Origin of the sequence: Alteromonas sp. DY56-G5 (assembly GCF_041414725.1) — a bacterium.
GTDB lineage: Bacteria > Pseudomonadota > Gammaproteobacteria > Enterobacterales > Alteromonadaceae > Alteromonas > Alteromonas macleodii.
Genome location: NZ_JANHZQ010000005.1, coordinates 1 through 115,343, shown reverse-complemented (window position 1 = coordinate 115,343; position 115,343 = coordinate 1). Strand labels below are relative to the sequence as shown.

104 protein-coding genes and 1 riboswitch (1 of these 105 running past the window's edge) are annotated in these 115,343 nt (G+C 46.1%); of the genes, 47 read left to right on the top strand and 57 right to left on the bottom strand.

Going from position 1 to position 115,343, the window contains the following annotated elements:
- The 6 genes from NO989_RS03910 to NO989_RS03885 form a co-directional block, all read right to left on the bottom strand.
- Positions 1-397, bottom strand: partial view of a hypothetical protein gene (locus NO989_RS03910; protein ID WP_371342055.1) — the beginning only. It extends 557 nt beyond the left edge of the window; 397 of the gene's 954 nt are visible here — the first part of the coding sequence; the start codon lies at positions 395-397; its stop codon lies off the left edge, out of view.
- A gap of 208 nt (positions 398-605) precedes the next feature.
- Entirely contained in the window at positions 606-1,190 is a 585-nt protein-coding gene (locus NO989_RS03905; protein ID WP_014947881.1) for a single-stranded DNA-binding protein, read from the bottom strand.
- A gap of 267 nt (positions 1,191-1,457) precedes the next feature.
- Positions 1,458-3,020 carry a sodium/sugar symporter gene (locus tag NO989_RS03900; RefSeq protein WP_014975374.1) on the bottom strand — a complete coding sequence of 521 codons (1,563 nt, stop codon included), beginning with the start codon at positions 3,018-3,020 and terminating at the stop codon, positions 1,458-1,460.
- A 357-nt stretch (positions 3,021-3,377) separates the two neighbouring features.
- Positions 3,378-4,517: a galactokinase gene (galK, locus tag NO989_RS03895; RefSeq protein WP_014947879.1), complete on the bottom strand. Its 1,140-nt coding sequence runs from the start codon at positions 4,515-4,517 to the stop codon at positions 3,378-3,380.
- Positions 4,510-5,565, bottom strand: coding sequence for a UDP-glucose--hexose-1-phosphate uridylyltransferase (locus NO989_RS03890; RefSeq protein WP_014947878.1), 1,056 nt, complete (start codon positions 5,563-5,565; stop codon positions 4,510-4,512). The genes galK and NO989_RS03890 overlap by 8 nt, the downstream gene beginning before the upstream one ends.
- A 172-nt stretch (positions 5,566-5,737) precedes the next feature.
- Positions 5,738-6,757: an aldose epimerase family protein gene (locus tag NO989_RS03885; protein WP_156085758.1), complete on the bottom strand. Its 1,020-nt coding sequence runs from the start codon at positions 6,755-6,757 to the stop codon at positions 5,738-5,740.
- A gap of 328 nt (positions 6,758-7,085) precedes the next feature.
- On the opposite strand from NO989_RS03885, the gene NO989_RS03880 reads away from it, so the two are divergent.
- Entirely contained in the window at positions 7,086-8,087 is a 1,002-nt protein-coding gene (locus NO989_RS03880; protein ID WP_371342054.1) for a LacI family DNA-binding transcriptional regulator, read from the top strand.
- 411 nt (positions 8,088-8,498) lie between these two features.
- On the opposite strand, the gene NO989_RS03875 is transcribed toward NO989_RS03880, so the two are convergent.
- Complete coding sequence (locus NO989_RS03875) at positions 8,499-9,362, bottom strand: alpha/beta hydrolase (protein ID WP_014975369.1); 864 nt, start codon at positions 9,360-9,362, stop codon at positions 8,499-8,501.
- Between the two features lie 232 nt (positions 9,363-9,594).
- Here NO989_RS03875 and NO989_RS03870 point away from each other — a divergent pair, with 232 nt between their 5' ends.
- Entirely contained in the window at positions 9,595-10,209 is a 615-nt protein-coding gene (locus tag NO989_RS03870) for a hypothetical protein (RefSeq protein WP_232306440.1), read from the top strand.
- 74 nt (positions 10,210-10,283) lie between these two features.
- Here NO989_RS03870 and NO989_RS03865 read toward each other — a convergent pair whose 3' ends face one another.
- Together NO989_RS03865 and NO989_RS03860 are read right to left on the bottom strand one after the other, a co-directional pair.
- Positions 10,284-10,868 (bottom strand): HAD family phosphatase, encoded by a 585-nt coding sequence (locus NO989_RS03865; protein WP_014977981.1) that lies wholly within the window; start codon positions 10,866-10,868, stop codon positions 10,284-10,286.
- 65 nt (positions 10,869-10,933) lie between these two features.
- A complete protein-coding gene (locus tag NO989_RS03860; protein WP_014977980.1) occupies positions 10,934-12,271 on the bottom strand; it encodes an MFS transporter in 1,338 nt (445 codons plus the stop codon).
- A gap of 375 nt (positions 12,272-12,646) precedes the next feature.
- On the opposite strand from NO989_RS03860, the gene uvrA reads away from it, so the two are divergent.
- Both uvrA and NO989_RS03850 read left to right on the top strand, forming a co-directional pair.
- On the top strand, positions 12,647-15,478 hold the full coding sequence (uvrA, locus tag NO989_RS03855; protein ID WP_371342053.1) for an excinuclease ABC subunit UvrA: 2,832 nt from the start codon (positions 12,647-12,649) through the stop codon (positions 15,476-15,478).
- A gap of 203 nt (positions 15,479-15,681) precedes the next feature.
- Entirely contained in the window at positions 15,682-15,849 is a 168-nt protein-coding gene (locus tag NO989_RS03850) for a hypothetical protein (protein WP_012516741.1), read from the top strand.
- A 74-nt stretch (positions 15,850-15,923) separates the two neighbouring features.
- On the opposite strand, the gene NO989_RS03845 is transcribed toward NO989_RS03850, so the two are convergent.
- The 3 genes from NO989_RS03845 to NO989_RS03835 form a co-directional block, all read right to left on the bottom strand.
- The gene (locus NO989_RS03845; RefSeq protein WP_371342052.1) at positions 15,924-17,426 is read right to left on the bottom strand and encodes an Hsp70 family protein; all 1,503 of its coding nucleotides are present in this window, start codon (positions 17,424-17,426) and stop codon (positions 15,924-15,926) included.
- Positions 17,427-17,502: 76 nt separating this feature from the next.
- A complete protein-coding gene (locus NO989_RS03840) occupies positions 17,503-18,738 on the bottom strand; it encodes a S41 family peptidase (RefSeq protein ID WP_371342051.1) in 1,236 nt (411 codons plus the stop codon).
- An 11-nt stretch (positions 18,739-18,749) separates the two neighbouring features.
- A complete protein-coding gene (locus NO989_RS03835) occupies positions 18,750-19,226 on the bottom strand; it encodes a MarR family winged helix-turn-helix transcriptional regulator (RefSeq protein WP_370137845.1) in 477 nt (158 codons plus the stop codon).
- Between the two features lie 213 nt (positions 19,227-19,439).
- Here NO989_RS03835 and NO989_RS03830 point away from each other — a divergent pair, with 213 nt between their 5' ends.
- Positions 19,440-19,859 carry an acyl-CoA thioesterase gene (locus NO989_RS03830; RefSeq protein ID WP_370137846.1) on the top strand — a complete coding sequence of 140 codons (420 nt, stop codon included), beginning with the start codon at positions 19,440-19,442 and terminating at the stop codon, positions 19,857-19,859.
- A 22-nt stretch (positions 19,860-19,881) separates the two neighbouring features.
- Entirely contained in the window at positions 19,882-20,580 is a 699-nt protein-coding gene (locus NO989_RS03825) for a 2OG-Fe(II) oxygenase (protein ID WP_014975360.1), read from the top strand.
- Here the strand turns inward: NO989_RS03825 and NO989_RS03820 are convergent.
- The 4 genes from NO989_RS03820 to NO989_RS03805 all read right to left on the bottom strand — a co-directional run bounded on the left by NO989_RS03820 (position 20,577) and on the right by NO989_RS03805 (position 23,814).
- Positions 20,577-21,509, bottom strand: a complete 933-nt coding sequence (locus NO989_RS03820; RefSeq protein WP_370137848.1) for a dihydrodipicolinate synthase family protein — start codon at positions 21,507-21,509, stop codon at positions 20,577-20,579. The genes NO989_RS03825 and NO989_RS03820 overlap by 4 nt on opposite strands.
- A 27-nt stretch (positions 21,510-21,536) precedes the next feature.
- The gene (locus NO989_RS03815) at positions 21,537-22,034 is read right to left on the bottom strand and encodes a DUF3299 domain-containing protein (RefSeq protein ID WP_081099423.1); all 498 of its coding nucleotides are present in this window, start codon (positions 22,032-22,034) and stop codon (positions 21,537-21,539) included.
- A gap of 141 nt (positions 22,035-22,175) precedes the next feature.
- Complete coding sequence (gene ppa, locus NO989_RS03810; RefSeq protein ID WP_014947861.1) at positions 22,176-22,706, bottom strand: inorganic diphosphatase; 531 nt, start codon at positions 22,704-22,706, stop codon at positions 22,176-22,178.
- A gap of 130 nt (positions 22,707-22,836) precedes the next feature.
- Complete coding sequence (locus tag NO989_RS03805; RefSeq protein WP_014947860.1) at positions 22,837-23,814, bottom strand: class 1 fructose-bisphosphatase; 978 nt, start codon at positions 23,812-23,814, stop codon at positions 22,837-22,839.
- A 311-nt stretch (positions 23,815-24,125) separates the two neighbouring features.
- Here NO989_RS03805 and mpl point away from each other — a divergent pair, with 311 nt between their 5' ends.
- From mpl to NO989_RS03790, 3 genes are all read left to right on the top strand, one after another.
- Complete coding sequence (mpl, locus tag NO989_RS03800) at positions 24,126-25,484, top strand: UDP-N-acetylmuramate:L-alanyl-gamma-D-glutamyl-meso-diaminopimelate ligase (RefSeq protein ID WP_081099320.1); 1,359 nt, start codon at positions 24,126-24,128, stop codon at positions 25,482-25,484.
- Between the two features lie 71 nt (positions 25,485-25,555).
- Positions 25,556-26,188, top strand: a complete 633-nt coding sequence (locus NO989_RS03795; RefSeq protein ID WP_014975357.1) for a flavin prenyltransferase UbiX — start codon at positions 25,556-25,558, stop codon at positions 26,186-26,188.
- Between the two features lie 2 nt (positions 26,189-26,190).
- Entirely contained in the window at positions 26,191-27,000 is an 810-nt protein-coding gene (locus NO989_RS03790; protein ID WP_014977970.1) for a S1/P1 nuclease, read from the top strand.
- 117 nt (positions 27,001-27,117) lie between these two features.
- On the opposite strand, the gene rraA is transcribed toward NO989_RS03790, so the two are convergent.
- Complete coding sequence (gene rraA, locus NO989_RS03785; protein WP_014947855.1) at positions 27,118-27,603, bottom strand: ribonuclease E activity regulator RraA; 486 nt, start codon at positions 27,601-27,603, stop codon at positions 27,118-27,120.
- 345 nt (positions 27,604-27,948) lie between these two features.
- Between rraA and NO989_RS03780 the strand changes: the two genes are divergently transcribed.
- From NO989_RS03780 to NO989_RS03740, 9 genes are all read left to right on the top strand, one after another.
- Positions 27,949-28,467: a phosphatase PAP2 family protein gene (locus NO989_RS03780; protein WP_014947854.1), complete on the top strand. Its 519-nt coding sequence runs from the start codon at positions 27,949-27,951 to the stop codon at positions 28,465-28,467.
- A 1-nt stretch (position 28,468) separates the two neighbouring features.
- Positions 28,469-29,536 (top strand): MJ1255/VC2487 family glycosyltransferase, encoded by a 1,068-nt coding sequence (locus NO989_RS03775; protein WP_049587089.1) that lies wholly within the window; start codon positions 28,469-28,471, stop codon positions 29,534-29,536.
- Between the two features lie 12 nt (positions 29,537-29,548).
- The gene (locus NO989_RS03770; RefSeq protein WP_014975353.1) at positions 29,549-29,785 is read left to right on the top strand and encodes a lipoprotein; all 237 of its coding nucleotides are present in this window, start codon (positions 29,549-29,551) and stop codon (positions 29,783-29,785) included.
- Positions 29,785-31,035 (top strand): diaminopimelate decarboxylase, encoded by a 1,251-nt coding sequence (gene lysA / locus NO989_RS03765; protein ID WP_014977968.1) that lies wholly within the window; start codon positions 29,785-29,787, stop codon positions 31,033-31,035. Before NO989_RS03770 ends, lysA begins: the two co-directional genes overlap by 1 nt.
- Before the next feature lie 35 nt (positions 31,036-31,070).
- On the top strand, positions 31,071-31,901 hold the full coding sequence (gene dapF, locus NO989_RS03760; protein ID WP_014947850.1) for a diaminopimelate epimerase: 831 nt from the start codon (positions 31,071-31,073) through the stop codon (positions 31,899-31,901).
- The gene (locus tag NO989_RS03755) at positions 31,898-32,593 is read left to right on the top strand and encodes a DUF484 family protein (protein ID WP_014947849.1); all 696 of its coding nucleotides are present in this window, start codon (positions 31,898-31,900) and stop codon (positions 32,591-32,593) included. The genes dapF and NO989_RS03755 overlap by 4 nt, the downstream gene beginning before the upstream one ends.
- 5 nt (positions 32,594-32,598) lie before the next feature.
- Complete coding sequence (gene xerC, locus NO989_RS03750) at positions 32,599-33,519, top strand: tyrosine recombinase XerC (protein WP_061439024.1); 921 nt, start codon at positions 32,599-32,601, stop codon at positions 33,517-33,519.
- A gap of 20 nt (positions 33,520-33,539) precedes the next feature.
- The gene (locus tag NO989_RS03745; protein ID WP_371342050.1) at positions 33,540-34,280 is read left to right on the top strand and encodes an HAD-IA family hydrolase; all 741 of its coding nucleotides are present in this window, start codon (positions 33,540-33,542) and stop codon (positions 34,278-34,280) included.
- 168 nt (positions 34,281-34,448) lie between these two features.
- Entirely contained in the window at positions 34,449-35,957 is a 1,509-nt protein-coding gene (locus tag NO989_RS03740) for a diguanylate cyclase (protein ID WP_069943525.1), read from the top strand.
- A gap of 97 nt (positions 35,958-36,054) precedes the next feature.
- Here the strand turns inward: NO989_RS03740 and cysE are convergent, their stop codons facing one another.
- Positions 36,055-36,861 carry a serine O-acetyltransferase gene (gene cysE, locus NO989_RS03735; RefSeq protein WP_014947845.1) on the bottom strand — a complete coding sequence of 269 codons (807 nt, stop codon included), beginning with the start codon at positions 36,859-36,861 and terminating at the stop codon, positions 36,055-36,057.
- A 463-nt stretch (positions 36,862-37,324) separates the two neighbouring features.
- Here cysE and uvrD point away from each other — a divergent pair, with 463 nt between their 5' ends.
- Both uvrD and NO989_RS03725 read left to right on the top strand, forming a co-directional pair.
- Positions 37,325-39,496 carry a DNA helicase II gene (uvrD, locus tag NO989_RS03730; RefSeq protein ID WP_156085743.1) on the top strand — a complete coding sequence of 724 codons (2,172 nt, stop codon included), beginning with the start codon at positions 37,325-37,327 and terminating at the stop codon, positions 39,494-39,496.
- 42 nt (positions 39,497-39,538) lie between these two features.
- Entirely contained in the window at positions 39,539-40,816 is a 1,278-nt protein-coding gene (locus NO989_RS03725; RefSeq protein ID WP_014977963.1) for a diguanylate cyclase, read from the top strand.
- Between the two features lie 66 nt (positions 40,817-40,882).
- On the opposite strand, the gene rarD is transcribed toward NO989_RS03725, so the two are convergent.
- From rarD to NO989_RS03710, 3 genes are all read right to left on the bottom strand, one after another.
- On the bottom strand, positions 40,883-41,797 hold the full coding sequence (gene rarD / locus NO989_RS03720) for an EamA family transporter RarD (protein ID WP_014947843.1): 915 nt from the start codon (positions 41,795-41,797) through the stop codon (positions 40,883-40,885).
- A gap of 229 nt (positions 41,798-42,026) precedes the next feature.
- On the bottom strand, positions 42,027-43,364 hold the full coding sequence (locus NO989_RS03715; RefSeq protein WP_014977961.1) for a magnesium transporter: 1,338 nt from the start codon (positions 43,362-43,364) through the stop codon (positions 42,027-42,029).
- A gap of 86 nt (positions 43,365-43,450) precedes the next feature.
- Entirely contained in the window at positions 43,451-43,963 is a 513-nt protein-coding gene (locus NO989_RS03710; protein ID WP_052247383.1) for a thioesterase family protein, read from the bottom strand.
- Positions 43,964-44,176: 213 nt separating this feature from the next.
- On the opposite strand from NO989_RS03710, the gene recQ reads away from it, so the two are divergent.
- Complete coding sequence (gene recQ / locus NO989_RS03705; protein ID WP_061439015.1) at positions 44,177-46,018, top strand: DNA helicase RecQ; 1,842 nt, start codon at positions 44,177-44,179, stop codon at positions 46,016-46,018.
- Between the two features lie 85 nt (positions 46,019-46,103).
- On the opposite strand, the gene NO989_RS03700 is transcribed toward recQ, so the two are convergent.
- Positions 46,104-46,772 carry a glutathione S-transferase gene (locus tag NO989_RS03700; protein WP_014975342.1) on the bottom strand — a complete coding sequence of 223 codons (669 nt, stop codon included), beginning with the start codon at positions 46,770-46,772 and terminating at the stop codon, positions 46,104-46,106.
- 105 nt (positions 46,773-46,877) lie between these two features.
- On the opposite strand from NO989_RS03700, the gene NO989_RS03695 reads away from it, so the two are divergent.
- From NO989_RS03695 to NO989_RS03680, 4 genes are all read left to right on the top strand, one after another.
- Entirely contained in the window at positions 46,878-47,195 is a 318-nt protein-coding gene (locus NO989_RS03695) for a hypothetical protein (RefSeq protein ID WP_061439013.1), read from the top strand.
- Between the two features lie 88 nt (positions 47,196-47,283).
- A complete protein-coding gene (locus tag NO989_RS03690; protein WP_216600658.1) occupies positions 47,284-50,130 on the top strand; it encodes an EAL domain-containing protein in 2,847 nt (948 codons plus the stop codon).
- Between the two features lie 132 nt (positions 50,131-50,262).
- Positions 50,263-50,877 carry a GTP cyclohydrolase II gene (ribA, locus tag NO989_RS03685; protein ID WP_014947836.1) on the top strand — a complete coding sequence of 205 codons (615 nt, stop codon included), beginning with the start codon at positions 50,263-50,265 and terminating at the stop codon, positions 50,875-50,877.
- Between the two features lie 135 nt (positions 50,878-51,012).
- Positions 51,013-52,455, top strand: coding sequence for a DUF3300 domain-containing protein (locus NO989_RS03680; RefSeq protein WP_371342049.1), 1,443 nt, complete (start codon positions 51,013-51,015; stop codon positions 52,453-52,455).
- Positions 52,456-52,536: 81 nt separating this feature from the next.
- Here NO989_RS03680 and NO989_RS03675 read toward each other — a convergent pair whose 3' ends face one another.
- Positions 52,537-53,409, bottom strand: a complete 873-nt coding sequence (locus NO989_RS03675; protein WP_371342048.1) for a RimK family alpha-L-glutamate ligase — start codon at positions 53,407-53,409, stop codon at positions 52,537-52,539.
- A gap of 173 nt (positions 53,410-53,582) precedes the next feature.
- Between NO989_RS03675 and NO989_RS03670 the strand changes: the two genes are divergently transcribed.
- The 3 genes from NO989_RS03670 (at position 53,583) to NO989_RS03660 (ending at position 56,483) form a co-directional block, all read left to right on the top strand.
- Positions 53,583-55,064, top strand: coding sequence for a methyl-accepting chemotaxis protein (locus NO989_RS03670; protein WP_014975337.1), 1,482 nt, complete (start codon positions 53,583-53,585; stop codon positions 55,062-55,064).
- Positions 55,065-55,101: 37 nt separating this feature from the next.
- The gene (locus tag NO989_RS03665; RefSeq protein WP_239239383.1) at positions 55,102-55,620 is read left to right on the top strand and encodes a DUF6436 domain-containing protein; all 519 of its coding nucleotides are present in this window, start codon (positions 55,102-55,104) and stop codon (positions 55,618-55,620) included.
- A 122-nt stretch (positions 55,621-55,742) separates the two neighbouring features.
- Positions 55,743-56,483: a MauE/DoxX family redox-associated membrane protein gene (locus tag NO989_RS03660; protein ID WP_069943519.1), complete on the top strand. Its 741-nt coding sequence runs from the start codon at positions 55,743-55,745 to the stop codon at positions 56,481-56,483.
- Between the two features lie 95 nt (positions 56,484-56,578).
- On the opposite strand, the gene NO989_RS03655 is transcribed toward NO989_RS03660, so the two are convergent.
- The 6 genes from NO989_RS03655 to NO989_RS03630 all read right to left on the bottom strand — a co-directional run bounded on the left by NO989_RS03655 (position 56,579) and on the right by NO989_RS03630 (position 65,318).
- Positions 56,579-57,559 (bottom strand): histone deacetylase family protein, encoded by a 981-nt coding sequence (locus NO989_RS03655; protein WP_239239386.1) that lies wholly within the window; start codon positions 57,557-57,559, stop codon positions 56,579-56,581.
- Complete coding sequence (locus NO989_RS03650; RefSeq protein ID WP_239239389.1) at positions 57,556-59,397, bottom strand: bifunctional acetyl-CoA hydrolase/transferase family protein/GNAT family N-acetyltransferase; 1,842 nt, start codon at positions 59,395-59,397, stop codon at positions 57,556-57,558. Before NO989_RS03650 ends, NO989_RS03655 begins: the two co-directional genes overlap by 4 nt.
- Positions 59,398-59,510: 113 nt before the next feature.
- The gene (locus tag NO989_RS03645) at positions 59,511-60,008 is read right to left on the bottom strand and encodes an alpha/beta hydrolase (RefSeq protein ID WP_014947828.1); all 498 of its coding nucleotides are present in this window, start codon (positions 60,006-60,008) and stop codon (positions 59,511-59,513) included.
- A gap of 56 nt (positions 60,009-60,064) precedes the next feature.
- The gene (locus NO989_RS03640; protein WP_014947827.1) at positions 60,065-63,163 is read right to left on the bottom strand and encodes an efflux RND transporter permease subunit; all 3,099 of its coding nucleotides are present in this window, start codon (positions 63,161-63,163) and stop codon (positions 60,065-60,067) included.
- 21 nt (positions 63,164-63,184) lie between these two features.
- Positions 63,185-64,330, bottom strand: coding sequence for an efflux RND transporter periplasmic adaptor subunit (locus NO989_RS03635; protein ID WP_014947826.1), 1,146 nt, complete (start codon positions 64,328-64,330; stop codon positions 63,185-63,187).
- A gap of 316 nt (positions 64,331-64,646) precedes the next feature.
- A complete protein-coding gene (locus NO989_RS03630) occupies positions 64,647-65,318 on the bottom strand; it encodes a DNA-J related domain-containing protein (protein WP_371342047.1) in 672 nt (223 codons plus the stop codon).
- A 196-nt stretch (positions 65,319-65,514) separates the two neighbouring features.
- Between NO989_RS03630 and NO989_RS03625 the strand changes: the two genes are divergently transcribed.
- Complete coding sequence (locus NO989_RS03625; RefSeq protein WP_014975331.1) at positions 65,515-66,231, top strand: DUF1499 domain-containing protein; 717 nt, start codon at positions 65,515-65,517, stop codon at positions 66,229-66,231.
- 73 nt (positions 66,232-66,304) lie between these two features.
- Here NO989_RS03625 and NO989_RS03620 read toward each other — a convergent pair whose 3' ends face one another.
- Together NO989_RS03620 and NO989_RS03615 are read right to left on the bottom strand one after the other, a co-directional pair.
- On the bottom strand, positions 66,305-66,622 hold the full coding sequence (locus NO989_RS03620) for a multidrug efflux SMR transporter (RefSeq protein ID WP_014947823.1): 318 nt from the start codon (positions 66,620-66,622) through the stop codon (positions 66,305-66,307).
- Between the two features lie 115 nt (positions 66,623-66,737).
- Positions 66,738-67,340, bottom strand: a complete 603-nt coding sequence (locus NO989_RS03615) for a LysE/ArgO family amino acid transporter (protein WP_014975330.1) — start codon at positions 67,338-67,340, stop codon at positions 66,738-66,740.
- A 177-nt stretch (positions 67,341-67,517) separates the two neighbouring features.
- Here NO989_RS03615 and NO989_RS03610 point away from each other — a divergent pair, with 177 nt between their 5' ends.
- Positions 67,518-68,402 carry an ArgP/LysG family DNA-binding transcriptional regulator gene (locus tag NO989_RS03610; RefSeq protein ID WP_371342046.1) on the top strand — a complete coding sequence of 295 codons (885 nt, stop codon included), beginning with the start codon at positions 67,518-67,520 and terminating at the stop codon, positions 68,400-68,402.
- A gap of 41 nt (positions 68,403-68,443) precedes the next feature.
- Here the strand turns inward: NO989_RS03610 and NO989_RS03605 are convergent, their stop codons facing one another.
- From NO989_RS03605 to NO989_RS03595, 3 genes are all read right to left on the bottom strand, one after another.
- Positions 68,444-69,991: a diguanylate cyclase gene (locus NO989_RS03605; RefSeq protein ID WP_371342045.1), complete on the bottom strand. Its 1,548-nt coding sequence runs from the start codon at positions 69,989-69,991 to the stop codon at positions 68,444-68,446.
- 208 nt (positions 69,992-70,199) lie between these two features.
- The gene (locus NO989_RS03600) at positions 70,200-71,387 is read right to left on the bottom strand and encodes a diguanylate phosphodiesterase (RefSeq protein WP_371342044.1); all 1,188 of its coding nucleotides are present in this window, start codon (positions 71,385-71,387) and stop codon (positions 70,200-70,202) included.
- Positions 71,388-71,537: 150 nt separating this feature from the next.
- On the bottom strand, positions 71,538-71,846 hold the full coding sequence (locus NO989_RS03595) for a hypothetical protein (protein WP_061093934.1): 309 nt from the start codon (positions 71,844-71,846) through the stop codon (positions 71,538-71,540).
- A 224-nt stretch (positions 71,847-72,070) separates the two neighbouring features.
- Here NO989_RS03595 and NO989_RS03590 point away from each other — a divergent pair, with 224 nt between their 5' ends.
- The 3 genes from NO989_RS03590 (at position 72,071) to NO989_RS03580 (ending at position 76,422) form a co-directional block, all read left to right on the top strand.
- Positions 72,071-72,538, top strand: a complete 468-nt coding sequence (locus NO989_RS03590; RefSeq protein ID WP_168462695.1) for a hypothetical protein — start codon at positions 72,071-72,073, stop codon at positions 72,536-72,538.
- Positions 72,539-72,675: 137 nt separating this feature from the next.
- Complete coding sequence (locus NO989_RS03585) at positions 72,676-73,347, top strand: OmpW family protein (RefSeq protein WP_371342043.1); 672 nt, start codon at positions 72,676-72,678, stop codon at positions 73,345-73,347.
- A gap of 696 nt (positions 73,348-74,043) precedes the next feature.
- The gene (locus NO989_RS03580; RefSeq protein ID WP_371342042.1) at positions 74,044-76,422 is read left to right on the top strand and encodes a DEAD/DEAH box helicase family protein; all 2,379 of its coding nucleotides are present in this window, start codon (positions 74,044-74,046) and stop codon (positions 76,420-76,422) included.
- 102 nt (positions 76,423-76,524) lie between these two features.
- On the opposite strand, the gene NO989_RS03575 is transcribed toward NO989_RS03580, so the two are convergent.
- The 3 genes from NO989_RS03575 to NO989_RS03565 are packed head-to-tail and all read right to left on the bottom strand — an operon-like array spanning position 76,525 to position 77,199.
- Positions 76,525-76,725 carry a peptide chain release factor-like protein gene (locus NO989_RS03575; RefSeq protein WP_152910877.1) on the bottom strand — a complete coding sequence of 67 codons (201 nt, stop codon included), beginning with the start codon at positions 76,723-76,725 and terminating at the stop codon, positions 76,525-76,527.
- Positions 76,726-76,735: 10 nt separating this feature from the next.
- Positions 76,736-77,023 (bottom strand): hypothetical protein, encoded by a 288-nt coding sequence (locus tag NO989_RS03570; protein ID WP_049587119.1) that lies wholly within the window; start codon positions 77,021-77,023, stop codon positions 76,736-76,738.
- Between the two features lie 32 nt (positions 77,024-77,055).
- Positions 77,056-77,199 carry a hypothetical protein gene (locus NO989_RS03565; RefSeq protein ID WP_156080631.1) on the bottom strand — a complete coding sequence of 48 codons (144 nt, stop codon included), beginning with the start codon at positions 77,197-77,199 and terminating at the stop codon, positions 77,056-77,058.
- 694 nt (positions 77,200-77,893) lie between these two features.
- Here NO989_RS03565 and NO989_RS03560 point away from each other — a divergent pair.
- The gene (locus NO989_RS03560) at positions 77,894-78,922 is read left to right on the top strand and encodes an Abi family protein (RefSeq protein WP_049587122.1); all 1,029 of its coding nucleotides are present in this window, start codon (positions 77,894-77,896) and stop codon (positions 78,920-78,922) included.
- A gap of 182 nt (positions 78,923-79,104) precedes the next feature.
- On the opposite strand, the gene NO989_RS03555 is transcribed toward NO989_RS03560, so the two are convergent.
- The 13 genes from NO989_RS03555 to gmk form a co-directional block, all read right to left on the bottom strand.
- Entirely contained in the window at positions 79,105-80,286 is a 1,182-nt protein-coding gene (locus NO989_RS03555; RefSeq protein ID WP_239239400.1) for an NAD(P)/FAD-dependent oxidoreductase, read from the bottom strand.
- Positions 80,287-80,288: 2 nt separating this feature from the next.
- The gene (locus tag NO989_RS03550) at positions 80,289-81,320 is read right to left on the bottom strand and encodes an ABC transporter ATP-binding protein (protein ID WP_168533143.1); all 1,032 of its coding nucleotides are present in this window, start codon (positions 81,318-81,320) and stop codon (positions 80,289-80,291) included.
- Positions 81,320-82,840, bottom strand: coding sequence for an ABC transporter permease (locus tag NO989_RS03545; protein ID WP_371342041.1), 1,521 nt, complete (start codon positions 82,838-82,840; stop codon positions 81,320-81,322). The genes NO989_RS03550 and NO989_RS03545 overlap by 1 nt, the downstream gene beginning before the upstream one ends.
- Positions 82,837-83,871 (bottom strand): extracellular solute-binding protein, encoded by a 1,035-nt coding sequence (locus tag NO989_RS03540; RefSeq protein WP_049587125.1) that lies wholly within the window; start codon positions 83,869-83,871, stop codon positions 82,837-82,839. The genes NO989_RS03545 and NO989_RS03540 overlap by 4 nt, the downstream gene beginning before the upstream one ends.
- A 9-nt stretch (positions 83,872-83,880) precedes the next feature.
- Complete coding sequence (locus NO989_RS03535) at positions 83,881-84,690, bottom strand: hypothetical protein (protein ID WP_014947811.1); 810 nt, start codon at positions 84,688-84,690, stop codon at positions 83,881-83,883.
- 431 nt (positions 84,691-85,121) lie between these two features.
- The gene (locus NO989_RS03530) at positions 85,122-85,595 is read right to left on the bottom strand and encodes a peroxiredoxin (protein WP_014996861.1); all 474 of its coding nucleotides are present in this window, start codon (positions 85,593-85,595) and stop codon (positions 85,122-85,124) included.
- A gap of 9 nt (positions 85,596-85,604) precedes the next feature.
- On the bottom strand, positions 85,605-86,381 hold the full coding sequence (locus NO989_RS03525) for a class I SAM-dependent methyltransferase (protein WP_156085719.1): 777 nt from the start codon (positions 86,379-86,381) through the stop codon (positions 85,605-85,607).
- On the bottom strand, positions 86,374-88,446 hold the full coding sequence (recG, locus tag NO989_RS03520) for an ATP-dependent DNA helicase RecG (protein WP_371342066.1): 2,073 nt from the start codon (positions 88,444-88,446) through the stop codon (positions 86,374-86,376). The genes NO989_RS03525 and recG overlap by 8 nt, the downstream gene beginning before the upstream one ends.
- 194 nt (positions 88,447-88,640) lie before the next feature.
- Entirely contained in the window at positions 88,641-89,348 is a 708-nt protein-coding gene (gene trmH, locus NO989_RS03515; RefSeq protein ID WP_014975317.1) for a tRNA (guanosine(18)-2'-O)-methyltransferase TrmH, read from the bottom strand.
- A gap of 3 nt (positions 89,349-89,351) precedes the next feature.
- A complete protein-coding gene (locus NO989_RS03510) occupies positions 89,352-89,738 on the bottom strand; it encodes a RidA family protein (protein ID WP_014975316.1) in 387 nt (128 codons plus the stop codon).
- A 24-nt stretch (positions 89,739-89,762) separates the two neighbouring features.
- The gene (spoT, locus tag NO989_RS03505; RefSeq protein WP_039226917.1) at positions 89,763-91,874 is read right to left on the bottom strand and encodes a bifunctional GTP diphosphokinase/guanosine-3',5'-bis pyrophosphate 3'-pyrophosphohydrolase; all 2,112 of its coding nucleotides are present in this window, start codon (positions 91,872-91,874) and stop codon (positions 89,763-89,765) included.
- Between the two features lie 142 nt (positions 91,875-92,016).
- Complete coding sequence (gene rpoZ / locus NO989_RS03500; RefSeq protein WP_014947805.1) at positions 92,017-92,289, bottom strand: DNA-directed RNA polymerase subunit omega; 273 nt, start codon at positions 92,287-92,289, stop codon at positions 92,017-92,019.
- 169 nt (positions 92,290-92,458) lie between these two features.
- A complete protein-coding gene (gene gmk, locus NO989_RS03495) occupies positions 92,459-93,100 on the bottom strand; it encodes a guanylate kinase (RefSeq protein ID WP_014947804.1) in 642 nt (213 codons plus the stop codon).
- 206 nt (positions 93,101-93,306) lie between these two features.
- Here gmk and NO989_RS03490 point away from each other — a divergent pair, with 206 nt between their 5' ends.
- A complete protein-coding gene (locus tag NO989_RS03490) occupies positions 93,307-93,978 on the top strand; it encodes an alpha/beta hydrolase (protein WP_371342040.1) in 672 nt (223 codons plus the stop codon).
- Positions 93,979-94,172: 194 nt separating this feature from the next.
- Here NO989_RS03490 and NO989_RS03485 read toward each other — a convergent pair whose 3' ends face one another.
- On the bottom strand, positions 94,173-95,234 hold the full coding sequence (locus tag NO989_RS03485) for a GGDEF domain-containing protein (RefSeq protein ID WP_371342039.1): 1,062 nt from the start codon (positions 95,232-95,234) through the stop codon (positions 94,173-94,175).
- Positions 95,235-95,430: 196 nt separating this feature from the next.
- Here NO989_RS03485 and hemC point away from each other — a divergent pair, with 196 nt between their 5' ends.
- From hemC to NO989_RS03430, 11 genes are all read left to right on the top strand, one after another.
- Positions 95,431-96,369 (top strand): hydroxymethylbilane synthase, encoded by a 939-nt coding sequence (gene hemC / locus NO989_RS03480; protein WP_014947801.1) that lies wholly within the window; start codon positions 95,431-95,433, stop codon positions 96,367-96,369.
- Between the two features lie 63 nt (positions 96,370-96,432).
- Positions 96,433-97,164: a uroporphyrinogen-III synthase gene (locus NO989_RS03475; RefSeq protein ID WP_131137854.1), complete on the top strand. Its 732-nt coding sequence runs from the start codon at positions 96,433-96,435 to the stop codon at positions 97,162-97,164.
- The gene (locus tag NO989_RS03470) at positions 97,165-98,337 is read left to right on the top strand and encodes a uroporphyrinogen-III C-methyltransferase (protein ID WP_371342038.1); all 1,173 of its coding nucleotides are present in this window, start codon (positions 97,165-97,167) and stop codon (positions 98,335-98,337) included.
- Positions 98,334-99,509 (top strand): heme biosynthesis HemY N-terminal domain-containing protein, encoded by a 1,176-nt coding sequence (locus NO989_RS03465; RefSeq protein ID WP_371342037.1) that lies wholly within the window; start codon positions 98,334-98,336, stop codon positions 99,507-99,509. Before NO989_RS03470 ends, NO989_RS03465 begins: the two co-directional genes overlap by 4 nt.
- Before the next feature lie 111 nt (positions 99,510-99,620).
- Positions 99,621-99,732: riboswitch (TPP riboswitch) on the top strand.
- 274 nt (positions 99,733-100,006) lie between these two features.
- On the top strand, positions 100,007-101,917 hold the full coding sequence (thiC, locus tag NO989_RS03460; RefSeq protein ID WP_371342036.1) for a phosphomethylpyrimidine synthase ThiC: 1,911 nt from the start codon (positions 100,007-100,009) through the stop codon (positions 101,915-101,917).
- Positions 101,914-103,515 (top strand): thiamine phosphate synthase, encoded by a 1,602-nt coding sequence (gene thiE / locus NO989_RS03455; protein ID WP_371342035.1) that lies wholly within the window; start codon positions 101,914-101,916, stop codon positions 103,513-103,515. The genes thiC and thiE overlap by 4 nt, the downstream gene beginning before the upstream one ends.
- Positions 103,508-104,302 (top strand): ThiF family adenylyltransferase, encoded by a 795-nt coding sequence (locus NO989_RS03450; protein WP_371342034.1) that lies wholly within the window; start codon positions 103,508-103,510, stop codon positions 104,300-104,302. The genes thiE and NO989_RS03450 overlap by 8 nt, the downstream gene beginning before the upstream one ends.
- Entirely contained in the window at positions 104,299-104,508 is a 210-nt protein-coding gene (thiS, locus tag NO989_RS03445; RefSeq protein WP_014947794.1) for a sulfur carrier protein ThiS, read from the top strand. The genes NO989_RS03450 and thiS overlap by 4 nt, the downstream gene beginning before the upstream one ends.
- 1 nt (position 104,509) lies before the next feature.
- Positions 104,510-105,280: a thiazole synthase gene (locus tag NO989_RS03440; RefSeq protein ID WP_321824993.1), complete on the top strand. Its 771-nt coding sequence runs from the start codon at positions 104,510-104,512 to the stop codon at positions 105,278-105,280.
- Complete coding sequence (gene thiH / locus NO989_RS03435; RefSeq protein WP_101563236.1) at positions 105,277-106,410, top strand: 2-iminoacetate synthase ThiH; 1,134 nt, start codon at positions 105,277-105,279, stop codon at positions 106,408-106,410. The genes NO989_RS03440 and thiH overlap by 4 nt, the downstream gene beginning before the upstream one ends.
- Before the next feature lie 229 nt (positions 106,411-106,639).
- Positions 106,640-107,866 carry a threonine/serine exporter ThrE family protein gene (locus NO989_RS03430; protein WP_014947791.1) on the top strand — a complete coding sequence of 409 codons (1,227 nt, stop codon included), beginning with the start codon at positions 106,640-106,642 and terminating at the stop codon, positions 107,864-107,866.
- Between the two features lie 98 nt (positions 107,867-107,964).
- Here the strand turns inward: NO989_RS03430 and NO989_RS03425 are convergent, their stop codons facing one another.
- The 4 genes from NO989_RS03425 to NO989_RS03410 form a co-directional block, all read right to left on the bottom strand.
- Positions 107,965-109,113 carry a DUF697 domain-containing protein gene (locus NO989_RS03425; protein WP_371342033.1) on the bottom strand — a complete coding sequence of 383 codons (1,149 nt, stop codon included), beginning with the start codon at positions 109,111-109,113 and terminating at the stop codon, positions 107,965-107,967.
- 2 nt (positions 109,114-109,115) lie between these two features.
- Positions 109,116-110,501, bottom strand: coding sequence for a YcjX family protein (locus tag NO989_RS03420; protein WP_014947789.1), 1,386 nt, complete (start codon positions 110,499-110,501; stop codon positions 109,116-109,118).
- Between the two features lie 212 nt (positions 110,502-110,713).
- Entirely contained in the window at positions 110,714-111,475 is a 762-nt protein-coding gene (locus tag NO989_RS03415) for an MBL fold metallo-hydrolase (protein WP_014947788.1), read from the bottom strand.
- A gap of 137 nt (positions 111,476-111,612) precedes the next feature.
- Positions 111,613-112,536 carry a LysR family transcriptional regulator gene (locus tag NO989_RS03410; protein WP_075177690.1) on the bottom strand — a complete coding sequence of 308 codons (924 nt, stop codon included), beginning with the start codon at positions 112,534-112,536 and terminating at the stop codon, positions 111,613-111,615.
- A 213-nt stretch (positions 112,537-112,749) separates the two neighbouring features.
- Here NO989_RS03410 and NO989_RS03405 point away from each other — a divergent pair, with 213 nt between their 5' ends.
- Complete coding sequence (locus NO989_RS03405; RefSeq protein ID WP_281715766.1) at positions 112,750-113,970, top strand: acyl-CoA dehydrogenase family protein; 1,221 nt, start codon at positions 112,750-112,752, stop codon at positions 113,968-113,970.
- 73 nt (positions 113,971-114,043) lie between these two features.
- Here NO989_RS03405 and NO989_RS03400 read toward each other — a convergent pair whose 3' ends face one another.
- Together NO989_RS03400 and NO989_RS03395 are read right to left on the bottom strand one after the other, a co-directional pair.
- Positions 114,044-114,571, bottom strand: a complete 528-nt coding sequence (locus tag NO989_RS03400) for a hypothetical protein (protein ID WP_039227004.1) — start codon at positions 114,569-114,571, stop codon at positions 114,044-114,046.
- A gap of 24 nt (positions 114,572-114,595) precedes the next feature.
- Positions 114,596-115,126 (bottom strand): hypothetical protein, encoded by a 531-nt coding sequence (locus tag NO989_RS03395; protein WP_168463311.1) that lies wholly within the window; start codon positions 115,124-115,126, stop codon positions 114,596-114,598.
- Between the last annotated feature and the right edge of the window lie 217 nt (positions 115,127-115,343).

Genomic DNA, 115,343 nt, shown 5'->3' with positions numbered 1-115,343 from the left:
CAACAATGAGTAGCGGTAAGTTTATAGAGGTTGGCTGGGAGTAATATCCCCACTCAGCGCGTTCTTCTTGGTAAGCGGCGCCATAAAAACAATACACTTTTTGTGCGGATTGTTGATGCTGTACCAACGACCATGCGCGTTTAACCGGATAAGCTTCAAATTGGTGTTCATAGTTATGCAGGTGTGTAGAGAGGTACGCCATGACATCATAGATGGGCCCTGAAGTGATACTGACACCACTGCCTTCAATTCCAAGCTCGGGTGGTCGCAACCATACTACTGTAGGCTTTTTGGAGGCGCAGCTTTCCCCTTCACATTCGCCGTCTGTTTGCGCAAACAGCACGCTGCTTTTAAGACACAACAAAACAAAAGCCACCAAGGTTACTACTACTGACACTGCAAAAACCCAACCTTTTACACGTAATTCTTAAAGCTCACTCATCGCGTTTATGGGAAAACAACAATGGGAATATGATGAAATTATTTTAAGGTAATCGGGGGAAGAATGGCGGGCACCAATCTCATAATTGGGCGAACTTAGCTTAAAAAAAGAGCCGCTATTAAAGCGGCTCTTAGAATATTTTCAACACGTGAACTGTTTTTGCTTAGAACGGAATGTCATCGTCGAAGTCAAAATCTGGCTCAGCCATTGGTGGGTTCTTTGGCTGACCTTGATTGCCACCCTGAGGCGCTTGATTGTAGCCACCACCTTGGTTTGAGTTGTAGCCGCCCTGCTGACCACCACCTTGCTGTGGCGCTTGGTTATAACCGCCTTGTGCAGGCGCCTGGTTGTAACCACCTTGGTTGTTCTGAGGACGTTGGTAACCACCGTTACCGCCACCGCCTTCACCGCCGCGACCGCCAAGCATTTGCATTTGGTCTACGATAATTTCAGTGGTGTATTTATCTTGGCCTTGCTGATCTTGCCACTTACGCGTCTGCAATTTACCTTCAACATAAATTTGCGAGCCCTTTTTCAGGTACTCTCCGGCAATTTCTGCTAAGCGACGGTACATTGTAAGGCGGTGCCACTCAGTGCGCTCTTGAACCTGACCCTGTTGGTCTTTCCAGCTTTCGCTAGTTGCTAGGCTTAAGTTCGCAACGGCGTTTCCGTTAGGCATGTATCTAACTTCAGGATCATTGCCAAGGTTTCCAACAAGAATAACCTTATTAACGCCTTTCGTTGCCATTGATGTCTCCTGTAACGTTTTTAGTGGCTTGCTGTATAACTCTTCTTAGTAAGACATCAGCAAGCGCGAAAGTTCATCGAATATTAGCCGGTTAGTATACCGTATTTTATGAGGGAAAATTGAAGTTTTTCACCACAGGTTTACGTTACTAACTGCAACACGTTCTAGAACTTAACAAAATTTATTGTCAGCGTCTTCTGAACTTTCGCGTTGTTTTTAGCTAATTTTAGCAAGGGCGTTGCGATTAAAAACGCCCTTCCTTGTCTGCTACCACCACGTAATGTAAAACGCTGCTGTAAGGATAACTACAGCGATAGATGCTACATTAAATCCGCTTGTGGTTTTGAACTGCACTTCGTTTAGGTCGACAGCGTTTTCACTGACACCTTTTTTCTCTAGCAAAGAGACAACCACAGCTAAAGCGACACAAAGCAGGAACACAAGACCAACACGGTCAATAAACGGCAGTTCAGGCCAGAATTGTCTAAATACAATGCTTAAAACAAATGAGCCTAATGCGGCCAACAGACCACCGTTTGCTGTGGTTTTCTTCCAGAACATACCTAAAACGAACAATGCGCAGATACCTGGTGTAAAGAAGCCCGTGAATTCCTGGATATACTGGAATGCTTGATCGAAATTACCCAACAGCGGCTTGGCCACCACCATAGCAATGATTAGCGCGACCAAGCTAACGATACGACCCACTTTCACATAATGCTGCTGCGACTCGTTTGGACGCTTATCTTTATAAAGGTCCATGGTAAAAATAGTAGAAACGCTATTTGTCATCGACGCTAGCGAGGACACAATCGCCGCCACCAAGGCTGCGAAGATAATACCTTTAAGGCCAACAGGCATCAGCGTCATTAGGCTTGGGTATGCTTGGTCCGGTTTAGCTAAGTCTGGCACAATTAGCACTGCTGCAATCCCTGGCAATACCACAATTAGCGGCATTAGCAGTTTTAGGAAAGCCGCAAACGCAATACCTTTTTGCGCTTCTTGAACGCTCTTTGCCGCCAACGTGCGCTGAATGATGTACTGGTTAAAGCCCCAATACGATAGGTTCATGATCCACATACCGCCAATCAATACAGAAATGCCCGGCAAGTCCATATAGTGCGGGTTGTCTTCTGACAATATCATGTCGAATTTCTCAGGGAGCTTGTTAGTAAGGTCAACAAAACCTTGGATGGCACCATTGCCGTCGCTGATTAGGTTTAACGCCGTATACGACAGGAACAAGCCACCAATAACCAACAACACGACTTGAATAATGTCGGTGAGTGCTACCGCTTTCAAGCCGCCGTAAAGTGAATAGGTTAACGAGAAAAGGCCTAAGAACATCATGCCGTAAACCATATCAACACCCGCGATGGTATTGATGGCCAATGCACCTAACCACAGCACAGCAGTTAGGTTTACAAAAACATAAACACCTAGCCAGAATATTGCCATTACCTTGCGAACGCGATGATCATATCGCTGCTCAAGAAATTGAGGCATGGTGTAAATTTTATGCTTAAGAAAGATAGGTAAGAAGAACTTGCCGACAATAAGCAGCGTAATGGCGGCCATCCACTCATAAGACGCAATGGCAAGCCCCAACTGGTAACCTGACCCCGACATGCCGATGATTTGTTCGGCAGAGATATTGGCAGCGATGAGTGATGCGCCAATTGCCCACCATGGCAAGCTTGAGCCCGCTAGAAAGTAATCATTTGTATCTTTTTGATGACCCTGCTTTTCGCGAGAAACCCACCACGCAATTCCGACAAGCGCGACGACGTATACCACGAACAACGTGATATCTATTGATGCTAATTTCATAGTTTTTCCCAAAGTTCTTATTTTGGGTGCGGCGATTGTTATGCAGGGTACACAGGTGAAAAATTGTTTTTATTATTATATTGGTTGTTGCCACACCAGTGTCACGTTATTAAAACGCGTTTCGCAAAGCACAATAAATCATAAATGGGTGAAAAACTCACCGTTAAACTTATCGCGTTATTGCGGGTAGTATTAGTATCACACTTTGTTTACTTTTTTTAACTAGAAATGTGCACTTTTTGTAAAAAAAAAGCCGCAACCAATGGATGCGGCTTAAGGGACACAAACAATTCTAAAGAATAGGATTGTTTAGAAAGGGGAGAGGTTTGTGCATAAAGGCTGTATTTAAATCGATAATTAGGCGAACGCGCCCTGTGTAGCCGTACACACATAAATATCAGCACTGTACCCTGTTTCATCAGAGTACTTGTCGGCCACGACTTGCTTCACCGCTTCAACTTTGTCGGTAGGTACAAGGGCCACTACGCAGCCGCCGAATCCACCGCCAGTCATGCGAACACCACCCGATTTACCCAGCACTTCACCAATGATCTCAACCAAGTAATCGATTGGGCGAACGGTAATTTCAAAGTCATCACGCATGGAGATGTGAGATTGCGCCATGGCTTCACTAACCGTTTCGATGTCGCCAGCTTTTAAGGCTTGGCTTGCTGCCAGTGTTCTAGCGTTTTCGGTAACAATATGCTTCGCGCGGCGATAAACCACCTCTGGCATATGTGCTTTAGCGCCTTCTAACATTTCCATAGTTGCTTCGCGTAACGATGACACACCCAATAACGACGCGCCTTGTTCACACTGCTGACGACGCAAGTTGTATTCACTGTCAACCAAACCACGTTTAACATTCGAATTGATGATAACGATTTGATGCGAGTCTGGTAGTGGTGAATGCTCAATGGCTAGCGACTGGCAATCAAGCAGCATTGCCATGCCTTCATTACCCATAGCAGAGATTAACTGATCCATAATTCCGCATGAGCAGCCTACGAACGTATTCTCGGCTTTCTGCCCTAACAGTGCAGCCTGTACGCCATCGAGGGGCAACTCATACAGCGCGCTTAACGCTTTTAATATAGCCACTTCAAAAGATGCCGAAGAGCTTAACCCAGCGCCTTGTGGCACATTGCCCGTAACCAATAAGTTAGCGCCGCCAAAATCTGGAATGGCCTCTTTAAGTACTTTCACTACGCCGCGAACATAGTTTGCCCACCCTTGTTCTTCGTCATAGTTAATGTCTGACAACGAGAACTGGTTTTGCTGATTTTCGTAGTCCATCGCGGTAACCACGATGTCGTTATCTGCGCGCTTTGTTGCCGCAACCCACGTTCCAAAGTTGATTGCAGCCGGAAATACGAACCCTTCGTTATAATCGGTGTGCTCACCAATAATGTTCACTCGACCCGGCGCATGTGCGATTAACGCTGGCGCCTCGCCGTAATGCGTTTCAAAATTAGAAGAAAGTACTTGATTATCCATTCGCATTCTCACGTTTCTTATAGTGCACTGTGGATAGTGCTTTTAATCTGTCTGCCGCTTGTTCAGGGGTCAAATCTCGCTGTGCCTCTGCCATCATTTCGTACCCAACCATAAACTTGCGTACACTTGCTGAGCGCAGAAGTGGTGGGAAGAAATGCGCATGTAGCGTCCATTCAGGGTGCGCTTCACTATCAAATGGGGCACTGTGCCATCCCATAGAGTATGGGAAAGACGTTTCAAATAAGTTGTCGTACTTCGCTGTAATTTCGCCAATGATCTTAGCAAGAGATAGCGACTGAGAATCCGAGAGCATGTGCATAGATTGCACGTCAAATCTGGGTAACAGTAGCGTCTCAAAAGGCCAAGCGGCCCAGTATGGTACAACTACAACCCAATCATCATTTTGACACACGACTCGCTCTTGCTTCGCTACTTCTTGTTCGGCATAGTCCAACAGCATAGGCGTGCCGTTATCACCAAAGTATTGCTGTAGCTGCACGACTTTTTTCGCTGGGTCGGTAGGCACATGCTGCTGCGCCCATACTTGACCATGAGGGTGAGGATTTGAACACCCCATCATTGAGCCTTTGTTTTCAAAAACTTGTACCCAGCGATAGGTTTCACCAAGTTCAGCGGTTTGTGCTTTCCACGTGTTGACTACGTCTACGCGTTCTTCATCGGAAAGCTCAGGTAACGTTTTGCTGTGATCAGGGGAAAAACAAATAACACGACTGCAGCCTTGCTCAGTTTCGAACTGAAACAGCCCCTTTTTCTCACTGGCTTGTTCTGTATCTTGCTTAAGGGCAGCAAAATCGTTTTGAAAAACAAACGTACCTTTGTAATCAGGGTTAACTTCACCATTCACGCGGGTGTTTGTTGGACATAAATAACACGTAGAGTCGTAAGATGGCTTTTGTTCGTTGTTTGGCTCTTCTGAGGCTCCCTGCCAAGGGCGCTTCGCTCTGTGAGGCGACACTAACACCCACTCACCCAACAAAGGGTTGTAACGGCGATGTGGATCGTTGGTAGGGTCGAAAGGGGTTCCCATAATCACTCTCTCTGAATTAGCCTGCTACGCTCTAATGCGCAACATCAAATAGGGTTAAACGTTTACCCTGATAATGATATAGCAAGCTTCTACGTTTATCAATTGCGTAACAAAGAAAATTAATTGTTAAATTGATAACAAATAATTTTCTTTTGTCACTACATAACGATTTCTATGCGCTGAACTTGTATCGCATACTTGCTTTGAAGGTTTCCCCGGCTTTTACGAAACAGTTTGGAAACTCGGGCTTATTGGGTGCATCCGGGAAATGCTGTGGTTCTAAGCACAAGGCACCAAGCTGATCGTCGGTTTTCAACCCGCCAGTATAAAACTGCAAACCCGGCAAGTTAGTAAATAACGACATAGCAATACCAGTATCAAGTGCCTTTACGGTTGCTTGTGGGGTATGCTCAGGCGTATCACGGAGTACATAGTTGTGGTCGTAGCCTCCCACCCTATCAAATAATGGATGGGAATTAGATTGCTCTGCCCTTTCTTTTATTGCTGTAGGTTTCGTGAAATCAAAGGGAGTATTGGCAACTTCGACCAGTTTTCCAGTTGGCAGCAAGGTGCTATCTGCGTCCGTGACTTTGTCAGCATCTATATGTAGCAATGTATTACCCACTTGCGGGTCGTTGCTCAACGTGAAGTAAGCATGCTGCGTGAAACTAAGCGGGGTTTCTTTGTCTGTGTTTGCGGTGATCACAAGAGATAACTCATTGTTTTGATCAAGGGAATAGCATGCCTCTACATTAACAGTACCGGGAAAGCCACCTTCCCCATCGGGACTAGTTAAGGTAAATGTTACAGCCACACTGTCTGTCGTCTCTTGGACGCTTGCCGCCCAAACCTTCTTATGAAACCCGGCTAGACCGCCGTGTAGATTATGTTCACCGCCATTTTTATCTAAGGTGTACTCTGTTCCATTTAACGCAAACGAGCCATGTCCAATTCGGTTTGCGTAGCGTCCTACGATCGCACCGCGATAGCTCGGGTCATCTATATAGTCTTGTAGAGTCTCGAAAGTTTGGACACAACTTACCGATTCACCTTCTGCATTTGGGAAGTGAATTTCTTTAATAATTCCACCGTAGTTAAGCAAGGTAACTGACATGCCGTTGTCGTTAGTTAACGTAAAGGCGTTTATGACTTCGCCTTCTACTTCACCAAATGCAGATACATTTATTTTCATAACAAAATTTTTACCTTAAGACGTGCTTAGTAAACTGACGCGTTCCAACCTACCACACATTTTTTATACATTAATGAATAATGCAATCTTTCAGAATGTCTAGGAGGTTATACGTTTTCCATTCTTTTTTACAGCGGTTTGATTAACAATCATAGAAGGTAAAACCACTTAGGTAATCTAACGCTCTTTATCTCTCTAATGCATCTCAGCCCCGTGAAAGACACCTTAAGCTAAGCGTTAGAATTTTATCTTTTTTTGTAAATATAATGTACGCTATGGCAATCAGGTCAATCGACACTCCACGCAATAAAACGAAGTTTGAAAGAAAATGGCAACAATAAAAGATATCGCCCAAGCCGCTGGCGTTTCATTAGCGACCGTATCAAGAGTTATTAATAATGGTCCTAAAGTGGGCAATGATACTCGCAAGCGTGTCAAAAAAATCATGGAAGAAATGGGTTATCGTCCCAACGCTAATGCGCGGGCACTTGTAACCAAACGTAGCGCATCTTTAGGCGTTGTCATTGCTGAGCTCCACGACCCATTTTTCGCTATGTTAGCCCACGGTGTGGAATCCATTACCCGTAAAAATAACGTTCAAATTTTATTAAGTGCCGGCTCTATTGAAAAAGAGACTGAACTTCGCGCTATTGAAACACTGCTAGAGCATCGAGTAGAAGCCATGGTAGTGCACAGCAAAGCACTGGATGACGAGACCCTGATCGGTTTTGCAAGCCAAGTTCCAGGCTTTGTATTAATTAACCGCTATATACCAGAGATAGCAAATCGTTGTGTGTGGCTTGATAACGTAACCGGTGGTCGCCTTATGGCGGAATATGCCATCAACCAAGGCCATGAACATGTCGCGGTGATAAGCAGTCAGTATCGCATAGACGATCCTAATCATCGCCTCGAAGGGATTAGAAACGCAGTTAACAATGCGAATTTAAGCTTGCCTGAAAGCATGATTGAATATGCTACGCCCGATCAGGAAGGTGGTGAACTGGCAATGCAAAACTTGCTTGCTACTGGTGCAAAATTCACTGCTGTTTTGGCATATAACGATGCTATGGCATCTGGTGCTATGACCATGCTGCAGGACCATGGTATTTCAGTTCCAGAACAAGTTTCTGTGATGGGGTACGATGATGTGCTGTTAGCAAAGTACTGTCGTCCTAAATTAACGACTCTGCGTTATCCAGTAGAAATGATGGCAGCAAAAGCGGCAGAGCTAGCGTTAAAGTATGCATCGGGAAGCAAACCAGAAGATGGGCTTACCTTTAAATATACTCCTACAGTAGTAAAACGAGATTCAATGGTTAGGGTTTAGCTGTTCGCTTTCCTTTCAGAAATTAATAGACCAAAAAAATACCCGCCTATGGCGGGTATTTTATTTAATCACTTACAAGCCAGTTTGATGGATGATTAATCGTAATTCGATGTATAGTTGAGCAACTGTATTCTAAAAATTTCATGACACCAAACTATTGACAAAAATACCCGCTTGATCGTTTTGCCTCGAACTTTTATCCCCAAAGAGCAAAATTGCCTGATCCTGCACAGCTTTACGATCAAAAAAGATTAAGATCGAGCACAGTTGCTCTACAGCGCTTGATTTAACTGACATTTCGTGATCCGACCAGAAAGTAATGAAAAGATCGTGATCTGTTGTTCTATATGGCTATTAACAGACTTACCAACAAGGTTTTCCACTACTTATCCACAACGAGTAAGGTTTCTATTACTGAGTGAATCTTGCTAAAAACTGTTTGTACTCTTGTATGGCATAGTCACTTTTTAGCGTTGCGTTGTGCGTCGCACCAGGAATGACCGAAATATACTTTTCGCTACTTGATGCATCTTCTAATAGCTGCTGACTAATCGGGTAAGGCGTTATTTTGTCTTCCTCACCCACCACCAGCCATAGTGGTCCTTCATAGTGACGCAAGATTGGGGCTATTTGCATACTATGAACTTCATCGTGAAGCTTCATGTTTGTGAATGAATTAGAGAAGCCTGGCACCATGTTGGCAATTAAATCAGAGATGTTATTGAAAGCGCCGTCTAAGACTAAAGCGTCTATCTTTCTATTTGCAGCAACATAGCTTGCGAAATAGCTGCCTATACCTCGGCCGTGAACGATAGTGGGAATTGAGGCGTCAAACGCACTTTCTACATAGTCAAACTGGGTTAACGCATCTTGTTTAATAGCGTTAATACTTAAGTCCTTCGCTTTATCACTGGCTCCTACTCCCTGATAATCGAGCCACAATATATTAGCGGGCAACTTACCCAGTCTATGAATAACGCTGTTGTTTTCGCTTACAGGCATACGATTGTCTGCAAAGAAAACAATGTTAACAATAGGGTCAGGGTAAGAAACAGCAACGCCTCTCAAAGTTAACCCAGCTTCATTTTTAACTTCAACACGGGTTATGCCCGCTGAGGTTTTGTCTTTTTGAATAGCCGCGTGTAGCTTCGTAGTATCAAGGGGCTTTTGCTGAGTATCTTGATAAAAGAAGGCCGAAGGGGACACGTTAATTGCGCACCCAATAAGTGACACACTTGCAACTACACTGATTACCGCGTTTTTTAAGCTCATCATTAAAGAACTGTCCGTGTTGAATGGTTATGGCGAAATTTTTATTCAGGTTACATAGGTGTAATGGTTGTGTCGCTGATCAAAAACTCGCTCAGCAAAATCAACAGTCCCACACCTATGCTAAACAAGCTGTAACAGTTTGCAACAGTTGTTCTGTTTCTTAGCGATACAAACTTTCTTATACTAAAGACAATATTACTTGCATAATTTATCTGCATAAAACAAAAATAATTTAATGAAAAGTAGAACATTTTCCATGTCTTACGCTACATCACCAGCTCGGCTTATTGTTGCCTGCTGTGCCCTACCCTTGCTTATTGCCTGCGAGTCTACGCCACCCGAGCTTGACTCATCATTAATTCCTGCGTCGCAGAGAAAAGACTATCAGCTAACCATGTCTAAAGCGAAAGCTTGTCCAATTAACTTGGCAGAACTAATCGACATACGGTCGAGTAAAGACTTGCTCGTTGGAAGCAGTAATGTAACAGAAGACACGCTCTATTCACTGTTACAGCAAAGTTTAGAAGCGATGAATGTCAGCCCAGATATTGAAGCAGCCAACAGCGTGAAAGTAGTACTAAACCGCGCGTTTATAAAAAGCTTAGGAAGTAATATGGTTGCCACCGTGGTGCTCAATGTTAAGTACAAACCTGACTATGCCGATGAGTATTCACCCGCCACCACCTTCAGAGGGCAAAGCATGAATGTGAACGCCAGTGTCAGTGAAAAAGAGAGCAATCAGATTGCTATCGATGCAATGAAAACCGCCATTGATGATGCCACCAAACGTATAAAGTCTTCACTGTTACACAACTGCGGAAATGCGCTAAGCGAACTAGAGGCGGTATAAGCCTAAGAAACTATATAGTGAACGCGATTGAGTGCGCGTAAGCCCTAAGCTCGAATTTTCAATCAGGGTAAGATTCAGTAGATAAGCCGCGTATTATCGACCATAAAGCACGCCATGCCGCCGTCAACCGCCGCTTTTCGTCCCATGTCGGTATCTTCAAACACCACACAATGCTGTGGTGCTACACCCATTAATTCTGCCGCACGCACAAAGGTTTCAGGGTGAGGTTTACCTTGAGTGACGTCATCGGCAGTAACCAGCGCAGATAATTGGGCTAGCAGGCCGTGTTCATTTAACACCATTTGCGCGTGCTGCCTATCTGAACCTGTCCCCACTGCAATGGGCATGCTTCCCTTATAATGGTTAAACACGTCCAGGGTATCTTGGATAAGCCTTGGCACATGGTCTAGCCCTTCAAACGCCTGTTTTTTATATAAAGCAACCTCTGCTGGATCATGGCTTTTGCCATACTTTGCATTCATAAGATGTACAGTTTCAAAGGTAGGAACACCACCTAAACTGTATTGGTAGTCTCGGTCGAAGGGATAACCAAACGCATCGCACGTAAGCTGCCACGCATCAATATGCGCGCCCATTGAATCGACCAAGGTGCCATCCATATCAAAAATAATGGCTTTGTAGCTGCTTAGGTCAATCATGGTCTTCGCTTCCGTTTCAAAAATAGTGTGATGCTAACCTTTCATGGTTGCAATGAAATAAGCAACTATGCAGACAACACGTCTCGCGCTTTTACCGCATCAAAATCACGATCAACTTTCAGGTATACCGCGTTATTTTGACTGTTTAATGTCACTTCCAACACACCAGGCACTAACAGCAGCTCGGCTTCAATGCTGGAAACATTTGAACTATCAAAATCTCCATTCATCATCACACGCTTAACCCGGCTCACTTCTTTAACACCAAGAATAATAAAAAGCCAAAGCAGGGTGCTAGCAGCACCAATGCCATAAGCTAACTCTTGCGACCAAATATCGGTGACGAAACCTGAAATTACACCGCCCAAAAACGCACCGAAAAATTGAAAACTGGCGTAGAGGCCCATGGCCGTTCCTTTTTGTCCCGCAGGCGCAATGCTCGACACCAATGCAGGGAAATTCGCTTCCAAATAATTAAAGCCGGTAAAGAAAAGCACTACGGCCGCGGTAACCCACCACCAGCTATGGTCCTCTAAACTCAGCGCCAAAAACGCGCCGCCCATTAATACAACGCCGGTTACAAGGAGCGATTTAGGCGTACGGCCTCTTGCTGCTCCCATCATGATAATTAAACCTACAATTGACGCGCCTAAAACGGGTAAGTAGACCGTCCAATGACTGTCTAGCGTCATATCAAAATTCAGTAGCGTAACGGGCAGTTGAACAAACAACAGCGTTATCATCATGTGTAGAATCATCACGCTGATATTTAAACGCCATAACTGAGAAGAGAAGACTAAGCGCTTTAGCTGGTCTTTTTGTGGGAGTGTATCGCCACTGCTCAGCTGCACACCGTTTGGCACTACCCACTTAACCAGCGGCATGCAAAGAATGGCCAGAATACCAGTAATACCAAACACACCCGCAAGCCCGTAGCTGTTCGCAATAAGAGGCCCTAAAATAACGGCTAAATAGAATGAAAAGCCAATGGCTATGCCTATAATAGCTAACACTTTGGCTCGCTGACTTTCCCGGCTTACATCGGTAGCTAGCGCCATTATCGCGCCTGCAATAGCCCCTGCGCCCTGGAGAATACGCCCAACAATCATCATGGCCATACTGTCGGCGTTTGCTGCTACAAAGCTTCCTAATGCAAATACAGCAAGCCCTAGCAAAATAACGGGTTTACGCCCCCATTTGTCAGACATCATACCCATAGGAATTTGCAGCGCAGCTTGGGTTAGGCCATATCCACCCACGGCAAGCCCTACCAACAGCGGCGAGTAATCTGGATAGTCCATTGCGGCTACAGCCAATACAGGCATAACCATGAACAACCCCATCATGCGTAATACGTAAACGGAGGCGAGTGCAAGCGCGGCGCGCAATTCCAAAGCGTTCAAAGCGTCTGTGTCCCTCAATAAATAGAATCAAAAAACAAAATCGTGCGCAGAGAACACCTGTTTCTGCAGCGATAATAACAAGGCCGCGAAGTGTAGCATAATACCAGTCCGCATAGACAATTGCCCACTTACCTTAAATTCGATTAATACAATTGGTACTTTTCTCACTGATGAGATTGATTTGGCCCTTTCGCACCTTAAGGGGTTTAAAAGTGGGGATAAAATCACCATTTTACAATGCAGTTCGGATGTTGTGTTCGTGAGCTTGTTTCCGCGAGGTGATCTGCTCTCTCCACTCACAGTATAACTTGATTGTCATATCACTTTACTTGACACCTATGGCATACTGATTCTTTAACTCTCATTTAGGCTTCAATGGATAAAATCGAAATTCGCGGTGCTCGCACCCATAATCTGAAAAACATCGATTTAACACTGCCACGAGACAAACTGGTGGTGATTACCGGCCTTTCCGGCTCGGGCAAATCGTCTCTTGCATTTGACACGCTCTATGCAGAAGGTCAGCGTCGTTACGTTGAATCTTTGTCTGCCTACGCTCGTCAGTTTCTTTCTATGATGGAAAAACCCGATGTTGATCATATTGAGGGTTTGTCACCTGCAATATCCATTGAGCAAAAATCAACGTCACATAACCCTCGTTCAACGGTGGGTACCATCACTGAAATATACGACTACCTGCGTTTAATGTTCGCGCGAGTGGGTACGCCACGCTGTCCTGACCACGATGTGCCGCTAGATGCGCAAACGGTCAGCCAAATGGTCGATAAAGTGTTAGCGATGCCCGAGGGCAGTAAGTTAATGCTGCTAGCACCTATTGTTAAAGAGCGAAAAGGCGAGCACGTTAAGACGCTGCAAAACCTGTCTGCTCAGGGCTTTATTCGCGCGCGAATCGACGGTGAAGTGTGTGACCTATCTGATCCGCCGCCTCTCGATTTGCACAAGAAGCACACCATTGAAGTTGTGGTTGACCGCTTTAAGGTGCGCGACGATATGGCACTGCGTTTGGCTGAATCATTCGAAACGGCGCTTAGCCTTGCTGGCGGCAACGCGGTTGTGGCTGATATGGACGATAAAGACGCAGAAGAAATTGTGTTTTCTGCTAATTTCGCCTGCCCACACTGTGGTTACAGCATCAGTGAGTTAGAGCCGCGCCTGTTTTCATTTAACAACCCAGCGGGCGCCTGCCCTACCTGTGACGGCTTAGGCACAAGACAGTTCTTTGACCCCGCACGCGTAGTCGGCAATACCGAATTGAGTCTGTCTGGCGGCGCTATTCGCGGATGGGACAAGCGCAGTTATTACTATTTTCAAATGCTACAGGCAGTAGCAGACCATTATAAATTTAGCCTTACCGCGCCATTTGAAGAGCTCGATGAAAAGCACCAAGACATTGTGCTTTACGGGTCTAAAGGCAAGTCGCTGTCGTTTAAATACATAAATGAGCGTGGCGACGTAATGGAGCGCAAGCATCCATTTGAGGGCATTATCCCTAACATGGAGCGTCGCTATCGCGAGACCGAGTCAAACTCGGTGCGTGAAGAGCTAGCAAAATATTTAAGCCAACAGCACTGCAGTAGCTGTAACGGCACGCGTCTGCGTGTTGAAGCACGTAATGTATTTATACAAGACACCAACCTGCCAGCCATTGCTGACATGTCGATTGCGGATGCGTACGGATTCTTCGAGACACTGAAACTTGAAGGTCAACGTGCTCAGATAGCCGAGAAGATTTTGAAAGAAATCATGGACCGCTTGCGCTTCTTGGTAAACGTAGGTCTTAACTATCTTTCTATGTCGCGCAGCGCCGATACCCTATCGGGCGGTGAAGCTCAGCGCATTCGACTGGCAAGTCAAATCGGCGCAGGCCTAGTGGGCGTTATGTACGTGCTGGATGAGCCCTCTATCGGTCTTCATCAACGGGATAACGAACGCTTACTTGGCACGCTTACGCACTTGCGTGACCTGGGTAACACAGTGTTAGTTGTAGAGCACGACGAGGATGCCATTCGCGAAGCCGATTACATTGTAGATATTGGCCCGGGGGCGGGTGTGCATGGTGGTGAGATTATCGCCGAAGGGTCACTTGAAGATATCAAAAACAGTGAACACTCACTTACTGGAAAGTACTTATCTGGTAGAGAGAAGATTGATATTCCTGCAACACGCACGCCGGTAAAAGACGACAAGTGGCTAGAGCTTTTAGGCGCTACCGGCAACAACTTGAAGTCTGTTGATTTACGGATACCTACTGGTGTAATGACCTGTGTAACCGGTGTATCGGGCTCGGGTAAATCAACGCTGATTAATGACACCTTCTACAAAATAGCGCAGCGTGAGCTGAACAAGGCGACCACGTCTGAACCGGCACCGCATAAGTCGATGACCGGATTAGACCAGCTAGACAAAGTGGTCGATATTGACCAAAGCCCTATCGGCAGAACGCCGCGCTCTAACCCAGCGACTTACGCTGGCATTTTCACTCCAATTCGTGAAATGTTCGCCGGCACTCAAGAGTCGCGTTCACGGGGTTACAAGCCTGGTCGCTTTAGCTTTAACGTGAAAGGAGGTCGCTGTGAGGCGTGTCAGGGTGACGGCGTAATTAAAGTGGAAATGCACTTTTTGCCAGACGTATATGTGCCTTGTGACGTATGTCAGGGCAAACGCTATAACCGTGAAACCCTTGAGATAAAGTACAAAGATAAGAACATTCACGAAGTGTTGGAAATGACGGTGGAAGATGCCCGTGAGTTCTTCGATGCTATTCCGGCTATTTCACGTAAATTGCAGACGCTCATGGACGTGGGCTTGTCATATATTCGACTAGGCCAAGCAGCCACTACCTTATCAGGTGGTGAAGCGCAGCGCGTGAAATTGGCGAAAGAGTTGTCAAAAAGAGACACTGGGCAAACACTCTATATCTTGGATGAGCCAACCACCGGGTTGCACTTCCACGATATTAAACAGTTATTAGCCGTCCTTCACAGACTGCGCGATCACGGTAATACCGTTGTGGTTATTGAGCATAACCTAGATGTGATTAAAACCGCAGATTGGATTGTTGACCTTGGACCGGAAGGTGGATCCGGAGGTGGCCAGATTATTGCAGAAGGAACACCTGAGCATGTGGCACAACAAGAAGTTTCACATACAGGTCGATTCCTGAAACCCATGCTCACACAAGCTTGAGCCGGTAACGAGGTAAATCCGTTAGCGTAAAGTGCACTCGTTTTCTATTTTGTTGCTGTGTAATTTACACAGCAGCTTGTAAGAAGTGCTCGTTGACGTTTATTTACACGTTTTTCCTTGCTGGTCAGAGCTTGTATTGGCAAATCATACGTTACGATGATTTTTGTGTATTTTTGCAGTAAGAATTGCTGGAGCGACAACTAATGAACCAAACGCCGCCATTAGCCTTAGTGAAAACATGGTATCACCTACTGTCATCATCAGAAGACAATGATGTAAAAGCACGCGCACAAGAAATGCTGTTAAAAGCCTTCGAGTCGCCTGAGGCCATCGCGATTTATCTAAAAGAACACAATATCCTTAAGCACTGATCAAAAAAGCCTTAGCGTAGTATGGGTTACTACGCTAAGGCTTAGCATTTCTTATCTAAACAAAGTGCGCGATTTTACGCGTGTTTCGCCGCTTGAATAGCTAATCCTTCGCACACCGAGTTGAAGGCGTCATTCTCTAATCGCGGTAAACCGGTAAGCAGGTTTTCATACAGCGCATCAACGACGATTGGTGATAAACTCATACCACCTGTAATCATCACCACTTCTGGCTTTTCACTGCTGTTTTCCAAGCATTCCACCACTAGTGCTTTCACTTTATCAATCCACGGTTTTAACGCCTTTTTAAGTGACTCTTGCGAAATCTCCACATCAAAATCATCTTCGATGTAGTGTAGCGGCAAGGTGATATTCTGCTTACTCGACAGTAATTCTTTGGCTAATCGAGCCGAGTTCACCACACGGGCAGACAACTTGTTCTCTTGAACGATAAGCAAGCGTTCTAGTTGGGCAGGCTCTTTAATCACAGACATGGTTTGAGAAATATCTAACCCGTAATCGTCAGAGAAAAAGCGAGTAAGAGCAGGAATGTTATCAACCGCACACATATCAGAGAAGTACGTGGGCGGAACAGGAAGCCCGTTAATCATCTTAAGGCCCATTCCCATTTCTGGGGCAATAGCCTTAAGCACCAAGCTTTTGTCGCAATCCATACCGCCTAAACGTCTGCCTGTTACCGATAGAACATCATCTTTGCGATCAAGCTGGTTGGAACGCTCGGGAGAAAGCTTAATACAGCAAATATCCGTGGTACCCCCACCAATATCTACAATCAGCGTAGTGGTATCCCTTGGTAGGGTTTGCTCAATTTTATACGCCGCGGCGATAGGTTCATCTAGGAAATTAACCCCTGTAAATCCGGCTTTCGTCGCCGCTTCAGTCATAATTTGTATGGCCTGCGCGTTCCCCTCTTCACCGCGGGTGCCGTGAAATTTAACAGGACGGCCAATAACCGCATTATTAACAACCTTGCCTAACTGCTGCTCTGCGCACTGTTTAAAATACGCCAACTGCTTAGCAATAATACCGATGAACGCTTGTTTTTGATCGCCGTCTAGCGAGGCGCCTAGAAAGTTCTTAGGTGAATAAATTAGACGGCCTTTATCAGGCATTTTAAGAAAGCGCCTAAACCCCTCTTCACCAAACGCAAACTTACCGTGCTCTACCAAGCGCAGCAAAGGAATTTCGTCTAGCGACATGGCATGCATCAATTGTGCAATAGCTTTGCGCTGTAATGCAGGCTTGTTGTGCAAATCACCGCGCAGCGAGTCGATACGGTCGCTATACATCGCCTGTTCTTTTGGATCTTTTGCCGAATAATAGCCGTCCTTCGCCTTATCTATTTGCTCACTGATAACGCGCTGTAACTGCGCCACTTTCGCTTCAACCATGGCATCAGGAGGCGGCGGCAGTTCATCTTCAAAATAGATGAACACCGAAGAACGGATTTTATTGCCCTTCTTATCTAACGGGTCGAGTTTGATGTGCTGATGGGCCGTTCCATCAAAATACACAACCTCAGAATTTGATGTACCGTAGTCAATCCCAATCGCAGTCATAGTATGTTCGCTCAAAAAGTTAGAAGCGGATTGTAAGTAAATACGAAAGTGCTTTCTAGCTTTGTATGTAATTGAGCTATATTGCTTTTAATAGAGCTATTGCAGCATTTAACTCTGAGTCACTGGCTGTATGCCCGTCCCAAGATACCGCCTGTGGCACAAAGTCCTCTCGATATGAGCCGTTCACATGGTAAAGACGTTCAAAACCCAGCTCTAAAGTTATGGTCGAATCGGGTAGTTGAAATTGATTTATCCCGCCAAGCAAATCAGCCATGGGTGTGCCGATTACCGCCTTTGCACCAATGGCATCAAAGCCAATAGCCATACCTTCTCCCATACTGCCGGTCCAATGACCAACGAGTACCACTACTGGCTTACTGTAATAAGGTAATGAAGGGGTAACATAGGCCAAGTGTAGCTCTGCTTCTTGGTAGGGTTTACCCGCATTTTGAATTTTGTAACCTTGATATGCGGTTTTGGCATTTACAAAGTGCCCCAAAATAGGCTCAGCCACGCCAGTGTTTCCCCCGCTCGGCGTATTGCGCAGGTCAATCACTAACCCTTGTGTTGATTCAAGTGACTCAAGGGCTTCTTTGAACGCACGAACGGTTTCAAAATTACCTAGATTATTATTAAAGCGGATGTACCCTATTCCCTCTTTCTGCTTAACTATCAGAGGAGCTTTTGTTCGAAGTAGATTAATAGCAGCGTAGCTAGCTGCTAATTGCACGCGTTTGGCATCATCAAAATCAGACGCCACTTCAATGTGTCTTTCTTGATTGCGACGCCCACCTAAAGCCACGTTAACCGCCCACGTTTTGTGTGCGTCAGTAATCGGTAGCGATGTGTTTCCAAAAACGCGATGTATTGCGACTTCAGTAGACTCGCCGTCAATGCCCACAATCACGTCACCTAAGGCTAACTGGCTATTGGCAGCAGCACTGCCCGCTTTAATACGTGTTATAACAAAGTCATCACCCTGCTTTTCCACCCAAATATCAGACCCCGTTGGCGTGACGCTGTAGTCCGTTTCGTTTAGCGGTGATACGTTAAAATGCGGGTCGATAAAAAACTGCTTCACCACCTGCAATACGTCGACAAACTCCTCTTGCGTTGTCGCGTTTATTGCAAGGGGTTGGTAATACGCTTTTAAAGCTTCCCAGTCGGTAGGTGCCGTATCTAAGTAGGCGTAGTTATCTTCAACAGTTTGAACAAAGGCTTGCCAGCTTTCTTTCGTATTGAAACCCTGGCTTTGTGCGCAGCTGCTTAGTGGAAGAAGTAGTGACAACAATAAAATAATTCGATAAATCATAATGTTCCCTATTATGAATAGGAGTGATAAGGAAATTGTTCATTTAAGCGCGTAAGAAGCGATTGTTTTTTTAGCGCCTGCTCCATGCTTTTGAGAGAGGCTTCAAGATTTACCTCTATCTCTTCCCAAAGGGCATCATATACGTCTTCAAATTCTTGCATTATCGTCACTATCTGCTCTGCCTCGGCCTTTGCTTTAGGCGCAATATCGTACACACGCTTTCGCGAGTCTCGTTCATCTGGCACAGAAACAAAAAAGCCATCTGCAACACTTTGCTTCAACCGACTTTCAATAAGTTGACGTGAAAGGCCAATGTGACTTGCTAGCTCAGTTGACGAAAGAGGCCCTTGAGTATGAATCGCCAGTACTAGAGAAATACGATTTGCAGGCAGACTAATTTTAAGCGCTTCAAATACCTCTTGGCCTTGAGTTGCAATAAGCTCGCTAGCACGCAAAAGTATTGCGCCAAACTGAGGACTTCTGATCATAAATAGGCACCTTGTGATTTTTCTTCAAACTCATTTATGCAAATATTTGCGCAAAAATTTTCATAAATCAACTTATTTTTGAATATGTATGTTTTGGTTAGGTGTTAAAAATGTTTTCCAACCGAATCAATTACTGTTTGATAAATGACTGAAATAGCTGCGGCATAATGCTAGAGTGAAAGCTAAATAAACAATGAACCCTACTAAAAAAATATGAGCCATTCAGTACCATTAGTTACGTCATTCGACGTACGTTTTTGTGAAACAGATGCCTTACAGCATGTAAGTAACACAGCATTAGTCGCTTGGTTTGAAGCAGCCAGAGAGCCTATTTTCAGAATGTTTACCCCTGAGCTAGACTTACAAAATTGGCCGCTAATTTTAGCCAGCTACAAAGTCGATTTTTTAGCTCAAATTTTTTATGGCAAACCTGTGACGGTTAAAACCTACATTAGCCGGCTAGGCAATAGTGCATTCGACGTGTTTCAAGAGTTATGGCAAGACGATAAGCTGTGCTCAACAGGCATTACCACCATGGTACATTTTGACTATAAAACACAGCGCTCTGCGCCTATCCCGGATAAAGTGAAATCAGAACTACAATCTCACTTTAAAGAAGTACCAAATCAGTAATAAAGCGCAGTACGAGGTATCCATGAGCGATTTAATTGAAGTTATTGATGATGTGTTACCACCAGAGCTGTGCAAACAACTCATGGAACGCTTTGAAAGCAGCCCTAATTTGTCTCAAGGCCGCACCGGTGGTGGCGTCGACTTAGATAAAAAGCGCAGCATGGATGTATCGATAAGTCGCAACCCGGAATTTAAAGACTTATTTCAGCAAGTGATGCAGCACACTGGGCAGCAGCTGGTCTCCTACATTGAAAAGTACTACTTTGCGCTTGTTGGGCCTATTGGCTTGACCGTACGCCATCCCAAAACTGGTGAACCGGTAAAAGTAACAGGTGAAAATTTTGATGAAGTGGGTAAACCCAATTTGGCAAATTTGGTAAATTACCTGTTTCGGGTCGGCGATGTAAATGCACAGCGCTACACCGCAGGCAATGGTGGCTACCCGTACTGGCATTCAGAAGTCTATCCACAGCTTCAACATAACGATGCACTGCATCGCGTATTGCTGTTTATGTACTACTTAAACGATGTGGAAGAAGGCGGCGAGACGGAGTTTTACTACCAAAACCGTGCGGTTAAACCCAAAGCTGGCAGAATGGTGATTGCGCCCGCTTATTTTACTCACACGCATCGCGGCCAAATTCCAAAAAGTAATGACAAGTACATTTTAACGTCTTGGCTTCTGTTTAACCGCGCTGAACAGATTTATACGCAGGGCTAGCTTAACGATAACTTCGTGATGATGTACTCTAGCTCGCTGTACTCATTTTTGTCGATAGGTAAGAAGGGTGCAGGTAAGCTAGGCGTTTCACAGTAGCCCAAAATTTCTGCCGCGGCTGCAACCACACGCAAGCCGCCGCCATTGCGCGCAAACATGCTCCATATTCCACTTAACGCTTGTGACTGAGCCTGTGCATCAACAGCATTACCAGACTGAGCGGCGTCGATTATGCGCATTACGGTTCGCGGGAATATCCCCCCTATAACAGAAAGCCAAAGGTCACAACCTTCACTCATTCCTGCCGCGCCAAAACTATCACCACTCACGCCTATTGCAATGTGTGCAGGCACTATCTCTCGCAATGATGCTAATCGGCGAGCGCCTTCGCTATTGATTGCTCCAGAGGGTGAGATATCCATGCTAGCGCTTTTGGCAAATGGAGTGCCGGGTATTTTAATCGCTCCGATATTCGGTAATTTTCCTATGCGGCGGTATAAATCATCGCTGAAGGTAAAATTAGTCACACGAGGATTTTCGTAAACGCAGATAGGCACAGATACCTCGTGACTCACTGCTTCATATAGGCCATACACTTCTTCTTCGTTAAGCACTTGATAGGAAACGGGTGCTAACAGCACAGCATTAACACCTGCTTGCTGCACAGCTTCAACGTTTTTTAGCACGTCATAGGTGCGCAGCGCCCCAACACCTGCCATAACAGGGATGCCTTTTGCGTGGTCGACGGCGAGCTTTGCTACCTCGTACTTTTCCTCTCGCGTTAGATAAGGATACAGCCCAGTAGAGCCTATCGCGCAAATTGAATCTACATTCGCCGAAGCCAAATTATCAACAAGCCCTTTAAACGCTTTATAATCAATAGCTTCTTGTTTGAATGGAGTAATGGGAAACGCTGATAATCCTGTAAACACCTGATGTCCTTTTTAAACGTTTAATGCTTAAAACCCTTCTACGGCTTCGCCTTTCAAACGGTAACCTACAGACGCAATGTCGCCTTTCCAACCGTCAGTCGACAGTTCGCCGGTTACCCAAATTGCATCGTAAATATTATCTATGCGCACACCTTCTTCAAATTTTACGTAAACAATTTGATTAGACGGCGGCGGTGGTACGTGAATACAGGCTCCGAAATATGGAACAAGTAAGAACTCAGTGGTTAGCTCTGCCGTACCTTCTAGCGGCACAACAAAACCCGGGATTTTCACCCGTTTACCATCAAAGGTATCGACAACGGGTGCATCTGGCTGAAGCTGACTCATCTCGCCATTGTGTTGAACTGAAGGTGGCGCGAGCTCATTAAAGCCCTCAGGCACTAGGTCTTCCCAATATACTTCTACAGGAGCTTTGGCAGGTGCTTCATCTGCCTGTGCGTTGAAAGTTACAACCATCATTATTACAGCAAACAATGAAGTCATGGATAATTTATGGTGGATCATACTGCTCTCTATCGTTGAGTATTTTGTTCGCTTTTTTGTATCGGCTTTTGCTTGTCGTTTTCAATCTTCACTTTTTAGCCACATACAAAAAGGGCTGGTATTACACCAGCCCTTTGTATCATCAATTTAAAGCAGCGTGAATTATTCTGCTTCGAAACGCGCGATGCTTGCGGTAATTTCTTCTTTTGCAGCGGCAGCGTCTGCCCAACCGTCAATCTTCACCCATTTGCCTTCTTCAAGATCTTTATAGTGCTCGAAGAAGTGCTCAATTTGCTTAAGAAGAAGCGGAGGTACGTCTGCAATTTCTTTAACGTCACGATAGATAGTAGAAAGCTTGTCTACTGGTACCGCTAGTACTTTTGCGTCTTTACCAGACTCGTCAGTCATGTTTAGTACGCCAACTGGACGACACTTAATGACAGAACCTGCAAGTAGTGGGAACGGAGTCATTACTAGAACGTCAACTGGATCGCCATCTTCAGACAACGTGTTGTTCACGTAACCGTAGTTAGTTGGGTAGTGCATGCAAGTTGCCATGAAACGGTCAACAAATAGTGCACCTGTGTCTTTGTCTACTTCGTACTTCACCGGGTCAGCGTGTGCTGGAATTTCGATGATCACATTTACTTCGTCTGGTACGTTTTTACCAGCAGAAATAGCACTTAAGCTCATTCTTTGGTCCTTTCAATGATGTATAAGAAATTTTGGGTTAAGTATACGGTGACAGCAGCAAAATAAAAACGCTTTACGACCCATGTCGTACTAATCTCTTTATTTTTCGTTAAATTTTGCTGCTTTTTCGCTATTTCGCGTTGTCGTTGTAGCTCAAGCACATCTCAACTTCTTCTTTAGAGCCGATAATGCACGGTACACGTTGATGAATTTCTTCAGGCATAACTTCCAGAATTCGACCAGTGCCAGTTTCTGCTTTTCCACCTGCTTGCTCCATTAAGAACGCCATCGGGTTGGCTTCGTAAAGTAAGCGTAATTTACCTGGCTTAGACGGGTCTCTGTTATCGAATGGATACATAAAGATGCCACCGCGACAAAGCAAACGATGGATATCACCCACCATTGCCGCTACCCAGCGCATATTAAAGTTTTTGCCTCTAGGGCCATCTTTACCTGCTAGAAGGTCGGCAATGTATGCCTGCATTGCAGGTTCCCAATGACGCTGGTTCGACGCATTAATCGAAAACTCTGACGTTTGCTCAGGTACTTGAATATTAGGGTGAGTAAGCAGGAAACCACCGTGGGTTTTATCAAGCGTATAAATGTGCGTGCCGCGACCCGTCGTCAACGCCAGCATAGTAGACGGACCGTAAAGCACATAGCCTGCAGCTACCATCTGCGTTCCAGGCTGTAAGAAAGCAGACGGATCATCTGGTTTCATCCACTGAGGCGCATGGGTAATAGAGAAAATAGTACCAATTAGGCTGTTAATTTCAGTGTTTGACGACCCATCTAGCGGATCGAAGCTTACTAAGTAATTACCGTCTGGATTACACGGCACAACGTCATCTTCTTCTTCAGACGAAATGGCTTTTACGTAGCCAGATTCCCTTAGCGTGTCTTTTAAAATGTGGTTAGAGATAACGTCGAGCTTTTTCTGTGTTTCGCCCTGTACGTTTTCTGAAAGGGTTGAACCGAGCACGCCAGCAAGTGCGCCTTGACTCACGCGGAAAGAAATTTCTTTACAGCCCGCTAGCAGTGTACGAATGAGTAAAATTAACTCAAGCGGTGCACCGTCTTGTTGCAATTGGGAATTTAAACGTTTCATTGAATGTAAGCCTTTTTTTCGTGTGTAGGGTGTTGTGCTACCAGTCGCTCAGCTTTCCTTACCGGCGTTTGTCTGAAGCACACACAGGTTTTAAACCTGTGATTAGATTGTAACCGTGTTCTTGGGTAAGTGGAACACGCCCGTAAAATGTCATACACACACCATACCAGTTTGCACATCATAGATTCATAGGTGTTTAGCGTATTACAACGGCTTAAGGCATTTACTGAATGATTAAAATTGAATTATCTATAGGCCACGGGGTTCTGATACAGTACCCCAATAACATGATAATTCATTGAGAATGCGCTATGCATGTACATATTTTAGGCATTTGTGGAAGTTTTATGGGCGGCATCGCCGCTATTGCTAAATCACTCGGCCACAAAGTAACAGGGTCTGATAAAAACGTTTATCCGCCCATGAGCACCCAGCTTGAAGCATTAGGCATTGAGTTGACCGAAGGTTATTGCGAAAGCCAGTTTGATCCAGCGCCAGATATGGTAGTAATTGGTAACGCGATGTCGCGCGGTAACCCCGCCGTTGAATACGTGTTAAACCGAAACCTGCCTTACACTAGCGGCCCACAATGGCTGCTTGATAACTTACTAAAAGATCGTTGGGTCATTGGGTTATCAGGTACCCACGGTAAAACAACAACTAGCAGTATGGTCGCGTGGATTTTAGAACACGCTGGTCTTAACCCTGGTTATTTGATTGGCGGCGTACCAGAGAATTTTGGCGTATCGGCTCGCGTGGGTGAAAGCCCCTTCTTTGTCATTGAAGCTGACGAATACGACAGCGCATTTTTCGATAAGCGTTCTAAGTTCGTACACTATCGCCCAAAAACCTTGGTAATTAACAACCTTGAGTTTGACCATGCAGATATTTTTGCTGACCTTGGGGCTATTCAAACCCAGTTCCACCATTTGGTTCGCATGGTGCCAGAAAACGGGCTTATTCTTACACCTAACAATACGCCCGCAATTGAGGATATGCTCAAGAAAGGTTGCTGGTCTTCTCGCCAATCGTTGGGCAAAGAGTGGCATGCAGAACTGTTAAAGAAGGACGGCAGTGAATTCAATGTATTACATAACGGCGTTATAGCTGGAACGGTAACCTGGGCTTTGGTTGGTCAACACAATGTGGACAATGCTTTAATGGCCATCGCTGCCGCCCACCATGCAGGTGTTACCTTACCTGATGCCATAGACGCCTTATCATTTTTTAAGAATGTTAAGCGTCGCATGGAAGTAAAGGGTGAAGTAAACAACATCACCCTTTACGACGACTTTGCACACCACCCTACTGCAATTGCGACTACACTTGATGGACTGCGCAAGAAAGTGGGTAATGCCCGTATTCTGGCTGTGCTAGAGCCGCGCTCTAACACGATGAAAATGGGTGTGCACAAAGATACGCTGGCAAACTCATGGCAGAAAGCCGATGAGGTTTACCTTTTTGAACCTGAAGGCATGGACTGGTCGTTAGTCGATTCGGTAGCGCACAGCAACGCGCCTACGCACTGCTTCAGAGATGTTGAGAAGATCGTTCAAGGCGTTTGCAACGTAGCACAACCGGGCGATCATATTCTTGTAATGAGTAACGGCGGTTTTGAAGGCATTCATGGCCGATTACTCGACGCCCTAAAAATGAAGTCCAAATTGTAAATAGACAGAATAAAACGAAGTGTTACCCGATAGACAAGCGCATTATGCTTGTCATCTACAGAGGCTATACAATGAAACATGACAAGCAAGTCACACTTGCTATCACAGGCGCATCTGGCGCGCCTTATGCGCTTACACTATTGAAATCGCTAGTTAACGCCGATTATCAGGTGTATGTATTAATCTCTTCCGCTGCCAAAGTGGTGTTTGCCACCGAAGAGAACGTCAAGATTCCCGGGCGACCCGAAGACGCTGCCGCGTTTTTTACCGAGCATTGCAATGCAAAGCCAGACCAAATCAAGGTTTTTGGCAAAGAAGAGTGGTTTTCACCAGTAGCTTCAGGCTCAGCGGCCCCCGCAAAAATGGTGGTTTGCCCGTGTTCAACAGGCACCCTGTCGGCCATTAGCATTGGCGCTAGCGACAACCTGATTGAGCGCGCAGCTGATGTCGTTCTAAAAGAGCGTGGACAACTTATTTTGGTGCCTCGTGAAATGCCACTTTCTTCTATTCATCTAGAAAATATGCTCAAGCTTTCGCAAATGGGTGCTACTATTATGCCTGCAGCGCCTGGCTTTTATCACAATCCTAAAACTATCGATGACTTGGTAGATTTTGTGGTGGCGCGCATACTAGACCACCTAGGTATTGAGCAGTCTCTTGTCGCAAGATGGGGCTACCAGTCTTCCAAACATTCTGAGGATTAACCATGTTCGCGTTTGCAAACAGGATTTGCGCAGTTGCGCTGAGCACGCTATTTACATTGTGTATTTCATCACCCGCTTTCGGATGGGGGCAAACCGGTCACCGAGTGACTGGCGCTATTGCCGAGCAATATCTTAGCCCTCTTTCACAAGCTGCACTAATGGAGTTATTACCACACGGTTCGTTGGCTGAAGCCTCAACTCACGCTGACGAAATGCGTTCTGACCCCAGCGAATTTTGGCAGAAAACCGCTAGCCCTTGGCACTATGTATCTGTACCTGAAGGAAAGACCTACGAAGAAGTTGGCGCACCAAAGCAAGGTGATGCGGTTACCGCGTTAAAGCAGTTTACTGAAACGTTAAAAAGCGACACCGCCACCGTTGAAGAAAAGCGTCTGGCCCTTCAGTTCATTGTGCATATTATTGGCGACCTTCATCAGCCGCTTCATGCCGGAAACGGAACTGATCGTGGCGGTAACGATGTAAAAGTGCGCTTCTTCTGGCAAGACTCTAACTTACATCGCGTGTGGGACTCGCAAATGCTAGATCAGCGTGACCTGTCGTACTCAGAGTGGACGTCTTGGTTAACAAAAGCTATTACGGCTAAGGATATTCGCAGTTGGGCCACCACCGACCCTATGGTGTGGATTGAAGAAAGCACCGCTATTCGCGATACCATTTATCCTGATGACGCAAACAATATGAGCTATGACTACTTATACAACCACCTGCCTACTGCTAAAAAGCGTTTGCAGATGGCGGGAATTCGCATTGCCATGTATTTGAATAGCGTGTTCGAAGAAGCGAATAAATAGTCTCGCTTCAACCTAGCTGGCGCAGTAAAAGATAAAAAACGGAGGTTTTTGGCCTCCGTTTTCTTTTTAATTAATCATTTATTTCGCTACCAGTAGCATTTGGCTAACCAAAAAGGTTTAGTCTAAATCTAACGGCTCAGGAGAGAGAATAACGCCCGTGCTATCAGCATACAAATGATCTTCTGGTAAAAACGTTACGCCACCAAAGTTAACGGGCACGTCTACCTCACCAATACTTTCACACTCAGCATTTACTGGAATGGCGGCTACCGCCAAAACACCGATATCTAATTCGGCAAGGCTATCAACTTCTCGCACGCTGCCGTATATCACAACCCCTTCCCAATCGTTGTCGATTGCAACTTGAGCAGAGGATGCATCGAACAGTGCACGACGGCTAGAACCACCGCCGTCAATAAGCAGTACTTTTCCAGCGCCGGGCTGAGCAAGTACTCGGTCGATAAGGCCTCTGTCTTCAAAGCATTTAATTGTGGTAATTTCACCACCGAAAGAATACCGGCCACCAAAGCTCGCGAAAATTGGATCTACCACGTCTACGCTATCAGCAAACAAATCGCATAATTCAGATGTGTTGTATTCCATCGTTCTGCCTTACTAAAATTGAGAAGACTAAAATTAAGTGAAAACAAAGCGCTGCTTACGCTTCTAAAACTAGCATAGCATTAAATGTGGCAATGCAAACGTTTGATTTCACGCCTTTCGTCGAATTTTCTACTTTTTTTAAAACTCATCAAAACTTGCTCCCCTCTCCCCCAAATGAGCACATATTTTGCTTAGCTTTTGTCTTTTACAGCCATTCCCAATATCTGTTCGCCAGGACAAAAGTAAAAGCGAAGCTCGCTGTCAAAAAAGTTTCTTTTTTTCGTCACCCACTGGTCACAGATGAACTTTAGCCTGTGCAGTAATTAACCGATAGGGGACAAGGCGATGTTGATTAAATCCTTGACCAAATACGATACTGACTTGTTTTATCGCCTGTACAAACTGACGCAAAAAAGAGACTGCAGAAGTATTATTTGGCTGTCGAAAACCGGCGATGGTTACCTGTACCTTGTTATCGGTGCGCTGCTTTGGGCATTTGAGCCTGAACACGGTGAGCTTTTCCTCTACACAGCGCTGATGGCTTATGCGCTGGAATTACCCATTTATGTGCTGCTTAAGAAAATGTTCAAGCGCCCTCGCCCTTGCGATTTTCTAATGAATTTAACAGCACATGTCACGCCTTCTGATAAATTTTCTCTTCCTTCAGGCCACACGGCAGCAGCCACATTGATGGCGAGCATAGTGGCTCATTATTATCCATCGTTTGCGGTATTGGCTTACAGCTGGGCCGCGTTAATTGGTCTTTCACGTGTTTTACTGGGTGTTCATTACCCATCAGACGTGATCGCAGGGACGCTTCTAGGCGTTACAATAGCAACGTTGAGCATTTCTATTCTGGGGTAGCATGAGATTATTGTATGGTGTGCAAGGCACCGGTAACGGACACATCGCCCGTGCGCGAATAATGGCTGCAGCTCTGGCACAGCGCGATGACATTAACGTTGACTTTGTGTTTACTGGTCGCCCCCCTGAGAAGTATTTCGACATGGAAATATTCGGAGAATACCGAACCTTTACTGGCCTGAGCTTTATCACCAAAGGAGGTCGGGTTGATAAATGGGCGACCGTTAAAGATGCAAATGTAAGCCAGTTTATTAAAGACGTGAAAGCCTTTGATACCAGCAACTACGATTTGCTGGTCAATGACTTTGAGCCCGTTACGGCGTGGGCAGCTAAACAGCAAGGTCTACCTTCTATTTCGATTAGCCATCAGGCTGCATTTGCCTACGACGTCCCTAAAAGTGGCAACACGATTTTCGACTCCTTGCTAATGAAAGTGTTTGCACCAACAGAGATTCAACTAGGTGTACACTGGTATCACTTCAACCAACCAATTATTCCGCCATTCGTTGCAGAAAAGCCGATTGTGTCTTCGGGAAATGGTCACGTTCTGGTTTACTTACCTTTTGAAGATATTGAAGATGTTCAACAAATGTTGGAACCGCTAAGCGATCAGGTTTTCGAATGCTTCCACCCGAACATCGATGAAGCGAAAGAAGTGGGACATATTCATTGGCACCCAACGTCTAAGAAGCACTTTCAAAAAGCCCTACAGCACGCCAGCGGCGTAATTGCCAATGGGGGGTTTGAGCTATCGAGTGAGGCACTTCAACTGGGCAAGAAGCTGCTTATAAAACCTTTACACGGCCAATTTGAGCAACTATCGAATGTGCTTACGTTAAATAAATTGGATTTATGCCAAACCCTGTTTCAACTTGATACCGACATTGTTGAAGAGTGGCTAGAAGCTCCTGACAACGAAGCAATTGCCTTTCCAGACAACCCCAACATTCTTATCGATTGGCTTAAAAACAAAGACTTTTCTGATACGCAAAGCCTGTGCGATGCGCTTTGGAAAAACGTTCGATATGGGGATAAAACACAAGAACGATTATTGGCTCTTGCAATTTAACGCCGCAATGCGATGATAGCGGCATTTGTCGTATTCTTCGCGGGATTTTTCGTGCTTAAAAAGTCAGTTGTTTTCTTGCTAACGCTCACAGCATTATGTGGCTGTGGTTACAAAGGGGCGCTCTACATTCCTGAGGCGCCTGCACAAAACACGTCTGCTGAACCAGCGTCCTCTGAAAATGCAGAAACCGGCGCCGACTCTGACACCAATAACACTTCACCCGCAACTACTTCTGGAGAGCTGAACTAGTGGATTATTTCGCCTACAGCCAAGGTCAGCTTCATGCTGAACAAGTGGCTGTTTCTGATATTGCAGCCCAGCATGGAACGCCGGTTTACATCTATTCACGTGCAACGTTAGAGCGTCACTGGCACGCATTTAATGATGCCATTGGTGAGCATCCTCACCTTGTGTGTTACGCGGTAAAAGCGAATTCGAACATCGGTGTATTAAGCGCTCTAGCCAAATTAGGTTCAGGCTTTGATATCGTTTCAGCCGGCGAATTAGCTCGCGTAATCGAAGCCGGTGGCGATACAAGTAAGGTTGTATTTTCAGGCGTAGGTAAAAAACACGACGAAATCCGTTTCGCCTTAGAACAAGGCATTATGTGTTTCAATGTAGAATCGGAGCCTGAACTTCACCGCATTAACCAGGTTGCGGGCGAAATGGGCGTAAAAGCCCCTATTTCACTTCGCATAAACCCGGATGTAGATGCAAAAACTCACCCTTATATTTCTACGGGTTTGAAGGCGAACAAATTCGGTATTGCCCGTGAACGTGCACTGGCCACCTATGAATTGGCCGCATCGCTACCTCATTTAAATGTAGTTGGTATGGACTGCCATATCGGCTCACAGCTCACAGAAATTGGCCCATTTGTAGATGCGCTTGAGCGCCTGCTTCTGCTTATTGATGAATTAGCCGAGCGCAACATTATCATTGAGCATTTAGATGTGGGCGGTGGTCTTGGCGTTACTTATAACAACGAGCAACCACCTCATCCTAAAGCCTATGCACAAGCCATGGCTGAAAAAATGGTAGGCCGTGAAAACCTAAAGCTTATTCTTGAGCCAGGCCGCGCTATTGCTGCAAACGCCGGTATTTTAGTTACTGAAGTTGAATTCATTAAAGAAGGTGAAGAAAAAAGCTTCGCCATTGTCGACGCTGCAATGAACGATTTATTACGCCCTGCACTTTACTCAGCTTGGCAAAAAATTATTCCTGTAAAAGAAGAAACTACGGCAACACCACGTATTTACGATGTAGTAGGCCCAGTGTGTGAAACTGGTGACTTTATAGGAAAAGATCGTGAATTAGCCATTGAACCAACAGACTTACTTGCCGTTCGCAGCGCCGGTGCCTATGGTTTTGTTATGGCGTCAAACTACAACAGCCGCTGTCGTCCAGCCGAGATTATGGTAGACGGTGACAAAGCAATTGTGGTTCGCGAAAGAGAAAAACAAAAAGATCTCTGGCAAGGTGAGTACAAACTTCCGTAAACTAGAGACAAACTAACAAGATAGATGCGCGTTTAATGCAGGTTCAATTTTCTAAAATGCACGGTTTGGGTAACGATTTCATGGTTATTGATAACGTTACTCAGAACGTCTTTTTCTCTAAAGAAAAAATTCAGCAACTGGCTAACCGAAACTTCGGCATTGGCTTCGACCAGCTGTTGATGGTGGAACCGCCTTACGATCCTGAGCAAGACTTCCACTATCGTATCTTCAATGCGGATGGTTCGGAAGTAGAACAGTGTGGCAATGGCGCGCGCTGCTTCGCACGCTTTGTTAAGCAAAAAGGTCTCATTAATCGCAACAAAATTGTCGTAAGCACCAAAGCTGGAAAAATGGTGCTGTATCTTGAGAAAGACGGTCAGGTTACTGTGAACATGGGTAAACCTGAATTCGAACCTGCGAATATTCCACTTAAAGCCAATAAGCAAGAAAACACCTACATATTGCGAGTCGGCGAAAGCACGCTATTCATTGGATCGGCATCGATGGGTAACCCACATTGCGTAATGGAAGTCGACGACGTTGATACTGCTAATGTGGCCGAGATTGGTCCGCTTGTTGAAAAGCACGAACGCTTCCCTGAAGGCGTAAACGTTGGCTTTATGCAAATAATCAATGAGTCACACATTAAACTTCGCGTATTTGAACGAGGTTCAGGTGAGACCTTGGCCTGTGGTAGCGGCGCTTGTGCAGCGGTTGCAATTGGCCAGATTCAGGGTAAATTAGGAAAAGATGTGCGGGTAGACTTACCCGGAGGCAGTTTACGTATACGCTGGCCTGGCCCAGATAACGTGTTAAAAATGACAGGGCCTGCTGAGCACGTGTACGACGGACATATAAATCTATGAGCGAATTATCAGGGCAGTCTAACGCTACGCAATTGATTGAGCCATTTAACGACACAACGGAATTGTCGAGTGCCGATGTGCGCGCGTTCTTGTTGCAAAACCCTGAGTTCTTTGCCGAGCACCCCGACCTTCTTGAAAAAATTAAGCTTCCCCACGAGCAGAAAGGCAGTGTTTCACTGGTAGAAATTCAAAGCGATCAGCTTCGAAAGAAAGTTAGGCAGCTTAATTTTAAACTCAATCAGCTGGTGAGCATCGCTAAACAAAACGAAAAAATATATCGCGTTTACACCGATTTAAACGTGCAGCTTCTGCGCTGTGAAAGTGTTGCCGAAGTTCAGTTTACTTTGGAAGATGTGCTTCAAGAGCGTTTACAATTGTCGTCGGCGGTCATTAAGAGCTTTAAAGGTCCGCACGCGATCCCCGAACTACAGCAACGCTTATTTACTGAAAAACGTTTTAAAAATACCAACTTTTTCTTTGGTCGATTATCTCAGCACGAACGCCAGCTTCTTTTCGGAGAAAGCCCTGCGGAGTCTGTAGCGCTAATGCTGCTTGGTGACAACCGTGAACTCGGTATTTTAGGTATAAGCAGCAGTGATGCCAGCCACTTTACCCCAGATATGGACACCTTGTTACTTCAGCAGCTTCAGCAAGTGCTTAATATCATATTGCCTGAAATGATGGGATATTAGGTGTAGTGTCTACGGACGCATTAATAAGCGAGCCTTGCCAGCAATGGCTAGATAAGTTTCTGCTACATCTACAGGTAGAACGCGGCTTATCAATTCACACTATTAAAAATTATCAGCGCCAGCTCACAGAAGTTGCAAAGCTACTTGGGCTTTACGAGTGGTCGGGGCTGACGCCGAGCGACATAAAGCGGGTAATGGCTGATGCAAAGATGTCAGGGCACAGCCCACGCAGTATAGCATTGCGCCTATCGGCACTTAGAACCTTCTGCCAATATCTTATCGATCATCAGCAACTATTCAGCAACCCTGTAGAAGGTATTCAAGCTCCGAAACAAGGGAAGCCATTGCCTAAGCAACTAAGCGTAGATGAAATGCAGCAGCTTCTTAATGCCTCCCCCAAAAGCAGTGACGACGATGAGGGTATGCAATTACGTGATGTGGCTATGTTTGAGCTACTTTATGGCTGTGGACTGCGCTTGAGCGAACTGACTGGTCTTAATTTGGCCGACTGTCTAAAGGACGGTACGGTGAAGGTCATGGGTAAAGGAAGTAAACAGCGAATACTTCCGTTAGGCCGACACGCACAAAAAGCACTTAACGCGTGGTTAAAGGTACGCTCTGCCTACGCATCACCTTACGAAAGTGCGGTCTTTGTGAGTAAGCGCAAAACCCGCATATCCAATCGACAAGTCGCTAATCGCCTCGATAAAATGGCAAGCGAACAGTCGTTGTCACAAAAAGTAAGCCCTCACAAACTGCGCCATTCCTTTGCTACCCACGTATTAGAATCCAGCGGAGATTTGCGTGCGGTTCAAGAGCTATTAGGTCATGCTAACTTGTCAACGACACAAGTTTATACCCATCTGGATTTTCAGCATCTCGCTAAGGTTTATGACGCGGCTCACCCTCGCGCACACAAGAAATAACGCTACTAGAAGGTTTCCCCATGCAGTTTTTCAGGTCTATCAATAACGTCGAGGCTATGACCTTCGACCTTGATGACACCCTTTACAATAATGAACCTATTATTCGACGCGCAGAGCAAGCCCTTCAAGCGCATATTGCTGAACATCACCACCAGGCAGCTAAGCTAACATCACTTGATTGGCTACAGCTTAAACGTGCGGCTATCGCCAAAGACGCGCGGTTGGCTTCTGATATGGGGCAGCTTCGTCGCGTTGTTTTAAGCGCTGCACTATCTGGCACGCCAGCAAACCAGTTATCAATAGTCCCTACAGAAGATACTGCATTACGTGCTGCTGTAGACAGCTGCTTTAATTGTTTTTATGACGCAAGAAGCGATTTTGCATTAGCCAGTAATGTGCACCAGACCCTCGATAAACTTAGCCAGCATTTACCGCTCGTTGGTATTACTAACGGCAATGTAAACGCGCAAAAAGTAGGATTAGACCGTTATTTCACGGCGATCTTGCACGCCAGTGTGGAACGGCCCATGAAGCCTGCTCAAAACATGTTTGATGAAGCGGCCTCACTGGTAAAGGTAACGCCGTCGCACATTTTACATGTGGGCGATAATATTATTAAAGACGTGTTCGGTGCCATTAATGCCGGCTATCAGTCGGCTTGGTTTGCATGTAATCGTCCAATGCAGTTGAAATTTGAACCCGTTTCAGTACTTCCACACGTTCAGCTTGATTCATTAGAAGAGCTTATTCAATTTGTCTAGGCGCTATTTATCTCGAAAATACAGACCTTTACTACTCATTCTTTTGCGAGATGTTAACCTTTGAGTAAGCCGCATTCTTAAAGGTCTAGAGAGCCGCACTTAGGGCGTATAGATTTTAACGCTCACTCGTTATACACTGAAAACTGGAGTCGTAGTTTTTGTGTCCTCATGGAAAAACCTGCTATCTCGAAGTCAAGGTCGCAACAAGCGTCCAAGGTAGATAAGCCAACCTCGAATGTTCATGAACATGCCGAGACAGGTCGCTCTTTTTGGCCGTTTAAGCCACTGTCTGGCTTGTATCAAGATGTATTTATTATCTTGTCTTGGATTGCCATATGGCAAATTGGACGCATTGTTGAATACACTGAACACGCCAGTGTTTGGTTTCCTGCGGCAGGCTACACCCTTGCATGCTTCTTAGTTTTAGGTTGGCGCGCGGTAGTGCCTATTATGGTGGCCGCCATTGCGATTACCGTCTGGAATGGTCATAACTACTTGCTGCCGTTAAGTAACGTAGAAATGATGTGGGGCGGCGTGTTATTCGGCGTTGCACATATGCTCCCTTACTATGCAGGAGCCAGTGTTCTCGGCCATCTATTGAGAAAGCCCGACGTCACCACACCCCAATTAATCGTCTCGTTCTTAATCATCGGCTGTATTTCGTCGTTAGTTGCTACGCAACTAGTCATTGGTTCACTTGTTCTCACTAATCAGATGTCAGCGGCGGATATTAAAGATGCGATGCTGCCCTTTTGGATAGGGGATATGGCTGGTGTTGTTGTGCTTGCACCTCTTTTTGCTGGCTTGTTAGTAAAAATAAGTGCGGCTTCTAAAATAGACCTCTTGGCATTTTCTAACTGCGCTTCATCCGATTTACACAGCTACTTTAAAAAAGTGGCAATCAATTTGGCCCTCATACTATTCGTCATGTTATTGGCAAAACTTACCCAGTCTCGTGACAGTGCATTTGCTATCTTTTTTCTCGCCATTACCCACATGTGGATAGCGTGTACTGAAAGTACAAAGCGCAATGTTATAAGCCTTGCAATAAGCAGCCTATGCATTGTTTTGCTGGTGCATATATTCGCCTTAATGGATTACGTCAAAGTGTATCAGTTTGCACTCAACGTTATTGCAGCCAACGCGTTGTTTGGTATAGCCATTCCTCAGTTACAAGCAGACAATGCTCTGCTCAAAGACCGTGTTTTTGTGGATACCTTAACCCAAGCTTATACGCGGGAGTATTTGGCCCAGCGCAGCGCACTAGAAATGGCTCAGAGCCGTGAATCTGGAAGCTCGCTTTATTTCGTTATGTTTGATTTAGATAAGTTTAAACGTATTAACGACGAATTAGGCCATGTAGACGGCGACAACGCATTGCGCCGATTAAGTCAGGTGACGAAGGATATTGTGCGTAAAGCTGATGTTTTTGCCCGTTTCGGCGGCGACGAATTTGTACTGCTTCTGCCTAATATCAGCGAGCAAAACGCCCTTAATTTGGTGGAAAAGGTACGTGAAGGTATAAACGCAATCGTTATTTCAGAAGTGTCATTGTCATCGAGCTTCGGCGTCACTCTTATGCAGCAAAGCGATACACTCGAGACGCTCATTCAGCGCGCCGATCGGGCACTCTACGCATCAAAAGAAAAAGGCGGCAACACAATAACCCTCAAATAATGGGGTCAGAGTACATTTAATCGCTCAAATACGCTGAAGACAAAAATGTACTCTGACCCCATTATTACGAAAGCAGAAATGTACTCTGACCCCAATTTTATACGTGGGAGTTATCTTCTAGTACGTTTTGGCGCATGGATTCACATGGGCTTTGACAAACCGGTCTCCCAACCACTTTAGCTGGAACACCCACCACAGTAACGTGAGCTGGAACACTATTGAGTACAACGCTACCAGCGCCTACTTTTGAGCCTTCACCTATCTCAATATTTCCAAGGATCTTGGCGCCAGCGCCAATTAACACGCCTTGGCGAATTTTAGGGTGGCGGTCGCCCGACTCGTTACCGGTACCACCTAATGTAACGCTCTGCAAAATAGATACGTTGTCTTCAACCACTGCAGTTTCGCCCACTACAATGCCAGTTGCATGGTCAAACATGACGCCTTTACCTATACGCGCAGCAGGGTGGATATCTACACCAAAGCTTGCCGAGTTGCGGCTTTGTAAGAATAAAGCAAGCTGATGACGCCCATGAACCCAAAGGTAATGCGCCATGCGGTGTACTTGCACAGCATGAAAACCTTTAAAGTGAAGTAAGGGAGTAAGGTAATCGTTGACCGCCGCATCCCGCGCCTTAATCGCTAGAATGTCAGCAATAGCCGCTTCGCTGATGCCTGGCTCAAGTAAGTAAGCTTCATCGAAAACTTCGCGAATGGCGAGCGCAGGCATGACGTCGTCTGCCATTTTGTTCGACAGAATAAAACTAAGCGACGATTCAAAGTTGTGATGTGCAAGAACACTGGCATGCACATAGCTAGACAGCAAAGGCTCTTTTTCAGCAACAACTTGCGCTTCTTGTTTTAGCGTAGACCAAAAATCGATGGGCGTTGTAAGTGCGGTCATGAGCATGTCCCGTTATATAAAAATGCTGTGTTCTATCAGAAAATTGGGTAAGCGATCTAAACTTGTTCCTTGCTGGGCATATCTATGCTGACAAAAGGGAACGCGTAAAAGTTTACCTGAGTTTGATGTGATGCAATACCGATGTGATACCGACCAAGCGCATAATTCGATCAATTTATCGAATTAATTCGTTATAGCTAATAACCGTATCGTACATGTACACATCGTTAAAGCACTCTGCTCTCTCGCTGCGTCTAACTGAGTGCTTCCATTAATTTAATAGAACGTTCAGAGCGCTCGTATCTTTCATTAAATAATACTTAAAATCATGATTGCACACGAGCGTATAATGCCGTTGAAATTTATCTTCACTGGGAAAAACTGGACTGTATAAATTAACAGGCAGGTGGCATAATAGCGCGCTGCTGAATGTATAACACTATCAACTAACAGGTACCACACTATGGATGTATTTCGACTGCTAGACGAGCTAAACGACAAACAGCGTGAAGCAGTAGCAGCCCCACTATCTAACGCCCTAGTTTTGGCTGGCGCGGGCAGTGGTAAAACCCGCGTATTAGTGCATCGCATTGCGTGGTTAATGGAAGTCGAAAACATCGCCCCTTTTTCTATTTTGGCAGTGACCTTTACCAATAAAGCAGCCAAAGAAATGCGCGGCCGAATAGAGTCGTTGATGGGTCGCAGCCTGCACAATATGTGGATTGGTACCTTCCACGGGCTTGCACACCGCCTGTTACGCGCGCATCATGCAGAAGCCAACTTGCCTGAGAATTTTCAGATAATTGATTCGGATGATCAGTATCGACTTATTCGCCGCATTCTGAAGGCCATGAACCTAGACGAAAAGCATTGGGCGCCTCGTCAAATTCAGTGGTACATAAATGGCAACAAAGACGAAGGCTTGCGCCCTCAGCACATTGAAACCCACGGCGATCATATTCAAAAGACCATGCGCGAAGTCTATGCGGCATATCAAGACGCTTGTGACCGTTCAGGCTTGGTAGATTTTGCTGAACTGTTGCTACGCGCACATGAATTATGGGCTAAAAACCCAGAAGTATTAGCCCACTATCAACGTCGTTTCCGTGCAGTGTTAGTAGACGAATTCCAAGATACCAACAATATCCAATACGCATGGCTTCGTATGCTGTGTAGTGGTGGTAATAATAACATTATGATTGTTGGCGACGACGATCAGTCTATTTACGGCTGGCGCGGCGCGAACGTAGATAATATTCAGCACTTCCTGAAAGACTTCAACGAGCCTACTACTATTCGCCTTGAGCAGAATTACCGCTCTACAGGAAACATTCTTAAAGCGGCGAACACGGTTATCGACAACAATACGGGCCGTTTAGGGAAAGAACTTTGGACGGAAGACGCGCAAGGCGAGCTGATTTCTGTATATGCGGGTTTCAACGAGCTAGATGAAGCGCGCTTTATTGTTTCGAAAATCAAAGATTGGCTTAATCAAGGCAACGCCCTTACTGATACCGCTATTCTTTATCGAAACAACGCCCAGTCTCGAGTACTGGAAGAAGCCTTGCTGCACGAAGGGCTGGCGTATCGCATATACGGCGGTCTGCGCTTCTTCGAACGCCAAGAGATTAAAGACGCCCTTGGCTATATGCGTATGGTGAGCCACCCGCACGACGATGCAGCTTTCGAGCGTGTAGTAAACACCCCAAGTCGCGGTATTGGTGAGAAAACCTTATCGCAAGTGCGCGACACCGCGCGAATGCACAACTGTTCAATGTGGCAGGCGTGTCAGTTGCTCATTAATGAAGGTGGCTTTAAAGGCCGCGCGCTAAATGCTATGCAAAGCTTCGTGTTGCTAATTACTGAGCTAGAGCAATCCACGTTAGATGAGCCCCTTGACCAACAAGCCGATAAGGCTATTCGCCAGTCTGGTCTGTACGCCATGTACCAAGCAGAGCGCGGAGAAAAGGCCCAAGCACGTCTAGAAAACTTAGAAGAATTGGTTACTGCATGTAAAACTTTTATCGTGCCTGAAGAAGCCGAAGAAATGTCGCCTCTGGCAGCCTTTCTAGCTCATGCGTCGCTGGAAGCAGGTGAAACCCAGGCGGATAAAGACCAGGATGCCGTGCAAATGATGACCATTCACACCGCTAAAGGCCTTGAATTTCCACTGGTATTCTTAGCAGGTGTAGAAGAAGGCATGTTCCCTAGCCAAATGACTAACGACGAGCCAGGTCGAATGGAAGAGGAACGCAGACTTTGCTATGTTGGTATGACCAGAGCAATGCAAAAGTTGTATATTACTTATGCAGAAAGTCGTCGACTCTATGGCCAAGATAAGTATCATACTGCTTCTCGATTTATTCGCGAAATGCCAGCAGACTGCGTTGAAGAGGTTAGACTGAAATCGACTATTTCGCGGCCCGTGCACAACCGCTTTAGCCAAGCGACGTCGCACGCCAGTTTTGAAGAAACGGGCTTTAGTTTAGGTGAGCGAGTTGTACACCGTAAATTTGGCGAAGGGATCGTACTTAACTACGAAGGGAGTGGTGAGCACGGTCGAGTTCAAGTAAACTTCGACGAATTTGGCAGCAAATGGCTGGTACTTGCTTACGCAAAGCTGGAGAAAGCGTAACATTATTAATAGGCAAGGTAGCCTAAACCTAAGTTGAAATGTATGCAGCAACACGTGCTGATCATCGAAAATGGTGAAGGCAACCTTGAACTTATAGCGAAATTAGTACGCCGGGCTGGTCTTACCCCCGTTGGCGCAACGTCGCTGACAGAAGGCAAAGCACGGTTTTCGCAAAATATGCCGGAAACCTTTCTGTGTGCTATTGTTGCATACTCGCTTCCCGATGCACCAAAAGGCGAAGCCATCGACTTTACTGTTGAGTCTTTCATTCCCACCATTGCTACAACAGAAAGTTTAGATAGCGCTATTCGCGATAAAGTCCTAGAACGTGACGTTGTCGATTACATTCCCAAAGAAAATTCGCAGAACTACGACTACCTCAATCGTCTTATTAGCCGATTAGAAAAAAACAAGTCTACTGGTGTCGTCGTGGTAAGCACTAATCGGGTGTTGCGCTCAAAAACCGTTTCATTACTTCAGCGCCATAATTTTATTGCGTTTGAATGCCTAACGGCTACAGACGCTATGCAATGCTTGTCTGAACACAAAAACGTACGTCTTGTTATCACTGACAACACGTTGCCTGATATGACAGGCACGCACTTTGTCGCCAGTTTAAGAAAAGCCTTTTCGAAAGAGCAGCTGGCAATTATGGGCGTTGCTGGAGGCAAAGGCATGTTAATGTCTGCGCACTTTATTAAAAGTGGTGCAAATGACTTCTTGCGAGTGCCCTACTGTCATGAAGAGTTCTTGTGTCGCGTGATGCAGAACGTGGAATATATTGAGAGCGTTGAAGAAATTCGTCGTGTGGCCAACACCGACTATTTAACAGGTTTGCCTAACAGGCGCCACTTCTTCTACATGGTTACTGTACAACACCAAAACCTGTCTGAGGATCACGCTCTCGCCCTTATTGACCTAGACTTTTTCAAATCGATAAACGATACCCATGGCCATGACGCAGGTGACATTGTGCTAAAAGCCATGGCGGCCCTTATTGAGTTTTATTTTCCGGACGAAATTATCTCCCGCTTTGGTGGCGAAGAGTTTTGTATATACATGCCGTCAACACCACTAAAAGAAGCCTGTGAGCGTCTAGACGACTTCAGAAAAGTGGTGGAAGCGGAAATTATTCAACTGCCTAAAAGCGACATTAAAGTGACCTGCAGTATTGGGGTAAGTGGCGCCCACACTCAGCGCGTAGATAAGCTACTAAGCCTTGCCGACAAGCAGCTTTACGCCGCCAAAAATAGTGGGCGTAACCAAGTGAAGTGCGAACCACCAGATGTTCCTCAGCAAGAGCAAGCTTCACTGCTTTAGCTTTTCACTCAATCAACTGCCGCTTAGCTGTCCGACGTTTAATTAAAGACTGGTGCGCAAAAGCCCCTACTCCACCGCTAGCTTTCGCGCTTTACGCTGACTGCGGTAATTAACTAGCGAATCTGCACTAAACAAGATAAGCGCAAACCACACAAAGCCGAAGGTCACCAAGCGCGACTCTTCAAGCGGTTCGCCGTACAGGTAAACCGCCAGAATGAACATAAGCGTTGGGCCAATGTACTGAAAAAAGCCCAGCGTTGAATACATTATGCGCCTTGCTGCAGCGGTAAAACAAAGTAGTGGCGCGGTAGTTACAATGCCAGCCGCTAAAATAAGGGTATTTAGCGTGGCGTCGTTATTAAATAAGTTACTGTACTCAGAGCCAAAGAAGACCCAGTAAATAATAGCGAATGGCGAGAGCATTAAAGTTTCAATGAATAGGCCGGGTAGCGAGTCTACAGCCACTTGCTTGCGCAATAAGCCATACACACTAAAACTTCCCGCAAGCACCAGGGCAATCCACGGCACGTGGCCATAAGAGAAAATAAGAATAGCCACGCCAATAACGGCAAGCCCAACGGCTACACGCTGTAAGTTACGCAACCTTTCACCTAAGAAAAGTCGCCCTAAAAATACGTTGATAAGAGGGTTGATGTAATAGCCAAGGCTTGCATCAAGAATATGGTCGTTATTAATTGCCCAAATAAACAAGAGCCAATTCGCCCCGAGTAACAACCCTGCAACGAATAAAATCTGCATAACGCGCTTATTGCGAAAGGCGGCGCCCACTTTGGGCCACTGCTTTAGCGCGGCTATAAGCCCAACCAAAAGCACCACAGACCAAATTACCCTGTGCATCAGGATTTCAGCTGCCGGCAATACCATCAACTGTTTGAAATAAACAGGTGCGACACCCCACATGCTATATGCGGCAATTGCACAAATAACGCCGACTTGAGCGGCACTGGCTTGCTTAGACAAGACTGACTCCAACGAAATTCGGGGGAAGAAGGCGCGTATTGTTTATCAGGTTAGGTGAATTCACAACCCTTAACGCTTTCCAATGCGGCAAAGGACGTGTAACAAGCGGCATAATTAATGAAACGCAATTAACAAAAAATGAAAAAGCCCCACTAAATGTGCTCATTCAATGGGGCCTAAGATGCGTTCGTCATGAAAAAACAGGACAAGGTTTATCGCGGGAATGGTGCTACAGCAGAAACAGTGTGCCCAAACCTAAGAAGGCTACAAAGCCTACAATGTCGGTTACGGTAGTCAAAATGACCGACCCCGACAGTGCTGGGTCTATTTTCAGCTTGTCCAATATTACAGGTACAAACACGCCTGCAAGTGCGGCGGCTACAATGTTGAACAGTATGGCCAAACAGATAACCAACCCTAACATGGCATCGGTAAACCAGAAATAAGCAACAACGCCAATTACCAAGGCCCAAATCACGCCATTAACGCCGCCTACTTTAAGCTCTTTCACCATCAGCGCCCGTAAGTTGGCAGGCGTGACCTGCCCCAACGCCAAGCCGCGTACAATCAGGGTTAGCGTTTGACTACCTGCAATGCCTCCCATACTTGCCACTACCGGCATCAGTACCGCAAGGGCAACCACTTGTTGAAGGGTGCCTTCGAACAATCCAATAAACCACGAGGCTAAAAATGCGGTAAGCAAGTTAATGCCAAGCCAAAGGGCACGATTTTTCGCACTTTTGGCCACAGGCGAGAATAAATCTTCGTCCTCATCCATACCCGCCGAAGCCATCACTTGGCGTTCGTAAAACTCGTTGACCAACTCACTTGCAGAGGTCACATCTAATCGGCCGAGAAGCTTGTTGTTTTCGTCAACTACCGGCAGCGACGCAAGCCCAGAACGTTGAACAAGTAGCGACGCATTCATAGTGTCGTCCGCCCCTTGAATGGTCGTCACACTTTCTTCCGACAAGTCGAATAGCGACACGTGATCTTGCGCATTGAAGAGGTGGCTAATTTTAACTAGCGCGGAAAATTGACCTGAGCGGTTCACCAAAAAAATGCTGTCACAATGCTGAGGTATGTCACGTCTTAATAAGCGTAGCCCTTCGCGCACTTTCGCGTTCGAAGGTAACACTAACTGCTCGTGGTTAACCCAGTGCCCTATTTGGTTATCGGGGAATTGTGTCGCTTCTCTGAAGTACTTACGCTCTTTAGAATCAAGTGATTCATAGGCCATATCGACAAGCCGTTTTGGCAATGAATCGAGTAGTTCCAGTAAATCTTCTGCGTCAATATCAGCAAAAATAGATGCCCATTCGTCGTGCGGCGTATTGTCGATAAGAATTTCACGGGGGTCGCTACGCATCTCAACCAATACGTCGAGCTTACGGTCGCGAGGAATGCCTTCCCATACCGCCAAACGTTTTTCTACGGGCAACGATTCTAACAGTGATGCGATGTATACCTCGTCTTGCCCCGCAAGGGTGGCTAACAAGGTCGCCGGATCGTCACCCATACTTTCGGTAACAATCTCTTCAATTAAGTCTGGTAATGGCTCTGCCATGCTACACCTCCCGTTAATACCGCTCACTTCCTTTACACAACGTAACAACAGGCATTGTGGGATGATGCAAACCTATTAAGACACTGCTATCCCAGCATATATGTACCCGTGCCAAAGGCTATATGATCGCCTTTTTCATTGTGCAATTCCATTCTACAAACCACTAATTTACTGCCCTTGCGTATAATCGTGGCTGTCGCAACAAAGCGCTCGCCTCTTCCCGGCCTTAAGTAGTCAACGCGCATATCGACTGTGCCCATGGTGGGCAATCTAACTTGAAGGTCCGCAAGGTGTTCACGTGCGGTTTGTTTGATGGTTTCTACAATTGAAACTAAACCACCGATGGTGTCTAGCATAGTCGCTGTTACACCGCCGTGTAGGATTTTTTGCATTGGATTGCCGGTCAGCGCTGGTTGCCAATCAAGGTGCAGGGAGATCTGTGTATCCAGCCCCTCTCCTTCAGTAACAAATTCCAAGCCCAGCAACTGGTTAAACGGCATAGTATCACGAAAAAGCGCAATTACATGTTTAATCATTAGTTCATGGTTTAGTGTTTCGCTGCCCTTAGCTTCGTCTTTATTAGTCGTTTTGTTATCCACTCGCTTTCCTTGATGAATTGATATTTGTAATGTGCTTATAAGCAACATTACTACCGAACGTAAGTTTGACGGAAATTCATCCAACCAATGATATTGAATCAAAATAAATTATAAGAGCTGCTGCCCCTCTGATCAGGACTATCGCTGAATTTTAGTCTAGTTTTTTAAATTGCCCCGTGAAGACGTCGCCAAAAACGCGTAAAATCCAGCGCCATGACAACTGCAATAGCTCCATCAGAATTAGCGCCAGAAACGCAACGTGTAAAAACACCAGAAACCGTCTTAAAAGATGTATTTGGTTACGATGCTTTTCGCGACGGTCAAGGCGAAGTCATTCACCAAGTATGTGAAGGTAAAGACGCACTTGTTTTGCTTCCAACAGGTGGTGGCAAGTCGCTGTGCTATCAAATTCCTGCGTTAGTGCGCCAAGGCACCGCTATTGTTGTGTCACCGCTTATATCGCTTATGCAGGACCAAGTAGAACAGCTTAAAGCGCTGGGCGTAAAAGCTGCCTATCTCAATTCAACGCTAGAAGCAGACGAACAAGCACGCATAAATGACGCACTGCAAGCTGGCAAACTCGACTTGCTCTACGTGTCGCCTGAGCGTTTAATGCAGTACTATTTTCAGCAGTCGCTTGCGCACGCCGACATTGCCTTATTTGCCATTGATGAAGCGCACTGCGTTTCCCATTGGGGGCACGATTTCAGGCAGGATTATCGCGCTCTGGGGCAAATAAAATCTCGCTTCCCCTCTATTCCTGTTATTGGACTCACAGCGACTGCAGATTCAGCGACCCAAGCAGACATACTGACGCAGCTAAACCTTAACGACCCGCTGGTTTATAAAGGCAGCTTCGACAGACCTAATATCCGCTACCGCGTAATGAGCAAGTACAAAGCCTTTGATCAAGTTGTTGCTTACGTAAAACAGCAAGAAGGTAGCGGCATTATTTACTGTAACAGTCGCGCTAAAGTCGACGACCTGCACGCTAAATTATTCAGACAAGGTTTTCGCTGCGCGGCCTATCACGCGGGTATGGATAACGACGAGCGAGAGCTGGTACAGCGCCAGTTTCTTAACGACAAAATTGATATTGTGGTGGCCACCGTTGCCTTTGGCATGGGTATCAACAAATCGAACGTGCGTTATGTGGTCCACCACGATGTTCCGCGCAGTGTTGAAAGCTATTATCAGGAAACCGGCCGAGCGGGGCGAGACGGCTTAGAGTCAGAAGCTTTATTGTTGTTTGATGAAAAAGATGCAGCCCGCGTAAAACAGTGGATAGAGCAAGGGGAAATAGCCGAGCGCAACCAAATAGAGTTACAAAAATTTGCGGCTATGGAAGCTTTTTCAGAAGCGCAAACCTGTCGTAGACAAGTACTCCTGAACTACTTTTCGCAGTTCAGTGACAGCGCCTGTGGTAACTGCGACATTTGCTTAGACCCACCTAAGATGATAGACGGTTTGGTGATTGCACAGAAAGTACTGTCGTGTGTACTTCGGCTCTCACAGCAAGCCTCTAGCCAGTATGTCATTGATGTTTTGCGAGGCAAGCAGCTTAGGCGCCTTCAGGAAGCAGGTCACCACCAGCTTTCCACGTACGGCATAGGTAAAGATAAGTCGGATAGCTACTGGCACAACATTATCAACCAGCTTGTTCATAAAGGCCTTATACGCGTTGATATTACCGCTCATGCCGCGTTGCGCTTAACCGAGGCCGCTCGGCCTGTGCTAAAAGGTGAAGTAGCGGTTCAGCTTGCCGTTCCGCGACTTGAATTTAAGCCCGACAAGAAAAAAGCAAAACAAGCGCCGGTCAATTACGATAGAACGTTGTTCACCCGTCTTAAGCACTTACGCAAAGTGTTGGCCGAAGAAAATGAAGTGCCGCCGTATGTGGTATTTAGCGACGCCACTTTGGTGGATATGGCGTGTAAGCTCCCTACTACGCGCAACACTCTATTAGATGTAAGTGGAGTGGGCCAAACCAAACTCGAACGCTATGGTGAGGCTTTTATCCAGCTTATTGATGATTACATAAATCGAGAGCACTGAGGGCTTGCAGGCCAACTAGATTCTGTTTTCCAGCTGGCCGCAGGGTTTGCACAAAGTAAAGGTGTACGCCTTGCAGACGGACACACTAGGCGTAAGCGTATTCTCCCCCTTTCTCAAGCGCAGCTTTGTAGGCTTCTCTGGCATGAACCCGTTTTACGTAACCTTGTATGGCAGTAAAGTCTTTCGCACGCCCGCTGGCTACCAACGACTCTAACGGAAATATCATTTGAACATCAGCGCCACTAGGCGCGTCACCCGCAAACCAAGTATTTTTCGATAAGTAAGATTCCACATAGCGTAAGCTCTGCGCTAAATTAGGGCCATAATAGGCATTTAAAATACCGTCTATCAGTTTGTTAGTAATTGGCTTAATAAAGAAAGGCTTCGAACCTTTTTGACGTGCTTTCTCCAGCACTAAGTTTGCCACTAGTGGTGGCATTAGCGAACCTTCAGCGAAATGCAGCCAAAACCAATACTGTTGAAGTGCCTCTGGGTCTTGAGGTACAGAAAATGCGTCTGTGGCGTGGTGGCGAACAAGGTATTCCACAATAGCACCAGACTCGGCAATAGCACCGTGCGGCGTAGTAAGCACCGGAGAGCGTCCCAGTGGATGAACAGCGCGCAATGAATCCGGCGCTAGGTTTGTTTTACTGTCTCGTTGATAGAATTCTATTTTGTACTCTACGCCTAGCTCTTCAAGAAGCCACAAAATTCGCTGCGAGCGAGAGTTATTTAAATGGTGAAGTGTTAGCATACCCCGTCCTTAATACGCTTAGATTAACGCTATTGTTTTTGTGTTGTACTATATACACTTTATAAAGCAAGCAGGTTTACAATAACCAGCGAATTGATAAGTTCTATGCAAAATCTCACCAAAGAAGACATTCAACAGCACGCCGTGTTTAACGAACAAAGCGTAGAAATCCGCGTTGCATTACCTTTAACGCCTCTTAAAACTCAGCAGTGGGCAGAGCAGTTTTGTGAAATTTTTCACTTTTCACTTTCCGACGCAGATTGGGGAGCCGATCGCTTTCAGGCGCTTGTTACCACTCAATCCAGCAATACAAATTTTCAATGCATACTTTGCATTGAGTGGCTTTGCGAGGCGATTTGGCTGGAACCGGTAGGCACTCAACAATCACCGAATGCGATCTACCAGTATCTTCAAAACACGTAAGTATTACCACACCTTTTTCTTTCTGTTTGGCTTTTAGGACAGACTAGTATTATTCTATAGAAAACACATAATTAGCGCTTCAAGGATCATGCTAGTGCCAATCTCCCAGCTAACAAAGTACGTTGCAGCTTTGCTCATTAGTTGGGTGGTTCTAAGTATAAACGCCTTTGCCAGCCCGCGGCTTGTTATCGATGAGTCTTTCGAAAGGGAAATCATCAACCATTATGCACGGGTATCAATTGCACCTAATAGCGCAACCTATTTTGATGTATTGACGGGAAGTTCCACAAAAACACCTACAGCAACGGCTTCTTCAACAGAACGTGTGTGGTATTCAACAGAGCTTGTCCACTCTGGCTATAGTGCCATTCCCTTAGTGCTTAATATCGACCGTCTAAACGTTGATGATTTGCAGATTTATCTTCTAGACAGCAGCCAGCGAATTATAAAATCGTACCGTTATCAAGCCGGTAAAGGTGACTATTCGTTAAGACAACCGCTTCCAAATATCAGGCTTGCTTTCACCCTTCAACCATACCAAGACGCTCGGTTACTAATCGCAGTGAAAGACGAAGGGCTAAAGTACTTTCCAATGTCACTATGGGAGCGAGACCTGCTTGCTCAACACGACACTAATATGCTGACTTTGCTTGGTGCTGTGTCGGGTGTGATGGCACTCATTGCTTTCTATTTTCTTTTTTCCTACTTATATCAGCGCATTCCTACCCGCTTCTGGCTAACCATGTCGTCATTGGTGCTTATTGCGTTGCTGTTCATTACAGAGGGTGGCCTCGCGTTTTGGCCTAGCCTGACCAACGCCAGCGAGCATTTTTACGCCGTATGCTTCGGCGTATTACTACTGTGTATTGGAAAAGTGACTCATCACCTGTTCTCTCGTGTGCCTTTCGTTTTAAGACTGCTTAATTATGTCCTACCTATTGCTGCTACCATTTACTGTTTTACCGTAAATGCTTATATGGTCACAATCACGCTGCTTATACTCACAGCGGCTATGGGTTTGTATCACGTTACCCTTGCTCTTATCTTTAAAGACAAAGGCAGTAGTGTTGTCAGCACCACTTATATTCTGGCCTGGCTATCTTTCTTTGCGTTTTACGCTTTGGTGACCCAAAACCTTTTCAGCGACCTTATTTATACTGTCGATGTCGCGATGGGAATGCTGTTTTTCTTAACCTTGGGTTTCCTGTGTTTTGGATTTGCGGTCATCACAAAAGAGCAGGTACTCAATCAACATAAGCTCTCCTCTCAAGCTGAAATAATTTCTAGCCTAAATCACTTTTATGACTTGTTCCGAAACTCCGCTGAAGGACACTACACATCAACCTGGGACGGTAAGCTAATTTCAGTTAACCCTGCAATGTGCACGGTGTTTGGGTATGAGAATGAGGAAGAAATGCTTAGCGAGGGGGCAAGCACAAAAGCCTTTTACGCATCACCAGAAGACAGACATGTATTGTTAGGTGAGATATCACAGCAAGGCCACGTCACCAGAAAAGAGATACGGGGAAAACGTCGGGACGGCACAGAGTTCTGGTTTTCATTGTCTTGCCAGATCCGCGAGAACGATGAAGGAACTTACCTGTACGGCTCAATTATTGATATCACGGAAAAAAAGCAATCCGATTTAAGCCTTCAGTATTTGGCCACTCACGACTCACTAACCGGCGTATACAACAGGCGGCAATTTGAATCTGTCTTCAAGGAAAAAGTACATAACCACAGCGCGTTACCTGTGTGCCTACTCTTTTTAGATTTAGACCGATTTAAAGTTGTTAACGACACCTGCGGTCACAAAGCGGGAGATGTACTCATAAAAGACGTCGCCCGCCTGATTGAAAATACGCTGCTACCCAACGCGCAGCTAGCAAGACTCGGGGGTGATGAGTTTGGCGTTATCTATTCAGATTTAGATGCTGATGCGGTTTATCTCAATGCAGTGAAAATACTCAATGCAGTACAGGCCTATCGGTTCATGTGGGATAACCGCATATTCAATCTGGGCGTAAGTATTGGCATGGTCGTATGCGATGATAGTAACGTTAGCTCAGGGCAGTATTTAAGTATGGCTGACGCCGCCTGTTATTTTGCCAAAGAGCAAGGCAGAAATCAGGTGCATAAATATAATAAAGATGATGAGAGCATGCAGCGCTATCAGCGTGAGTTGGACTGGGTCTCTTCTATAAACAACGCCTTGGAAGAAGGGCGCTTTGAACTTTATTACCAGTCTTTAAGACCTTTGAGCAAAGCCAGCGATGGTCACTATTATGAAGTGCTATTGCGCCTAAGAGAAAAAGACGGAAAAATTGTTGAGCCCGCTAATTTTTTACCCACGGCCGAGCGCTTTGAAATGAATGTAAATGTCGACAAATGGGTAGTCACAAATACGTTCAAATGGCTGTCTGAAAACCCTGAACATCTCGCTGAGTTAAGGCGATGCAGTATAAACCTCAACTGCCATTCATTAGCAGACAGAGATTTTACGTTATTCATTTTAAACGCTTTCGAAACCTTTAATATTCCTTACAACAAGATCTGTTTCGAGGTGATCGAGTCGGTAGCGATTATAAAAATGGAGGACACCCTTGCCTTTATGCGTACCTTTAATCGCCTTGGGTGCTCATTTGCTCTAGACGACTTCGGTAGCGGCTTCTCTTCGTACAGTTATCTTAAAAGCTTGCCGGTTAATCAGGTAAAGATTGACGGTATGTTTATCAAGGATATGCTGAACGACAGTGTAGACACGGCTATGGTTGCGTCAATCAATGATGTAGCGAAAGCCATGGGTATGCAAACCGTCGGGGAATTCGTTGAAAATGAAGGCACCATGGCACAACTTGGCAAAATGGGCGTTGATTTTGCCCAAGGCTATAGCGTTGCAAAGCCTGCCCCGCTGCGAGAGTTTACCCCACTTTAATAACTGCACTTAATATACGTCTTACGAAAAAAGTGATAGCACTAGCGTCAACTCGCGTATAATAAAATGGTAGACTTGCAAAAAAAGAAGTCATCCCCACTTATTGCCTACTGTCCAAAGTGTAGAAGTAACATGAGTAGCAAACAGCCTAAATACGAATATGTCAGTACCGCAAAATTACCCACTCGCATGGGTGATTTTAAAATACACGGCTTTGTTGAAGCCAGCGGCCAAGAGCACGTTGCCCTTTCTTATGGAGAGTGGAAAGAAGACGACGTAGTGCCAATTCGTATCCATTCAGAATGCTTAACAGGCGATTCTTTATTTAGCACTCGCTGTGACTGTGGCTTTCAATTAGAAAAAGCCATGCAAAATATCGTCGATAATGGTCACGGTGTGCTTTTATACCTTCGCCAAGAAGGTCGCGGTATTGGTCTTTTAAATAAAATTCGCGCCTACAACCTTCAAGATAGTGGCATGGACACGGTAGAAGCTAACGAACATCTTGGATTTGACGCCGATTTAAGAAGTTACGATATCTGCAAGCTGATGCTAGATACGCTGAATGTGAAGCATGTTGAGCTTATGACAAACAACCCGAAAAAGTTGGCAGCACTAAAAGCGCTTGGTATAGACGTGGTTGCACGTAAGCCTATTGACCACGGTATCACCAAAGACAACAAGCATTACTTAAAGACGAAAACAGAAAAGCTTGGGCACGCTTTCGACCCCCACGTTTTCAAATAGACGAGTTATTTAAAAACGCCCACACCAATGTGGGCGTTTTCTATTCAGCTTGGGTTAATCATAGACTGGTTATAACGTATACAGACTTACCATTTAGCGCGCGAAAAGCCGTTGCTCATGCGCTAAGGAGAATGTATGAAAAACATAACCTTATCTGTGATTGTCGCACTGTCTAGTGTTTCAGCGCTACCTGCCATCGCCCAGTCGAACGCCAACCTTGCACATGTTTCTGCGTCAACGCAGCAATATTCTGACGCTGAATTAGACAGTGTACTTGCGCCCATTGCGCTTTATCCTGATACCCTACTTACTCACATACTGATTGCGGCTACCTACCCGCTTGATGTAGTTGCAGCCGACCGCTGGCGCCAAAGCAACAAGCATTTAACCCCGGAACAGGTCGAAAATGTGCTGGCGAGTGTTAACTGGGATCCCAGCGTAAAAGCACTTGCTCCGTTCACCGACTTACTCAGCACCATGGCGAATGATCTTCAGTGGTTACAGCAACTTGGTGATAACGTATTGATTGATCAAAGCCGTGTACTAGACCGCGTGCAGGTGCTTCGACAACACGCCCTCAACACTGGCAATCTGGTGACCAATGACTACATTGAAGTTGAACGGGAACGTGAGCCTACTCGCGAAATAATTTACATTGAGCCCCGTCAGCGGGAAGTGGTGTATGTGCCTTATTACGACCCTCATGTTGTGTACGGTCACTGGTGGCACACAACTTCACCAGTTCGCTGGCGTCATCACGTAAGCTATCATCATCATAGCAATGTCTATTGGTCTCCAAGCATCCATCTTTCTACGTTCTTTTTCTTTGGTAGCGTGCACTGGCATAACCGCCATGTGGTTATTCACCGCGAGCCTGTACGCCGGTATTATCACGGTAGCCCAAGAAAACGCGTGATAAGCCGAGACTATCGTCGCTGGGAACACAACACGGTGCATCGTCGTGCGCGTTACTCTACTCGAGTAGTTCACAATGCGCCTTCGCGATATGAACATGCGGGTGTGTCGCGGGCAAAGCACTTGTCTAATAAACACGTTAGCACGGTAAATACATCGAAACGCCACAATGACAAAAATACCGTAAGACCCATTGCGCGCACGGAAAATACCAAGACCGTAAAACGCACTATTGAACCAAAACAGGTAACGCCACTTAGAGAAGCTCGTTTTCAGAACAAACAAGACTCGGTAAGCCGCAAACAATCCATTGAGCACGCGCTAAAACGCAATCAAGCGGCGAGCAGAAGCGAGAAGCCGACTAGGGACCGGACGCTAAGCCAGTTAAAGCGGGACAAACCCGCTCGGATATCAACGCCGTCAGAGTCGAAGCGATATGCTAATAGAGAAAACACGCTAAAGCGCCCAGCTAAACAAAACATAAATCGAGAGCGATTTGAAAGAACGAGTCTGCAAAACAAGCCGGTGGCTCGAGAGAGCAGTAAGCCAAGACGAATTGAGCGGGCGAGTACTTCTTCAGTAAGCCGTGCTCAAGTTAAGAATTATGAATCAAGCAGAAACAGGACGATAAAGCAGGGACGAACTGAGAAGACGCTGCGTTAGCACTAAATTAAAAAGTTAGTTTCCTATCAGTAAGCCAGCAAACCTATAATTTGCTGGCTTCACTTTTCATTTATTCAACGCTTAGGCCCTATTCAAATGAAAGCTTATCAATGCGTCGACAAAGCGCAGGGGAGACTGTTCATCTAAATTGAAGTAAAGAGAGGGCTCAATAAGTTCAAGTTCCATTATCGCCCAGCCACTGCCCTGCCTGACTAAATCAACCCGTGCATAAAGTGCTTCGCAAGGCATTGCTGACAATGCTTTCTGGGCAATATCTAGTTGTTCTTCATCTACGGCAACGGGATGTAAGCTCCCCCCGTGTTCTTCTTGTACGCGAAAATCGCCTTTCTGCGGCACCTTTTTAATGGCATGGCTGTACTTCCCGCCAAAATAGAAAAGCGAGTACTCCCCTTCTTCAACCACGCTATTTAAGAAAGGTTGAATCATGAAATCACGTTGATTAAACGTATCAGAAAGCGCCTGTTGCTGTTCATGCCAATTTGAGACCGAGAGCTTAAACGTATCATCAGCATTAGCGCTAAGCGTAGGTTTAACCACCACAGTGTCGCAATTGAAATGGGAAAAGGCCTCATCAATAACACTGTTATTAAATGCATTACTCCACCGTGTACTTACAATAGGCACGCCCTTGTCCTGTAGGTCTTTTAAGTAGTGCTTTTCAATATTCCACTGCATAAGAGGCAATGGATTGAGCAAGGTTGCGCTCGACGCATCAATTTGAGTCAAACAAGCCAGAAAGGCCTCTGGATGCTGCTGATAATCCCATGTACTGCGCACAATCACGTAATCAAACCTATCCCAGTTTTCTGACTGACTATGCCAGGATATGGTTTCTACAGACCAACCGTTATTATTGAAAAACGGGATCAAAAGCTCGTCGTACACAAAGAAGTCTTCAAGGTGGTCAGTAGAAAGAAAGGCGATGGCAGGCATGATTGTGTCCTTTAGCTTATTTAGGCATTCGAAGATTAAACTTTTTTAATAATGGTAACTTCTATACAAAAGTTAAATGGCGTAAAAACCGTGGCTTACGTAAACTGTGGCGAAGTTAGCACAGCCCTCATTTTTAACCTACACTTAATCCCAAATACTTGTCGGAGATTGGCATGCAGTACCCTTGGCTCCTAGAAGGTCACAAGATTTTTCGCGTTGTAATTGTTATCCAACTGCTAATTGCGATTGGCATCGGTTTTTATACTGGCGAGATTCTTCCTGCATTTGTTCTTGGTATTCCAATTGCTGTCGTACCACTTGTACTTAGTTTGCAAAATCCCTATTCAGCGATAAGTCGCCATGCGATGGCTATCGGTGTTCAACTGCTAACAGCCCTCCACATCCACCAGTCATTCGGGTTAATTGAAGTCCACTTTGAAATCTTTGTTCTTCTGGCATTTCTTTCCTACTTTAGAGACTGGAAAGTGGTTGCAACCGGCACCGCAGTCGTTGCTGTCCATCATATTTCGTTCTTCTTTTTACAAGCGGGCGGCGCGCCGTTATTTATTTTTGAAGAAGGTCACGTAACCTTTCCTATCTTGCTGATGCACGCCGTATTCGCGCTTTCTGAGGGCGGTGTTTTGATGTACATGGCTAAACAAAGTCATCAAGAAGGTGCCGGTGCGGCTGAACTGCGCTTAGCTATTGAGACCATGCAAAAGGGTGACGGTAGACTCGATTTATCTATTGAGCTTAACCGAGGCCACAAGATTGTTAGACCTTTCGCAGAGCTCATCGACCAAGTAAAAGCATTAATTGAGCTTGCTTCAAATTTAACAGACGAAGTTGTTAGAGGCTGTGACAAGATGGAGCTGGCGGCAAACAACATGTTTGAAATCAGCAGAAACACTGACCAAGAGATTGCCATGGTATCGGCATCGTCAGAAGAAATCGCACAAACGATGCAGCTATCTACCGAACAAACAACCCTTGCCAGCGACAAAGCCTCTGCGGCACAAAGTTCTTCGCAGACTACGCGCGACTCTATTTCCAACACAAGCCGCACCATAGATTCGCTGCGCAACACATTAAATGCGGCAGCGCAGACAAACTCGGCGCTTAACGAGCAGTGCGCGCATATTTCTGACGCAATGCGCTCCATCACCGCCGTTGCCGAGCAAACCAACTTACTTGCGTTGAACGCAGCAATCGAGTCAGCCCGCGCAGGGGAACACGGCAGAGGTTTTGCCGTTGTTGCCGATGAAGTACGCACTTTGGCTATTCGCTCAAAAGAAAGTGCAGACCAAATCACAAGTATTACTGAGCAGCTAGTTGCCCAAACCGCCAGTTCAGTCGAACAAATGCAAACCTGCATTCAGCTGGTTGATGAAGCCGTTGTATCGAGCGATAACGCCACTTCAGCCATGACCCAGATCATGCAGCAAATTCGCGAAGCGAGCGAAAGCATGACCGAAATAGCGACATCAGCGGTGGAGCAAGAAACCGCATCGTCTTCTATAGCGCAAAGTACGGCGCGATTAAGCGAATTCACTTCTGAGGAACTGGCTACCGCTGAATCGCTGGCAGGCGAAGTTGAGGTGTTATCACAAATCTCTCAACGCATGCGCAGTGCTATCGAGCGATTTAAGCTTTAGCCAAAAGCACTAGAAGCACGCTGTTGGCATTTGGGTTATGCATAAAAAAACAAGCTGGATACTTTTGCTGTTATGGGCGGTGAGTTTACTCGCCGCCTTATTGGTTTACGGTCAGCGCCAGCTTTCTTCCTTCGACCCAAATGGTGATTTACTTCACCGCACAACAGCGCCTAATTTTGACGCTTCACTTGTCGAACTACTAAACGAACAAAATATTGCCCCTGGTTCTGTTATTCATGTGGGAACGCAGTCTCGTTGCTACTGTGAAACGTTAACTACACCTCACCAAACTCAGCTATTAACAAAGCTAGGAAATGACTTTCATCAAGTCAGAGTGAATATAGAAGACGTACCAGAACTCGCCGCTATGCTTGATGCAGTGCCCGCGCTTATAGTTTTAGACATGCAAAATCAGCTTCGCTATTTAGGTCCATACGCAACGGGCTACGGATGCTTTACCGGAAAGAACCTTGTCGAACAGGTTGTAAGCTATACCACACAACTCCCCTACAACGGTGCGGTAATTAATACTGATGCAACTGGATGCTTCTGTTAAACCCTTGGCATGGATTATGTAACTTATCTTTGTATATCGTGATATCACTATAAACATGGCAGAAGGCGCGCATATTTTGCGCACTAGGTGCCGTTTCGTGAAAGGTTTACAAGGAGTCCACAATGTCAAAGCGCGCCGTTCTTTATCGCATGGTTACCCCTGATCACATTTGTCCCTTCGGACTTAAGTCGAAAGATTTGCTAGAAAGAAAGGGCTACGATGTTGAAGACCATCACTTGTCCAACCGAAGTGAAACTGACGCTTTTAAAGAGAAGCATAATGTGAAAACCACGCCGCAAACGTTTATCGATGATAAGCGAATTGGTGGCTATGATGACTTACGAGATTATTTCAATTTGAAGCAAGAAAGTGAGTTCGGTTCGCGCTACACACCTATCATTGTGATTTTTTCTTTAGCCGCCCTTGTGGTATTTGCGCTCATGCTAAAAGGTGGACTCCCGACAGGTATTGAACCTTTCATAATGAATTTCATTGGCGTCACCATGGTGATCCTCGCATTACAAAAACTACAGGACATTGTAGCGTTCTCAAATCAATTCATTACTTATGACTTACTGGCCATGAAGCACGTAAGGTACGCATATGTGTACCCTTTCGCAGAAGCGTTTGCTGGGCTTGGTATGCTAGCGGGGCTTCCTGCACTATTAGTTTCACCTGTTTCTATTTTTATCGGTGCAATAGGTGCAGTTTCAGTTATTAAAGCGGTATATATCGATAAACGTGAACTTAAGTGCGCCTGTGTGGGCGGTAATTCAGACCTTCCTCTTGGGTTTATCTCGCTTACCGAAAACCTTGCCATGTTAGGTGCTGGCCTTTACATGCTTACACGATGGATAGCCTAAGTTAAATGAAGGCTGATGCACCGGTGTTGAGCTGGTATCTATTACCGTGTTTACCCGTTGAATTAACAACACGATAATTCACTTGCTATGAGACCCTATTGAGTTTCTTCAATAGGGCGGCTCATACCTTTAAGGTGCGACACCACACTGCGGCCTAGTGCACTTAAATCGTAGCCACCTTCTAACATGCTGACTATGCGACCATGGCAACACTCGTCAGCCACTGCGCGAAGTTGTTGGCTTATCCAGAAATAATCGTCTTCCACCAGTCGCAAATGCGCCATAGGATCTTCTGCGTGGGCATCAAAACCCGCTGAGATAAAAATCAGCTCAGGTTGAAAGTTGCGCAATGCGTTAAACCAGTGCTGCACTTTTTCTCTAAATACTTCACCTGTAGAGCCTGCTTCTAGCGGCACAGAAAGAATATTACTTGCCGACACCGGTGAACCACTGTGTGGATAAAAAGGATGCTGGAAACTGCTGCAAAGCATGATGCGTTGATCGCCAGCAACAATTTGCTCGGTACCGTTTCCGTGGTGAACATCAAAATCGATTATGGCAACGCGCTTTAGTTCATAGTTTTGAAGGGCATAGCGCGCAGCTATAACAATGTTATTAAAAATACAGAAGCCCATGGCGCTGTCGTATGTAGCGTGGTGACCTGGCGGCCTTGTCGCGCAGAACGCCTGCCTGTCACTGCCTTCCATAACCCAATCCACCGCATTACATCCCGCACCAGCCGACTCAAGTGCTGCATTTAAGCTGTGTCGCATCAAGCCGGTATCTTCGTCTAACCATGCGACGTTATCCTTGCGTTCGGAATAGAGCGTTTTTTCGTGGTCGCTAAATATGGACTGAGCCGCATGCTCAAATACACTTTTCACATAGTAAGGATCGTGGGCTAGCTTAATATAAGCTTCAGCAATAGGCGTGGCATCAGCGTGCTCACACACCATATCGAGTCCAGAAGACAGTAATTGGTCGTCTATGGCGAACAGGCGATCCGGTGACTCAGGATGATCTTTCCCTAAGTCGTGTTTAGTGCCGTGTTTGCCGCGAAAAATTTTAATTGTCATGCGAGTGATGCCACATCTAGTACTAACTCTATGTCACTGGGGTCGCCAGTGAACTTCCGTTTAAATTGCGCTTGCTCGAAAATGGCAATCATCGGGCTGTTATCGCCACGCACGTAGGCCATCATCTTTGCAATGCCTCGTTTTTTCGCAACGTTGATCAATTCGTTTAGCAGCCTGCTTGCCATCCCCTTCCCTTGCTGGGTTTCACGGGTAACAAACGCTGCTTCACAGGTATTGTCATTTGGATTGAAGTAAAACCGCCCTACTGCGTGAATGGTAATACGGGAGCCTTCTTGCCTCACAATACATAACGCCGCATCTGAGCTTTGATCCACCGACACCAAATTACACGACTTTTCGCGCGACATTTGCTTCGGGTCGTAGTTGTAACGCAGCCTTAGTGTTTCTTTCGTATGGGAGTAAAAGAATTCCTGCAAACGCCTTTCATCGGCGGGGTTCAGCGGGCGCATGTAATAGGTTTCCCCCTGAATATTCAGTTTTTTAAGCTGAATAGCACCCAGCTCAGGAATATCGGTTGGGTACTTTTCCTGATAATGAGGCACCCAATAATGCTGTCTTACTTCTTCTAAGAGCGCTGCACGGAATTTGGGGTGTGCTACACGAATAAGTTCCAATGCACGCTCTCGAATGCTTTTGCCTTTAAGCGATGCTATGCCGTATTCGGTCACCACGTACTGAACATTGCCCCGCGAAGTAACAACACCCGCCCCTTCACTGATACGGGGTGTGATACGGGAAATGGTTTCATTTTTGGCAGTAGAAGGCAGCGCTATAATCGCTTTCCCACCTTTGCTGATAGACGCACCCGTTACGAAATCAACCTGCCCGCCTATGCCACTGTAAAAGTCGTAGCCCAATGAATCGGCCACCACCTGACCGGTTAAATCCACTTCAAGCGCACTGTTAATGGCAACCATATTATCGTTCTTGGCAATATTGGTGGGTTTGTTTACGTAGCTACTTGGATAAAACTCGATGTGAGGGTTGCTGTCGATTAAATCGTAAAGCTGGCGAGTACCAATAGCAAAGCTAGTAACAATTTTACCGGGGTGGAAAGTCTTCTTCTTGTTGGTGATAGCACCCGACTCCAACAGTTCAATAATACTGTCGGTGAGCATTTCGCTGTGAATGCCTAGGTCTCTGTGGTTACACAGATATTTAAGGGTGGCACTCGGTATTTTCCCAATACCAAATTGCAGCGTTGCACCATCATCCACCAGCATTGAAACATACTGACCAATTCTCTCTGCCACCGAATCGATAGGCGGCGGCGTTACTTCCACAAGCGGCTCTTCGGCTTCAATGCAGGCCGTTATTTCGCTGATATGAATATAAGAGTGCCCGGCGGTTCTTGGCACCTGAGGATTAATTTGAGCAATGACCTTTTTGCTTTGTCTGATTGCCGACATAGCAATATCCACAGCAGGACCTAGTGAGCAATAGCCGAATTCATCGGGTGGGCTTACGTTAACCAGCGCAGCATCCAGTGCTAGCGTACCGTCGCTAAATAAGCTTGATATTTCAGACAGGAAAACGGGGGTATAGTCAGCGCGGCCCTCATCGACCGCCTTACGCATGGCTTCGCCACCAATGAAGAATGTATTCGCTTTAAAGAGGTTTTTATACTCTTCTTTCACCCATCGGGTGTCGCCTAAAGCCAGCATATGAACCAGCTCGATGTCGCTAAACCCTTCGCTGTTATCAATGAGATGCTGCACTAGTGCATGCGGCACCGAGGCATTTCCGCCAACAAAGACACGGCAACCAGACTTTATCAGCGACGACCATTGTGGCGCTTGAGGTAAACTAAATGTCATTTCCATCTGCCCTGTTTTAAGCAATAACTCATCATGCCATAAAAACAGGCGCTTTCCCGCATTTGCTTAAGCGTGAACTATAAGCGATTGGTCGTAGGCTTACCGATTCATCATTAGTATCGAAATTTTTCCAACCAATTTCTGAAAAACGGAGAAATAACAGATTTGCTATTCGCTAGGCGATGGCCGTCATTAAGTAACAAGAGCTGAGCTTTTTGATGGCGCGCATACTTTAAGCTATTTTCGATAGGCACGATATCGTCATTCCAGCCGTGCACTAGGCTCACGTAGCCGTCGTAGGGGAACCGTTGAATTTCGTAGTTTGGCAAATACAGTGCAGGAGCCATAAGGAATACGCCTCGTGCCGAGATTTGGCTTGCTGCGGCAAGTGATACATAGCCGCCCATGCTTGAGCCAACCAGAACAACATCATTGCACTTTTCAGCAATAAACTCTTTAAGTCGCGCTAGGCGAGCTTCCGGGCAGTCGAGATCTTGATAATCAATACTCTCTACGCCAAAACCCATATCGCTCGCTACATTTGAAAGCGTTGTTATTTTACTGCCCCATGGACCGCTTTCTTTGCCGTGAGAAAAAACAACGGTGGTCATTACCGATATCCCTATTCAAAAATGAAAAGTTTTTCCCACTCTAGCGCACTTGCTTGTTACTTGTCTTCCCTGTGAAAGAGTTTTTCTACCAGCACATAGAACATGGGCACGAAGAAAATCGCCAAGAAGGTAGCGGCGAACATACCACCCATAACCGCAATACCTATTGCATTTTGGCTGGCTGCGCCTGCTCCGCTAGCTAGTGCTAACGGCGTTACTCCCAAAATAAACGCCATTGACGTCATTAGAATTGGGCGGAAACGCTGAGAGGCTGCATTTGAAACCGCAGTCATTAAATCTTCGCCGTTTTCGTACTGTTCTTTTGCAAATTCGACAATAAGAATAGCGTTTTTCGCCGCCAAACCTACGGTAGTCAAAAACGCTACTTGCAGGTACACATCGTTCGGCAAGTTGAAAATAAACGCAGCGGTTACAGAGCCGAGAATACCCAAAGGCACCACTAACATAACGGCGAATGGCACAGACCAGCTTTCGTACAGGGCCGCTAAGCACAAGAAAACAATCAAGATTGATAGTGCGTAAAGCATAGGCGCTTGCGAGCCTGCTTCTTGCTCTTCATAAGATAGGCCTGACCATTCAATTGCGAAGCCTGGCGGTAACTGCTCAACCAATTTCTGCATTTCAGCCATTGCTTCACCCGAAGAGATACCTTCAGCAGCACTACCTTGAATATTGACAGACGACACGCCGTTAAAACGCTCTAACTTAGGTGAGCCATAAACCCATTCAGTGGTCGAGAACGTGTTAAACGCCACCATCTCGCCGTCGCTGTTGCGAACAAACCACTTATCCAAGTCTTCAGGGGTCATGCGATGAGGCAAATCTGCCTGCATGTAAACACGCTTTATTCGACCTTTATCAATAAAGTCATTTACATAGCTGGACCCCCACGCTATTTGAAGCGCGTTATTGATCTCACTTAAATTCAATCCAAGTGCCGACGCTTTCTCGCTATCAATATTGATTTTAAATTGAGGTACGTCACTTAAACCATTGGGGCGAACGCCAGCCAGCTTTGGATTCTGCGCTGCCATGCCCAACAGCTGATTACGCGCATTCATCAGCGCTTCGTGACCATTTCCACCACGGTCGACCAGCTGCATATCAAAGCCCGTTGCATTACCTAGTTCCATGATAGGCGGAGGCACTATAGGAAAGGCTGAGGCATCTTGAATTTGGCTAAACGCGCCAAAAGCTCGGTTCATCACTGCAAACGCAGAATTATTTTCGTCTCTTACGCTCCAGTCGTTGAAGTTTAAGAAAGCCATACCCGCGTTTTGCGCCTGACCCGCAAAGCTAAAGCCCACAACCGCGAACATGCCGTTAACCGCGTCTTGTTCTTGTTCAAGAATATAGTCTTCCACTTGCTTGATAGACTCGAGCGTACGGCCAGCTGTTGCACCAGGCGGTGTGCTTACCAACACCATCATACGCCCTTGGTCTTCATCTGGAAGAAACGCGCCAGGAAGCTGGCTGAAAATAAATGCCATACCACCTACAAGCAAACCATAAACAACGAAATAGCGCTTAAAGCGTTGCGCCATGTGAGTTGTTGTCTTTTGATAGCGATCGCGGCCTTTGTTAAACGTGCGGTTAAACCAGCCAAAGAAGCCTTTGTTCTTGTCATGGTTTTCCGGATGCTTTTTCAATAACGTGGCGCACAAAGACGGTGAAAGGACAATGGCGACCAATACCGAAAATGCCATAGCCGACACGATAGTAACCGAGAACTGACGATAAATAGCGCCTGCTGAGCCGCTGAAGAACGCCATTGGGATAAATACCGTTGAAAGCACGGCCGCAATACCAACAAGTGCACCTGTGATTTGAGTCATCGACTTTTTGGTGGCTTCGGCAGGTGAAAGGCCTTCCTCTTCCATAATACGTTCAACGTTTTCCACCACCACGATGGCATCATCTACGAGCAGGCCGATAGCAAGTACCATAGCGAACATGGTTAGCACGTTAATACTAAAGCCAAATGCCAGTAGCACAGCAAAGGTGCCGAGCAATACCACTGGCACCGCAATGGTAGGGATTAACGTTGCACGCCAGTTTTGAAGGAACAGTAGCATCACCAAGAATACCAGTACTACCGCTTCAATAAGCGTATGTACTACCGACTCGATAGAAAGCTCGATAAAAGGAGAACTATCAACCGGGTAAACCACTTTAACTGTATCTGGCAAATTCGAGCGCAGTTCTTCAACTCGGGCTTTTACTGCCTTAATGGTATCTAGTGCGTTTGCGCCAGAGGCAAGGCTTATCGCCATACCTGATGCAGGCTTGCGATCGTATCGAACAATAACATCGTAGCTTTGCGCACCCAGTTCAACACGCGCAACGTCACGCACGCGAACCTGAGAACCATCGGTATTTACGCGAAGTACGATGTTTTCAAAATCTTCAACGGTTTGAAGGCGACTCTGCGCTTGAATTGTCGCGTTAATTTGCTGATTTTCTATTGCAGGCATACCACCTAGTTGACCTGCAGACACATCAGTATTTTGTACCTGAACAGCACCTTGAACGTCAGTAGGTGTAAGATTGTAGCTGTACAGTTTATCTGGATCTAACCATATACGCATTGAACGCTGCGCACCGAATACCCGTACATTTCCCACTCCATTAACACGGGAAATCGGGTCGCGAAATTGAGAAACTAACAGGTCGCTCAGGTCATATTGCGTCATTGAGTCGTCTTCAGAATAGAAGCCAACTGCCAATGCAAATGCGCTATTTGCTTTAGTTACGGTTACCCCTTGTTGCTGTACCTGAGTAGGCAACAGCGGCAGTGCACCCTGTACCTTATTCTGAGTTTGTACTTGCGCAATATCAGGGTCAGCACCTGGCTCAAAAGTGAGCGTAATAGACATGCTGCTGTTCGAACTGCTTGCCGAGAAATAACGTAGGTTATCAATTCCCGTCAGGCTTTGTTCTATTACCTGAGTAACCGAGTTCTCTACGGTTTCTGCAGATGCTCCAGGATACGTTGCTGAGATAGTCACCGAGGGCGGTGCCACCTTGGGATATTGTTCAATGGGGAGTGAGGTAATTGCCAACACACCCGCCATCATTGTGATAATTGCCAGCACCCATGCAAACACGGGCCTGTCTATAAAGAAACGAGCCATATTACTTAAATCCCTTGTTTGCTATCGTGAGCCACGTGATGATGGTTGCCACTCTGACGGATTAACTTTCGCGCCAGGCTTCACCTTCTGATATCCAGTTACAATTACCTTTTCGCCTTCGCTCACACCGCTTAGGGCAACATATTGGTCTCGATAGATTTTGCCTATTTCCAAAGTACGGCCTTCAACTTCGTTGTTTTGGTTAACAACATAAACTGAAAGCGAACCGTCTGGTTGGCGTGTCGTTGCGCGTTGAGGAACAAGCAGCGCATTTTCGCGTCCAGTAATGACGTGGCCTTTCACAAACAAGCCAGGCAGCAATACGCCATCTGGATTTGGCATTTCAGCACGAAGTGTTACCGACCCAGTGGTCTCATCAACCGTTACCTCAGAAAATTTAACGCTGCCTGTTTGGTCGTAACGCTTGCCTGTTACTTCATCTACCGTTAATTCAACATCCATTGAACCTTGGTTTCTCATTGACTGACGAAGCGTAATAATTGACGCACCTGACTCCTGCATATCAATGAAAACTGGGTCAAGCTGTGTAATGGTTGCAAGTTGCTGAGATTGGTTCGTGGTAACTAGGGTACCTTCAGTAACAAAAGAGCGGCTAATACGTCCGCTGATTGGGGCGTACACTTTGGTATAACCCATATTAACCTTCGCTACGTCAACAGCAGCTTCAGCTACGCTAATTGCCGCTTGCGCTTGATCTTTCTGAGCAATTACGTCGTCATATTCTTGTTTGCTTACCGCGTTTTGCGCAACAAGGTCGTCATAGCGTCGCGCCTTTGCCTCCAACGTTTTAAGGTTCGCTTGAACACTTTTCAAATCGGCTTTTGCGCTATTTAACTGTGCTAGATAACGGGCTTCGTCAATTTGATAAAGCTGCTGTCCTTTTTCTACATGTGCGCCTTCTTCAAACAAGCGCTCCGTAATAACACCATCTACCTGAGGACGCACCTGAGATTGACGAGACGGGCTTACTCGGCCCGGTAACACCATTTCATGTACTACAGGTTCTTGTTTCAGTGTAACTACCGATACTGAGGGTGCAGGCATACCTTGCTGAGCACCTTGCTGTGCTTGCTCGCCTTCATTCGAACACCCAATAACGCCGACAAGGGTTATTAATGCTGCAGTAACATAAAAAATGCGACTCATAAATTTTCTATTTCCCAATAACTTTTTGTACAGAACACGGCCTTTGCTCTGCATATCCAATTTTAAAATTAAAGCTTATTGCTTCCGGTGCACCGAATTATCTAGCGCATTTCAAAGCCTGAAACTGCGATAATTGGTTTTGAAGTGGCATAGTTAAGCGATCATTGATACGGATCTACGCTCTTATAGGTCATATTGTGCGCATTTATAGATGATAATAAAAGTCAATGAAGTTGAAATTACTGAAGTTGTCGGTCAAATACCTGAGCGTGTATACGTTATACGAATAAAGCGAAATCACAGCGCACTTAACGTTCTATTTTAACGAATAATAACCCAGCAATAACTGGTAGGCGTGAATGACGTCTTGGGCTTCCTGTTGCGTTCCTCCCTTATCAGGGTGAACCAACTGCAGGGCTTTTTTATATACTCGTTTTAGTACCGACAAAGAAACATGTTCATCTTGGGGCAGGCCCAGAAGCGCGTGGGCATCAGAAATATCTTCCTGCTCAAAGGTGTGCGCGTTTCCTGAGGCCATGCGATGCCAAAACGCATTGAGCAGTGCATCTACACTTTTTCTGTCGGCCTTCTCAAAATTGCCCCAGTCTAAGTAGTATTCAGCTAAGGCATCAGCTTCGGTTATTGCTCTAACCTTATCTTGGCTTTCTTTATCATTGTCGCTGTGGGCACTTTCTTGGTTTAGCTTAATATTAAGAGTATGAATGTCTAGCACGCCTTCGCCCTGCTCAATCCAACTACGTTTAAGTTGATAGAGGGCGTGAAACACAATGAAATGGGTTTTAAAGAGCATTAAAGGCTCTCGTAACGAAGCGTCATCAAAAAAGTGATATGGCGCTTTTTTCAAAATATCAATGAGCTCATACTCGCTCACACCACGTTGAAAAAGCGGCTTTTGTGTCGATAACGTATCAACAAGTAGTTCGGCTTGAAGCACGTAAGCTTCGCTAGCATCAGGCTGATTTTGCAAAACTCATTACCTTGCTTTAAATAGGGTTCATCCAGGGCCTGCTGGTCTTTGATGTACGTTAAAGACCAACAGCCCTAGTGTACAAACATGTTAAATATTGGCCTAGTACCGATTTTATTGCTAGAAAGTAATCCAAAACGCAACGTTCACTGTTAAAGTAGCTTAGTAAAAATAAATTAATAACTTTGGAGTTCACTTGAAAGCACTCATTGCCCTTACCAGTATTGTCGGTTTCCTTATGGTGGTATTACCCGGCCCCCTTTATCAGTATGCCGGTGTGAGTTTAGGCACCGCATTTACTTCACTGCGATTTGGCGTGTATGTGGGCGGCGCAGCGTTGATACTCATTATTTTGCAGGTTTTGATTAACCGTAAAAACGTTAGCTGGGGAAGCACCTTTATCTGTGCCATTCTTGCCCTGGTTGCTGTGGGAATGCCGGTGAGCATGATGAGCAAAGCCAGCGCAGTTCCTCCGATCCATGACATTACTACCGATGTCACTAATCCGCCGGAGTTCGTTGCAATTGCTCCGCTACGCGAAGGTGCGCCTAACTCCATCGCTTACGAAGGCGGTGAAGTCACTAAGCAGCAACTAGAAGCTTACCCTGAAATTAAAACTCAATTGCTGCCGCAACCTGCAAATGAGGTCTTCATCGCTGCAGAAAAAGCCATAGAGGCGCTTGGATGGGAACGCGTTAATGAAGGCGCATTGCCGAACACCTTAGAAGCCACCGACACCACAGCGTGGTTTGGTTTTAAAGACGACGTAGTTATTCGTCTAACCGCTAAAAGCGACGACACACTGGTTGATATCCGCAGCAAATCACGAGTAGGGAAAAGTGATTTAGGCAAGAATGCTGAACGTATCGAAACCTTTATGGCAGAGCTTAGAAACCAACTTGGATATCACTAAAACCTGACCACCCGCTTAAAAAACAAAGCCCGTTCGCACTAAGCTAACGGGCTTTTTGTAATTGGACCTAACTTTAGTGGGCCAACTTTAAGACAACGACTCCTGCAACAATAAGCGCTACGCCGAAATATCGTGCCAATGACGAGGGGTCGCCATAAAACATAACACCCACTAAAAATGTGCCCGCGGCGCCAATTCCTGTCCACACAGCGTACGCCGTACCAATTGGAATTTGTTTTTGCGCCATCCATAAACAAAAACCACTGGCAGCCATAAACCCAACCGCAAGTAAAATACCCATTACGCGGGTTTCCGCCTCTTGTGACATTTTTAGTCCAACAGGCCAACCAATTTCCAGAAGGCCCGCCACAATCAAATAAATCCAGCTCACCAGTCTACCCCTCTCTTCGCGCTCATCGTCAACTATCACAGATGCGTAGCGTACCGTCTTAAATCATAAAGCGTACTCGACGCGTCGTAATATTTTGCTATTTAGCGCTTTTGCCTTACAAACTCGCCAACTGAATACTTACCATACCTAATACCGCAGCATTAAGACGGTTAAACCAACGCCAGAAATTAGGGCGCTGCATATGGTGTGCAAAACGTGCGGTTAAGGTACTCAAACCTACGAACCAAACCACCGATGCACCAATAGCTCCACCCACAAACCACCATTTATTTTCTTGCCACTGACTCGCTAAATTTCCCATCAACAATAAAGTGTCTAGGTAAAAGTGGGGGTTTAGCCAGGTTACTGCCAACGCGATGAGCAGTGCTTTTTTGAACGACAGTTGCTTTTTCGCCATTTCTAAAACTAGCGCGTCGTTGGCCAAAGATGATTTTATTTTGTTAAAAGCAATCCACAGTAAGAACGCAACACCAGCCCACTTGGTGATAGACACCAGCATTGGGTATTCCTGCAATAGCAAGCCAAAGCCCATCGCTCCTAAGCTTATTGAGATAGCATCGCTTAGGATAAACAGCAGGACAAATAAGGTTGTCCACTGTCGCTTCATCGATTGCTCAATCAAAAAACTGTTTTGTGCGCCTACTGCAATAATTAGGGTACCGCCCATCACGAAACCACTTGTTGCTGCCGCCAACATGATAAATGCCTCTTAGTGTAAATAAGTTCAAACGCCGTAGCTGTAACGCGGTTTAAGGTTACATGCTGAATAATTGGCTTGATTTTATACACCTTGAAAGACTAAATTAAATTAATGATATTTGTTTTGAATAAGCAAAATTAATACTTATAACCTTCTTTTCACAGGTAGTCATTAATGTTGGATTACGACGCGCTTCGATGCTTTCATGAAGTGTTACGCTACGGCGGATTTGAAAAAGGTGCACAGGCCCTAAACCTCACCCAGTCGGCGGTATCGCAAAAAATAAAACGGCTAGAGCAGAGTGTCGGCGGCCCAGTGATGGTTCGCACCAAGCCGCTTCGCGCTACGCCACTGGGAAAAGAGCTGCTGGCGCATATTCAAAAAGTAAGCGTATTAGAAGAAGCGCTGAATATACAAAGTGGATTAGAAGCGTCGGCTGCACCTATAAGCGTTGCCGTGAATAACGATGTGCTGGCTACCTGGTTTTCGCAAGTAATGGCCGCGTTTAGTGATAAGCGTGCCAACCCGATTCATATTGTTGATGCGGATCAAACTCAAACCCGAGACATATTACAGCAAGGCCGTGTAATGGCTTGCATTAGCCAAACAGGTACACCCGTTACCGGTGGGCAATCTATAAGACTGGGAACCATGCGCTATCAACTTTATGCATCGCCTCGCTTCATTGAGCGATACCTGCATAAAGAAATATCCCCCCAGAGCGTGATGAGTACACCGGGTTTGCTGTACGACGAATACGATGTGACTTTGCTGACTGATTATCAACGAGAGTGTTTAAACATAGCCCCCTCTTTTACAACTTGTCATTGGTATCCATCGTCTCATGGCTTTGTCAAAATGGCGCTAGATGGCGTGGTGTGGGCTTTGCTACCCACGCTTCAAGTTGAACAAGAGGTTAACGAAGGCGATCTCGTTCCGTTATTTCCTCAAAAAGAGCTTGGTGTACCGTTATTTTGGCATTGGACAACCCTTGAATCGGCAGCGCTTGCCGACTTGACCAAAGCCGTAAAGAATATAGCGAAAGCGCAGCTTAAATGACCCTAATACACTGCGTGTGTGATACGTTGCTGGAAGGTTAATTAAGAAGACGCCAATTGAGCCGTCTTATGCTTCTCCTTAACGCTGTACATCAGTTTATCTGCTTTATTTAACAGAGTGGTGAGATCTTTGCAGCGTTCATTTGTGATATATGTGCCTACGCTTGCCGTAACAGAAATAACAACGTTATCGGTTCTAATATCCCTTTCCAGCAGACTGGCTTCTATGCGCGCAGCCAAGCGCTCAGATTGTCCTTCACTGTAACAGTGGCTTAGCACCACAAATTCATCGCCGCCAAGGCGCCCTACTGCATCTTGGTCTCGGCATCGGCTCAGCAGAATTTTAGCAATAACCTGCAGCACCTTATCGCCACAATGGTGCCCATATTGATCGTTAATCTCCTTGAAGTTATCAACGTCGATAAATAGCAAGGTCAAATACCCTCCTTCCTTGTTGAAGTTAGTAAGCAGGCTTTGTGCTATTCCTTCCCATCCACTGCGGTTTAGCACTTTACACAAGGAATCTGTAGACGCACGTTTGAATGCACTAAGCCTGTCGTCATCGAGCTTTTTTACCTTTCTCGACGTGGCAATAGCAAAAATAAACGCTTCAATAGTTATTCCCACAATAAGTCCGTAGCGGTACATAAACGCTGACACGTCTGAAAAAACCAATCGAAACATCATGGAAAACACCATGACAGCAATACCCATTAATACTAAGTTTGAGCAATGTACTTTGCGGTAGGCGGCATAAACACAGCTTGATAGCGTACAGGTCATTGTTATCAGCGTGATAAGACTTAGCGTACTATTTACTCTCATCGCATCAGAAGTGGACAGAATGATCTGCACAAATGAAAGTGCCAGTGCCGAACACGCCATTCCCAGGATAAACTGGCGCTGCCATACTTTTAGCAGTGCTTTAAAATCGAGTAGTTGATCAAGAAACTTTACCGCAGCAAATACCGTGATCCCTGCGAATAACAGATGCAGTTTAAAGTTCGAGAAAAAGGCGACATGGGGAAACGCAATGTTCAGTAACCCTTCTTGAAGCAAAAAGAAAATTGCCGCACTGAGCACATAGAAACTGTAGGAGTAAAAGCCGTAGTTGCGCATACTTGTTCCCAGCATTCCGACGTACAAGGTTAACGCTAAGCAAAAGCCGATAAACAAGCTCAATGTGAAGGTATGTATTGACGCCAACGTCTGAAAATCATTTAACGTAGCGATATTTAGCCTGACAGGTCGCTCTACCTGAGAGTTAATATCCAAAAATAGACGCTTATGGGTATTATCTATTGCATAGGACTCAAATGCGCCGGTTAACTTGGGGACTTTTTGCATCTCGCTGTCATACAGCTGATTATAAGAAAGGTAGTTTCTTGGGAAATAGAGAACGTGAGTCGCGTTGACATCGCAGCTTAACGAAAGACGCTGTGCACCTTCTTTAAGTACGATAGACAGAGCACTATCGCTATCAGTATCAGAAGTACCATTTTCAGCATTAATGACGCACGCTGCATTGGCAAACGTGCCGAACGTCAGCAAAATCAACCCAAACGACAAGCGAACAAAATTACGCGACACTCCACATGCCATAGATTTGCTTCCTACTGGTACCGCAGCTAAATCCGTGTAGCAAAAATATCCCTGTACGGCTATTACACAAAGATGAGTTATGAGTATTTATATTCTGGTATAAAAACTCACACCCATTAAGCTTAGTTTAAAAATGTGAGAACGCTGAAAAATATCCTGCGGAATGACAAGAAATGTATATTTTTCCTATGCGGAGTTAGCTGCTAGCGCCGTCGAAGGAAAAATCAATACCACTAACACCATTTAATTTGGGCTTTGCGAACAAGAACCCCTGAAATCTTTGTACACCCGCATGCTGCAACCACAGCCACTCATCAATCGTTTCGACGCCTTCTACCACCAAGGGAATTCCCATAGAGTTGGCAAACTCGAGTACAGCCTCGGTTATTGCTTGTCGATGCCCGCTTTCGTGAATGCCTGTCGTTATTTTTCTATCTAATTTAATTTTGTCTGGTGTGAAGTCTGCGAGTAACGATAACCCTGCGTACCCTGCGCCGAAGTCATCTATAGCGACTCTCATGCCTCGTGAACGGATCTGCTCTATTGCTTGGTAAAATGTGTCACTTTCGCTGATTATTTCTGTTTCGGTAACTTCAATAACAAGCTGCTGTGGTTTCAATTTATTGCGTTTAACCAATTCGTGAAGGTAGTCTGCGACGTTGACGGTGGAGGTAATCGCTCTGGGGCATAAATTGATGGATAAAGACTGGTCTGAAGATAGCAACGCAGCGCCTTGCTTAATTGCTATAGCTTTGCTTTTCAGGTCAAAATCGTACTTTTCCGGCCCAACCAGCTCCTCCAAAATAGTCTCAGGGTATCTCCCATCGTTACTTCTGATTAGGGCTTCAATTGAAAAGACACGAGCTCTGTAGGTATCCACAATAGGCTGAAAGGCAAACTGAATGTCAGAGTTTTCGAAGGGTTTAACTGCTTTCTCTGACGTCGCAACGTTAGCTCTTACGTCTTTGCGCGCGTTATCACTTAAACAAGTTCGCCATTTCCCAGAAGCAAAGCTGTTGAGAAGCGCAAATATCCGGCTTTCCCGGCTAATATTAATGTCCGAAGGTAACCAATAGCAGCGGCTTCCTTCTGCGACAGAAAGCGTTCTTAAATGCCAATCTCCAAAATCGCGTTTGTGAATGACCATTTCGGTCACTTTCATAATGTTGCTGTGACGACTGTCTGTTTTTATATGTTCGAAAAGCCCGTTTACCTTCTCACAATCTCCTTCAAGCACTTGAAAGAAGTATTCCCCATCAAACAAAAGAATACCTGTAATGTGGTTTTTCGCATTAAATGGCAGTGAATCGTTTGTTATTTTAAGAAGTTCATTTTCATCAATTTTTACCATCGACTGACTTCTGTAAACTAACTGCTTAAGCACGGGTTGCCTCTTGTTAAACTTTGTTTTCATCCCTGCTTCGAACTAGCTGCAACCTCTTTTTACAGCTTTTTTATCATAGTGTGGGGCAAAGTATAGTCTTAGAAACGAGAATCTCGCAAAGTCGGTTTAGGTAACTTTGCTTAACTTAAATTAACGTCTTTCAATGGCGGGAATCTCAATATATGCATCGGGATCAGATTCTTTTAGCGCATTAAGTTTACGTTTTCTTGTCGCTCGCTCATCAATAGTTTCACCAAAAACCTGTACATGTAAGTCGGCAATCAGCGCCTTGCCCTGTTCATTGGTAATTATCCCTAGAAGCTCGCCAGCGTGCATAAACCCTTGTACTCGATATTTCTCAGCATCGACCTTTTTACCGTTTTTGCTGGCTGTATAAAGCGCGATAAGCTGTTCGGAACAAGCATCTAAAAAACGTACCTTCTGTTTCTCATCAATCATTATCTTATTCTTTCCTTCGGTGGCTTGTATTCAGACACCTTAGCGAGATTTTGATGTTATGGGTAGATGTAAGCTTAACTATGCGCCTAACGCCGACTAAGTTAGGCCTATCGATTACTTCAACTAAAGTTCATTGGTGAAATAGCCGTTTGATGCCTACGCTCTCATTAGTGCTAGAAAGAAACTTTCTAGGTAGTCACCGTTAAATTTATGTGAGCATCACTATGCGAGTTCAAATAGCGTTAGGCTTGGTTGCTGCCTTGGTATTTGCCCCCGTTGTTGTTGCAAAGGGAAATGCTCATCATTGGGAAACGTCACCCCATCATCTATCTGCATTGGTAGGTACCACTTACACAAAAGAGTGCGGAAACGCATTTACAATAGGTGTCGATTACGAATACCGTGTGAGCGACTTTTTAGGCGTAGGCTTTGTGGCTGAATACGCGTTTGAAGACTTAGACGCTTATACCTACTTGCTTGTTGCTGACCTGCACATTACCAATAATTTTATTGCACAAATAGGCCCTGGCGTTGAGTTCCACGGCAGCCATAAAATGGAGGTAGCCCGGTTAGGCTTTTTGTATGAGTTTGAAGTATCGGGGGTTACCATATCGCCGCAGCTTCATTACGACTATCATCGAAATCATAAAAGTGCAGTGGTTGCTGGTCTGGCAATTGGTATGTCGTTTTGATTACAGCGCAATTCTGCGCCGTTTTTAGCTTTTTATTTGACGAAGGCTTTTAATCTAACGTTAATCTTCTAGAAAGTTCTTTTTAAGTAAGTCTGTTTAGTCTTATCTGTGTTCAATTATCAGACTGAGAGACTACGATGAAAAACTTAGCTTTAGCACTAACCGCCCTTCCCTTTATTGCTTCAGCATCCAATGCAGTTGCATTTGAAAAAGGCGACATTCTCGTCCGAGGTGGCTTTGCCACGGTTGCACCTGATGAATCGTCTTCAAACATTAACGTGGGTGATGACTTTGGTTTTGGCCTGACCATTGATAACAACACGCAGTTGGGCCTCACCGCGGCCTATTTCATCACGGATAGGGTTAACGTAGAAGTATTAGCCGCAACGCCGTTCACACATGACGTTAATTTCGCTATCGATAACCCATTAGGAATAGGTAACCAGCTAGGCGAAGTAACCCACCTTCCGCCCACAGTGACGGTTAACTATTACTTTAACGATCCATCAAGTGCTTTTCAGCCCTATGTGGGTGCGGGTCTAAACTATACGTTTATTTATGACGAGCAATTTACGGGAGCTAATGAAGAGGCAGGGCTTAGTGACTTATCTCTTGATAACTCGTTTGGCTTAGCCGCACAAGTGGGAATAGACTGTCAGTTAAGCGAAAGATGGTTTTTGAATGCCGCCGTTCGTTGGATAGACATAGACACAGAAGCAAGCTTTAACCTAGGTGATACCCGGGGCTCAGTGAGCGCTATTGAAATTGACCCCTTTGTCTATGCTATTTCGCTAGGTTACCGGTTTTAGGTAACCGTTTAATTCTTTGCTTTCCGCAAAGTGTACGACAATTTGGAGCGTGGTGAGGTTCTTGAGCTGAAGTAATTATAACGAAGACAGATGAAATTAGAGCGAAGACGAACTAACTTATATCAATACCATACAAATCCATACAATGTTGAATATTAATGGATTATGTCTTTGTCTTCGTTTTTTAATCCGCTATGTTGCTCTCTCTTCTGTTATTTAGTCCAGTTTTCGTTGGATTACTCTTCAACAGTAACAAGTTTTGAAATGTTATAGCTATCTAGGTCGTCTCTAATTTCGGTAGTAATATCGAGGTATAGAGTAGGGCTCTTTATAAAATCTTCCCACTTAATGGACTGAATGTATGAGTGTCTACCTGTATAGACTGTTCCACCAACATGTTCATCACACTCTTGTAAATCTGGATATTTTTTATTAAACATATTCCTTCTTTATGCGCCATGACGGCCAAAATCGCGGTTGACGGTCTTTTTCCCCTGAACGTGCCCGTTATCGCACTTTTCGCAAACTCACCGACCACCCTCTGGCGCTGCCCCAAGAAACGCAATGGATGCCTCAGCGCTGGGATAGCGCATTCGTGATAAGCTCCAAGTCTAAGGTGGAGCACACTTGCTTAAACCGTGAAGCGCTCCTTTCCCACAACGGGCCTATGCCAAACGATAATGGAGCTTGAGTAGCATGACAATCCTGGGAGCCCAGGCGCGGCTGGCGCAAATCGTCGAAGCGCTGGCGCGATTGGAAGAACAAAAAACGGCGTTGCTTAATGAACGTAGTGCGCTTTTGCAACAAAGTATGGCGCATCAAGCACAGTACTTCAGTCAATCTGAGACACCCGAGGCCAAGGTTGCCCTGTTTAAGCAATACTTTCGAGGACGCGAAGATGTCTACCCCTTCCGCTGGGAGTCTAAGCAAGGCAAAGCCGGATACAGCCCTTCCTGTGCCAATGAATGGCAAGCTGGGATCTGCAACAAGCCCAAAACGGCATGTTCAGAATGTGCCCACCAAGCCTTCCATCGCTTTGATGACAGTGCCATTAATGCCCATCTTCGAGGGCAACGCACGATTGGGATCTACCCGTTAACGGCGCAAAATGAATGTTACCTGTTAGCGTTTGACTTCGATAAAACGGACTGGTTTGAGGCAATATCGGCACTGCGAAACGTGTGTGAGTCACTGTCTATTGGCTACTTAGTTGAGCGTTCCCGTAGTGGACAAGGCGGTCATTTATGGCTCTTTTTTGAAAAAGCGACAGACGCAAAATCCTCACGCCAATTGGGCACAGCGTTGCTCAATCTGACCATGGACACATACCCGGCCCTTAACTTTGACTGTTTTGACCGCATGTTTCCCAACCAAGATGTCTTACCCAGCGGCGGGATGGGGAACCTCATTGCATTACCGTTACAAAAGCAGCCTCGCTTGTCGGGAAACGCCTGCTTTATTGATACTGACGGGGGTGTTGTCGAAGATCAATGGCAAGCACTGGCGGCGACGGGCAAACTATCACCTGACACTATACGGCAACTACTCGAGCGTCTCGCCGATTATGTGGACGTGGAACCGCAAGTCGCCGAGTTAAAACCCTGGGAAAAATCGACGACCCTTAATACGCCCAAAATTGACGACTGCCCCGCGACAATCGACATCGTCGTGGCTGACAAGCTGTATATTGCTATTGCGGTTTTACCCAACAAACTGGTCGCAACGTTAAAGAAGTTAGCGGTGTTTGCCAATCCTGAATTTTTTAAACGCCAGGCGATGCGATTTTCAACGATTGGCGTACCTCGCTATCTGTGTGCGGCGCACATTGAATCGGGCTATCTGCACCTGCCCAGAGGACTAAAAGGACAAGTTGAAGCGTTACTGGAACAACAGGCTTGTACTATCCGATATCAGGATAAACGCTATGCTGGTCAGCGACTCCCGGCCCTGCGTTTTGAGGGCACGCTTCGCAGCCAGCAAGCGAAAGCGCTAAAAGCCTTACTGGAGAATGAACATGGACTGGTCATTGCGAATACGGGGTTTGGTAAGACCGTTGTTGCACTGGCATTAATCGCCAAACGCGCAGTCAATACATTGGTATTAGTGCACAATAAGGCGCTGGCGGAACAATGGATTGAGCGATGCAAGATATTCCTCAAAGACGCTGAGATGGGATCTCTCCTGGGCGGGAAGGATAAATTAAACGGACGGATCGACGTCGCGACGTATCAAAGCCTGATCAGTAGAAATGGCATTGATATTCATGACAAAGTAGATAGCTATGGGCAAATTATTGTCGATGAATGCCATCACATTCCGGCCTCAAACTATGAAACGTTGTTAAAGAACGTCGCGCCTCAATTCTTGGTTGGCTTTACCGCGACGCCCAAAAGACAAGATGGGTTGGAAAAGCTAATGTATTTTCAACTTGGTGCGGTGTTATTTGAGTCTAAACCAGCGTCGTTAACATTCAGTCAAACGGCCTATTGCTGCGACACCCAAATCGCTTTTCCAGCGACTTGGGTGGATGGTTCGGAGCCGGTAAAAATCACCCAACTGTATCAATACCTGCAAGATAATGCGTCTCGAAATCAGCTCATCACGCGCAGCATTGCCCAGGCAATAGAAGCCAAGCGTCAATGTCTGGTGCTCAGTGAACGTAAAGAACATATTGCAATACTCAGCGAGCAATTAAATACACAAGGCATCAATACCATTGAGCTGCATGGTGGTGTGAGTACTAAGATCCGTAAACAGCGGATTGAACTGATTCAGAAGGGATTACCTGAAAGGACTGTCATCATTGCGACGGGTAAATATGTGGGGGAAGGCTTTGACCTGCCTTATCTGGATACCTTGTTTTTGGCCCTCCCAATTTCCTGGAAAGGGATTGTTGCCCAGTACGCTGGCCGTATTCAGCGTCACCACCCAAATAAAACAGAGGTCACGGTGCACGATTATGTTGATGACTTTCCCATGTTACAACGAATGTGGAAAAAGCGTGCCAATGGATATAAGGCCGTTGGGTACAGTGTCAAAAAGATCGGTAGCGGCACAACTAACAAGCTTCTTTGACCCAGAATGCTAATCCATGTTTATCTAACTGGCTGCATAATTCGAAGTGTACCCCGTGGTATTTTTAATTCTTTTCTCGTTGATACCTACGATACATTACCCCTAATCATGAGCCGTTAATCGGCTCGCCAAAATCGCCAGAGCGGCTTGTTGATTGAGATGCTGTGACGGCAATACCACGGAGCGGACAATTAAACCGGTAGGCACATGCAGAACTTCTACCCCGACATGGGTGGCAGCCAAGCGGGTGGTCGGCGATGGGATGATCGTAAAGACCAAATCAGCGGCAAACGACGACGGCATCGGCATGTCCTTACTTTCGCATGCGCTCGACCGTCAGGCCGTGGGCCTGGGCGAATGCTAGGACTTTGCCTTCAGTCGCGACCACATCATGCTGATAGCGACAGCAGAAAGCGATCCAACGTTGTTCCGGTTTGAAGACTGCTCGCACATCATTCAAGCCATGATCAATGCCATATTGAGTGGTATCGATGGGCACGGCCTCATGGGCGTGAAAGTGTTCCTGCGCAAACTGGGTCAGCAGAGGGCGAGGCTCCGTGTCTGCACCCACCTTCCATACAAAATTGCAATACACTGTCATGGTGTCTCCTTTATGCTGGGTCGAGGGAAACATCACTGACCCGGATACGTTGCACGGTCACGTGTGCCGCACGCCACTTTGCCAGTTCGCTGTCCAATAACACCCGTTGTAATGAGCGCACGCAGCCCTCTTTGAGTGGATGCAGTATCGAGATCTCCCCATTTGAGGCCGTCCAATGATAGCTACCTTCTTTCGTATGGATAGGTACAGCACCTTGTATTGCGCAGTGAACGCTAATCGAATTGTCATTGAAGAGCGTGACTAGACAAACCTGGGGAGCGGCGTTGTTAGCGGTTAGTGTGTAAAGTAGCCAACCATCGGGGTAAGTGAGCACGTCATGCTATCGTGTCAGTGGTATCTCTCTTTACGCTAGTATAAGGTAAGGATTAGATCAATAGTCTCTTATAAACAATGAGTTAGTATCACTTTGATACTAACTCCCGCACGGACTGTGGTCTGCGGCTATGTGCTTGTTATTACGCTAGAACTTAACATGGACTCGGATAAACGGCTGGTCAATAGGCCCATTTGAAGGCCACGACTGACGCGTTAAAAGAGGAGAGGGAAGGAGGAGCCACAAGATCGTGGTGTGATTGGGACAGTGTTGTGTTTGCAGGTGCGACCGTTGTATCAGAATGAATTTTTTGTGCTGAATAGGGATTACTGTTTTGCTTTAATATACATGAGGTTATGTTTGAAATTTTCGTTGTGTTGTGAGTTAATACTTTGAAGATAATAGATGAATGTGGTTGACGGGCGGCATGCATATCACTACTATTATAAGCAACACGCTCGCCAAGCCTCTTAACAATGCTCAAATTGTGCGGGCTTTTTTATGCCTGAATTTTACGTCATGGAAGATAAGGCATAATGAATCAATTCAACAAACCCGCGGTTAGTATTACAGAACAAATCGGCATTCTTCAGCACCGCGGTCTAACCATTCAAAATCCAGAACGTGCGGAAAGATATTTAGAAGTAATAAGCTATTTTCGCCTTAGCGCATATATGCGCCCATTCCAAAAGAATATAAACGAACAAGTTGTAGATCATCAATTCAAAGATGGAACTGAATTTAAACAAATAGTGGACTTGTACGCTTTTGATAGAGAATTGCGGCTGCTCATTATGGACGCTATTGAGAGAGTAGAAGTTGCAATCCGAGCTACCTTGAATAACGTTATGGCTAACAAGCATCAAACTGATGATATATGTAGTGGCTCCCACTGGTACTTGAATGAATCATTATTTAAATCCTCATACCAGCACAAACGACTGTTGAAAGAAATCGAAGATAAGCAATCAAAAGAATCCAACGATCTTCAGAGAGATGTAAAAAAGATTGAACGAACTTCCGTTTCTGCCGAAGTTAAAGATCGGCGGATTGAAAGAAGAGTCCGAGAGAATTATGCCCGCTTCTACCAACATACATATGATTCTCCTAAGTTAATGCCAGGTTGGGCGATGGTGGAAGAATTAACTCTTGGGAGTATATCTCACCTATATCGAGGGCTAGCAAAAGATAATGACCGTAAAGATATCGCTAGAAGATTTGACTTACCTCAAGAGGTTCTTGAAAGTTGGTTGCATACGCTAAACTTTGTGAGGAATTGTTGCGCACATCATAGTCGACTTTGGAATCGAGAATTGTCTGTTCAGCCTAAGATTCCAAATGGTGATAATTGGCAGTTGCCAGACAGACTTGAGCCCAGCCAAGTTCAGCCTAAGCGTCGTATTTATATGGTGTTACTTATGTTAGGTCACCTAATGAGGCAGGTTAGTCCAGATAGTCAATGGCATAATAAAGTAAAAGCGCTAGTTACACTTCATCCCGAAGTGCCAAAATTTCCTATGGGCTTTCCAGATGATTGGCTCAACCACGAATTCTTCAGTAGTTAAGTATCGCGAGACATCAAAAACATCTCGATGAAATACGGGTTTTGCAAAGTCCATGTGAGATTCAGTAAAATTATTCATACTAGAATGTCTTCGTTTTAATTTGATATTTATAGAAATCGAATGGGTTTTATTCAGAGGTCTATAAGGCTACTTTGTCTTCGTTTTAGTTAAGCCGGTTCATTCTAAACCACTTGCCCTGCTGCCCAACCACTGCTCCATGCCCACTGGAAATTAAAGCCACCGAGCCAACCGGTAACGTCAACCACTTCGCCAATGAAGTACAGGCCTTCGACATTTTTCGCCATCATGGTTTTTGATGATAGGTCATTGGTATCTACACCGCCTATAGTAACCTCGGCGGTGCGATATCCTTCTGTGCCGTTTGGCTTTATTTGCCAATTCTCTAGGGTGTCAGCAATGGCGTCGCACTCGCCGTGAGTCAGCTGTTTCACCGGCACGTTGCGCCAACTATGATACTCAATAAGGCTCTGTACCATACGCTTTGGAAATACTTTATTTAAACAGGTAGCAAGCAATGCGTCTGGCGTCTCTGTGCGTGCAGTCTGTAGAAGCGCCGTAGCATCGTCGTTAGGTAGCATGTTGATACTTAAGCTGTCACCCGCTTCCCAATAGCTGGAAATTTGTAGCATGGCAGGGCCGCTCAACCCTCGGTGGGTAAACAGCATCGCTTCTTTAAACGTAGTGTCGTTGCAGCTGGCATATACATCAACTGCGATACCGCTAAGCTCTGCCAGTGTGTCTTTATCTTTATCGTGCAAGGTAAAGGGAACAAGTGCTGCACGAGTAGGTAATACGTTAAGACCAAATTGCTGCGCTATTTTGTAGCCGAATGGCGTGGCACCTAGCTTGGGCATGCTTAAACCGCCGGTAGCAATTACAAGGGATTCACATTCATACTCACCATTCGAGGTTGTAAGTGAGTACCCACTTTCATTCTTTTCAACACTTAGAATCTCGCAACGAGTAGTAATTGTCACATCCGCTTTGTTGCACTCATTAAGCAGTAAATCGACGATCTCTTTGGCGCTATCATCACAAAACAGTTGGCCCAAGGTTTTTTCATGGTAGGCAATGCCATACTCGGCAACCAAGCCAATAAAGTCCCATTGGGTATAGCGACTTAGCGCCGACTTACAAAAGTGAGGGTTTTGCGAAAGAAAGTTTTCAGGGCCTGCATACATGTTAGTGAAGTTACAGCGGCCACCGCCTGACATCAGGATTTTTCGGCCCACTTTTTTAGCGTGATCGAGCACTTCTACGCTGCGTCCGCGCGCGCCGGCCTGCGCCGCACAAAAAAGCCCTGCAGCTCCTGCACCAATAACAATTACATCGCGCTTGATCACAATTAACCTCTAGGAAAAACGGCCAATGGATGTGTGGTTATTAACTGTACGAAGGCGCGAGTACCGGGCTTTATAGCATTTTCGTGGCTTACTCGTACTTTAAGCTCGTCGCCGCAATCTAAGACAACCGCGTAAAGCCGACTTTCGCCTTCGTAGCGTACCCATTCAACCGTACAGTTAGTTTCACTTAGTGCAGCATCTAAGCTTAAATCGTCAGGGCGTACCAACAAGTCTACGTTGCCGCTTGCACCTTGAAGCGGTGTGCCCGGCACATTACCAATATCGGTAACCACTGTTTTGTCTGTATTTGCTGCGCTGCTATCGAACGTCGCACTTAAGAAGCTCGCTTCGCCCATAAAACGCGCCACAAAACGGCTGGCAGGAGAAGAGTAACAGGCTTCAGGTGTGTCTAATTGCTCAAGCACACCTTTATTAAGTATACCCACTCTATCGCCAACGCTTAGCGCCTCTTCTTGATCGTGCGTTACCCAAATAGCAGGTACGCCTGCTTTTTTTAAGGCATCGCGAATTTCCCAGCGCAAGCTGTCTTTTAGCGCAGCATCAAGGTTTGAAAGGGGTTCGTCTAGCAATACAAAGGAAGGTTCGTGAGCTAGCGTTCTTGCTAGCGCAACGCGCTGCTTTTGACCGCCAGAAAGACGTGCAGGTTTTGCATCGCGGAAGTTATCTAGGCCTAATAATTGAAGCCAATGATCGGCCAGCTTAGTGTCTTTTAAACGAAAGCAAACGTTCTGCTGAACGGTAAGATGAGGAAACAACGCAAAGTCTTGAAACACCATACCCACGTTACGCTTTTCAGGCGGAACATGTTTGTTTGCTGTACTTTCCCATTCACCTAGGCTCATAGCACCTTCTGAAATAGGAATAAGCCCAGCCAACGCTTGCAAAATGGTGGTTTTACCGCAGCCGGTTGGCCCCACCAGCATCAGGATTTCGTCTTGTCCAAGCTCAAGATTTAACTTGTCGACAACGCGGGTAGACCCATAATTCACAGACAAATTATTTACACTAAGCATTACGAACGATCATCCTCGGTAACGGTAAACTGGGCTTTTCTTTCGCCCGACAGCATGAGAATTAATCCCACACCTGATAATAAAACAAGTAAAAGCCCTGGTACGGCTGCGCGGCCAAAGTAACCCGCTTCGTAAACTCGCCACATATAGGTAGCTAAGGTTTCAAATCCTGTAGGTCCTAACATAAGCGTTGCAGGTAGTTCGCGCATGGCTTCTAAGAACACAAGCGCTGCACCCGCAATCATACCACGAAGGGTTAACGGCAGCGTAATTCGCACAAATGCCTCACGCGGGCTAGCGCCCAGCACGCGAGCGGCTTTTACCAGACCTGAATCAATATTCTCAGCCGTACTTCTTACACTTCCCACAGCAAGTGGGATAAAGCGCAGTACATAAGCCATCACAAGCAGACTTAACGTTTGATAGAGCGCGGGCAACTGCAGGCCAACATAAACAAGGGCCGTCCCCATTACGATACCCGGAACCCCAAAGCCAAAATAAGTAATGCGCTCCATAAAGCGTCCAGCTTTTCCGGCAATAGCGGCGTGAGCCACCGGAATGGCTAGTAATACAGCAACAATCGCTGCAATAAATGACGCATGAGCTGAGTTCCACGCATAGCTAAATTCAAAACCGCCGGCGCCTTCTCGCACTAACCACAGCGTAAAAATAGCAAGGGGAAGTACAATAGCCATAAATACCACCGGCATAGTAGCCAGCAACATTAGGTTTCGCTGCCAGCGAGCAGGAAACAACGATAAATGCTTACCTGGGCGCTCTTGAGCGCCACTAATACGACTTTCTATAAATAGAATAAGCCCAACAATAACCATTAGCTGAAGGCTCAGCATGGCGGCTTGACTAAGACCGAAGGCGTTATACTCAACAAAAATAACTCGGGTAAAAGTGTCGAAGCCCATTATTGCAGGCGTACCAAAATCGGATAACGCATAAAGTGCAGCAAGGAGTGCCCCTGCGGCAACGCTATTCACAACACGCGGTAAAACCACTCGCCATAAGCTTGCGCCTAAGGTTAACCCTAGCGTGCGCGCCGCGTTAACCAAGCTTGCATCTAAACTCAGTAAGCTTGAACGGGTTGTCATCACGACGAATGGATAAGTATAAAGGCTCATGACCAGCGCAGAGCCCCAAAGGCCGCTGATAGGTGGCGTGCTAATTCCCAGTACGTTTTCAATTTCGCCACCTGTGCCAAATGAAAAGTACATGGCAAATGCGCCAATGTAGCTTGGTAGTGCTAATGGCGCGGCAAGTAAAATGAGCCAAAACCGCTTAAATGGCATCTGCACATAAGCGGTTAAAAAGGCAAGCGGTACTCCGATAAGTACAGAGCCAATAATGGTAAGCACCACCAATGACACCGTGTTCGCTAGTACCCTTAGGTTATGGGTATCGAAAAGTTGCGCACTATCTTGAGCTAGAGAAAACAAAACGCCGACGGGCAATAAAGCCATCAGCGCGATAAGAAGTGCCAGTGGATACGACTTTGGCCAATTTGTCACAGTACGCCAACTTCCCTCATAAGATTAAGTGTAGGGCGTAAGTCAGCCAGTTTACGAAGGTCCATTTCAGGCGGTGACAGCGTACTTAGGTCAGCTAAGCCTTGCGGCTGTTCAACCCCTTGAACCAGAGGGATTTCGTAGGCTTCGCGAGCAAGATAAGACTGAACTTCGTGCGAAAGCAGGTAACGAATAAAGTTAACCGGCAAGTCACCGTCGCTCAATGCCACAATACCAGACGCATTTACTAGGCAACCTGCGTCGCTTTTACTGTACGCAAGCGCTACGTTTGCGTTCGGCTTACCTGATTTAAGGCGAAGGGTGTAGTAGTGATTCGCAAAGCCGATATCGACTTCACCACGTTCAACGCCCATCACTACACCAAGTTCGCCTGCGTACTTTTTCGAGTGCTTATTAATGCCTTTAAGCCATGATTTAGTGGCTTTATCGCCCTCTAAAATGCGCATTGCAGTGACAAAAGACTGAAACGATGAGTAGGCGGGTGCCCAGCCAATTTTTAAATCGCTGTCGGCTAATGCCATCACGCTTTCAGGGATTTGCTCCGGTTTAACACGCTCAGTGTTATAAGGCAGTGTACGCACACGACCTGTTACCGGTGACCAGCTCGGATACTGAAAATCTTCACGCAGCTGCGCAGTAAGGTCGTCTGGCAACGGCTTAGCCGCGCCAGCATCAGTAACCATGCCAATAGAGCCCGTGTCTACGGCCCAGAAAAGGTCGGCGCGTTTAACGCCTGCCTTAGTCTCAGCGACGATGGTGTTGGCTAATGCCGCAGAGCCGCCGCGTCTTATTTTAAGATTAAGCTTTGGATTGCGCTTTTCGATGGCCTTTAGAACATTCTCGTACAAGCCACCTTCACCACGACCTAAGTAAAGTGTGAGATCACCTTCCAATTTAGGCAGTGACTCAACTGACACACTGCCTGTTTGTGTCATAGCGTGAGCAAGACTAAACGGCAAACCAGATAATGCACCGGCCGCTGCTAAGCCTTGTAAGAATGTTCTACGTTGCATACACCTTCCTTAAAATACGTCTTTACGACTTTGTTCTACTTCAACCAAAAGTGCGCGAGCGCGGTCAAGTTTGGCCTGCATAGACTCTACGACCTTACGAACTGAATCAACGCCAGTGTCTTTTGAGATAGCTTGTGGAAGCGTTACGTTAAAGTCTTTCTCCAAGTCTTCAACCAAAGCTGCGTTTTTCGCAATCAAATCACCTTCCACACCTTCAAATCGTTGAAGGTAAGTATCGTGAACGAGTGTAGTTGCTACTTCGTGAAGCTGTTCCGCGTACTTAGCAACAACACGATCAAGACGTGTTTTAATATCGTCGATAACTTCAGGGCCTGTGGTAGGTTCTTTTTCGGTGGTTTGAACCTTGTTCACTAAGCCTTTCTTTTGATACTGGGACGCAAGTTTAACTGCGCCTAACGCCTGCCACAAGGCATGATTTAGCTTCTCTTGCTCTACGCGCACGTCTGCAACAGGCTTGCCTTCATCAATGGCGACTTTCACACCATAAATACCTTGCCAAATAGAGGCGTAAATAGGCACATACTGGGTTTCGATAGCAGAGTGAAAATCCACCTCTTCCCAATACTCAATCAGTGCATCGGTCTTAAGCGATTTATCTTTTGCTTCATATGCATCAACAACACTGCCAAACTTGCTCTCTAACCAATGTACCTCTTCCGTATATTCGCCGATGTGCGCGTGAAGATTGTTCACGTGATCGCCAATGGCACCGTTAGCAAGCGCCTGAGAAGATAGCATCGAGAAAGTGACCGCAGAAGCCAGTACCAAAGCACTCATTTTTTTCAGTGTTGTTGTCATAATTATTCCTAAAACGTTTGTCTTTTCACGCAAATGATACTTATTATCATTAAGCAAGTAAAGGTAACTGAACGAGCCCACATGCTAAGTAACGTAGTGTGTTAGCCCTTATTTTTTCTGCACTTTCGACACAGAATACTGCATGTTAGTTCATTAACCTTCACTGAACGTACTGATATTCAACGCTATTTACAGAGCGCCAGATCATACATAGGTTACATTTTAATGAAAATGGCAACCAAGTATACGCTTAAGTAAAGAATACCAAGCCGCATAGATAGTTGCCCACTCAGAAGCTTGCCAGACCTTCTCGAAGGGCGAGTAATTAACTATGCGGACTGGTATTAACGAATATTCACAAACATCTAAATAAAAAAAGCCCGCAACCGTGGTTGCGGGCTTCTTGATATCTTAATGCCGTGCTTGCCGGTTTAAAGGCTATCTAGCATGCTTTGCGCATCGCTTACATCGAAACGACCTGGATCTTCAACGTTAAGCTTTTTCACTTCACCATCTTCTACAAGCATAGAGTAGCGCAGTGAGCGCAAGCCACCGAAGTTGCTAGTGTTCATATCTAAGCCAATTTGCTTTGTGAAATGACCATTGCCATCGGCAAGCATAATAATTTCTTCAGCGTTATTCGCTTTGCCCCACGCATCCATAACGAACGCATCGTTAACAGACAGGCAAATGATGCTATCTATCCCTTTGGCTTTAATTTTGTCTGCAAGCGCCACATAGCCCGGCAAATGAGCTTGTGAACAGGTTGGCGTAAACGCCCCTGGTACTGCAAACAACACAACGCGCTTGTCCGAGAAAAGTTCATTAGTGCCTGGGTTTGTCACTTCTCCATTGACTAAAAGACCGAAATCCACCTCGGGCAAGGTGCTACCAACTTGTATCATGTTGTTCTCCTAGGGTTTTTGACACAAATACACATCAAATCTATGTTTTTTACTTTCTATTGCCATGGAGGGTTTCTCTCCTGCCAGCACGTCTGCACTGTTTGGGCGTTTAACCACTACCCGGTGCGTGGCTAGCTTTAGTGCTGGCGGTAACAGCGCATCTGCATCTGGATCGTGACCAAGCAGTTGCTGAAACAGCCGCATTTCCTTTTTCACCAAGGCTGACTTCTTTTTATGTGGGAACATGGGGTCTAAGTAAATAGCGTTCACATTCTCACCAGTGAAGTATTGCATTACCTCAGCACTATTTCCATGTTGAAGCGAGATTTTAGCTGCAAGTTCTGGAAAACTAAGCGCTAATCTGCGAATACCGTCTTCGAGTAAAGCGGCAACAACTGGCGATCGCTCTATCATAGTGACCTTGCAGCCAACGCTTACCAAAACAAAGGCATCACGACCTAGCCCAGGTGTTGCATCTACCACATGCCACGCTTCGTTACCTTTAAGGCCAATGGCTTTAACAATAGGTTCTTTGCGCCCGCCACCGTGCTGCTTGCGATACAAACTAGCGGGCGATGCAAAATCAACCTCTACTGGGTTCACTTTTTTCTCGCCTGCGTCGGCAAGGCCTAGCACGCCGTTTTGTACCTGTAGATACAGGCCTTCGGTAGGCTTTTCACTGCTGCTGACAACAGGAAAACCCCACTTCTCACTGATTGCACTAATTAATTTAGCGTCATCGCTATTGGCGTCATCACAAATGATTAAAGGCACATGATTAAGCATGACCGTACTGCTCCTTGTGCCCTATCCACCTATTAATGATGGCTTGAGCGTGAGAGGGATACTTGTCCCAAAGGGTATAGGCAATTTCCTGAACCTTAGGAATAAGAGCGGCGTCGCGCACAAGATCTGCTATTTTAAGCTCGGCCATTCCGGTTTGTTTTGTCCCCATAAACTCACCCGGACCACGAATTTCCAAATCTCGCTGGGCAATATAAAACCCGTCATTAGACTCACGCAATACGCCAAGGCGCTGAGTAGCGGTTTTCGATAGTGGGCTTTGGTACATAAGTACACACTGACTTTCTACCGCACCACGCCCTACTCGCCCTCTAAGCTGGTGAAGCTGCGCTAGGCCCAAGCGTTCAGGGTTTTCAATAATCATGATACTGGCATTGGGCACATCTACGCCTACTTCAATGACGGTAGTTGCGACCAATAAATCCAGCTTTCCGTCTTTAAAGTCAGCCATAACCTGCGCTTTTTCAGCGGGTTTTAATCGCCCGTGTACCAAGCCAACGTGTAAGTCTGGCAGCGCGGTACGCAGGGTAACCGCAGCGTCTTCTGCTGCCTGACATTCCAACACTTCCGACTCATCAATAAGCGTACACACCCAATACGCTTGCCGACCATTTTCTTTACAGGCCTGACGCACTCGCTCTATCACATCAGCGCGGCGTGTATCCGGCAGCACCACAGTTTGTACCGGTGTTCTGCCCGGTGGCAATTCATCAATAACCGAAGTGTCTAAATCGGCATAGGCCGTCATGGCCAGCGTTCTTGGAATAGGCGTTGCCGTCATGATCAGCTGGTGAGGATAGCGGCCTTGTTGCTCACCTTTATCACGAAGGGCTAACCGTTGATGCACGCCAAAACGGTGCTGCTCATCCACAATAACCAGCGCTAACTGCTGGTAGTTCACGCTTTCTTGGAAAATAGCATGGGTACCCACCAACATTTGAATATCACCGGCTTCTAACCGCGCTAATACTTCATTACGGGCTTTGCCTTTAAGCTTTCCGGCAAGCCAACCTACCTCTATTCCCAAAGGCTCTAGCCATCCGCGAAAGTTATTGGCGTGCTGTTCTGCCAATAGCTCTGTGGGCGCCATTAACGCTACCTGATGCCCTGCCCCAATGGCTGATAACGCTGCCAGTGCGGCAACCAAGGTTTTACCTGAGCCAACGTCTCCTTGAACCAAGCGCATCATGGGTCGCGCATGCTGCATATCTTTTTGAATGTCTTCCACTACCCGAGCCTGCGCCCCCGTTGGTGAGAATGGCAGTTGAGCGAGCATTTTATCGATAAGCGGCTGGTTCACCTTAATAGGAATACCGGGCTGCGCGTCAGATAGCTTGCGTACTTTCAACACACTTAGGTGGTGTGACAATAACTCTTCCAAAATTAACCGATACTGGGCAGGGTGCAACCCCTCTTCCATTTCGTGAACGTCGACATCAGGCGGCGGCCTGTGTACCAGATGAAGGGCCTCGTTCAGGCTTATTTGATTATCGTAAATACCGTCGGGCAGCAAATCGGCCAGCGCCCCTTTATCCAAAAGCTTTAAAGCTTGGTCAGTCAAATTACGAAGGGTTAGCTGTTTTACACCGTCGGTAGTGGGATAAACCGGGGTTAGTGATTCTTCTGATGGTGGCGCGTCTTCATCCACAAGCTTAAACTCTGGGTGCATCATCTCAATGCCCCACTTGCCAGTACGCACTTCTCCAAAACAGCGCACCGTGTTGCCTGGTGTCATGATTGAACGCTGCACCGCACCAAAGTGGAAAAAGCGTAAGGTTATGGTACCAGTACCGTCGCTAAGCTTGACCACCAGCATGCGCTTCTTGCCATATTGAATGTCGGCGCTCATTACCTGGCCCTGCACGCTTACATGAGTAAACGGGCGGCACTCTGCCACGCTATAAATACGGGTTCTGTCTTCGTAGCGGTGAGGAAGATGAAACAGAATATCTTGAAGGGTAAACAAACCTATTTTGTTAAGCTTTTCTGCCACCTTTGCGCCTACGCCTTTAAGCGCAGTAATGGGTGTAGTGGCCAGTGCTTGCATCAAGCGATATCCTTCTTTTGGAACATTAACTATTTAACCTTTGAATTGGCACAAGCTGGTGTTATTCAACATGTTATAGGAAAAGAAGTGTAAAGGATTGTTGAGGGGTTGGCGAGTACGCTTTAGGCCAGTTTTTTACGCTGGCCCCTATACAAGTACGAGCAAAACTAAAAGTGCTACCAATAGGTTAGGCCCTAGTCGGCCTCTAGCGCGTTTGCTTCTGCTTTTGTGATCTGCATTTCTTTCCACCAGCTATCGTCGGCATCCACTTCACCAATGGCGTTAATAGCAGGCAAAGGCAAACCTTTGCGTTGGCAAAGTTTATACAAACGCGGGTAACCATTTTGAAAGGCCAATGCTTGGCACTCTTCTTCTGGTAACTGCTGGGTGTTATACATACCTGCAATAGTACGTTGGCGCTGGGCTTCGTAAAGTACTAGCGCTGCGGCTACCGATACGTTCAACGACTGCACCATGCCCATCATAGGAATAACAATGTCGTGATCGGCAACGGCTTTCGCCTCATCAGAGGCACCGTATTTCTCTTGACCAAACAAAATAGCCGTAGGCTTGGTGTAATCAATATCACGAAAATCGACAGCGGTATCAGATAAGTGGGTTACCAGCACCTGCATACCTTGGCCTTTTAATTCAGCCATCGCGTCGTTGATATTATCGTGATTGGTTTGACGCACCCATTGTTGGCTTCCCATAGCGGTGCCGCGACGAAACTGGTATTTCTTTTCCCACACGGTGTGAACGCGATGAATACCCACTGCATCACAGGTTCTCACTACTGCAGATACGTTATGCGGCTTGTGTACATTTTCAAGGCAAACCGTAAGATCAGTTTGCCTTCTTTCCAGCACTTGTCTTATGCGCTGGTAACGCTCAGGTGACATGGCTTACTCCGGCAGTTCCATTACACCATCAATTTCAATTTGTGCACCTTTAGGCAATGCAGACACCTGAACGGCTGCGCGTGCTGGGTAAGGCTTCGTGAAGTAACGGCTCATGATTTCATTAACCGTTGCAAAGTGACCTAGGTCGATAAGGAAGATGTTCACCTTCACTAAGTCATTTGTAGTGCCGCCCGCAGCGTCACACACCGCTTTAATGTTCTCAAAAACTTGTACAGCTTGCGCTTCAAAGTCGTCAGAAACCATTTCCATAGTTTCAGCAACAAGAGGAATTTGACCTGAAAGATAAACGGTAGTACCTGCTTTAACCGCTTGGCTGTACGTACCAATAGCAGCAGGTGCCTTATCGGTCTGAATAATAGACTTAGACATAGTAGTTCCTAAATAGTGTAGTAATTAGTGTCGTGATTGACTATGACGAGACACTCTTTGAACTTCCGGCATGGTACGTATTTTCTTCATTACGCGAGCCAGGTGCACACGGTTGTGCGTGGTAAGTTCAAGGTCAATAAAGTAGATATTACTCTCTTTCTCTTCAGTTTGCAGACCAATGATATTGGAATCGCACCCTGAAATGGTGTTCGTTAAAGTTGCCAGTGTGCCCTGATGGTTAAACAACTCTATACGCAGTGAGGCTTTAAATTCACCTTGCGGGTTGTCGTCCCACTGCATGGGCAATACGCGTTGAGGTTCTTCGCGTGTTAGCTTGCGAATATTATTACACCCAATTTGGTGAATAGTCATGCCGCGGCCGGGGCTCAATACCGCTACAATTTCATCGTCTGGAATCGGATGGCAACAACGTGAATAGTGAACAAGCAGGCCTTCAGTGCCGCGAATAGCCACATTACCTTTCTTGTCTGATAAGTCTGTTGTGCTTTCACCCAATAAACGGCGCGCTACAATTGCGCTTAGCTCGTTACCAAGCCCGATATCTACTAGCAAATCGTCAAAATTAGCATGCTTAGTTTCGGCCACCACACGTTCGATATCTTCGTTTGGAATATCGTCTAATTTCACGCTGCCTAACGCATGGCGAAGTAGACGGTTACCCATGTTCACCGCTTCTTGAGAATGCTGTTTACGCAGATACTGACGAATACGGGTACGCGCGCGAGCGCTCACCACAAAGTTTAGCCAGTTCGCATTTGGCTTCGCTTTCGGCGAGGTAATAATTTCCACGGTTTGACCGTTTTCAAGCGGCTTACTTAAGCTAAAGTTTCTGCGCTCTACGCGCACACCTACGCAGGTATTACCCACATCAGAATGCACAGCATAAGCGAAGTCAACAGCGGTTGCGCCCATTGGCAACTCGATAATACGTCCGTCTGGTGTAAATACGTAAATTTCATCAGGGAACAAATCGGTTTTTACCGATTCGATGAATTCAAAGGATGAGCTGGCCGACTGCTGAAGCTCAAGCAGGCTTTGCATCCACTTGCGCGCTCGAAGCTGTGCTGTGGTGCCATTATCGCCAGGTTCTTTGTAAAGCCAGTGCGCCGCCACCCCTTTGTCTGCCATTTGGTCCATTTCCTGGGTTCGAATTTGAATTTCCACAGGAATGCCGTGCGGGCCAATTAATGACGTATGCAACGACTGATAGCCGTTGGTTCGAGGGATAGCGATATAATCTTTAAAACGGTTTTCAATAGGCTTGTACAGCCCATGCATAGCACCAAGGGCGCGATAACAGTTATCTACCGATTGAACAACGATGCGAAACGCATAAATATCCATTACCTCATTGAACATAAGTTCTTTGTTTTTCATTTTGCGGTAAATGGAATACAAGTGTTTTTCGCGACCCAATACATTCGACTCAATTTGGTAGGCGTCTAAACGAGTGTTCAGCTCTTCGCGAATGTTTTCGATAATCTCTTTACGATTACCGCGGGCCTGGCGCACAGCAGACTTTAGTGCGCGATGGCGCATTGGATACATGGCCTGAAAGCCTAAATCTTCAAGCTCATTTTTAATATCGTGAATACCCAAGCGGTGGGCAATTGGCGCATAGATTTCTAGCGTTTCTAGCGCAATGCGGCGGCGCTTGTCCGGTCGTAATGACCCGAGTGTGCGCATGTTGTGCGTGCGATCAGCAAGCTTGATAAGAATAACCCTGATGTCTTGCACCATGGCCATCATCATTTTACGGAAGTTCTCCGCCTGCGCTTCCTGTTTAGTGCTAAACGCGAGTTTATCTAGCTTACTTACCCCTTCTACCAGTTCAGCAACGGTATCGCCAAAAGCTTCGGCTAAGTCTTCTTTGCTATAATGGGTATCTTCAATAACGTCGTGAAGGAGTGCTGCCATGATCGTTTCGTGATCAAGGTGCATGTCAGCCAAAATACCGGCAACTGCAACTGGGTGAGTAATGTACGGATCGCCGCTTGAACGCATTTGTCCGTCATGCGCTTCTTGCGCAAGCACAAAAGATTCTTGTACCAACTGAACGCGGTCGGCTGGTAAGTACTCTAAAACTTTCTGCTTTAAACCTTCAAACAAATACACAGTGAAGCGTGACCCTTATCTAACGTTACAACCCTAAGAATACGTTTAATTGTGCAAGAAGCCAATACGCCAAAAGTAAAGCGCCAGTGCTTTTTTCAAAGCACTGGCGCTAAAATACCGATAAAACCGTTAAAAAGAGGTTTTATTGATCAGATAGGATGTTTGCTACTGATGCAAATTCAGCATGTTCTTGCTGCTCTTGAGCTTGAAGTTCTGCTTGTTCAAGCGTAGCAGCCGTTACTAAACCTTCTTCAATTTCACGAAGTGCTGTAACAGTTGGCTTATCGTTTTGAACGTCAACCATAGGATCTTTGCCTTCAGTGGCAATTTGACGTGCACGGCGTGCAGCAACAAGCACTAGGTCAAAGCGGTTACCAATTTTATCTACGGCATCTTCTACAGTTACGCGAGCCATGTATTTCTCCGAAAATTAGGTTGAGCAAGTTATTCAAAAAACGGCCGCGTAGTATACACAGATACGTAGCGCGATCCTAGCGTTTTGTTTGAATTTGAAGCAGTCAGATCATGCAATTTATGCAGCGATCGTTCGATGCTAAAACAAAACACGTATTGTTAAGTTAAGCTTACGCGCTACCGAGCAGTTCGTCCAATAGCACTTGATGGCGCATTTGTTGTTTTCCCGTGCGAAGTCGCTGTGCTGTAACGATGGCTTCCAAATCGTTTAATGCAGTCGCAAAGTCGTCGTTAATAATTACGCTATCGAACTCATTGAAATGAGACATTTCAGCTACAGCTTGTGCCATACGCCCTGCAATGACTTCTTCACTGTCTTGACCGCGATTATTTAAACGCTGCTCTAGCACGTCGAGTGAAGGCGGAAGAATGAAAATACCGCATGTGTCTGGCATAAGCTTTTTGACTTGGCGCGCGCCCTGCCAATCGATATCTAAAAATACGTCAATACCACGGTGCAAAGTTTGTTCAATCGTCACGCGGGATGTGCCGTAATAATTGCCAAATACTTCTGCGTATTCAAAAAACACACCCTGTTCAATCAGCGCTTCAAACTGCTCTCGGCTCACAAAATGGTAGTGCACGCCGTCGACTTCACCCGGACGAGGTTGACGTGTTGTATGAGATACAGACACCTGCATTGGCGTAGCTGTATTGCTTTCATACTTTTCCATTAGCGCCTTTATAAGGCTTGATTTTCCTGCTCCAGAAGGAGCTGCAAGAATGAATAAGTTGCCGAGTAGTGAAGCCATAGGGTATTAAAATTCTTTCAAAATGTGGTGATTTCAAGTGGCAATGATAGCATATTAAGCGGTTGTGCCGTACCTTTCATTGCATAGTGAAAACTTGGATCACTTTACCAGGCTTATGCCGATGGGTTACCACAGCAAAAATTAATGGGGTCAGAGTACTTTTCTGGCCCTAAATGTACTCTGACCCCAAAACTAGGAAATAAAGCATGACTCAGCAACTTCTGCCGTGCGTAGAGATAAACCCATCCACTACGCCTGATGCCTGCGTTATCTGGCTTCACGGTCTTGGCGATTCAGGCCATGGTTTTGCGCCTATTGTGCCCGAGCTAAAACTGCCCGAATCAATGGCGGTTAAATTTCTCTTTCCTCACGCTCCAGAACGCCCTGTGACTATCAATGGCGGCATGAGAATGCGCGCTTGGTACGATATCAAATCGTTAGATTTTGAAAGCCGTGCGGACTTAGAGGGTGTAAAAGAGTCGGCTGCTCAGGTAGAAGCGCTTATCGAAGCACAAATTGAAAGTGGCATTCCTAGCGAACGTATTGTACTTGCAGGATTTTCTCAGGGCGGTGTTATTGCTCTGCACTTAGCTCCTAGATATGCCAATAAATTTGCAGGTGTTATCGCTCTATCTACCTACATGTGCGAGCCATCACTTCTTGGAAGCGAAGCAAACGATATAAACCGTGAAACGCCAATTATGATGGCACATGGTGAGCAAGACGAAGTGGTGCCGGTATTTATGGGCAATGCTGCGTTTAAAACGTTGAGCGAAAGTGGCTTTAATGCCACGTGGCAGACTTACACCATGCAGCACAATGTTTGTATGCAAGAGCTTAACGACATAAGTGCTTGGCTTCAAAAAGTTCTAGGGTAATGCCTTAAGAGCCTGTTGGTTCTTGCGGCAAATTACGTTCATATAATAAAGATCAACAGCCTCTGGTATTTAAACAAAAGAGAAAGCTGGTGAAGCAACAAAAGCCAGCTTTCTTCTTAGCGTAAGTGGGTACACGTCTATCGATTGAAAAGTCGCGCCTTCCGTCTCTTCTTTATTTCACTTTTAATCCAAAACTATTCGACGACTCTGTTGCGCCCCGCATTTTTAGCTTTGTAAAGATTGTCATCGGCCTGCTTCAAACAAGCGTGCAAGTTTGTATCAGTAAGCGCTGTGGCTACACCAAAGCTTGCGGTTATGGAGTGATTAACATCACCCTCTACAAACGGATTAGCTTCAATCACCTTCCTCATTTTTTCCGCTAATTTTACCGCTTGGCTCAACGTCGCATGAGGGAATAGAACCAAAAACTCTTCACCACCGGTTCTTGCCACCACGTCAGTAGTTCTTACTGCTTCTTTCATTAGGCGAGTGATATGTATAAGCACTTCGTCACCAATATCGTGGCCATAGGTATCGTTGATAGTTTTGAAATGGTCAATATCTACCACCACCGCACTTAATGGGAAATGAGCACCGGGATCTTGCATTGCGCGTTCAAAAAAAACAGCTTCAAGGAATCGCCGGTTAGGAAGTTTTGTAAGCGGATCGGTATTAGCCTGACGCATGCGCTCTAAATTTTCACGCAGCATTTCTTTTCTGCTTTGATGCCAGAAATTTTCACCTATAAAGGCGACGCAAATGAAACAGAACGTAGCGATTAAGAAACGGGAGACGTGCTCCGCTGGGTACTCAGCTACTATTTTTTCTTGGTTGTAGAGCATAAAAATAGCGATACCCAGAGTTACTGCCACGTAAACCATGGCGGGCTTAAAACGCACAACAACTATCTGAATAAAAAGCAGGGGAAAAATAAAATAAAGCCCAGTGTTATTGAGCCCGCCGGTATAAACCAAGCCGTTTATGGTAAATGCTACCACTAAACCTGCTAGATAATAGAAGACATCGACGCGAGGAAACATATGGGATAACGCCACATTGGCGTACACAAAAGCGGCTGACCCCGCCAGCGTTCCAACGAGCAATGGGTTGTTTGTACCCATGTTGATCCACGCCATAAACGCCATAATGGTGCCACCAACATAAGATATGAAATATAGCGTTAAGCGCCTTCGTTTTGCTTCCGCTTCATCTTGCTGAGCACTTCTAAGTAATTGACGCAACGACGAACTGTCCATAAAAAGACTTATCTCCGCATTTAAAACTAATTAACCATTATTCCTTTCAGCATAGACTGAATGTTCAATAATAACCAAGGAGAAAACTGCGCCTAATTTCAAACATTAATACAGAAAATGCGTATACTACGGGGTATATCGTATGACGTTATGTGATACATCGTTTTAGTTTCTTTTTATATAGTTTGGAATAGCCATGAGTCACCTCAACACTACCCGCACCGTTCGAATTGCTACTAGAAAAAGTGCTTTAGCGCTTTGGCAAGCAGAGTATGTGAAGGCAAAATTGTTGGAGCATTATCCGTCAATGACCGTTGAGCTTGTGCCTATGAGCACGCAGGGCGACAAAATTTTAGATACACCTCTGGCGAAAATTGGTGGTAAAGGACTTTTCATAAAAGAGCTTGAAATTGCCATGCTTGAAGGCCGTGCCGATATTGCCGTGCACTCTATGAAAGACGTACCGGTCGAATTTCCTGAAGGTTTTGGCCTTCACGCTATTTGTGAGCGAGAAAACCCGTTCGACGCCTTTGTTTCAAATAACCACGACAGTTTAGATGCCCTACCCCAAGGCGCAGTAGTAGGTACGTCTAGCCTTCGCAGGCAGTGCCAAATTCGCAAGTATCGCCCTGACCTTATTATCAAGGACCTGCGCGGAAACGTGAATACTCGCCTAGCCAAGCTAGACGCAGGTGAGTACGACGCTATTATCTTAGCTTCTGCTGGCCTTATTCGCCTTGAAATGGAATCTCGTATTCGCATGCCGTTACCCGCTGATATTTCACTACCCGCCGTTGGACAAGGTGCCGTAGGTATTGAGTGCCGTAACGACGATGAAGAGCTAATTAAGTTGCTACAGGCGCTGAACCATACGGACACCAATACGCGCGTTACTGCGGAACGCGCCATGAACGAGAGATTGGAAGGCGGCTGCCAAGTACCTATTGGTAGCTTTGCCACGCTTGATGGAGATGTGCTGACACTAACCGGTATGGTTGGTAAGCCAGATGGTTCAGAACTGCTCTTTGCTTCTGCTACAGCGTCGCGAGAAAAAGCCGCAGATATTGGTGTTGAAGTTGCGGAATCCCTTCTTGAGCAAGGTGCCGGTGAAATCTTAAAGGCGCTTTATAACTAAGTTATAGTTTGTCGAATGCGTGCAGGTTTACGCAGTAAAATAAAAGGATGAAAATTCGATAGTATGTTGCTGTTTACACGCCCACTGCCAAAGTTAAAAGCAAGCGCTTCTGCCTTTGAAAAAGCCGGAATTGACGCGGTAGGCGTTGCCACGTCTAACATCATTGATATTTCGTCTGAAAGAAAAGCTGCTGCAGAATTTTTAGCGTCAAATGCAGTAAACGCAATTGTTGTTACCAGCGTATATGCTGTAGACACCGTTATTGAAGGCTTACGCGAAACGGCTAACGACTTACCATTGATCATAGCTGTGGGCGATGCCACTGCACGAAAATTACAAGCGGGACTTCAGGCGTTTTCATCGACGCAGGTTGCTATTCCCGAAGCCCATACATCCGAAGGTATACTGGCAATGCACCAACTTAATGAGGCAAACTGTCAGCATGTCGTTATCATTAAGGGTGAAGGTGGGCGCGACGCCATAGCCACTGGATTAGACGAAAAAGGTATTTTAGTGAATAGCTTTTGCGTTTATAAAAGAGAGCAACTTACAAGCCCAATTTACACAAAACGGTGGAAAATGGGCGAAGTTAGCGGCATTATCGCTACAAGCGAAGCAATGGCACTGCAACTAATTGCGCAATTTGGCCAAGCACTTAAATCAATTAAATGGTTAACAGTGAGCGACCGAATTGCCAAAACCCTCACTAGCCAAGGCATTAAAGAGGTAGCGGTTTGTCAGCGAGCCACCGATCAGGCACTCATCGCCTGGGTAAAGGATAACTGGGAGTATTGAATGGCCAACAACAATGAAAGTAGCCCACAAAAAGAGGAACTCGTGAAAGTGGAAGCTGAAAAAGACGTTATCGAATCTTCTGCCACGCACAGTGAATCAACATCGTCGGGGGCTGCTAAAAAGAAATCGTCGGGAAATGGTCTACTGTGGTTTGTTGTAATCATCCTTTTCCTTATTGTGCTTGGTATGGCTGGCGCAGGTTACTGGTATTACATGCAGCAACAGTCGGCAAGCAAGGACTCTGAATCTGCACTTCAAACGACGACCTCTCAGCTAAACACTATTGAGCGTGAGCGCGCTGGTCTTGTTGCCTCTATCGACAAAGTAGCTCGCACCAACCAGACGTTAGAAAGCACGGTAGCCGAGTTAAAAGCGCAAAACGAAAAGCTGACGCTGCAAGCTGAATCGACGCTTGAACAACTAAACAATATGGAAGGTCGCCGCCCGGCAGACTGGCTCATTGCTGAAGCTGATTACTTAGTTCGCATGGCAGGCAGAAAGCTTTGGTTAGAAAACGACGTACGCACAGCAATTTTGCTGCTAGTTAACGCAGATAAACGCTTAAAGTCGTTGGCCGACCCATCGGTACTTCCGGTTCGCGCAAACCTTGCTGAAGACATTCAAACACTTCAACAGCTTAACCCTGTATCACAAAGCTCCGTAGCCCTTGCGCTTACAGGCATGATAGCGCAAATAGATAAGCTACCACTTGATACCTTTGAAAAACCACAAGACGCCAATGCAGAAGACACAACCTTATCGGAGTCTGCTGACGACTGGCAAGAGAACCTTGCAAAGGTGTGGCGTTCACTGGTGAACGATTTTCTTACTATAAAAACTATTGAGGGCCCGGTTGAACCGGTGCTTTCACTAGAAGCCCAGTTCCTAGCAAAAGAGCAGCTTCGTCTGCAGCTTATGCACGCGCAAACCGCCGCGCTTCAGGGCGATGCAGGGCTTTACAACCAGTCGCTTCAATACGCTCAAACGTTAATTATTGAAAAGTTCGACACCGAAAAAAGCCAGGTAACGGGTTTTGTAGATGCACTACAAAACCTCATTGCTACCGATGTATCGCGCCCAATACCTACAGAGCTAGCGTCACAAAAACCGCTAGAGCGTTTATTGGATAGCCGCGTTAAGCAGGTGTTCGGACAAGGAGCAAGTGCACTATGAAATGGTTAGCTATTGCCCTTGCGGTATTAGCCGCATTCGTTGTTGCACTAATTGTTGGCCCAATGTTGTTAGGCGATAAGGGCTACGTACTAATATCACTGGGTAACACCGCTGTTGAAATGACGGTGATTAGCTTTTGTATTTTAGTGATAGGTGCCGTCATTGCCTGGTACGTACTATCTCGACTGGTATTGTGGGCGTTAAGCCTGATCACAGGTTCACATAAATGGTTCGGCACCTTAGGTGAGCGCAAACGTAAGCGTGCGTTTTACGACGGCTTACACGCAATGGCTGCAGGTGATTTTGATACGGCTCAAAAGGCGCTAAGCAAAACCACCAACGGCGATTTCGAAGGCGTTAACTATTTGGCGTCAGCGCAAATTGCTTTTGCCAATAACGATTTAGCCAAAGCCCGTTATTTCCTTGTTCAGGCAACTGACTTTCCAAAAGCGAAAGTAGCCGCAACGGTCATGCACGCGCGTATTGATATGGTTGAAGAAAAATACGATGCGGCACTAGAGAAACTTAACGAGCTTGACGAGCAAGAGCGCGAGAACAAGCAGGTTGTGCAGTTGAAAGCGCAAATTCTTGCCAAGTTAGGTAAGTGGCAAGTACTTCAGGAGAATTTGTCAGGCTGGCGTAAAGCACTGCCCAAAGCAGACTACACTACATGGAGCCAGCGCATCGCCAAAGGTAAGTTTGCCGAAATTGCCAGCAAACAAGGCGCTGTCGAGCTTAAATCGTATTGGGAAACCCTACCTCGTAAGCTTCGTCACGACGATGCTTACCGCGCGGCTTACATTCAACAGTTACTTGACCAAGGTATGCATGCCGACGCACAGAATTTGCTAGTTGAATGGCAAAAGCGTGGCCCGAATAGCGCCCTGTTTCCGCTGTTCACGCAGCTTAATATTCCTGATGCATCGCCATCACTACGACTGCTTGAAAGCTGGATAAAGCAAGACGAAGAAAACGTGTCGCTATACTCCACGCTAGGCCAAGTTGCATTTAACTCAGGCGATGATGTGTTGGCAGAAAAAGCCCTGCTTAAAGCCACTAAAATGAAGTCGCGCAAAGAAGACTTATTGCTGCTGTCTGCAATTAGCGAACGCAAGCACGACACAGCCACTGCACTTCAGCTTTACAAGGAAGGTCAGCAGCTAGCCAGCTAGATGAATATTCATTTAGCTTTCTGGTAGTACTTGTATTACCCGTAAAATTGAAGATATAGTAAAAAGGAATTCTCAATTCGGGTTGTTTCAACAACAACCCGAATTGACTTAAACAACTTGTCGGAGTGCTTCACTGGTAACCCAGTAAGCTGAGACCGCGAAAGTGGGATCCGTAGAACCTGATCAGGCTAATACCTGCGAAGGGAACAAGAAAATACAATGTGCACAATGTTAAACCGTGGTTTAGCGTTGTGAAGCGAAGTTGTTTTGCTGTTGATGATACAGACACATCCATTACGGTGCTGCTCGTCACTCAAGGTAAACTGTTCAAGTTTATCCCCAAGTAAACATCAACGGTGTAAAGGGCTGTAATCACCAAAACCTTTACCAACAATCTCGCTAAAGTAACGGGATTATTCCCCTCTACACTTACACTTTGTATTCTCCTTCACTCCTGACAAGCATTTTTAGAACCTAAATTTACAAGGTAAAATGCTATGTCGAACAGACGCGAACAGCGCCAACAAGCACAACAATTCATTAATGAACTTGCGGGCGAAGCTTACCCAAATTCAACACGCCACTACGAGTGTGGCAGCCGTGACGATATTCGTGTGGCCATGCGCCTTATTCACCAACACGACAGTTTAGTGGGTGGTACTGAAAACAACCCTATTTTAGAGCCAAATCCGCCAATTCCTGTTTACGACACTTCAGGCCCCTACGGCGACCCACAAGAAAACATAGATGTGCACAAAGGCCTAGCTCCGCTTCGCCAAACGTGGATTGAAGAGCGTAGCGATACCCTTGAATTAGAGGGCGTTTCGTCAAGCTTTGCAAAAGAGCGTGAAAACGACATATTTACCGAAGATTTCCGCTTTATTCGCAGCCGCAAACCACTAAAAGCAAAAACAGGCAAAAACGTTACCCAGCTTCACTACGCAAGACAGGGCATTATTACCCCTGAAATGGAATACATTGCCATTCGCGAGAATATGGGTCGCCAAGCCATTAAAGATGCCGAACTGACGCAGCAGCACAAAGGTGAACACTTTGGTGCGAATTTACCCGATACCATCACGCCTGAATTTGTACGCCAGGAAGTGGCCGCAGGCCGCGCCATTATTCCATGCAACATCAATCACCCCGAGTTGGAACCAATGATTATAGGGCGTAACTTTCTAGTAAAGATTAACGCAAACATTGGTAATTCAGCAGTCACCTCGTCTATTGAAGAAGAGGTAGAAAAGCTGGTGTGGTCAACGCGCTGGGGCGCCGATACCATCATGGATTTATCTACCGGCAGAAACATTCACGAAACCCGAGAGTGGCTGCTGCGAAACAGTCCTGTTCCTCTTGGCACCGTGCCCATCTATCAAGCGCTAGAAAAAGTAAACGGTGTAGCCGAAGATTTAACGTGGGAGATGTTTAAAGACACCCTAATTGAGCAAGCCGAACAAGGCGTAGACTACTTCACCATTCACGCTGGCGTGCTGCTTGAGTACGTACACCTTACCGCAAAGCGAGTAACCGGCATTGTATCGCGCGGCGGTTCGATAATGGCAAAGTGGTGCTTAAGCCACCACCAACAAAGCTTTCTGTATGAGCACTTTCACGATATTTGCGAAATTTGCGCTAAGTACGATGTGGCGCTGTCGCTAGGTGATGGCTTGCGCCCTGGTAGCGTAGCTGACGCTAACGACGACGCGCAATTCTCTGAATTACGTACCCTTGGTGAGCTGACGAAAATTGCATGGGAGTACGATGTTCAGGTAATGATTGAAGGCCCGGGGCATGTGCCAATGCATATGATTAAAGCGAACATGGAAGAGCAGCTTAAGCACTGCCACGAAGCGCCGTTTTATACCCTTGGCCCCCTCACCACCGATATCGCTCCTGGCTACGATCACTTCACTTCAGGTATAGGTGCCGCCATGATTGGTTGGTATGGCTGCGCAATGCTGTGCTATGTAACACCTAAAGAGCATTTGGGCCTACCTAACAAAGAAGACGTTAAACAGGGGCTGATCACCTACAAAATTGCAGCCCACGCTGCCGACTTGGCGAAAGGACACCCAGGTGCACAAATTCGCGACAACGCCATGTCGAAAGCACGCTTTGAATTCAGGTGGGAAGACCAGTTCAATTTAGCTCTCGACCCGCATACCGCGCGCGCTTATCACGATGAAACTTTGCCGCAGGCGTCTGGCAAAGTTGCGCATTTCTGCTCTATGTGCGGCCCTAAATTTTGCAGCATGAAAATTTCTCAGGAAGTGCGCGATGTGGCTAAACAAGCAGAGCAGCAAGAGTTTGAGAAAGAAAAAGGAATGAAAGACATGGCCCAGGCATTCAATCAGTCTGGCGCAGAGCTTTATCACACTGCAGATAGCAAGGTAGAGCTACCATGATGGCGAAAGCGTCCATAAGCCCTGCACCCAACAACCTCACAACTGCACTTCCTGTAGTGTGGTGTGTGGGAGGCGTTGACTGTAGCGGTGGTGCGGGCGTTACCCGCGACGCCATTACATTGGCCGATCTGAACATCCATGCTTGTGTGCTCACTACACAACTTACCGTACAGTCCAACTCAATCATGCTTAGTAAGGAAAGCATGTGCGCGTCGGCATTAAATCAGCAGTGGCAGGTGCTGTTTGAAGATACCCCACCACGCGCTATTAAAATTGGCGCTATTGCTAATGATGAGCAAGCGCTGTTGTTGTGTGCACGTATTCAAAAAACATCTAACCCTCGCCCCTTCGTTGTATGGGACCCTGTACTGTCTACCTCGTCCGGTGGCGTGCTGAGTGAGTTAAGCGAAAGCGTAGTTGACGAACTGCTGAATACGGTAGATATCGTTACGCCAAATATCGATGAGCTTGCGTGGCTCACCCATTTGCCTGTTGTTGATGAAGCGAGCTTGCTAACTGCAATCAATCGGCTAAGGGGTAAAGGCGCAAAGAGCGTTTACGTTAAGGGCGGTCACGCCCACTGGCAAAAAAACGTGAGCGATATTTTTGTTTGTGCCTCTCACACTCTTCGTTTTAGCCAGCCGAAATACGCTAACGGCAACCTTCGCGGCACAGGCTGTATGTTAGCCAGCGCATTAGCGGCATTCATTGTTCACGACTACTGCATTGAAGACGCACTTACGCTTGCTAATGCTTACGTCAGCGAAGTTCGCAACAATACACTACCAAAGCAATGCGCAGCGGCTAACGCAAACGCCATAAGTAACGAATTAACCACCTACTTTGCACAAACCAACGGCTTTCCCACAAAACCAGAGAGCTTTCCGCTGGTGACCTTTCACCAACGTGGCGCCACTGCTAATGAAAAAGAGCATGATAAGGATACCCTTCTTAAAGCCTCGTCTTGTAAAGAAGCCCACTTTCCTGCACTTACTCATACTCATTTAGGCATCTACCCTGTAGTGGATAGTGTGCAATGGATAGCCCGCCTCTGGCCAACGGGCGTAAAAATCATGCAGCTGCGGGTTAAACAAGGCTCCCAAGAAGACATTCGTCAGCAAATAAAAGAGGCAATAGAATTGGTGAAACACACCGACTGCCAATTATTCATTAATGACTACTGGGAACTGGCTATAGAACTCGGGGCTTACGGAGTTCATTTGGGACAAGAGGATATCGACACCGCAGACCTAAACGCCATCCGTAGTGCGGGTTTACGGCTTGGAATATCAACGCACGGCTTCGCTGAAATTCAACGTGTTCGCGCTTTAAACCCGTCTTACATTGCCCTTGGTCATATCTTCCCCACCAATACCAAAGACATGCCTTCGAAGCCCCAAGGTGTAGCACGTTTAGAAAAGTATGTGCAGCTTTGCGATGGCATTCCCACCGTTGCTATTGGTGGTATTAACTTATCGCGTATAGGTGATGTAGCTAAAACCGGCGTTAGCGGCATTGCTGTGGTAAGTGCAATCACTCAGGCAGCACACCCACTGAAAGCCTACCAAGCATTGGTTCAGGAGGCTGGGTTTGCTTAGTCATTCAGCTACTCATTCACTTAGTCACTCAGTAGGCCAGCAGTTAGCGCATCAGGATATACGTCGCTACAGCAGACAACTCTTACTCGATTGCATTGATCACGACGGACAGCTTAATTTGGCGGGTGCACACGCTGTTATCGTTGGTTTAGGTGGATTAGGCAGCTTAACCGCCCGCTATTTAGCAGGCGCAGGCGTGGGCAACATTACACTTATAGATGGTGACACCGTCGACATTAGTAATTTGCAGCGCCAGATAAGCTACAACGAAATGCACCTAGGAGAGCTAAAAGCCAAGTCGCTTTACAATGAACTGCGTAAAGTGAACTCGCATTTAAACATACAGTTTAAATGCTTATTTGCTGATAGTAACAACTTACCAACCTTGATTGCATCAGCCACCTGCGTGCTGGATTGCACCGACAACGTTACGGTACGAAGACAGATAAACCTGGCGTCATTTCGCGCCTCTATTCCGCTTTTTATTGCCGCAGCCAGTGGACTTACCTGGCAAGCGCTGAACTTGCCTCAAAACTCAACCACCTGCGGTTGCTACGAGTGTTTAGTGAATAATGTTGCCGTACGCGAAGATTGCGTTAGCAAAGGTGTACTGGGCCCCGTTGTAGGCATGGCAGCGTGCCACCAAGCTACCCAAGCTTTGTTATTTCTGGCAGGAGGCTTCGATGCCGATATTAAATGGGGCCACTACGTAAACGCGCATGCAGGCCAAGGTACGCTGCAAAGTTTCAAGCTTCCCCCCTCTTCTTCTTGTGAGGTATGCCAATGACTCAAATTAACATTAACGTGAACAATCAACCAATGAGCGTGATTTCTCCTATATCACTTAGTGAATTAATTGCTCTTAAACAATTGAAAGACGAAGGCACCGCCGTTGCCAAAAATGCCGCCATTATCAGCAAGAATGAATGGCCAACAACCTACTTAAGTAACAACGATACCGTGGATATCTTCACCCTAGTGGCAGGAGGCTAAAATGCTAACACTCGCAAATCACACCTTCCCTTCCCGCCTGTTAACTGGCACTGGCAAATTTAGTAACCCAGACACCATGAAAAGCGCGGTACAGGCAGCCAAGAGCAGCATGGTGACCTTGGCAATGAAGCGTGTCGCCAGCCATAGTTCACAAGATGTAACGCTTTCGGCATTAAAAGCATTGGGCGTTACTCTTTTGCCGAATACGTCGGGAGCGAAGAACGCAAAAGAAGCCATATTCGCCGCCGAACTTGCATACGAAGCATTAGGTAGCCCTTGGGTGAAGCTGGAAATTCACCCAGACCAACGCTACTTGTTGCCCGACCCCATCGAAACCCTTCTTGCCGCAGAGGCACTGGTTAAAAAAGGGTTTCACGTTTTGCCCTACTGCGGAGCAGACCCCGTTTTATGTAAACGCTTAGAGGAGGTAGGCTGCGCTGCCGTTATGCCATTGGGCGCGCCTATTGGCAGTAATCAGGGCTTACAAACCAAACCCTTTTTGCAAATTATTGTTGAGCAAGCGTCGATACCCGTCATTGTAGATGCAGGCGTTGGTAAGCCAAGCGAAGCTATGGCGGCCATGGAACTGGGAGTAGACGCGGTACTGGTAAATACGGCCATCGCCACCGCTAAGGACCCAGTTGCTATGGCAGCAGCTTTTGCAAGCGCCGTAGAAACGGGGCGAAATGCCTTTGAAGCTGGACTTGGTGCTACCAGCAGTTTTGCCCAAGCCTCTAGCCCGCTTACCGCCTTTTTGGAGCCGGCGGTATGAAGGTAGCGCAGGCATTAATGCAGCAAGACTTGTCGCATGTGGCTATGTCGATAAACAGCAAAACAGCGGGCGACGTAGAACGAGCGTTAGGTAAAGATACACTTTCTTTAGACGACTTCATGGCGCTGATCTCTCCCGCTGGCGCTAAGTACTTAGAAGCCATGGCCTATCGCGCTAAAGCAATTACTCGCCATCGCTTTGGCAATACCATGCAGCTGTTTGTACCTTTGTATTTATCAAACTTGTGTGCCAACGAATGTACCTACTGCGGCTTTACAATGAGCAACAAAATAAAGCGCAAAACCCTGTCTATAAGCGAAGTGTTGACCGAAATTGAAGCCATCAAAGATTTAGGCTTTTCACAGGTGTTACTGGTTACTGGCGAACATGAAACCAAAGTGGGGATGGAATATTTTGAGCAAACACTAAGCGCCATTCGCGAAAAGGTGAGCTACCTTATGATGGAGGTACAACCCTTAAAGCGTGAGCAATATGAAACCTTGAAGCACCTGGGCTTAGACGCGGTGTTAGTGTATCAAGAAACCTACTCACCGCAGCATTACGCTAATTACCACACTCGAGGTAAAAAACAGGACTTCCTATGGCGCTTAGAAGCCAGCGATCGCATAGGGAAAGCCGGCATTGATAAAATAGGCATTGGCGCACTATTGGGTTTAGGCGACTGGCGGGTTGATAGCGCCATGACCGCCCTTCACGGCAAGTTAATACAGCAACACTACTGGCAAAGCCGTGTATCTATTGCTTTTCCGCGCCTTCGTAGCTGTGAAGGTAACAGCACTGGCGGCAACGCCCTCACCAACAGTAAACTCCCTAACGAGCGAGATCTGCTGCAGCTAATATGCGCCCACCGCATTTTTAACCCACAAGCAGAACTCTCGCTGTCTACCCGAGAGTCGGCAGTATTTCGGGATGGCGTAATGCCACTTGGCATAACGTCTATGAGTGCAGCGTCGCAAACACAGCCTGGCGGTTACAGCGCCCCATCGAAGGCACTAAATCAATTCGATATTGACGACAACCGATCTGTATCAGATGTCGTGAGCGCACTTTCAATGAAAGGACTGGAACCCGTATGGAAAGACTGGATGCCGTTTACAGAACGTGTTTAAGCGCAAGAATACCTGTATTTTTCGTTTGAAAACTCGCGCTAAAATAGCGCACTTTTAATGGATTAATCGATTAGTTTTTGTAAGGGAAAATAAGAGAAAATTTGTTTTGCTTTCGTGCAAAACCCTCCGTACAATCCGCCCAAATTTTAGCCAGACACTTTACCTATGCGTCTGGCTTTTTTGTCTCATTTATCTCATATTAGATTTATCAAAACTAAAGGGCAGTGCGTTGGATACCGTTGAATTTATTCAAATTCGTAGATTTATAGTGAAGCTAGGCAAAATGCTGCACAAGTACGGTACCCCTGCGTTCCGTCTTGAAGCTTACCTAGGTGAAGTCGCTAAGTATTTAGGCGTACACGCTTCATTTATTTCAACGCCAACTTCACTGACTTTTGTTATCTGGAGTGACCGTCACGAAGACGAATATAACCATGCTGCGCGTTTGCTTCCTGGCGAATTAGACATGAACGCGTTGTCGCTTACCGATGAACTGGCCAGCGAACTGCTGTCGGGCAAATTAACCTTAAGTGAAGCTGACAAGCGCTTAAATGAAATAGATGCCATGGGCAGCCCTTATGGTAAATGGGTGACAGGCGTTGCCTTTGCTATGGCCACCGGCGCGTTTGCTATGCTAATGGGTGCAAGCTGGAGTGAAATTGGCTGGTCGGGTGCCTTGGGTATAGTGGCTTATCTTTGGACCTTATGGGCACAGCAGTCTAAACGCGTAAACTTGATGCTAGAGCCTGTCACCGCGTTCGTTGGCGGCATTCTTGCCTGTGCTATTGGTCAATACGTTGACCCTGGCATTAACATTCCGCTGGTTGTGCTTTCATCGGTCATTGTATTTGTACCCGGACTAGCGCTGACAATGGGCCTTGCCGAGCTTTCATCGCGAAACATGGTGTCGGGCACGGCTCGTACTATGGACGCCATCATGCAGCTGTTTAAGCTGTATTTCGGTGCTTTCTTAGGTGTGTCAGTGGGCTTCAGTGCGTTTGGTGAAAACGTGTATACCCCTGCAGAATCGCTGCCTTACTGGGCTACTTGGCTAGCGGTATTCTTGCTGTGTATAGCCCTAGTTGCGATATTCAGAACGCGTATTAAACACATTCCATGGGCATTGGCAGCAGCATTTATTGCCTACAGTGCTACCGCATGGAGCTCTGACTACATGAGCCCTGGGCTAGGTGCATTCGTGGGTGCATTTGCGTTAGGCATTTTTGCTAATGCGTTCACCCGCATTGCTAACCAACCCGCGACCATTGTGGCTATGCACGGGCTTATAGTGCTGGTGCCGGGGTCTAAGACCTATATTGGCTTGAACTCGTTTATGACGGGCCAAGACTTTGTGAAGGCAGACCATTTGGGGCAGGAAGTATTTCTTATCTTTATGTCGCTAGTGGCGGGATTAATCTTTGCTAACGTGGTGGTGCCCACTAAAAAGGCGCTATAACGTAAATACAGTAACCTAAGGGTTTCACGCTAGAGCGCGGCTGGTGCCACTAGGCTGCGCAAAATCACTAGCGCAGCCTAACAAGCGGGCAAAAGGCGCTATTTAAGTAACTTGATCAACGCTCGTCCTAAACGGGCGTTGAGCGCGCCCGCAGCAATCGCTTCAGCAGAATTTTCCATAAACTTCGCCGACAAGCTGCCGCCAATTTGATTGGCAACTTCGTCGGTAGCTAAGTCAAACACGCCTTGCGCCGCAATGTTTTGCGCCAACACTTTAAGCAACTTCCAGTTGCCTGCTGTACTTGGCCTTAGCCCATACACGCGGGCCATTCGACGAATGGTACGAAAGCTAATCCATACCACAGCAAAAGTTTGAATAAGATTATTTGGGCTTATAAACGCAAGGCTTCCGGCGGTCACCGACTCTTTATTCAGCACCTTGTGCGCCTTTTCCTGAACAGGTTTTAGTACCGTGTCTTCGTACAGGCCTAATCGTTCTGGGCCTGTCATGTCGTCTTGAAGCTGCTGCTTATAACGGTCGAAACAATGCGCTGCGTAAGACCCCCGCGAAAAGCGTTTGCCGTGCTGGCTTAGCACGCGATCAATTTTCTGTGGCGATGCTTCTGTTCCCGCTGATGGCTCTCCTCCAGCTGAGGACTCTTGTTGCGCTAAAGGCTTTGGTTTCGCTGAAGGCTCTTTCTGCGCTGAAGGCTCTGTCCCATTACTAGCCAGCAAATCTCGGATAACGCTTGCATCTTCCATCGCCGTATTTACTTGCTTGTAGCCTCGCCACTCTTTAAAACTCAAAAAGCTAAAGCAGCTTACAAAACCAACCAATAATGCGCCCAGTACGCCCGTACCGATGGGGTGTTCAGAAACATTTGCCGCAAGGGTGGTATAAGCTTCAAAAACAAAAAAGCCAATTAATGAAACAACGCCAAATCCTAATGTTGCCGCACCTAACGACAGGCCACCTTTTTTTGTATCCACTTCCCATACATCCTCAGTAACTTGTTGCGGAAGTTTGGTTTCAGGCTGCGCTATGTCTAAGGTTTGTGTTTTAACTTTGGTTTTGTACTGCGGTTTTGTTACCGCATCCCTTTCATGGTCATTATTAGGTTTACCATAACCAGTCACCGCATTATGCTGCTCTTCCTCACCGACACCGCCGTAAATTGCATCGCTTCTAAGCGTAGACTGGCTTGTTTCTTCTGGGCTTTCGTCAAATGTATAAGGTTTATCGCTCATTCTTACTCTCCTTTGCCCAGTAAAAACTGAAGCAATCTATCTACGCCCTTACCCGCTAAAATACGCGCCTTAAAATCGCTAGGTACACTCACATCAGGTACTGGAAAGTGGCTACCCTCTTCCATCTCTTTCAGTGTGCTGGGAATAGGTTCGAACGTAGATTCTACATAGCGGCCATCAGTGTCTTTATAACGAATAGCATCGTCGTTACTACCTTCGTCGGTTACTTGCATGCTAGACACTAAAAAATGCTCGAATTGTATGGGTTTACCGTCAAACCGTGCTCTCGCCCCTTCGGTTATCTGGGTAAGTAAATTAAGTAAGTTAGCGCGCTGACTTACAGGCACTAAATCAGATTTAGTGGCCACAAACGCCACTCTGCCTATTTGTTCTTTTTTTAGCACATTGCGTGAAAACCACGTGCTTTGCCCGTACACAAAGGTGTCGGCCAGATGACTAAGGGTTTCCTTTAACTGATACAAATGCTGTCTGCTGTGGTTAAGCCCTTCAAACAAATCGACTAGAATAATTTGCTTGTCGGTTTCTTTGAAAATGGACTGCTTCAGCGGCGTTAACCACCCACTTTGGAATTTAGCAAAGTGCTTGTCGAATATTTTAAACCAAGGATGTGATACATCGCTGGTGATGCTAGACGGAAGCGGCGTAAAACCAAAGGCCTGCCAATCGAAGTCGCTCGATTCCAATAAAAAACTGCCCGGTTGAAGAAGAGATATGCCGTTGGCCTTCGCGTCTACTAAATAATCGCGATAGGCATTAACCAGCAGCTGAATACGTTGTTCGGTTGGCTCTTGCTCAAAATCAAACTGATTAACAAACGCTTTCCACTGGTTGGCAAAATACTGCTGCGGCCCACTGCTAAGCTGAGCCCACGCAGAGTCTGACCAATGAGCATAGGTTTTACTTAGCATGGGAATGTCGGTCACCCATTCTCCAGGGTAATCGATAAACTCAAACACCACATCGCTATGAGGCAGTACATGACGCTTCAATGAGGCGGTTTCTTTTAAACGCACCACCAGCTTAAAACCGAATGCTTCTTCGGTGGCTTTAGGCCATTGGCCGTTTTCAAGATCAGCAATGTTCTGTATATGCGGGAACGGTTTGTAGCCTTCAATGGGCTCTATGCGCATATCAAGCACTTGGGATGGCGGCAAATAACGTAGCAAAGGCAAACACGCATAGCCCTCTTCACTACGGCTTTTCAGCATAGTGATAAGGCTGGTGAACAGCATAGATTTACCGCTTCGACTTAGCCCAGTAATGGTGAATCTGTGAGTTTCTTTGTTAAACACACTGCTAAGTTTGTCGCCAGTTAGCGACGCCATTGCCCGAGTCTTGTCAAAAAGCGTAGCGATATTTTTTTGCATTATTTTGTTTGTATTCTGCCTTTGCAGTTCCTATTCCCTTAAACCTAAACCTTTAAAAATAATATCCAGAGAGTGCGGCCTATACATTATTGCCCTCTCGTTATTATAGATATGCCTATAGGATTAATGTGGTTATTAAGGGGGAAAAGCAAGGGCAGTGCCAGCTAAACACGCCGCTTCGTAAATAAGTAACGCTAACGACGGCTAATAAACTAATGCTCGCGAGTCTTATTGAATAGCTTTTTCTTTATGCGATTTTTACTGGAATGCCAGTGATTCTTAGGTTTTCGCGGCGCGTTTTCAATAACGTGTTCAAAATCGATATCCGATTTTTTGGTGGGCGGAACGTGAGCACAAAAGAATGTATCAATATGTGACTGGGCCAGCTTCTTTAAGCTTTCGCGGTATTGGTTTGGGTGACATAACGGATATGGCGGTACTAGTTCACCTTTCACCTGTACCAATACATCGGCAATGTAAGCCTGCTGCGTGGGAATGTGCTTTAGCGTTAAATCGTGGTCGGTATGACCCGGCGTGTACATAACCTGCCAGTCAGGAAAACCGGGCAGTAACTGATTGTCGGCAAGCGTCATATCTGGCGCTAGTATTGGATTGTACCAAATAGGCATTCTTGGCTTGCCAATACGATTGGCCACCCACCAGGTTAGCAACAAATCTATGCCGTGAGCAGTACGCCCAGCAAACCCAGCATACCAATTAATCGCTTTGGGATGAGATGCCACCTGCGCACCAGTACGTTCACGTAGTTTAATGGCGCCTCCGGCGTGATCTGGGTGCATGTGTGTAACCACAATCAGCTTTAAGTCACTTAACGGACGACCTAAGGTTTGCGTAATGTATCGACACACGTTGTCTACATCGGCGCGGCTACAGCCATCAAGCAATAGCAACCCCTTGCTGTCTTCAACAAGATAAATATGCTGTATGTAGCCTGCAAGTGTGTGAATATTCATTACTGCTTCCTTTTCACCAAAACACGCGCCAACCACGGTATCTGACATACCTCATGTACGCTAGCACTAAACCCCGCTAATCGCTGGCAAAGTGTGGGCTGCGTGATAATGCCTATAGCGCTGAATCCTATCAGAACCTATCTGGTAAGACCAGATTCAGCGAACAAGTGTAGCATTAAATTGCGTAACCACATTAGCCCGGGCTCGCCTTCCTGCTGGCTATGCCAGTAAAGGTGTGTTTCCAACGCAGGTAGCTGATACGGCAGCTTGGTGCTAATCAGGTTATCATCGCTTACCGCATCAGCCACAGAGCCTGGCAAAGTTAACAAAGCGTTAGTGCTAGCCACCACATCTGCCGCGGCGCGATAGTTTTGGCAACGCCATAATGAAGGACGGCTTATACCTAGTTGCTGCAGCGCAATTTCTTCTACCGACGCCCCTTTTGCCCGGTTCGACACCGTTATATGGCGTGCCGCCACATACTTTTTCTTATCTATATTTTGTGCCAGCGGGTTTTGCTTATTCATAAGCACCTTGTAGGTGTCGCGGCGCAATAGTGAGTGAGAGATGGGCGCGGCAACAGCGCGACCAATATCAATAACAAGGTGGAGGTTTCGATTTGTTAAGTCTGCCAGCATTGTATCTCGATGTAAGCGAGTGCTTACTATTTCGACATTAGGTGCTTGTTTTTCAAGGGTTGAAAGCAGAACAGGTAAAACGCCTAATTCAAGAGACTCTTGCATGGCAATAACAAAGCGCTGATGGCTGTGTAACGGGTCGAAGTCGGCAAACTCCCCCAATGCTTTTCGAATATCACTTAAGGCTTTTAGAATAGCGGGCGCTAACCGTTCGCAGGCCGCAGTAGGCAACATGCTTTGTTTTTCTTTAACAAAAAGTGGGTCGCCCAAAATATCCCTAAACCTGCGCATGGCATGGCTAACGGCCGATGGCGTAATGTGAAGCGCTTCAGCTACGCGGGTCATATTCCTATGCTGCCAAAGCGCTTCAAAAACCTTTAGCAGATTTAGATCCAACTTCTCGAATTGTCTATTTTCGAACATTGCCACCACCATGAATGAAATTCACACCATTTAAGGATTATATTTCATTTCATTCACTTAACAACTTTCTCTACTATGCGTTTAACGAACAGTTATCGCACGCTTTAGAGACAGTCCCTACATTTTAACTTGCGGCGACCCAAGTGCGAGATGCGAAGCAAATACTCTCTATATTTAATTAGTACAATTTCAACGAATGTAAAAAGGTGCCCTATGGATTTTTCACATAACGACAAAACCAAAGCCTTACTAGAGAAGCTCGATAATTTTATAGCCGAGCATATAGCGCCAATTGAAGATGAAGTTTACGACTTTCACCACAAAGAGAATAATCACGGCGACTGGAAAAGCTGGAAGCTGCACCCTGGAACTGAAGCGCTTAAAGCTAAAGCGCGCGAAGCAGGGTTAGCCAATCTGTTTTTGCCCGATGCCGAGCTAGGCCAGGGCCTTACCACACTTGAATATGCACCTATGGCAGAGCGCATGGGAAAATACCTCTTTGCACCAGAGATTTTTAACTGTAATGCGCCTGATACCGGCAATATGGAAGTGCTGTATCACTTCGGCAGCGACGCCCAAAAAGAGAAATGGCTTAAACCATTGCTTGCAGGTGAAATACGCTCAGTGTTTGGTATGACAGAGCCTGATGTTGCTTCGTCTGACGCCACCAATATGGCCGCCACCATTATTGAAGATGGCAATGATGTAGTCATTAACGGTAAAAAGTGGTGGTCGACAGGGTTAGGCCATCCTAACGCTGCTATAACCATATTCATGGGCTTATCTAACCCCGATAACGACAAGCACAGTCGCCACAGTATGGTCGTAGTGCCGCTTGATACACCTGGAATTACCATTAAGCGCATGCTAGATGCCTACGGCGATTACGATGCGCCTTACGGCCACGGGGAGATGCATTTCGATAATGTGCGCGTGAGCAAAGACAACCTAATTATGGGTTTAGGCAAAGGCTTTGCTATTGCACAAGGGCGCTTGGGCCCGGGCCGTATTCACCACTGCATGCGCGCTATCGGCATGGCAGAAAAAGCGCTAGAGCTTGCACTTAAACGCGGTCACGAACGGGTTGCGTTTGGTAAACCAATCATACGCTTAGGTGGCAACTTAGAACGGGTAGCAGATGCTCGCATGGCTATTGAGCAAGCGCGTTTGCTTACGCTTCACGCCGCATGGAAAATTGATAATTTAGGCGTTAAGCATGCTATGACCGAAATATCAGCCATTAAAGTGGTAGTGCCGAATATGCTACAAAACGTGGTGGATATGGCATTACAAATTCACGGCGGTGCGGGTATGTGTAGCGACTTCCCTCTGGCGCGATTTGCCGCTGGTGCAAGAGCCCTTCGCTTAGCTGATGGCCCTGACGAAGTGCATAAAGGCATGGTGTCACGACTAGAGCTTAAGAAGTATCAGTAGTTATAATTGATACAAAAAATGCGGCTTCATTAAGCCGCATTTTTTAAAGGTTAAACAGCTGCACCAAACAGCGCTAGTTGCCTTCTTCCCGCTGCTTTATTTTACGGTGAATAGCATCAAGCTTTTTGAAGCTTTCCCATAACTCTGGGTGTGTTGCGATTAATGCTGCAACATGGTCGTGATTTTCTTCACGAGTATTTTTGGTAAGAAATTTAATGTCGTCATCATGAGGTAATAGACCAAAGTTGATGTACGTATTATCGCTAGTCGACGTGTTGCTGGCTTTTTGTATCATCATGGACCTGTAAGACTTCAAGTACCTAGGCTCGCAATGCTTACGCACAATTTGGCTGCCGGTGGGCTTACTGCGATGACATATCATGTCAAACTTAGCAACGTCGTTAATTTCGTTGTAGAGTTCCAAAAAAGCAAAGCGCTCTTGCTCAAAAGCTGTTACGAGTTGAGGCGTTGTTTTCTGCCCCACAACATCAATTCGCTCTACTTTCTGCTTATCTAACTGGGCCATTGCGTGGCCACTGGTTAGTGAAAAAAGCGCCAAAGCAGCGCTTAGTGCGAAATGTTTTTTAAGAATACGGTTCATTTTAATTCCTGTGATTTTCATGAATTAATCTTCGTAAACTTCTTCTTTACGCTGCTCAATGCGCTGGTGAATAGCGTCTAGTTTAGTAAAGCTATCAAATAGTTCTGGATGGGTGGCAATCAACGCTGCAACATGCTCGAAAGCATCTTCTCTCGTGTCGTTAGTAAGAAAGCGAATATGGTCATCGCTGGGTAAGCGGTTAAAATCGATCCCCGGGCCAGTAGACGAGACTTGCATCATCATTGAACGAAAGTCTTTCACATAACGCGGTTCGCAACTTTTACGGGCAATTTGGCTTCCAATTGGCTTGTGGTATTTACAGATTACGTCGAACTTTGCGACCTCATTAATGCTGTTATACAACTCTAGGAACTCGAAACGTTGCTTGTCGAATGCGCGTTTCAGTTGAGGAGAAGTTTTCTCACCCACTACGTCAATTGTTTCGTAGTTTTGTTTATCGGTATGTGCGGCGAGGTGGCCGCCAAGAAAAGTACCTAACGTTAGTACTGTCAACTTAACGGTATTTGGGAACACTTTGTTTAAGTGTTTATTCATTTGAAACTCCATCTTCTGAACGTTTTAAAACAATAGCAACTGGTCTAATTTTAATCAATTAATAAAAATTTAAATTAAGAGTCTAAGCAAACTGTTTCATTAATGATGGATCACAAACAAAAAATGCGGCCTAAGCCGCATTTCAGATTGATGATAAACCCCTCTTTTTTCGGAGGGGTTTATTTTTTCTAGCAGCCGAAGGCTGCGATCGCGATAT

Coding starts and splice junctions, on each gene's coding strand:
- NO989_RS03635 (WP_014947826.1), bottom strand. CDS start 64,330: ATGAGTCGCATTTTTTATGTTACTGCAGCATTAATAACCCTTGTCGGC.
- ppa (WP_014947861.1), bottom strand. CDS start 22,706: ATGAGCTTAAGTGCTATTTCTGCTGGTAAAAACGTACCAGACGAAGTA.
- NO989_RS03395 (WP_168463311.1), bottom strand. CDS start 115,126: ATGAATAAACACTTAAACAAAGTGTTCCCAAATACCGTTAAGTTGACA.
- NO989_RS03695 (WP_061439013.1), top strand. CDS start 46,878: ATGCAAAATCTCACCAAAGAAGACATTCAACAGCACGCCGTGTTTAAC.
- uvrD (WP_156085743.1), top strand. CDS start 37,325: ATGGATGTATTTCGACTGCTAGACGAGCTAAACGACAAACAGCGTGAA.
- NO989_RS03755 (WP_014947849.1), top strand. CDS start 31,898: ATGAGCGAATTATCAGGGCAGTCTAACGCTACGCAATTGATTGAGCCA.
- NO989_RS03745 (WP_371342050.1), top strand. CDS start 33,540: ATGCAGTTTTTCAGGTCTATCAATAACGTCGAGGCTATGACCTTCGAC.
- NO989_RS03675 (WP_371342048.1), bottom strand. CDS start 53,409: ATGCCTGCCATCGCCTTTCTTTCTACTGACCACCTTGAAGACTTCTTT.
- NO989_RS03465 (WP_371342037.1), top strand. CDS start 98,334: ATGAAATGGTTAGCTATTGCCCTTGCGGTATTAGCCGCATTCGTTGTT.
- NO989_RS03420 (WP_014947789.1), bottom strand. CDS start 110,501: ATGCAAAAAAATATCGCTACGCTTTTTGACAAGACTCGGGCAATGGCG.
- NO989_RS03470 (WP_371342038.1), top strand. CDS start 97,165: ATGGCCAACAACAATGAAAGTAGCCCACAAAAAGAGGAACTCGTGAAA.
- thiE (WP_371342035.1), top strand. CDS start 101,914: ATGATGGCGAAAGCGTCCATAAGCCCTGCACCCAACAACCTCACAACT.
- NO989_RS03580 (WP_371342042.1), top strand. CDS start 74,044: ATGACAATCCTGGGAGCCCAGGCGCGGCTGGCGCAAATCGTCGAAGCG.
- NO989_RS03585 (WP_371342043.1), top strand. CDS start 72,676: ATGAAAAACTTAGCTTTAGCACTAACCGCCCTTCCCTTTATTGCTTCA.
- NO989_RS03680 (WP_371342049.1), top strand. CDS start 51,013: ATGAAAAACATAACCTTATCTGTGATTGTCGCACTGTCTAGTGTTTCA.
- NO989_RS03850 (WP_012516741.1), top strand. CDS start 15,682: ATGAACCAAACGCCGCCATTAGCCTTAGTGAAAACATGGTATCACCTA.
- NO989_RS03655 (WP_239239386.1), bottom strand. CDS start 57,559: ATGACAATTAAAATTTTTCGCGGCAAACACGGCACTAAACACGACTTA.
- NO989_RS03825 (WP_014975360.1), top strand. CDS start 19,882: ATGAGCGATTTAATTGAAGTTATTGATGATGTGTTACCACCAGAGCTG.
- NO989_RS03575 (WP_152910877.1), bottom strand. CDS start 76,725: ATGCCGTCGTCGTTTGCCGCTGATTTGGTCTTTACGATCATCCCATCG.
- NO989_RS03845 (WP_371342052.1), bottom strand. CDS start 17,426: ATGACTGCGATTGGGATTGACTACGGTACATCAAATTCTGAGGTTGTG.
- NO989_RS03425 (WP_371342033.1), bottom strand. CDS start 109,113: ATGAGCGATAAACCTTATACATTTGACGAAAGCCCAGAAGAAACAAGC.
- NO989_RS03875 (WP_014975369.1), bottom strand. CDS start 9,362: ATGATGAGCTTAAAAAACGCGGTAATCAGTGTAGTTGCAAGTGTGTCA.
- recQ (WP_061439015.1), top strand. CDS start 44,177: ATGACAACTGCAATAGCTCCATCAGAATTAGCGCCAGAAACGCAACGT.
- trmH (WP_014975317.1), bottom strand. CDS start 89,348: ATGTCACCTGAGCGTTACCAGCGCATAAGACAAGTGCTGGAAAGAAGG.
- NO989_RS03715 (WP_014977961.1), bottom strand. CDS start 43,364: ATGGCAGAGCCATTACCAGACTTAATTGAAGAGATTGTTACCGAAAGT.
- NO989_RS03485 (WP_371342039.1), bottom strand. CDS start 95,234: ATGGACAGTTCGTCGTTGCGTCAATTACTTAGAAGTGCTCAGCAAGAT.
- NO989_RS03535 (WP_014947811.1), bottom strand. CDS start 84,690: ATGACAACAACACTGAAAAAAATGAGTGCTTTGGTACTGGCTTCTGCG.
- thiC (WP_371342036.1), top strand. CDS start 100,007: ATGTCGAACAGACGCGAACAGCGCCAACAAGCACAACAATTCATTAAT.
- NO989_RS03610 (WP_371342046.1), top strand. CDS start 67,518: ATGTTGGATTACGACGCGCTTCGATGCTTTCATGAAGTGTTACGCTAC.
- NO989_RS03540 (WP_049587125.1), bottom strand. CDS start 83,871: ATGCAACGTAGAACATTCTTACAAGGCTTAGCAGCGGCCGGTGCATTA.
- gmk (WP_014947804.1), bottom strand. CDS start 93,100: ATGGCTTCACTACTCGGCAACTTATTCATTCTTGCAGCTCCTTCTGGA.
- NO989_RS03560 (WP_049587122.1), top strand. CDS start 77,894: ATGAATCAATTCAACAAACCCGCGGTTAGTATTACAGAACAAATCGGC.
- NO989_RS03690 (WP_216600658.1), top strand. CDS start 47,284: ATGCTAGTGCCAATCTCCCAGCTAACAAAGTACGTTGCAGCTTTGCTC.
- NO989_RS03645 (WP_014947828.1), bottom strand. CDS start 60,008: ATGACCACCGTTGTTTTTTCTCACGGCAAAGAAAGCGGTCCATGGGGC.
- NO989_RS03725 (WP_014977963.1), top strand. CDS start 39,539: ATGCAGCAACACGTGCTGATCATCGAAAATGGTGAAGGCAACCTTGAA.
- NO989_RS03805 (WP_014947860.1), bottom strand. CDS start 23,814: ATGAAACGTTTAAATTCCCAATTGCAACAAGACGGTGCACCGCTTGAG.
- recG (WP_371342066.1), bottom strand. CDS start 88,446: ATGCAAGCACTGGCCACTACACCCATTACTGCGCTTAAAGGCGTAGGC.
- NO989_RS03890 (WP_014947878.1), bottom strand. CDS start 5,565: ATGGGAACCCCTTTCGACCCTACCAACGATCCACATCGCCGTTACAAC.
- rpoZ (WP_014947805.1), bottom strand. CDS start 92,289: ATGGCTCGCGTAACTGTAGAAGATGCCGTAGATAAAATTGGTAACCGC.
- hemC (WP_014947801.1), top strand. CDS start 95,431: ATGAGTCACCTCAACACTACCCGCACCGTTCGAATTGCTACTAGAAAA.
- NO989_RS03650 (WP_239239389.1), bottom strand. CDS start 59,397: ATGACATTTAGTTTACCTCAAGCGCCACAATGGTCGTCGCTGATAAAG.
- NO989_RS03510 (WP_014975316.1), bottom strand. CDS start 89,738: ATGTCTAAGTCTATTATTCAGACCGATAAGGCACCTGCTGCTATTGGT.
- NO989_RS03665 (WP_239239383.1), top strand. CDS start 55,102: ATGCATAAAAAAACAAGCTGGATACTTTTGCTGTTATGGGCGGTGAGT.
- NO989_RS03670 (WP_014975337.1), top strand. CDS start 53,583: ATGCAGTACCCTTGGCTCCTAGAAGGTCACAAGATTTTTCGCGTTGTA.
- galK (WP_014947879.1), bottom strand. CDS start 4,517: ATGGATAATCAAGTACTTTCTTCTAATTTTGAAACGCATTACGGCGAG.
- rraA (WP_014947855.1), bottom strand. CDS start 27,603: ATGGAATACAACACATCTGAATTATGCGATTTGTTTGCTGATAGCGTA.
- NO989_RS03400 (WP_039227004.1), bottom strand. CDS start 114,571: ATGAACCGTATTCTTAAAAAACATTTCGCACTAAGCGCTGCTTTGGCG.
- NO989_RS03595 (WP_061093934.1), bottom strand. CDS start 71,846: ATGATTGATGAGAAACAGAAGGTACGTTTTTTAGATGCTTGTTCCGAA.
- NO989_RS03660 (WP_069943519.1), top strand. CDS start 55,743: ATGTCAAAGCGCGCCGTTCTTTATCGCATGGTTACCCCTGATCACATT.
- NO989_RS03880 (WP_371342054.1), top strand. CDS start 7,086: ATGGCAACAATAAAAGATATCGCCCAAGCCGCTGGCGTTTCATTAGCG.
- NO989_RS03475 (WP_131137854.1), top strand. CDS start 96,433: ATGTTGCTGTTTACACGCCCACTGCCAAAGTTAAAAGCAAGCGCTTCT.
- NO989_RS03900 (WP_014975374.1), bottom strand. CDS start 3,020: ATGAAATTAGCATCAATAGATATCACGTTGTTCGTGGTATACGTCGTC.
- NO989_RS03885 (WP_156085758.1), bottom strand. CDS start 6,757: ATGAAAATAAATGTATCTGCATTTGGTGAAGTAGAAGGCGAAGTCATA.
- NO989_RS03865 (WP_014977981.1), bottom strand. CDS start 10,868: ATGATTGACCTAAGCAGCTACAAAGCCATTATTTTTGATATGGATGGC.
- NO989_RS03870 (WP_232306440.1), top strand. CDS start 9,595: ATGAAAAGTAGAACATTTTCCATGTCTTACGCTACATCACCAGCTCGG.
- NO989_RS03780 (WP_014947854.1), top strand. CDS start 27,949: ATGTTGATTAAATCCTTGACCAAATACGATACTGACTTGTTTTATCGC.
- NO989_RS03740 (WP_069943525.1), top strand. CDS start 34,449: ATGGAAAAACCTGCTATCTCGAAGTCAAGGTCGCAACAAGCGTCCAAG.
- NO989_RS03405 (WP_281715766.1), top strand. CDS start 112,750: ATGGATTTTTCACATAACGACAAAACCAAAGCCTTACTAGAGAAGCTC.
- NO989_RS03700 (WP_014975342.1), bottom strand. CDS start 46,772: ATGCTAACACTTCACCATTTAAATAACTCTCGCTCGCAGCGAATTTTG.
- dapF (WP_014947850.1), top strand. CDS start 31,071: ATGCAGGTTCAATTTTCTAAAATGCACGGTTTGGGTAACGATTTCATG.
- NO989_RS03775 (WP_049587089.1), top strand. CDS start 28,469: ATGAGATTATTGTATGGTGTGCAAGGCACCGGTAACGGACACATCGCC.
- NO989_RS03640 (WP_014947827.1), bottom strand. CDS start 63,163: ATGGCTCGTTTCTTTATAGACAGGCCCGTGTTTGCATGGGTGCTGGCA.
- NO989_RS03525 (WP_156085719.1), bottom strand. CDS start 86,381: ATGCTTAATCATGTGCCTTTAATCATTTGTGATGACGCCAATAGCGAT.
- mpl (WP_081099320.1), top strand. CDS start 24,126: ATGCATGTACATATTTTAGGCATTTGTGGAAGTTTTATGGGCGGCATC.
- NO989_RS03490 (WP_371342040.1), top strand. CDS start 93,307: ATGACTCAGCAACTTCTGCCGTGCGTAGAGATAAACCCATCCACTACG.
- NO989_RS03905 (WP_014947881.1), bottom strand. CDS start 1,190: ATGGCAACGAAAGGCGTTAATAAGGTTATTCTTGTTGGAAACCTTGGC.
- NO989_RS03570 (WP_049587119.1), bottom strand. CDS start 77,023: ATGACAGTGTATTGCAATTTTGTATGGAAGGTGGGTGCAGACACGGAG.
- NO989_RS03530 (WP_014996861.1), bottom strand. CDS start 85,595: ATGATACAAGTTGGTAGCACCTTGCCCGAGGTGGATTTCGGTCTTTTA.
- NO989_RS03770 (WP_014975353.1), top strand. CDS start 29,549: ATGATAGCGGCATTTGTCGTATTCTTCGCGGGATTTTTCGTGCTTAAA.
- NO989_RS03590 (WP_168462695.1), top strand. CDS start 72,071: ATGCGAGTTCAAATAGCGTTAGGCTTGGTTGCTGCCTTGGTATTTGCC.
- NO989_RS03830 (WP_370137846.1), top strand. CDS start 19,440: ATGAGCCATTCAGTACCATTAGTTACGTCATTCGACGTACGTTTTTGT.
- NO989_RS03550 (WP_168533143.1), bottom strand. CDS start 81,320: ATGCTTAGTGTAAATAATTTGTCTGTGAATTATGGGTCTACCCGCGTT.
- NO989_RS03410 (WP_075177690.1), bottom strand. CDS start 112,536: ATGTTCGAAAATAGACAATTCGAGAAGTTGGATCTAAATCTGCTAAAG.
- ribA (WP_014947836.1), top strand. CDS start 50,263: ATGAGTAGCAAACAGCCTAAATACGAATATGTCAGTACCGCAAAATTA.
- NO989_RS03835 (WP_370137845.1), bottom strand. CDS start 19,226: ATGATCAGAAGTCCTCAGTTTGGCGCAATACTTTTGCGTGCTAGCGAG.
- uvrA (WP_371342053.1), top strand. CDS start 12,647: ATGGATAAAATCGAAATTCGCGGTGCTCGCACCCATAATCTGAAAAAC.
- thiH (WP_101563236.1), top strand. CDS start 105,277: ATGAAGGTAGCGCAGGCATTAATGCAGCAAGACTTGTCGCATGTGGCT.
- NO989_RS03815 (WP_081099423.1), bottom strand. CDS start 22,034: ATGATCCACCATAAATTATCCATGACTTCATTGTTTGCTGTAATAATG.
- cysE (WP_014947845.1), bottom strand. CDS start 36,861: ATGACCGCACTTACAACGCCCATCGATTTTTGGTCTACGCTAAAACAA.
- NO989_RS03415 (WP_014947788.1), bottom strand. CDS start 111,475: ATGAATATTCACACACTTGCAGGCTACATACAGCATATTTATCTTGTT.
- NO989_RS03840 (WP_371342051.1), bottom strand. CDS start 18,738: ATGATTTATCGAATTATTTTATTGTTGTCACTACTTCTTCCACTAAGC.
- NO989_RS03615 (WP_014975330.1), bottom strand. CDS start 67,340: ATGTTGGCGGCAGCAACAAGTGGTTTCGTGATGGGCGGTACCCTAATT.
- NO989_RS03790 (WP_014977970.1), top strand. CDS start 26,191: ATGTTCGCGTTTGCAAACAGGATTTGCGCAGTTGCGCTGAGCACGCTA.
- NO989_RS03440 (WP_321824993.1), top strand. CDS start 104,510: ATGCTAACACTCGCAAATCACACCTTCCCTTCCCGCCTGTTAACTGGC.
- thiS (WP_014947794.1), top strand. CDS start 104,299: ATGACTCAAATTAACATTAACGTGAACAATCAACCAATGAGCGTGATT.
- NO989_RS03795 (WP_014975357.1), top strand. CDS start 25,556: ATGAAACATGACAAGCAAGTCACACTTGCTATCACAGGCGCATCTGGC.